Raw genomic sequence first — 113,992 nt, 5'->3', positions numbered from 1 at the left:
CTGTTCACCCGCCAGGACGAGATGCGCCAGGTGCGTGTCGACGCCCCGCAGGCGCCGGCCATGCCGACCCTGCCCGAGGTCAAGGTGGAGCAGGTGGCGGTACCTGAGCCACAGCCGCTGCCAGAGGAGCCCGAGCAGCCGCCGGTGGTGGTCAATGAGTCGACGGCGCCGGTAAGGACACCAAGCCAGCCGATCACGCCGTCGCCGCAGACTCAGCCCCAGGTACAAGCTCAGCCCAAGCCGCAGACCCCAGTGCCAACGCCGGCGCCCGCTGCCAAGCCGGCCGCCCCAGTGGCAACTGCGCCAGCGCCTGCGCCGTCGAAGATCGACGTCAATGGCCTGCCGGTGAGCTGGTCGATCCAGCTGGCGAGCCTGTCCAGCCGGGCCGGCGCCGAGAACTTGCAGAAGACCCTGCGCAGCCAGGGCTACAACGCCTACATTCGCTCGGCCGGTGGCATGAACCGGGTGTATGTCGGGCCGTTGATCGAGCGCGCCGAGGCTGACAAGCTGAAAGACGTGATCAACCGCCAGCAGAAGCTCAATGGCTTCGTGACCCGATTCCAGCCTGAAAAAGGCTGAATCAGGGTCAGTACTGTCCCGGTACGGGCGGCCTTTCGCGACATGAGGCCGCTCCTGCAGAAGGGCGACGCAGGCCTGAAAACCTGACTCAGGGATCCACCTGACATTCCGCTTACTCCCGGCCTTTCGCTCTGGTAAAATGCGCCGCCTCAAACGTCTGCAGGCAGCACCGTGGCCTTTACTCTGGTTGATTGGGCGATCATCGCGATCATCGCCGTCTCCGCACTGATCAGTCTCAAGCGCGGCTTCGTCAAGGAAGCCTTGTCCCTGCTCATCTGGATCGTTGCAGGGGCGGTCGCCTGGATGTTCGGTGGGTCGCTTTCGGTGTACCTTGAAAGCTATATCCAGACGCCGTCGATGCGCACCATCGCCGGATGCGCCATTCTTTTCGTCGCCACCCTGCTGGTGGGGGCCATGCTCAACTTCCTTATCGGCGAGCTGATCCGCGTGACCGGGCTGTCCGGCACCGATCGTTTCCTCGGCATGGCCTTCGGTGCCGCGCGCGGGGGGTTGCTGGTGGTGGTGGCCGTCGGCCTGCTCAGCCTGGGGCCGGTGCAGCAAGACACCTGGTGGCAGGAATCACGCCTGATACCACAGTTTCTATTGGTCGCTGACTGGTCGAAAAACCTGATCCTGGGTTTCACCGGTCAGTGGACTCCCAGTGGGCTGATCAGCGCTCCGGCTGATCTTCCATTCAAGGAGCAGTTGCTCGGGCCGGCAAAGCCCTGAGCACTGTTCGTTCAAGTTTCATCAAAGTAGGGGTTGCGTCGCATGTGTGGCATCGTCGGTATCGTCGGTAAGTCGAACGTCAATCAGGCGCTGTATGACGCGCTTACGGTCCTCCAGCACCGCGGCCAGGACGCTGCCGGTATCGTGACCAGCCACGACGGCCGGTTGTTCCTGCGCAAGGATAATGGCCTGGTGCGTGACGTTTTCCAGCAGCGCCACATGCAGCGCCTGGTCGGCAGCATTGGTATCGGCCACGTGCGCTACCCGACCGCGGGCAGCTCGACTTCGGCCGAAGCCCAGCCGTTCTACGTCAACTCGCCGTACGGCATCACCCTGGCGCACAACGGCAACCTGACCAACGTCGAGCAGTTGGCCAAGGAGATCTACGAGTCCGACCTGCGCCACGTCAACACCAATTCCGACTCGGAAGTGCTGCTGAACGTGTTCGCCCATGAACTGGCCGTGCGTGGCAAGCTGCAACCGACCGAAGAAGACGTGTTCGCAGCCGTTTCCCACGTGCATAGCCGTTGCGTCGGTGGCTACGCGGTGGTTGCGATGATCACCGGCTACGGTATCGTCGGCTTCCGTGACCCGAACGGCATCCGTCCGGTTGTATTCGGCCAGCGTCACACTGACGAAGGCGTGGAATACATGATCGCCTCGGAAAGCGTCGCCCTCGATGTGCTCGGCTTCACCCTGATCCGCGACCTGGCGCCGGGCGAAGCGGTGTACATCACCGAAGGAGGCCAGCTGTTCACCAAGCAGTGTGCCGATGCACCGAAGCTGCAGCCGTGCATCTTCGAGCACGTCTACCTGGCCCGCCCGGATTCGATCATCGACGGTATCTCGGTGTACAAGGCCCGTCTGCGCATGGGTGAAAAGCTTGCCGACAAGATCATGCGCGAGCGCCCCGAGCACGACATCGACGTGGTCATCCCGATCCCGGACACCAGCCGTACTGCCGCGCTGGAGCTGGCCAACCGTCTGGGCGTTAAGTTCCGCGAAGGCTTCGTCAAGAACCGCTACATCGGCCGTACCTTCATCATGCCTGGCCAGGCCGCACGCAAGAAGTCGGTGCGCCAGAAGCTCAACGCCATCGAGCTGGAATTCCGCGGCAAGAACGTGATGCTGGTGGACGACTCGATCGTGCGCGGTACCACCTGCAAGCAGATCATCCAGATGGCCCGCGAAGCTGGCGCCAAGAACGTCTACTTCTGCTCCGCAGCCCCTGCGGTGCGCTACCCCAACGTCTACGGCATCGACATGCCGAGTGTTCACGAACTGATCGCCCACAACCGTACCACCGAACAGGTGGCCGAGTTGATCGGCGCCGACTGGCTGGTCTACCAGGACCTGCCGGACCTGATCGACTCGGTCGGTGGCGGCAAGGTCAAGATCGAACACTTCGATTGCGCGGTGTTCAACGGTGAATACGTCACCGGTGACATCGACGAAGCCTACCTTGACCGTATCGAGCAGGCCCGTAACGATCTGGCCAAGGTCAAGAACCAGGCGGTCAGCGCAATCATCGACCTCTACAACAACTGATTTGGGAGCGACGGCATGACGGATCAATGGGATGCCGGACGACTGGACAGTGACCTCGAGGGTGTCGGTTTCGACACCCTGGCGGTGCGCGCCGGTCAAAACCGTACACCGGAGGCCGAGCACAGCGAAGCGCTGTTCCTGACCTCCAGCTATGTGTTCCGCACGGCGGCCGATGCCGCTGCGCGCTTTGCCGGCGAAACGCCGGGCAACGTTTACTCGCGCTACACCAACCCGTCCGTGCGTGCGTTCGAAGAGCGCCTGGCGGCCATGGAAGGCGCCGAGCAGGCCGTGGGCACCTCCACCGGCATGGCGGCGATCCTTGCCGTAGTCATGTCGCTGTGCAGTGCCGGCGACCACGTGCTGGTGTCGCAGAGCGTATTCGGCTCGACCATCAGCCTGTTCGAGAAGTACTTCAAGCGTTTCGGTGTGCAGGTGGACTACGTGCCACTGGTCAATCTTGCTGGCTGGGAAAAGGCCATCAAGGCCAACACCAAGCTGCTGATCGTCGAATCCCCGTCCAACCCGCTGGCCGAGTTGGTGGATATTCCTGCGCTGGCTGAAATTGCCCACGCCCGTGGTGCCATGCTGGTGGTGGACAACTGCTTCAGCACCCCGGCCTTGCAGCAGCCGCTCAAGCTGGGTGCCGACATCGTGTTCCACTCGGCCACCAAGTTCATCGACGGCCAGGGCCGTTGCATGGGGGGCGTGGTTGCCGGCCGTGCCGAGCAGATGAAAGAAGTGGTGGGCTTCCTGCGTACTGCCGGGCCGACCCTCAGCCCGTTCAACGCCTGGATCTTCACCAAAGGCCTGGAAACCCTCAAGCTGCGCATGCGTGCGCACTGCGAGAGTGCCCAGATCCTGGCTGAATGGCTGGAGCAGCAGGAGGGCGTGGAGAAGGTGCATTACGCCGGCCTGCCGAGCCACCCGCAGCACGAGCTGGCCAAGCGTCAGATGAGCGGCTTCGGTGCGGTGGTCAGCTTCGAGGTCAAAGGTGGCAAAGAGGGCGCCTGGCGCTTCATCGATGCGACCCGGGTGATTTCGATCACCACCAACCTCGGCGACAGCAAGACCACCATCGCCCACCCGGCCACCACCTCCCACGGCCGTCTGACGCCGCAGGAGCGTGAAGCTGCGGGCATCCGCGACAGCCTGATCCGGGTTGCCGTGGGCCTGGAAGACGTGGCCGACCTGCAGGCGGACCTCGCCCGTGGGCTGGCGGCGCTGTGATGGAAATCCGCGGCGGTGTACCCGGCCATAACGGTCGGGTTGCCCTGGTCACCGGTGCCGCCCGCGGCATCGGCCTGGGCATTGCCGCGTGGCTGATCTGCGAAGGTTGGCAAGTGGTGCTCAGCGACCTTGACCGCCAGCGCGGTGCCAAGGTGGCCAAGGCCCTGGGCGAAAACGCCTGGTTCATCACCATGGACGTGGCCGACGAGGCCCAGGTCAGTGCCGGGGTGTCCGAGGTGCTTGGTCAGTTCGGGCGGCTGGATGCGCTGGTATGCAACGCGGCGATCGCCAATCCACACAACCAGACTCTGGAAAGCCTGAGCCTGGCGCAGTGGAACCGGGTGCTGGCGGTCAACCTCAATGGCCCGATGTTGCTGGCCAAGCATTGTGCGCCGTACCTGCGTGCGCACAATGGGGCGATCGTCAACCTGACTTCGACCCGTGCCCGGCAGTCCGAACCAGACACCGAGGCCTACGCGGCGAGCAAGGGCGGCCTGGTAGCCTTGACCCATGCCCTGGCCATGAGCCTGGGCCCGGAGATCCGCGTCAATGCGGTGAGCCCTGGCTGGATCGATGCCCGTGACCCGTCCCAGCGCCGTGCCGAGCCCTTGACCGAGGCCGACCACTCCCAGCACCCGACGGGCAGGGTAGGGACGGTGGAGGATGTGGCGGCCATGGTCGCCTGGCTGCTGTCGCGCCAGGCCGGGTTCGTCACTGGCCAGGAGTTTGTTGTGGACGGCGGCATGACCCGCAAGATGATCTACACCTGAGCAGACTGCAGTAAGGGAAGGGGACCGAAAGGTCCCTTTTCCGTTTTTGCCTTTTTTGAAAAAAATTCAACGGGGCTATTGACTTAGCTTCGGCACCTGCGTAAATTTCGCGGCCTCAGCGAAGCAAACGCAACAAGCAACATCGCGAGGGTGATTAGCTCAGCCGGGAGAGCATCTGCCTTACAAGCAGAGGGTCGGCGGTTCGATCCCGTCATCACCCACCACTTCCTGAGGTTGTTTCTAGCGCTGGGCGCTTCTGATGAAGCCGAAAGCCGGAGAGAAACACACTGCGCAGCGGTAGTTCAGTCGGTTAGAATACCGGCCTGTCACGCCGGGGGTCGCGGGTTCGAGTCCCGTCCGCTGCGCCATTTTTCAGTAACAGATGGGTGCCTGGCACCGGTCTGAAGTCGAAGGCGAAATGCCTGAGGCTGATCCCAGTTTCAATCGGGCGCAAGCCTGAACGATACGCAGCGGTAGTTCAGTCGGTTAGAATACCGGCCTGTCACGCCGGGGGTCGCGGGTTCGAGTCCCGTCCGCTGCGCCATCTTCGTTTCGAGGTCCCTAGAACACCTTGAAGCAAACACAAATGAAGCGATCACACGTCGCTTTTTTTGTGCCTGCCCTGAGGCCATCGCGCCGGAAGGGTAGACCCAGTTTTCAATCGGGCGAAAGCCTGAATGATACGCAGCGGTAGTTCAGTCGGTTAGAATACCGGCCTGTCACGCCGGGGGTCGCGGGTTCGAGTCCCGTCCGCTGCGCCATCTTCGCCTCAAGGCCCCTTGAACGCCTTGAAGCAACGAGAAAGCGACCTTCGGGTCGCTTTTTTCGTTTCTGGGCCATGCCGGCGACCAGATTTACACGATCCTGACAGACTCTTCACCGATCAACGGTTTCAGTGCTTGCCTGCAGTGATGCACAATAGGCCTCTTTTGACTTACCCGGAATTCGCAATGACCAGATCATCCGTCTTTGGTGCGCTCGGGCTGGCCCTGGTGCTGGCGGGCGTGACCGGTTGCTCTTCGAAGAAAGCCGCCATCTACGAGCACGAGAACTTCGACGACTCGGGGACCTACTCGCGCAGCTTCCCGGTGACCGATGCCGGCTCCTGCGAAGCGGCTCGCCGTGCGTTGCTCAGCCAGGGCTACATCATCACCAGCAGTGGCGCCAACCAGGTGATGGGCAACAAGAGCTTCCAGCAGAACAGCGAAAACCACCTGCAGATCAGCTTCAACGTGACCTGTGCGCCAGATGTCAACGACGACAAGCGTTCGACCATGTTTGCCAACGCCCTGCAGGACCGTTACAGCCTGAAGAAGTCCAACAGCTCGGCCAGCCTGGGGGTCGGCGTGCTCGGCTCGGTATCCATGCCGATCGGCTCCAGCGACGACTCGATGGTCAAGGTCGCCAGCGAGACGGTGACGGCGGCGCAGTTCTACGATCGCTACTTCGCCCTGGTGGAAAGTTTCCTGCCCAAGCCGAAGAAGGTCGCCAAGGCCAAGGTTGAAGCACCTGTGGCCAAGCCGGAAAAGCCAGCGCCTGACCTGGGCTTGCCGGAGCAGGCCTCGGTAGCGCCGGCCGTCGTAGCGCCAGCGGCTGCGCCCTTGGTTGACGCCACACCCGCACCTGCGGCGGTTGCACCTGCCAGTGAAGCGGCGGCCAAGCCGGTAGTCGATGATAGCCAGAGTTCGCAACCGGTGGCGCCGCCAGTGGAAGCCGCACCGATTCAGGTGCAGCAGGATGCGCAGCCTGCTCCGTCGTCGCTTTAATTCGCTGTAACAGATGAGCGGCGATAACTTCCTGAACACTCCTTCACCCGGCCCGTTTAGGTTGAAGGCATGACCAAAGAAGACAGATGAGAAGGGGACGTAGGGCGATGGATGACTATCAGGAAGAACTGCTCGAATTTCAGGCCTACGAACTGGATCCGCCAGAACCGGCAGACGACGCTACAGAGCTTTAACCTGCCTGCCGCTGGCTGCGGCGAAACTCCCCCGGCGTAACGCCCGTCCAGCGCTTGAATGCGCGCTGGAAGGCCTCTGCCGATGCAAACCCCAACAGATAGGCGATCTCGCCAAAAGCCAGCTCCGTATCGCGGATATAGGCTTCGGCGAGGTCGCGTCGTGTGTCGTTGAGCAGGTCGCGAAAGCGCGTGCCTTCTTCAGCCAGTTTGCGCCGCAGTGTCCAGGTGGGCAATTGCAGGTGCAATGCCACTTCTTCCAGGTCAGGCTCGCGGCCGCCATTGAGCAGCGGGCCAAGCAGGTGGGTGATGCGCTCGCCCAGGCTGCGCACCCGGGTGCGTTGGAGCATTTGTGCTTCACACAACTGCAGAAGGTGGCTGAAGGTGCTCGGGCAGTGCTGTGGGTTGGTGTGCTCGAGCATACTGCGGCTCAGCCGCAAGCGGTTGGCGCTGGCGCCGAACTGCACCGGTGCGCTGCAAAGGGGCTGGTACGCACCGGCGTAGTCGGGTGCATCGAATTCGACTTCCAGGCGCTCGGCCTGTACAGGGGTGCCCCCCAGGGCGGCCAGTTGCGCCAGCCAACCGGCCAGCAGCGAATCGACCACAAAGCGGTTGTAGTCGTTGTAGGGGCTGATCGAGTAGAACGTCAGCCAAGCGCCCTGGGCGTCTTCGTGATAGCTGGAGTGGCCACGGTAGTTGGCGGCGTACAGTGGCTCGAAGCGCAGCAGGGTACGTGCCGCCTCGCCCAGGGTAGGGGCCTGGGCTGCCGTGACGCCGGCCAGCCCGGCCTGGGCCAGGCGACTGAGGCGCCCCATGCGCAGGCCCAGCGCTGGCTCGCCACACAGCGCGATGGCCGCATGCCCAAGGTGCATGTAGCGCGGGATCGACAGGCGCGCGCCAGCTTCGGCCAGGCGTGCGCTATCGAGCCCGTAGCGCTGAAGCAACGGCGCCGGATCATGACCTTGCTCGCGCAGGGCTTCGGCCAGGGGCTGGACGAAGCCCACCGAAAGGTCGCCCAGGCGCACGCGGGGGCGGCTCATGTGTCTACAGCCACAGGTTCAGCAGGCGTGCACCGTGGCTGGGAGGCCCCGCCAGCAACTCGCCTGCCTGATGGGCGAAGCCCTGGCCGTCGCTGCCCTGTTCCCAGAACTGCCCACGCATGAACACGCTCATGATGCTGACGCCATCACCTGCGGGCTCGGTCAGGCGTTGCCAGGCGGTCTGCTCGCTGACTTCGCCGCGTTGCAGGGGCAGCTCGGCAGCAGCGTCCTGATGGCGATTGCCGCGCCAGGGTTCATCCCAGCTGCCTTTGCCGCTGAGGAACACCGGGTTGGCGATCAACTGGACCTGCTGTTGCTGCAACTGCCGCTGGTTGTCGGGGTACCAGCTGTCGCTGCCGATGAGCACGCCGAGGCGCCCGGCGGGAGTCTGCAGCACCTGCAGCGGAAAGTGCCGGCCGTGGTGGATGTAGCGCCGTGTTTCGCTGTCGGGGTATTGCTGGTGTTGCGGCTGGCCCAGCGGCGAGCCATCGGCGGCGAATACCAGGCTGCTGTTGAACAGCGGCCCGTGGCCAATGTGCAGCACGCCTTGTTCTACGTACGGGGCGGGCAGCACGATCGAGCCCGCCACCAGGGTTACGCCGAATTCCTTGGCCAGGCCGCCGAACAGTTGCTGGTAATCGCTGGCCATCTGCTGGGCTTTCATGCGCAGGTGGGCATCGGCGCGCCGATCGTCGCCATTGGCGTTCAGCATCGCCAAGCCATAACGCAGCGGGTTGCTCAGCTCCAGCCATTGCTCGGCGTCACGGTTGCGGGTGACCTGGTACAGCTCGTTCTTCTCGCCTCGCGCCCACAGCCAGGTGCCGATGTGTTCCGGCAGCACCACGACCGTGCGCGGGCCAACCAGGCCCTGAGTGCGCGCCTGTTCCAGGTAGGCTGAAAGCTTGCGGTGCAGGCGTTGCAGGTTCTGGTAGTCGCTGGGGAACAGCAACGGCTCGATGCCGAGCAGGTTGCCATGCTCGCCGGGCACGCCATGGTTGAGCGCCAGGTCGACGCGCAGATCGGAGAGGTAGTGGCCTTCCGGGCGCTGTTGGGTCCAGAAAACGTAGCCGCACAGAGCGGTGATCATTACCAGCGCCAGGGCGCCTGCCAGGAGTTTTCGCATCAAGCGGTACAGCGCCTTGGGAATCGAGGGTTCCCTAGGGTAGTCCTGGTGCGCGGGAGGATCAATAAGTTGTCAGTTTCGATCATTGAGCGCGTTCAAACGGCTGTTTAATGTCGCAGGCAGATAAACGACGGGGCCCGCAGAGGTACCCGCACTCCGTGACCACGCCACCTGGGGAACCTACCATGGCTGCCGACCGCTACCCGCATTTGCTCGCCCCGCTCGATCTGGGCTTCACCACCTTGCGCAACCGCACCCTGATGGGCTCGATGCACACCGGCCTTGAGGAGCGCCCGGGCGGTTTTGAGCGCATGGCGGCGTATTTTGCCGAGCGCGCCCGTGGTGGCGTCGGCCTGATGGTCACAGGCGGCATCGCGCCGAACGATGAAGGCGGCGTGTATTCCGGCGCCGCCAAGCTCAGTACCGAGGAAGAGGCTGACAAGCACCGCATCGTTACCGAAGCCGTGCATGAAGCCGGGGGCAAGATCTGCCTGCAGATCCTGCATGCCGGGCGCTACGCCTATAGCCCGCGTCAGGTGGCACCCAGCGCGATCCAGGCGCCGATCAACCCGTTCAAGCCCAAGGAGCTGGATGAAGCAGGCATCGAGAAGCAGATTGCCGATTTCGTCAATTGCGCCGTGCTGGCCCAGCGTGCCGGCTACGATGGTGTCGAGATCATGGGTTCCGAAGGCTACTTCATCAACCAGTTCCTCGCCGCCCACACTAACCAGCGCACCGACCGCTGGGGTGGCAGCTACGAGAACCGCATGCGCCTGGCGGTGCAGATCGTCACCCGTGTGCGCGACGCGGTAGGGCCGAAATTCATCATAATCTTCCGCCTGTCGATGCTCGACCTGGTCGAGGGCGGCAGCACCTGGGACGAAATCGAGCTGCTGGCCAAGGCCATCGAGCGGGCCGGCGCGACGCTGATCAACACCGGTATCGGTTGGCACGAGGCGCGCATCCCGACCATCGCCACCAAGGTGCCGCGGGCAGCGTTCAGCAAGGTCACCGCCAAGCTGCGCGGCGCTGTGAGCATTCCGCTGATCACCACCAACCGCATCAACACCCCGGAAGTGGCCGAATTCGTGCTGGCCGAGGGCGATGCCGACATGGTTTCCATGGCCCGGCCGTTCCTCGCCGACGCCGACTTCGTCAACAAGGCGGCCGCAGGGCGCGCCGACGAGATCAACACCTGCATCGGCTGCAATCAGGCCTGCCTGGACCACACCTTCGGTGGCAAGCTGACCAGTTGCCTGGTCAACCCGCGCGCCTGCCACGAAACCGAGCTCAACTACTTGCCGGTGCGTGCCGTCAAGCGCATCGCCGTGGTCGGTGCCGGTCCTGCAGGCCTGGCAGCGGCCACCGTGGCGGCCGAGCGTGGCCATGAAGTGACGTTGTTCGATGCTGCCAGCGAGATTGGCGGGCAGTTCAACGTCGCCAAACGGGTGCCGGGCAAGGAAGAATTCCACGAGACCTTGCGCTACTTCCGCAACAAGGTGAAAAGCACCGGCGTCGATCTGCGCCTGAATACCCGGGTCGATGTGCAAGCGCTGGTAGGCGGTGGCTACGACGAAATCATCCTGGCCACCGGTATCGCGCCGCGTACCCCGGCCATCCCGGGTGTCGAGCATGCCAAGGTGCTCAGCTACCTGGACGTGCTGCTCGAGCGCAAGCCGGTGGGCAAGTCGGTTGCGGTGATTGGTGCGGGCGGCATCGGTTTCGATGTTTCCGAGTACCTGGTGCATCAGGGCGTAGCCAGCAGCCGGGATCGCGAGGCGTTCTGGAAAGAGTGGGGGATCGATACCCAGCTGGAGGCGCGCGGTGGCGTTGCCGGGATCACGGCCGAACCGCATGCGCCGGCGCGGCAGGTGTACCTGTTGCAGCGCAAGAAATCCAAGGTCGGCGACGGGCTGGGCAAGACCACCGGCTGGATTCACCGTACCGGCCTGAAGAACAAGCAGGTGCAGATGCTCAACAGCGTCGAGTACCTGCAGATCGACGACGCTGGCCTGCACATTCGCGTTGGTGAAGGCGAACCGCAGCTGCTGGCAGTGGACAACGTGGTGATCTGCGCCGGGCAGGAGCCACTGCGCGAGCTGCATGAAGGGCTGGTGGCGGCGGGGCAGTCGGTGCACCTGATCGGCGGTGCCGATGTGGCGGCCGAGCTGGATGCCAAGCGGGCGATCAACCAAGGGTCGCGCTTGGCCGCTGAACTCTGAGACCGCCGGGGCCGCTTTAGCGGCCCCAGGGATTTCACTGATAAACTCCGTTCCATGTATCTGAATTTACCTCAAGCTCCGCTACAGATCCTGGATCTGCCTTGGCTGGCGAATTCCAACGTCGAAGTGGCCATCCTGCGCCTGGACCTGATAGACCCACTGATCAGCGGCAACAAGTGGTTCAAGCTTCGCCACCACTTGCAGCATGCCCATGCCGCAGGCGCTTCAGGCCTGATCAGCCTGGGCGGCAACCATTCCAACCACCTCCACGCCCTGGCCGCCGCCGGCAAACGCTTCGGCTTCGCCACCGCCGGCCTGCTGCGCGGCCACCCGCAAGACACCCCCACAGTGCGCGACCTGCAAGCCTTGGGTATGCAATTGCACTGGCTGGGCTACGGTGGCTATCGGGCACGCCATGAGCCGGGCTTCTGGGAGCCTTGGCAGGCCCGTTATCGGGGCTGGCAGTGCATTCCCGAAGGCGGTGGCGGGGCGGCGGGTGCCGAAGGTTGTGCGCTGATCGTCGAGCAGGCCCGTTCGCAGCTGTCAGCGCTGGGATGGTCGGGCTACGACGCCTGGTGGCTGGCTGCGGGTACCGGTACGACATTGGCCGGTCTGGTTCGTGCCGAGGCAGGAGAACACCTCGTGCATGCTGCTCTGGCGGTGCCAATCGATCACGGCGTGCCGGAGACAGTCACCGAACTGGCGGGCATACAGGGCTACCAGTTGCACGACGCCTGCCGCGGCGGCTTCGGCAAATTCGATGATGAGTTGCTGGCGTTCATCGCCGAGAGCGAGCGGCACAGTGGCGTGCCGCTGGAAGCCCTGTACACCGGCAAGGCATTGCTGGCCCTGCGCGATCAGGTCGGGGCCGGGCTGTTCGCGCCCGGTACCCGCCTGATCTTCGTCCACACCGGCGGCCTGCAAGGCCGTCGTGGTTACTTGTAGGGCAGCATGCGCAGCAGCGTGTTGTCGCGCTGCACGTAGTGATGGTACAGCCCGGCCACGGCATGCAGGCCGATCAGCCAGTAACCCCAGGTCGCCACCCGCTCATGCCAGCCCTTGATGAACTTGGCCTGGTCCGGGTCGGGGCCGATCAGGTGCGGCAGCTCCAGGCCGAAGAACGGCACCGGCTTGTCGGCGGCGCTGAGGATCAGCCAGCCGGCCACGGGCAGGCCGATCATCAGCAGGTACAGCGCCAGGTGCATCAGGTGCGCAAGGCCGGTCTGCCAGGCCGGTGGCTTGGGCACGATCGGCGGGGTCGGGCGAACCAGGCGCACGGCCAAGCGCAGCCAGACCAGCACGAACACACTCAGGCCGAGCATGAAGTGCAGGTCTTTCATCAGGTTGCGTTCGGCGCTGTCCTTGGGGAACAGGCCGCGAAATTCGATACAGGCGTACACGGCGGCCAGCAACAACAGCATTAGCCAATGCAGGGCGATGGACAGGCGTGCGTAATGGGGCGCGGGAGTGGATGAAACCATGATCGGTCCTCGTCATCAGGTAGGAATGGCGCTCTTGCTGGCGCTCAAATAGCACTCTAATGGCTATTTGAAACAAATCTTTGAGCTGGATCTGTGAAAATTCTGTTGTCTGGCAAATGTGGCCAACTGTCCGCCACCAGAAACACGCGTTCGACTTCCTGCCAGGCACCTTCGTCATCCGGCTCCAGCCTGACCAGTAACTGCGCGGGGGCATGTTCGTCCAGCCGAACTAGCCAGGCCGCGAACTGCGGCACCGTCCAGCATTCGTCTGGTTCTGCCCGTGCTGGCGCCAGCCAGGCATGCCGTGGCAGCGGTTGCCAGCGTTCGTCTGCTGTCGCTGCCCAATTCCGCCGTCGTATCCAGCGGCCGCGCAAATGCCGAGGGTTGGCCCCCGTAGGCGGCTCGGCATGCCCCGGCCATGGATAGAACAGGTAACCGCCCAGCCACAGGTGTGCCTGCACCTGGTCGACACCTACCGCGATCAGCGCTTCGCGACTCTGCGCGTCTGCCGACATGGGCAATTGGTGCCCGGCCAGGTGTGCCAGTTTGCTGCCGAGCCGATCATGGCAGCCAGGCCCGAGCCAATGCGCCGGGTCGCGGCCGTCGTCCTCGGTCGGCCCCAGGTACAGCTTGATGGCCAGCTCCAGATGATGAGTGCCTTCGCCATCACGCAGCAGAATGTCCAGCTCGCCCAGAGTCCGCCCGCCTGCGCGAATCGCCAGGTTGGACGCCAGCAGCTCGACCCCGGGCGCGTGCGCCAGGGCGAACTGCCACAGACCTTCGTAGTACAGCCCCAGGCGCCGGCTGGTGATCCTTGCCAGCCAGTCGCGCAAGGGCAGGTCATCTGCATCCAGTGCGTGCAACCAGTCCTGCAGGCGTTGCGGATCGCCCGCCCAGGCGCTGCCCGCCAGCGGATGGCGCTGGGGGCAGGGCGGGGCGCTCAGCAGCGCGGGCGACAGCAGGGTCCAGGCCAGGTCGCGCACGGCAGGGCGGTGCAAGCGGCGGGGCAGCTCATGGAGCTCGGCAAATGGCATCATGCTGCGAGCATAGCCGGTTTGCCGCTGCCCAGTCGTTTCGCCCATAATCGCGACATCGTCACCCCGCCGCAGAGCCTCGCAGGAGCCCCATGGAGCAATTTCGCAATATCGGTATCATCGGCCGCCTTGGCAGCTCGCAGGTGCTCGACACCATTCGCCGACTGAAAAAATTCCTCCTCGAGCGCCACCTGCACGTGATCCTCGAGGACACCATCGCCGAAGTGCTGCCCGGCCACGGCCTGCAAACCTCGACGCGCAAGCTGCTCGGCGAGGTCTGCGACCTGGTCATCGTGGTCGGAGGCGACGGCAGCCTGCTCGGCGCCGCCCGCGCCCTGGCCCGGCACAATGTGCCGGTGCTGGGCATCAACCGCGGCAACCTGGGCTTCCTGACCGACATCCGCCCGGACGAGCTGGAGGAGAAAGTCGCCGAGGTGCTTGACGGCCACTACCTGGTGGAAAACCGTTTCCTGCTGCAGGCCGAGGTGCGCCGCCATCACGAAGCCATCGGTCAGGGCGATGCGCTCAACGACGTGGTCCTGCACCCGGGCAAGTCGACGCGGATGATTGAGTTCGAGATTTACATCGACGGCCAGTTCGTCTGCAGCCAGAAGGCCGACGGCCTGATCGTCGCCACCCCGACCGGTTCCACCGCCTACGCGCTGTCGGCCGGCGGTCCGATCATGCACCCCAAGCTCGACGCCATCGTCATCGTGCCGATGTACCCACATACCCTGTCGGGGCGGCCGATCGTGGTCGACGGCAACAGCGAGCTGAAGATCGTGGTGTCCAAGGACCTGCAGATCTACCCGCAAGTGTCCTGCGACGGCCAGAACCACTTCACCTGCGCCCCAGGCGACACCATCACGGTGAGCAAGAAGCCACAGAAGCTGCGCCTGATCCACCCGCTCGACCACAACTACTATGAGGTGTGTCGCACCAAACTCGGCTGGGGCAGCCGCCTGGGAGGCAGGGACGACTGATGCTCGATCCGGCGCGCAGTTTCGACATCATCGGCGACGTGCACGGCTGTGCACTGACCCTCGAACGCCTGCTCGACGCCCTCGGCTACAAACGTGTCGGCGGCGTCTGGCGTCACCCTTGGCGCCTGGCCCTGTTCCTTGGCGATATCGTCGACCGTGGCCCGCGCATCCGCGAGGCGCTGCACATCGTGCATGACATGGTCGAGGCCGGCCAGGCGTTCTGTATCATGGGCAACCACGAGTACAACGCCCTGGGCTGGGTCACCCCGGCACTGCCCGGTAGCGGCAAGGCGTTTGTGCGCGAACACACCCCGCGCCACGCCCGGCTGATCGACGAAACCCTGACCCAGTTCGCCCACCACCCCGGCGACTGGCACGACTTCGTGCAGTGGTTCTACGAGCTGCCACTGTTCATCGACGCCGGGCGCTTCCGCCTGGTGCATGCCTGCTGGGACCCACGGCTGATCGAACCGCTGCGCCAGCAGTACCCGGGCGGGCGTATCGACGAGCACTTCATCCAGGCGTCGGCGGTGTCCGGCAGCTTTGCCGCCTCCGTGTGCAACCGCCTGCTGCGCGGCACCGACATGCGCCTGCCGGACGGCCTGACCTTGACCGGCGGCGACGGCCTGACCCGCGCCTTCTTCCGCACCAAGTTCTGGGAAGAAGACCCGCAGACCTACGGCGACATCGTCTTCCAGCCTGATGCGCTGCCCGACGACGTTGCCCGCACGCCACTCAGCCACACCGAAAAGAATGCCCTGCTGCGCTACGCCGAGGACGAACCGTTGCTGTTCGTCGGCCACTACTGGCGCAGCGGCCGCCCGGCGCCGATCCGCGCCAACCTGGCCTGCCTGGACTACAGCGCGGTGCTGTACGGCAAGCTGGCGGCTTACCGGCTGGATGATGAAACCCGCATCGACCCGCACAAGTTCGTCTGGGTCGACGTCGAACGCCCTCAGGCCAATCAATGAAAATCATCGAAGTGATGCGCCTGCCGCTGTCGGTCGACCTCAGCGGCTTCGTCCACCTGCTGCAGCGCCTGCAGGTACCGCACCGGGTCAGCGAGGAGGGCGAGGAACAAGTGCTCTGGGCCCCCGACACTCTGGTTGCCGACGTGCGCGAACTGTACCAGCGCTTCCCCGACGGTAACGCCGATGTAGGAGCGGATTTATCCGCGATGGCTCCCACGCAGCCCTCTCTGGCAGACCAGGCCAAAGCCTGCAAGGTCACCGCCACCATCCTCGTCCTGTGCCTGGTCGTCGCCGGCCTCACCAGCCTGGGCGACAACCTCAACGCCATCAGCTGGTTCACTTTCCTCGACTTCCGCGTCCAGGGTGAATACTTGCATTTCACCCCGCTGGCCCAGGGCCTCGCCGAAGGCCAGTGGTGGCGCCTGGTCTCGCCCATGCTGCTGCACTTTGGCGTGCTGCACCTGGCGATGAACGGCCTGTGGTACTGGGAGCTGGGCAAGCGCATCGAACTGCGCCAGGGCCCCTGGCTGCTGCTGGGCCTGACCCTGCTGTTCAGTCTGGTGTCCAACCTGGCCCAGCACTACACCAGTGGCCCGAGCTTGTTCGGCGGCCTGTCTGGCGTGCTCTACGGTCTGCTCGGCCACGTCTGGCTGTACCAGTGGCTGGCGCCCAACCCTCACTTCAACCTGCCCAAGGGCGTGCTGGTGATGATGCTGATCTGGCTGGTGATCTGCCTGACCGGCGTGGTCGGCCAGCTTGGCTTCGGCCAGATCGCCAACGCCGCCCACGTCGGTGGCCTGCTCATCGGATGCCTGACCGGGCTCTTGGGTGGGGCGCTGGCCCGGCGTAAACTGTCGGCTTGAATCAGGAGACACTATGTCCACTTTCGCGCAAATGATCGAAAACATCACCCCGGAAATCTACCAGAGCCTGAAACTGGCCGTGGAAATCGGCAAATGGTCGGATGGGCGCAAGCTCACCGCCGAGCAGAAAGAACTTTCGCTGCAGGCGGTGATCGCCTGGGAGATGAAGAACCTGCCCGAAGAACAGCGCACCGGTTACATGGGCCCGCAGGAATGCGCGTCGAAGTCGGCACCTATCGCCAACATTCTGTTCAAGTCGGACTCGGTACATTGATCGAACTCGCTCGTGGCTCTTTGAGCAAGATGGCAGTCACCCTGCAGGCACCCGTGGTGCAATACAGCTTCCGCCTGGATGACACCCAGGTGGCGGTCAACCCGCTGATCGGCCAGCGCCTGCGCCTGGAATACCTCGGCGCCATTCACTGCAGCCATTGCGGCAAGCGCACCAAGACCAGCTTCAGCCAGGGTTATTGCTACCCGTGCATGACCAAGCTGGCCCAGTGCGACGTGTGCATCATGGCCCCGGAAAAATGCCACTACGACGCCGGCACCTGCCGTGAACCATCCTGGGGCGAACAGTTCTGCATGACCGACCACGTGGTGTACCTGGCCAACTCGTCGGGGATCAAGGTCGGCATCACCCGTGCCACCCAGCTGCCCACCCGCTGGCTCGACCAGGGTGCCAGCCAGGCGCTGCCGATCATGCGCGTGGCCACCCGCCAGCAATCGGGCCTGGTCGAAGACATCCTGCGCAGCCAGGTGCCGGACCGCACCAACTGGCGCACGCTGCTCAAGGGCGACGCCGAAGTGCTCGACCTGCCCGCCATCCGCGATCAGATTTTCGACGCCTGCGCCGACGGCCTGCGCGAGCTGCAGGGCCGCTTCGGCCTGCAGGCGATCCAGCCGCTGCCTGACGCCGAAGTGGTGGAAATGCGCTACCCGGTCGAGGCCTATCCGAAAAAGATCGTCAGCTTCAACCTCGACAAGGACCCGGTGGCCGAAGGCACGCTGCTGGGCATCAAGGGCCAGTACCTGCTCTTCGACACCGGCGTGATCAATATTCGCAAGTACACGGCCTACCAGTTGGCCGTGCTCCAGTAAAAAGGACCTGCACATGCGTACCGAACAACCGCAAGTGATCTATCTCAAGGATTACCAGGCGCCCGAGTACCTGATCGACGAGACGCACCTGACCTTCGAACTGTTCGAGGACCACACCCTGGTCCACGCGCAACTGGTCATGCGCCGCAACCCGGCACGCGGTGCCGGCCTGCCGCCACTGGAGCTGGACGGCCAGCAGCTGGAGCTGCTGCGCGCCTCGCTGGACGATGTCGAACTGCAAGCGAGCGACTACCAGCTCGAAGCCGACAGCCTGACGGTCCATCCCAAGGCCGAACGCTTCACCCTCGACACCAGCGTGAAGATCCACCCAGAGAGCAACACCGCGCTGGAAGGCCTGTACAAGTCTGGCAAGATGTTCTGCACCCAGTGCGAGGCCGAGGGCTTTCGCAAGATCACCTATTACCTCGACCGCCCGGACGTGATGAGTACTTTCACCACCACGGTGATCGCCGAACAGCATCGCTACCCGGTGCTGCTCAGCAACGGCAACCCGATCGGCAGCGGGCCGGCAGAAGATGGCCGCCACTGGGCGACCTGGGAAGACCCGTTCATGAAGCCGGCCTACCTGTTTGCGCTGGTGGCCGGTGACCTGTGGTGCGTCGAAGACAGTTTTACCCGCCAGTCCGGCCGCGACGTGACCCTGCGCATCTATGTCGAGCCCGAGAACATCGACAAGTGCGACCACGCCATGGTCAGCCTGAAGAAGTCCATGCGCTGGGATGAGGAAGTCTATGGTCGCGAGTACGACTTGGACATCTTCATGATCGTCGCGGTCAACGACTTCAACATGGGCGCCATGGAAAACAAGGGCCTGAACATCTTCAACTCGAGCTGCGTGCTGGCCCGCGCCGAAACCGCCACCGATGCCGCCCACCAGCGCGTCGAGGGTGTGGTTGCCCACGAGTATTTCCACAACTGGTCGGGCAACCGCGTGACCTGCCGCGACTGGTTCCAGCTGTCGCTCAAGGAAGGCTTCACGGTATTCCGCGATGCCGAGTTCAGCGCCGACATGAACTCGCGCACGGTCAAGCGCATCGAGGACGTCGCCTATCTGCGTACCCACCAGTTCGCCGAAGACGCCGGCCCGATGGCTCACCCGGTGCGCCCGGACAGCTTCATCGAAATCTCCAACTTCTATACCCTGACCGTGTACGAGAAGGGCGCCGAAGTGGTGCGCATGGTTCGCACCTTGCTGGGTGCAGACGGCTTCCGCAAAGGCAGCGACCTGTACTTCGAACGCCACGATGGCCAGGCCGTGACCACCGACGATTTCATCAAGGCCATGGAAGACGCCAACGGCGTCGACCTCGCCCAGTTCAAGCGCTGGTACAGCCAGGCCGGCACCCCGCGCCTGGAGGTCAGCGAAGCCTATGACGCGGCCGCGCAGACCTACAGCCTGACCTTCCGCCAGAGCTGCCCGCAGACCCCGGACAAGGCCGAGAAGCTGCCGTTCGTGATCCCGGTCGAACTGGGCCTGCTGGACGCCGAAGGCAACGATCTGCCGCTGCAACTGGCTGGCGAAGCTGCCGCAGCGGGTACCTCGCGTGTGCTGTCGGTGACCGAAGCCGAGCAGACCTTCACCTTCCAGGGCATCGCGGCCAAGCCGCTGCCGTCGCTGCTGCGCGGTTTCAGCGCCCCGGTCAAGCTGAGCTTCCCGTACGACCGTGACCAGCTGATGTTCCTCATGCAGCACGACAGCGACGGCTTCAACCGCTGGGAAGCGGGCCAGCAGCTGTCGGTACAGGTGCTGCAGGAGCTGATCGGCCAGCATCAGCGCGGCGAAACGCTGAAGCTCGACCAGCGTCTGATCACCGCGCTCGGCACCGTGCTGGGTAATGAGTCGCTCGACCCCGCCATGGTCGCCGAGATGCTCTCGCTGCCAGGTGAGGCCTACCTGACCGAAATCAGCCAGGTGGCCGACGTTGACGCCATCCACGCCGCCCGCGAGTTCGCCCGCCAGCAGATCGCCGAGCAGCTGTTCGACGCCCTGTGGGCGCGCTACCAGGCCAACCGCGAGGTGTCGCGCAAAACCGCTTACGTGGCCGCCGCCGAACACTTCGCCCGCCGCAGCCTGCAGAACATCGCCCTGTCGTATCTGATGCAGAGCGGCAAGGCGCAGGTGCTGGAGGCGACCCTGGAGCAGTTCGAGCACTGCGACAACATGACCGAGCGCCTGACCGCGCTGGCCGTGCTGGTCAACTCGCCGTTCCAGGCCGAGCGCGCCAAGGCGCTGGAGAGCTTTGCCGAGCACTTCAAGGACAACCCACTGGTCATGGACCAGTGGTTCAGCGTGCAGGCCGCCAGCACGCTGCCGGGTGGGCTGGCGCGGGTCAAGGCGCTGATGCAGCACCCGGCGTTCACCTTGAAGAACCCGAACAAGGTGCGGGCGCTGATCGGTGCCTTTGCCGGGCAGAATCTGGTCAACTTCCATGCCGCCGATGGTTCGGGCTATCGCTTCCTGGCAGATCTGGTGATCGAGCTGAATGCGCTGAACCCGCAGATCGCTTCACGCCAACTGGCACCGCTGACCCGCTGGCGCAAGTATGACGATGCGCGCCAGGTGCTGATGAAGGGCGAACTGGAGCGGATTCTCGCTTCTGGAGAGCTGTCCAGCGATGTGTATGAAGTCGTGAGCAAGAGCCTGGCGTAAGCCTGGTAGACCTGGGGCCGCAAAGCGGCCCCGGTTTTTTGGCGGTTAACAAAACATAACGTCCCGTTCGTTGTAATCGCGCAACCTTCCCCGATACGATCCCCCCAAGCCTCTAACACAGGCTTTTCACAGCACAGACCCACCAAGAAAAACACAACAGGGGATGGTCATGAAGCAGCGGGTGATGACGCAGGCCAGGCGTGGAGCCTGGCCTTTGGCGGCCGGCGCAATGCTGGCGCTGGCACTGGGGATGTGGGCCGACAGCGCGCAGGCCGCTGCCGCTGACGAATACTCGACCGAATCAGCCAAGGCCAGCCAGAGCCTGCTGATCGGCGCCGCCCATGCCGGCAAGCGCCTGGTGGTGGTGGGGGATCGCGGCCACATTCTGTTCTCCGACGACCAGGGCAGCACCTGGACCCAGGCCCGGGTGCCCACCCGGCAGTTGCTCACCGCCGTGTTCTTCCTCGACGACAAGCGTGGCTGGGCAGTGGGCCACGATGCGCAGATCCTCGCCAGCAGCGACGGGGGGGCCACCTGGAGCAAACAGTTCGAAGACCTTTCCCGTGAAGCGCCGCTGCTGGACGTCAGCTTCCTCGACGCCCAGCGCGGCTTTGCCGTGGGCGCCTACGGCGCGCTGCTGGAAACCCGCGACGGCGGCCAGCACTGGCAGGACATCGCCGAGCGCCTGGACAACCCCGAGCAACTCCACCTCAACGGCATCACTCGGGTGCGCGACGCTGGCCTGTTCATCGTCGGCGAGCAGGGCGGCATGTACCGCTCCAGCGACGACGGCCAGACTTGGGCCAAGGTCCAGGGCCCATACGAGGGCTCGCTGTTCGGCGTGATCGGTACCGCCAAGGCGAATACGCTGCTGGCCTACGGCCTGCGCGGCAACCTGTTCCGCTCCGCCGATTTTGGTGACAGCTGGCAGCCGATCGCACTCAAGGCCGCCCGCGGCGAACTCGAATTCGGCCTGGCAGGCGCTACGCTTGTCGAAGATGGCAGCCTGGTGCTGGTCGGCAATGGCGGCAGCGTGCTGCGCAGCACCGATGATGGCCAGACCTTCAGCGTCTACAACCGCAGCGACCGCATCGCCCTGGCCGGTGTCAGTGGCCTGGCCAATGGCGGGCTGCTGCTGGTAGGGCAGGGGGGCGTGCACCTGGCCAACGCCGAAGGTGCAGAGCCGGCGGCCAAGGAGGTGCGTCCATGACCAGCAGGGAGAGCATCACCATGCATCCGCACCATCAGGACAAGGCCACGCTGCTCGAACGCCTGATCTTCAACAACCGGCCGGTGGTCATCGCCCTGTGCCTGCTGGTCAGCATCTTCCTGTTCTGGCAGGCCACGCAGATCCGCCCCTCGACCAGCTTCGAGAAGATGATCCCGCTGCAGCACCCGTTCATCGAACAGATGATGGAGCACCGCAACGACCTGGCCAACCTCGGCAACACCGTGCGCATCTCGGTCGAGGCGGTCAATGGCGACATCTTCGACAAGGACTACATGGAAACGCTGCGGCAGATCCATGACGAGGTGTTCTACATCCCCGGTGTCGACCGCGCCGGCCTCAAGTCACTGTGGAGCCCCAGCGTGCGCTGGAGCGAGGTCACCGAGGAAGGCTTCTCCGGCGGCGAAGTCATCCCCAACACCTACAACGGCTCCCAGGACAGCCTCGATACCCTGCGCGACAACGTGCTCAAGTCCGGCCAGGTCGGGCGCCTGGTAGGCAACAACTTCAAGTCCAGCATCGTCGACGTGCCACTGCTGGAAAGCTTCCCTGATCCGCAGGACCCCGGCAAGCAGGTCAAGCTGGATTACCAACAGTTCTCGCACCAGCTCGAAGAAAAGATCCGTGACAAGTTCCAGGCGCAGAACCCCAACGTGAAGATCCACATCATCGGCTTTGCCAAGAAGGTCGGCGACCTGATCGACGGCCTGGTGATGGTGGCGATGTTCTTCGGCGTGGCCCTGGTGATCACCTGGGTCCTGCTGTACTGGTTCACCTGGTGTATCCGCAGCACCATCGCCGTGCTCATCACCACGCTGGTGGCGGTGATCTGGCAGCTGGGCCTGATGCACGCGGTGGGCTTCGGCCTGGACCCGTACTCGATGCTGGTACCGTTCCTGATCTTCGCCATCGGCATTTCCCACGGCGTGCAGAAGATCAACGGCATCGCCTTGCAGTCCAGTGACGCCGACAATGCCCTGACCGCAGCCCGGCGCACCTTCCGCCAGCTGTTCCTGCCGGGGATGATCGCCATTCTCGCCGACGCCGTGGGCTTCATCACCCTGTTGATCATCGACATTGGCGTGATCCGCGAGTTGGCCATCGGCGCGTCCATCGGCGTGGCGGTGATCGTGTTCACCAACCTGATCCTGCTACCGGTGGCGATCTCCTACGTCGGTATCAGCAAGAAGGCCATCGAACGCAGCAAGAAGGACGCGACCCGCGAGCACCCGTTCTGGCGCTTGCTGTCGAACTTCGCCAGTGCCAAGGTGGCCCCGGTGTCGATCACCCTGGCGCTCATCGCCTTCGCTGGCGGCCTGTGGTACAGCCAGAACCTGAAGATCGGCGACCTTGACCAGGGGGCGCCGGAGCTGCGCCCGGACTCGCGTTACAACCAGGACAACAACTTCATCATCAGCAACTACTCGACCAGTTCCGATGTGCTGGTGATCATGGTCAAGACGCCGCCGGAAAGCTGCTCGATCCACTCGACCATGGCGCCGATCGACGAGCTGATGTGGACCATGCAGAACACCCCAGGCGTGCAGTCGGCGATCTCCCTGGTGACGGTCTCCAAACAGGTGATCAAGGGCATGAACGAGGGCAGCCTGAAGTGGGAGACGCTGTCGCGCAACCCGGACATCCTCAACAACTCCATCGCCCGTGCCGATGGCCTGTACAACGCCGACTGCTCGCTGGCGCCGGTACTGGTGTTCCTCAACGACCACAAGGCCGAGACCCTGGAGCGTGTCACCGCAGTGGCCAAGGCATTCGCCGATAGCCATGACAAGGAGGGCCTGCAGTTCCTGCTGGCAGCGGGCAACGCCGGGATCGAGGCGGCCACCAACGAGGTAATCAAGTCGGCCGAGCTGACCATCCTGATCCTGGTCTACCTCTGCGTGGCAGTGATGTGCATGATCACCTTCCGCTCGTTTGCCGCGACCCTGTGCATCGTCCTGCCGCTGGTGCTGACCTCGGTGCTGGGCAACGCACTGATGGCGTTCATGGGCATCGGCGTCAAGGTCGCGACCTTGCCGGTAGTGGCCCTGGGCGTAGGTATCGGCGTGGACTACGGCATCTACATCTACAGCCGCCTGGAAAGCTTCCTGCGTGCCGGCCTGCCGTTGCAGGAGGCTTACTACCAGACCCTGCGCTCGACCGGTAAGGCGGTGCTGTTCACGGGCCTGTGCCTGGCGATCGGCGTGTGCACCTGGATCTTCTCGGCGATCAAGTTCCAGGCCGACATGGGATTGATGCTGACCTTCATGTTGCTGTGGAACATGTTTGGTGCGCTGTGGCTGCTGCCGGCGCTGGCGCGGTTTTTGATCAAGCCGGAGAAAATGGCGGGCAAGGAGGGTGGTTCGATTTTCGCCCATTGATATACCCCGAGGGCCGCAACGCGGCCCTCGGGGTATACTGCCGGCTCATTTTTGATCGGTATTCCCATGTCCCCTCTCGCCACCGCCCTCGCATCCTGCGACATGCTCCTGATCGACGGTTTGCACGCCTTCGATTTCACCTGCGACGAATCCGGCCTGACCATCAAGTGCATGGATGGTCGCCAGCACCGCCGCTGGTCGTTCACCCCCGAGCAGCTCGCTGCCGCCGTCGGTGCCGGTGATGAATGGCAACTCGCCGATGCCCAGGGCGAGCATCGTCTAGTCTGTATGAGTGCCTTTCGCGCCCCGGATGAAGACGATGATGAACCGGATCTGGACGAACCTGCTGACCGCTAGCCTGATGAGCCTGACAATCACCGCCCACGCCGCCACGTTGCTGGTGGGCAGCTACACCGATGGCCAGAGCCAGGGCATCTACCGCTACGCGTTCGACAGCAAGACCGGGCAGATCGACCCGACGCCGCAACAGGTGGTCGAGAGCGTCAGCCCGTCGTGGCTGGTGCTGTCAGCCGACCAGCGCCAGTTGTTCGCGGTCAATGAAACCCCGAACGGCCAAGTCAGCAGCTTCAGCGTCAGCACCAAGGGCGAGATCAAGCCGCTGAACCAGGTGGCCAGCCGTGGTGATGAACCGACCCACGCCAGCCTGAGCCGCGACCAGCGCTACCTGTTCGTCGCCAACTACGCCGTTGCCCCCGACCCGGGCGGCAGCCTGGTGGTGATCCCGGTGGCCAAGGATGGCAAGCTCAAGGATGTGGTGCAGCAGCTGCGGCACAAGCCCAGTGGCGTCAACCCCGAGCGCCAGGCCGGGGCCCACGTGCATTCGCTGGTGCTGTCACCGGATGGCTTGCATCTGTATGCCTGCGACCTGGGCGCCGACAAGGTCTTCATCTATGACTACGACGGCGCCAGCGCCGATCACCCGCTGAGCGCGGCGACCCCGGCGTCGGTGGACCTGCCTCCCGGCAGCGGGCCGCGTCATCTGCTGTTCGATGCCAAGGGCCGGCATGCCTACCTGACGCTGGAAATGAGCGGTGAAGTGGTGATGTTCGACGTCAAGGACGCTGCCTTGCTGGCGCGTCAGCGCCTGCCGCTGACCGAGCAGCAGGATGTCGCCGCCAAGGCCTCGGGTGGCCTGCATCTGTCGGCGGACGGGCGCTTCCTGTACGTCAGCAACCGCGGCACGGCGAACGAGATCGTGGTGTTCAGCGTGGGCAAGGACGATGGCCAGCTGACCTTCCTGCAGCGCCGCTCGGTAGAGGGCGACCACCCGCGGGAGTTCGCCCTGGACCCGAGCGACAATTTCCTGCTGGTGGCCAACCAGAAGAGCAACCAGATCGTGGTCATGCGCCGCGACCCGCGCAGCGGCAAGCTCGGCGAGACGGTGCAGAACTTCAAGCAGGATGCGCCTTCGGATCTCAAGTTCATCGATTGACTATCGATAGCGGTGATAACCCTTACCAGCGCAATGAATTTCTGCGGGCGACCTCAGCGGCGTAAGTTTGACCCAAGGCCCAAGCGGCTGAACGTCAAACCACACACGTCGAGGTCAGCCACCATGAACTTCAATCTCTTCCCCGTGATTGCCGCATCCGCCATCTCCGCCTCCGTCGTGCTGCCGGCCCATGCCCATGCCGACAGCAGCAAGGCCACGACCACCCACAGCTACACCGAGCAGTACCTGCGCCAGAGCGCCAACTTTCATGCGGCCTTGAGTGGCAAGCACAGCCACTGAACATTACTCGGTCCTTGTAGGAGCGGGCTTGCCCCGCGAACACCGGCGAAGCCGGTGCCAGCCATCGCGGCGCCTGTTTCGCGGGGCAAGCCCGCTCCTACAGGGATCCAGTCAAGGCTGAGAGTATTTCACCGAGCCATCACTGACTTGAACAGGTCCGAAGCCAACCACCCCTCCAGCCAGCTCCGCACCCGCGGATAAGCCGCCTCGGCGAACCACTGCGGTTCGACCCCGGCAAACTGGCGCATCAGGGGCAACAGCGCGGCATCGGCCAGGCTCGGGTGATCGGCCAGCAGGTATGGCCGGCCTTCGAGCAACTGTTCCAGCTCCGCCAGCCACGCTTCGGCCTGCTGGCGATAGTGCTCGCGTGAGTGCTCCGGGTAGCGCTCGGCGTACTTGTACAGGTTCACCTGCGCCTTGAATGTGCTGTCGTTGCGTGCTATCAGCGCCTCGGCGCGCTGTGCAGCGACCGGGTCGGCCTGCAGGCGCCAATTCTGTGGGTCGTGTTGTTCGAGCGCCCAACGCATGATGTCCAGGCTCTCTTCCAGTACCCCGTCACCGGTATCCAGCACCGGCACCGTGCCCTTGGGCGACAAGGCCAGCAGTGCTGCCGGCTTGTTCTTCATCGCCACCTCGACGATCTCCAGCGCGCAGCCAGCATAGCGCAGCGCCAGACGCGCACGCATGGCCCACGGGCAGCGACGGAACGAGTAGAGGATCACCCGCACACCTCCACGTCGCTCAGGCCATTGCCCTGGCGGCGCACCTGGATCTGCACCGGAATGCGCTCGTGCATCTCTTGCACGTGGGAGATCACCGCAACCTTGCGCCCCTGCGCCTGCAGACCGTCGAGGGCGTCCATTGCCAGTTGCAGCGATTCCGGGTCGAGGCTGCCGAACCCTTCGTCGATGAACAGCGACTCGATGCGCAGGGTGCTCGAGGCCATCGATGCCAGGCCCAGGGCCAGGGCCAGCGAGACCAGGAAGGTTTCACCGCCGGACAGCGAGTGCACCGAGCGCAGCTCGTCACCCATTTCGGTGTCCAGCACCAGCAGGCCCAGGGCGCTGCCACCGCGCTTGAGGCGATAACGGCGCGCCAGCTGGCGCAGCTGGGCGTTGGCGTGGTGCAGCAGCAGGTCGAGGTTGTAGCCTTGGGCGATCTTGCGGAACACATCGCCCGAGGCCGAGCCGATCAGGGCGTTCAGCCGCGCCCAGCGCTGCCATTGCTGGCGGGCCTGCTCGATTTCCCCGGCCAGGGCCTGGCTCGCCTGCTGGCGGCGCTGGTCGTCGGCCTGCTGAGCGCGCAGTTCGGCGCATTGTTGCTCATGGCTGGTCAGCCGCTCGCGCAGCTCGCCCAGCGCCTGCTCAAGGTCTTCGACCGAAGCATCGACGCTCATCTGCGCGGCGTGTTGCTGCAGGCGCTGTGCGCGTTCCTGAAGTAGCACGCGGCTCTGTTCGATGGCCTTCTCGGCGCCTTGCAGGCGCTGGCGCAGCTCACCCAATTGGGCGTCGTCGATGGCCAGCAGGCGATCCAGCCCGGCGTCGTCCAGCTCCGGATGCTCGGCGCGCCACTGGGCGATGTCGCCCTGCAGTTGCCGGCACTCGCTTTCCAGCGCCTGCTGCTGCTGGGTATTGGCCTTGAGTTCGCTGGCCAGTTGCACGCCCTGGGTGCGCAGGTCCTGAAGGCGCTGAGCGGTGTCTGCGTCGATGGCACGGGCCTGTTCCAGCTGGCTGTCCATGTGCTGTTGCCAGGCTTCGGCGCTGGTCTGCTCGCCGAGCAGCTCGGCCAGCGCGGTCTGAGCTTGCTGACGTTGGGTGTCGAGTGCGGCGAGCTGTTGCTCTACCTGCGCCAGCGCTTGCACGCGGGCTTGCTGCTGGTCGCGCAGCTTGTCCAGCTGCACTTGGCGTGCCTGCTGTTCTACCTGCTCATCCTTGCGCTGCTCCAGCAGTTGCAGGCGCTGGGCAATCTGTTGGTCGAGGGCCAGGAAGGCATTGGCCGGGTCATCGCTGAGGGCGTTGAATACATCGCCCGGGAGTACGTTGGCCAAGTCCTTGAGACCCTGCGCCAGCTGCTGCTCATCACTGGCCAGGGCCTGGTGCTGCTGGTCGAGATGGCGCTGGGCCAGTTGCTGGGCTTCCTGCGCTGCCTGCAGTTGCTGGTTGAGGCGGGCGGCATCCTTCTGCAAGGCGAGCAGGGCGCTCAGGCGCTTCTCGTCCTTGCCGATTTCTTCGTCCAGGCGTCGCAGCTGGCTGTCGAGCCAGGCACTGCGGGCCTTGTCGTCCTGCGGGGCGAGGGCGGGCCAGAGGCTGTGCGCCTGCACCTGCGCCACCAGCGGTTGCAGTTGTTCGCCAAGCTGCTGCTGTTGCTGCTGATAGTCCTTGAGCTGGGCGTTGACCACGCCGAGCTGGGTGCGCAGTTCGACCAGCTTGCCGTTGAGGGCTTCGACCTGTTTCTGTGCCGCATCCTCTTCGGCCTGGTCATGGCGGCCAAGGCTCTGCAACAGTGCCTCAGGTTGATGGAACGGGTGCTCGGCACTGCCACACACCGGGCAGGGCTCGCCATCGCGCAACTGGCCGCGCAGTTCCTCGACGCTGGTATTGCGCGCCAGGCGCTGGCGTTCCAGCAACTGGCGGGTGAGGTTGAGCGCCTGTTCGGCGGCTTCCAGTTCAGCCTTGGCCGCCGTGCCTTCGCCGATCAGTTGCTGGCGTTGCTGCATGGCCTGCTGCTGACGCTCACGCAGGGCATCGAGCTGTTGGCGCAGCTCCTGCTCACGGCCATGCAGGCGCGACAGCTCTTCGACGGCGCGTTGCTGCTTGCGGTTGTCCTGCAGCATGTTGCCGAGCAGGTCGATCTGTTCGGCCAGGGCCTGGGGTTCGGCCTTGGCTTCGCGGAACAGCAGCTCGAAGTGGTCGCGCTGGGTCTGCAGTTGGACATTGGCCTGGCTGGCCTGGGCCTGCAGGCCAGGCAGTTCCTCGCGGCCCTTGGCCAGGCGGCCACCGATCAGCATCACCTGCTTGAGTTGCGGCAGGTAGGCCTGCCAGGCATTGGCCAGGCCGGCCAGGTGCTGGCTGTCGGCCAGGGCGGTGTCGATCTGGGCCAGCTGCTGTTGACTACGCTGCTGGTTCTCTTGCGTTTGCTGCAGTTGCTGCTGGCCTTCTGCGACCTGCTGCGCGGCCTGATCGCAGGCGGTGCGTTGCCCCGCCAGTTCCTGGTCAAGACGCGCCAGGTTGTCCTGGCCGGCGAAGGCCTGGCGCAGGCGCGGGGCATTTTCGCTGTGCAGGGTCTGGCTCTGGGCCAGGGCCTCGTGAGACGCCAGCAATGCCTGTTCCAGCTCTGCGGTGCGCTTGTGCAATTCGCTTTGCTGGCGCTGTTGCTCGGCAATCTGCGCCGCGACCGGAGCCAGTTGCGCGCCGAGCATCTGCTGGCGGTGGAACTGGTGGCGCTGCGGCGCCAGGCGCTCCAGGCGTTGCAGGTCGAGGCGCTGCTCGGCCAGCTGCTGCCAGTCCTGTTCGGCGGCTTGCAGGGTGGCGCCGGCTTCGGCGTGCTGAGCCTGCAACTGGCGTTGTTCATTGAGCCAGTTGCGTTGCTGCTCAAGTTGGCGCTCGCCGGCCTGGTCGGCCTTGAACTGCTGCAACGCCTGCTCCAGGCGCTGGTCGAGTTCGGCGCGGGCTTCGGCGGCCATCGGCAGCAAGTGACTGGCGCGGTCATTGAGCGCTTTGTGTGCTTCGCCGGTTTCCCGCGCCTTGCTGAAGGCGCGCTGGCCGAGGCGGGTGTAGATGGCGGTGTTGGTGAGCTTTTCCAGCAGCTCGCTGCGCTCTTTGTCGTCAGCCTTGAGGAAGGCACCGAACTCGCTTTGCGCCAGCATCACCGCACGGGTGAACTGCTCGAAATTCAGGCCCAGGCGGGCTTCGATCAGTTGCTTGTATTCGCTCTTGCCGCTGCCCAGCACCTGTTCGCTGTCCAGGTCATACAGGCTCTGGCGGCTGAACTGCAGCTTGCCGTTGGCCTTGTCGCGGGCACGGTTGGCTTCCCAGCGGGCGCGGTAGCGGTGGCCGTCGATGCCGACGAAATCGACTTCGGCAAAGCCGCTGCCGGTGCCACGGCGCAGCAGGTTGCGCGGGTCCGACGTGGGGATTTCGCCGTCGGCATCCGGCACCTTGGCTTCGCGGCCGATGTCGTTCAGGCGCGGCACGGTGCCGAACAGGGCCAGGCACAGGGCATCGAGCAAGGTGCTCTTGCCGGCGCCGGTGGGCCCGGTGATGGCGAACAGGCCGGCGCTGGCCAGGGGCTCGGCGGTGAAGTCGATGTCTACCGGGCCGGCCAGGGATGCCAGGTTCTTCAGGCGGATGGCGAGAATCTTCATGGCTGTTCCTCTTCCAGCTGGACTTCCTGCAGCAGCAGGGCGAAATCGGCCAGGGCCTGCTCGTCGACGGGGTTGCCGTAGGCTTGCTCCCAGGCACGGCTGAACAGGTCCTGCGGGGTCATCTGCGCCAGTTCGACGAATGCCTGGTCGTCATCTTCGCTGTTGTTGCGGCCAGCATATTCAGCGCTGATGCGGATCAACCGCACGGCTTTGCCCTCAAGCGTGGTTTCGATCTGTTGGCGCAGATCGGGTTGCGGCTCGTCCAGAATCACTCGAACCTCCAGCCAGGGCTGGCGGTTGGGGTCTTCGAGCAGGTCGATCACCGGCAGCTCGGCCAGTTGTTCGAGCAGTTCGCCCAGCGGTGCCGGGCCGACCCGCTGCAGGGCCACCGCACGCGGTACCGGGCGCGGTTCGACGCTGATCAGCTCACTGCCCTCCAGTTCGACTTCCAGCACCTGGTGCGGGTAGTTGATTTCGGCGAACGACAGCGGGATCGGTGAGCCGCTGTAGCGGATGCGGCTTTCGCGGTTGACCTTCTGCGGCTTGTGCAGGTGGCCGAGCGCCACGTAGCTGATCGACTTGTCGAACAGCTTGGCCGGCAAGGCCTCGGCATTGCCGATGATCAGGCTGCGCTCGGAGTCTTCGGACACCGCGCCACCGGCCATGTGCGCATGGCTGATGGCAATCAGCGCCTGATCCTTCTTGCGCTTTTTCTGCGCCGCGCCAATCAGCTGCTGGTGCACCTGGGTGATGCCTTGCAGATAGTCGTCACCCAGCTGCGGGCCGGTCACTTCGGCCGGGCGCAGGAAGGGCAGGGCCAGGCACCAGGCAGCGACCTTGCCACGGCCGTTGGTCAGCGGGATCAGCAGGCGCTCGGCATCCAGCTGGCCTTCGTCGAGCCAGTGCACCCGGCCCAGCGCGTGGGTGCGCAGGCGGCGCATGAGTGCGGCGGGCAGCTCGATGCGCGAGCCGGAGTCGTGGTTGCCGGCGATCATCACGATGTCCAGCTTCGGCTGCTGCTCGTGGGCCTGGACGATGAAGTCGTAGAGCCGCTCCTGGGCTTTGACCGGCGGGTTGACGGTATCGAAGATGTCGCCGGCGATCAGCAGCGCGTCCGGCTGGCGCAGGCGCAGCTGGCCGAGCAGCCAGTCGAGGAAGCAGGCGTGTTCGAAGTCGCGTTCCTGGCCGTGCAGGCTTTGGCCCAGGTGCCAGTCGGAGGTGTGAAACAGACGCATGGATGACCTGTGGTGTCGAGTCAGCAAGCCGGGGCTTGGCTTGAATGATGGGCTTCGCGGAGCCGGGTATGGTAACCCAAGCCAGGGCGGTAGGGCAGGTAAGTGCATGTGCCGGCAATCGGCGTTGCCGGGCTTGAGCGGCCTTGAGCGCGATGTGGTTCACGTCCTACAAATGTGCCTTCGCATTGAACATTTGGTCTATTGACGGTCTATATCCGATGTCCTAGTTTCCAATGTCCGAACAAAATTGCTAATCCCATGGAAGGGCATATGGCACCAGGCACTGGCGCAGTGTTGAGCTGCCTTCGGGGTGTGCTGCCAGTAAACGGAGTTTTTTTCAATGGACCTGACCTTCGGCACCCCGCTTTCGCAAAGCGGCCGCCTGCTGCAACTGACCACCCCGTTGGGTGCCGACCAGCTGCAGGCCCTGCGCGCCCATGGCGTCGAACGCATCGGCCGCACCCCGCGCTACACCCTCGACGTGCTGGTGCAAGACACCGAGTACGACCCGGAAAAACTCATCGGCCAGCCCGTCAGCCTCGCCCTGCTCTGCGACGACGGCAGCCAGGCCCCGCGCCATGGCCTGGTCGAGAGCGTGCGTTACCTGGGCAGCGACGGCGGCCTGCACGACTGGCAGCTGGTGTTCGCGCCCTGGTTCAGCCTGCTCGAATACCGCAGCGACTGCCGCATCTGGCAGGACAAGGCCCTGCCCGCGATCCTCGAAGACGTGTTCGCCCAGTACGAACAGGCCAAGGGCAACTACCGCCTCGACCTGCGCCGCGAATACGCACCGCTGTCCTACGTCACCCAGTTCAACGAGACCGATGCCAACTTCGTCCAGCGCTGGTGCGAGCTCGAAGGCATTTTCTGGTACGTCGAGCACAAGGCCGACAGCCACTGCATCGTCTTCACCGACAGCGTCGACACCCTGCCCGCGCTCGCCCCGCAACAAGTGCCGTTCCACACCCAGAGCGTGACCCAGAAGCAGGACGGCATCACCCAGTGGAGCACCGGCTCGCAACTGCTCAGCGGCAAGCTCAACTGGCGCAGCGTCGATTACCTGGCTCACAGCCAGCCGCGTGAAAGCGTGATGCCGGCCTTGCAGGCCGCCTCCGCGCCTGCCGCCCTGGAGCGTTACGAATACCAGGGCCAGTACAACTGTCAGAAACAGGAGCGCGGCGACTGGCTCAGCCGCGTGCAGATCGAACAGCACGAATCCCAGGCCCGCCGCGTCCACGGTCAGGGTGGCGTGCGCCAATTGCAGGCCGGTCGCTGGTTCGAACTGACCCAGCACCCGCTGTACGAGCGCAAGGCCGCCGAGGCCCGGCAGTTCCTGCTGATCGAGGTGCAGTTCTTTGCCGAAAGCAACCTGCCCATGGCCCAGCAGCGCCGCGAAGCCCCTGGCAGCCTGGCACCACTGTTCAAGACCGTGCGCCCGGCACCCGACGATGGTCTGCTCGGCTCGGCTTTGAGCGAAGCGTCCTATGGCTTCTTCATCAGCCACTTCGAAGGCCAGCTGCACAGCGCGCCGTACCGCAGCCCGTTCGAACACACCAAGCCCACCTCGCCCGGCCCGCAGACTGCCGTGGTGGTCTCGCCCAACGGCCATGAACTGTTCACCGACAGCCTCAACCGCGTCTGCGTGCGTTTCCACTGGGACCGTCTCAGCCAAGACGGTGAACTGAGTTCCTGCTGGTTACGCATGCTGCTACCGAGCAGCGGCCCGGACTGGGGCAGCGTGCACGTGCCACGCGCCGGTGAAGAAGTGGTGGCCACCTTCCTCGACAATGACATCGACCGCCCGCTGATCATGGGCCAGGTGTACGGCGGCCACAAACCGGCCTGGCACTCCAGCGGCCTGATGAGCGGCTACAAGAGCAAGGAGATCGGCGGCGGCGGCTTCAACCAGTGGGTGATGGACGATTCCACCGGCCAGGTGCGCACCCAGCTGCACAGCAGCCATGGCCACACCCAGCTCAACCTCGGCTACCTGATCGACCAGCGCGGCAACAACCGCGGCGCCCTGCGCGGTACCGGCTTCGAGCTACGCACCGACGCCTACGGCGCCCTGCGCGCCCAGCGTTACCCACTCGATGGGTGGTCTCGTAGGGAGGCGCTGCGCACAAAAATATCCAGAAAATATACTGGGGGTTGTCCACGGCGTGCAGCCTGCGATCGGTGCCGGCACAGCATATCGGCGCGTGAGAGCCGGGTGGGAGGATTTCACAGGACGCTTAGCCATAGGAGCAAATGCCGACGAAGTCACCCCGGTCTTTGGCGCGCCAGGTCCTTTACAATTGCTCCCGAATCAGCTCTACGGCAACGGTTGGCTGAATGTCCGCTGGGAGAAAAAAGACGGCCCCATTCTGATGTCACTACCCCGGACGTCCAACCCTTACGACGAAATTTATTCGAAAACTACTGCATGGTGGCGTCTTTGCGATCCACGCTTGGTAGAGCCTCGCGCGCAAAATCGAGAAGAGCTTGAAAAGGGCTGGAATTTATATTTAAAGAACTTGAAAATGGCTCAAAATTTCCATGCCGAACTGGGAACTTATTACTTCCATCAAACCTATGCGCATTTTGGGTCTGACAGCAAGTTCCCCGCATGGAACAAGATTGACTGGGTGCTTAAAGCATTCAGAAATATGACGGGCCAATTCTCTCCTGCATCATCAAAAGAAGCGACGCCACACCTGAAGCTCAGTACAGATAATAGAATTAATTACCTAACACTAGCTAATGCGCAAACAGCCGGCAAGATTGCCTACCAACCGCTGCACGGTCCCGCAGTTATAGGGGCTGAATATAGCGGGGATGCCTATCATGCGGCGATGGCCTCACAGGATGATACGGGAGATGGCACAGTACCTTCGCACTCTGCTGCCGCTGTGACGGACCATATCAAATTTTCAGCACGTCTTTCTGGCTTTGAGCACAGCGCTTCTTACAATGATAAGTCGGCTCGTGCGATTACGCTCCACTCGATAATCAGCCTCGCCAAGGACGCTAAAAACTTATGCTAATGCCTCGTACCGCTTTAACGGGTGCAGTTGCACTTGTGATTGGCTGTGCTTTATTGATTGCCCCACTGACTATTCCTATTGCGAGAGGAGCACCAGCAGCGATGGACTCAACTAAAAGTCAAACAAAAATGGTCCGAGCAGGTCGGTTCAGTATTGTTTTGCCGAAAGACGCAGTCTTTGATGGCGCATTACTTGAGCTGAATGGCGTACCTGTAGCCATTACACCAGACTACATAAAGGCTCGTGTGGATCGAGAGGCACAAAAAAATGGCTTACCATAGAAGAACGAAATCTTAGTAATGCAGAACACAAGGCAACGAAGAAGTCGTTAGAGAATGGTGCTATAGTCTTCAAATACGACCACACTCGAATTACCGGCGAAGGACTCGATGGCGAGCCGATTAACAAAGTAGTGTATTCCACGCTGGCATACAAATGGTTCAACAACATGAAATTTGTACTCGGCAATGACAGCACACTCAATAGCGAAAAACAAATCAGTCTAATTCTTGATTCAATACCGCTCAGCGATATGGGCAATCAGCAAAGCCTTTGCTATGTAACTGGTTGCATCACTCACCAGACTGGCAACGAAGGTGTTTATGTGGACTTTAATTTCGCAGAACATCCAAATTTAAGGGCAAAGTTTACATCAAAACAATATGGCGGCACAGCTAATCAATATTTATCTCAAAGAAATAATAGCATCTTCAAACCGGCTGACGGGGCTGCTTGGATGATGAAATCTGATTTCCAACACCGCACCTATCGCAACACCAAGCGGACTATTAATAATCTTCTAGGCGAAGAGGTAATTGAGGCGAGCACAGAGAAATCCGGTGAGGGATATCTCACTGAAGTTAATGCTGTATGGTATTATCCCGGCGAACCAAATAGCGATGACAAACCTGAAGTTCGTTTCGATTTGGATTACAGCTACACCACCAAGCAGCCGCCGAAGAATGGCGCAGGATTTCCTGACCCAACGGAAACGGACTCCATAGACGAGGAACGTTTTATGAGGATATGGGATGAGGCTCTCAACTCACTCATCTCATACTAGTATCTGTGTGAAAATTCTTGAGACGAAGCTCTGTCAAAGCGAAAATAGCTAAGAAAGCGGAGTCTACGGGTTGTAAATTAGCCTTCCGAGGTTATTTCAAATGCAGCGTCACCGAGCAACAAGGTTTTTCACGCAGAGTGTAGCTTTCGTCAAAACCGTCGGTTCCCCAGTCCATGCTGGGGACATGGCATCGCTGCGACGTTTTTTGAAATATCGGAATGACAACTCATACTGCATTATGACAATCCCACAGTGAGAAAACTGCCCATGATTTCTATTTCCCCAAACCCTGTGCGCTTTTTAGGAGTCGCCAGTATTGGCCTTGCAATTGTTGGCTGCATCATCTCCCTATTTTTATTAATCGGGTCAGGATATCTCCAGTAAAGTCACAGGACCGATCCTTGAGCACCTCAATCACAACTTTTGTCAGGCGTGGAAGCGTGAAACCGGCGTTGATCTGCTGTCGAAACGAAAAAGTAGTGCAACGAATTTAAAAGTTCGACCCGATGCAGGCACGCCTGTCATGGCGCAACTGCTTCGTACACAGCAGCAGGAAGGTGTGCATGATATCAAGGCGCTTTATCTGAAAGCGACCAATAACGTCACAAATTATATATACATGGAGAATCAGTATTTCAGGTGGGAACCTGTTGCAACCGCAATAAAAAACGCCGCGCAAAAGCAGCTGGAATGGGGCAGGAACCATGCGAAACATGGGGCTATTCACCTGTTTGTCGTAACGAACTCAAGCGACGAAGGAATGGGTGACGGCTCAATGAACACTCACAGGATGTTGCGCAGCCTGGGGCGGGAAGATGTCATGCCTACCGTTTCGAAGCTTGAGCGAAATGAAAAGCTGGATGAACAACTCAGGCTGGCACGCTCAGAAACGATAAGCGCCAGGCAATCCTTGATGTCACTGAACTATGTTGCACAACCCCTGGTAGATTCCAGGCTCTTGCAAAAGATGAAAAATGAGCGTGAAGCCAAAGTCGCAGCGGCAGAAGCCAGGCAGAAGGAACTCGAGGCGTCGATTGCGATCAAGAAAGATGCAGCCATTGTTCCGGTAGAGATCCCGGGGCTCAAGGTGCACATCTGCACATTGGTCGCTCCTGATTCACCGCCAGATAACTGGATGCCTGTTTATATTCATAGCAAGCTAGCGATAATCGATGATGTATGCACGACGTTAGGCTCCGCCAATATAAACATACGCAGCATGGAGGTCGACAGCGAGCTCAATATATGCCATGAGAGTTCTGCGTTGTCAAAACCTCTTCGCAAACACCTTTGGGATATACATACGAAGGGGATGGGTGCGCAAGACGATGCAGCGGAAGCATTTCTCAGGTGGAATGATATCATTTTGGAAAATAATCAACGTCAAGAGCAAAATAAAATTTCATCATTGGATGAGAAAAAAGCTCCATATGCTTCGCTAATAGAATTCTTTCGCGACAGCCCCGCACGTAAAAACTTGGATTAAAATGTATAAGTATATATATATTGCGTGTGTTATTTTTATTGGCTTAATTATAGCATTCGAGGAGCGCCTGATGCCGATGCAGACTGAAACGTCCGATACGTCCGAAATGTATAAAGATCTCACATTTGAATGCCGTCGTGAGGCTGATGTGCTTCCGCCATTGGATCCAGGCGCAGATTCGCTTTATAAGTACGGGCTTTTTCTAGAGCAGCAGGAGGGGCCCAAGGATTTCAATGAAATTGCAAAATACTATCGTATTGCAGCATCTCATGGTCACTACAAGGCTTCTACCAATTTGCAGGCACTCATCTCTCAGGGACTGGCTAATTCTCCCGACCCACAAAAAGAAACAATTGAACTTGTTGAAAGCGCTATGGCTCAAGGCATACCTGGCGCCTATTATGATATGGCGCATTACCTTGAATTAGGTTTTGGCGTTGAGCAGGACCGCGATAAAGCAAACGCTTATTTCCGTAAGGCGGCAGACTTGGGAAGTCCTGATGCGCAGTTCTATGTTGCAAGTCTGTTGGGTCGTGTTATAGGAACGCATAGCGTAGTGACGGAGATGCGTCGTTGCGCGGCGTTCCAAGGGCACAGGCGAGCTGCGGAAAATTTGGCGGTTTCTCTGAGCGTGAGTGCCAATTACAACGAAGCGGTGCAGGTTTATCAGCAAGGCGTAAAATCGGGAGATGCTGCATCAGCCAGAAAACTTGGAGAAGCTTTTGATGCCCCCCCAGAAGACAGTCTTTATTATATTGCATTAGAGGCCGATAAGGAGCGCTCTGTAAGATACAAGAAAATAAGTGATTTCTTAGAGGAAAATGAGCAGCTTGGAGCAAAGCTGCCCGATATAGATGATATCGTACCTCTTCCGCCTGCCCAGCTCCCTAGTTGGGATGGTTCGTTTCAATGGCAGAAAGAGCGTGCGTCGAAAACAAATCCGGTGAAGCCTAGTCAGGACTTGGTTGAGCGTCTAAGTGCAGAGAAACATCTTGATCCTGTAACTGGTCTTCCGCGGAAAACCTGAGTAATGTAACTCGGGTCGACGGTATCAGCATGGATTAAAAAGGCGGACAGAAAATGCCGGGCATTCTATTCTATATATTGATGGCTGTAATTTTGGCGATCCCGCTTTCCGGGGCCTGTTACGCTCCTTTCAAAGCGATCGTATTCTTGTGCAGCGGGAAGCGACCTTTGGATTGTATTCCTAAGTATCAATTTCTTATTTCGTTTGTTCTGTCGCTTCCTGGGGCTTATTATTCTATGGTCTTCTTTGGTGTCAGTAAGGGTAAGTATGAATCCCTTTTCTATCTGTCTGTCTATTTGTTTGTGCAAGCCTGCCTCATGCTTGTATTCACATTTAAAGCAAAGGCGTCGGTCCCGCGATAATGCACCTTTTAGCACTCGAAATTGTGCTATGCGTCAGAGCGGTCGCGCGCAAATGTCGAAGGACGCATTGACCTAAATCATGATTGCGTCCGGGCTGTCAGGTTCCTGGCTGAAGATCCCAAACGTGTGCACCTCTCAGCCACACCCCTCACTTCGGATAAAGCGGCGGCAAACTCCCAATCTCCCCAGTCGGCAACAACACCTGTTCCGCCGGCGGAATCGTTCCGATCACCCGCCACAGGTCCTCACCCTGCCAATACTGCCCACTCTCGCTGTACAACGCCCCGTTCAACCCGTCCAGCGCATCCGACAGCGGCACGAACCGCGCCGCCATCTCGGCCAGGGTTTCCGGCTGCTGCCGTGCCCAGGCATCCAGCGCCTGGCGGGTGGCCTGGGGGTCGTTGGCCTGGCATGCGCGCTTGAGGTCATCCAGCAGAGTACGGGGGCTCGGGCCATTCTGCGCAGCGCGCAGCACCGCTGGTCGCGAGCGGGCGCGCCACCACAGGGCGAAGCCCAGCACCGTGGTCAGGGCGAACAACAGGGTGGCGAGCTGCCAAGGCCAGAGCAGGTGACTGGCACCACTGCTGTCGCCAACCGGAGTGTCGGCGCTCAGTGCCGGGTTGTCCTGCACGTCCAACATACGCGCCGGCAGGCTGCTGTGCTCCAAGTGGTCTTCGCGGGTGTTCCACCAGGTCACTTCCAATGCCGGCAAGGCCAGCTTGCCGCTGTGAGTCGGCACCAGGGCCTCGCGTTCCTCGCGGTTGGCAGTCATGCCGCGCTCGCTGATCTCGTTGCGCAGCACCGGCTGGTCCGGGTAACGGCGCAGGCCGACGATTTCGGTGGCAGGCAGCTGCGGCAGTTGGGTGCTGGACAGGCCTTCGGCGCGCAGGGTGATGCTGCGCGTCAGCGAGTCGCCGATCTGTGGCTGCTGGCTGGCCGGGTCGGGGTTCCAGTGTTCTTCCAGGGTCAGGCTGCGTGCCGGCAGCCAGGGCACGTTGGCGGGCCAGTCGGCGGGGATGGGGCGCACGGCCAGGCGCAGAGGCAACGAACTGACCTGCACCTGGCGGCCTGCCCGGGTGGTGCCGGCGGGTTGCTGGCCGTTGTCGGCGGCGGTGGCGGTGAAGGTCAACGGTGGGATGTCGAGATCGCCGCTCTGCTGCGGATACACCGCGTAGCGGGTTTCGATCACCCCATGGCGCACGCCGTTGATTTCTTTCTCGTAGGTGCGCGACTCACCCAGCGGCTCGACCTTGGCGTTTTCCAGCTGCAGCGGGCTCAGGCTGCTGTCGTCGTACAGCGACACCGAGTGGTAGATGCGCAGGGTCAGCACGGCCTGGGCCTGGACGTACACCGCGTTGCTGTCCAGGGTGGCCTCGACGAACACCTGCGAGGCGATTTCCGGGCGGCTGCTGTCGGCCTGCAGCACTTGCAGGTCGATGGCTTGGCTGTGCGACTGGCCCAGTTGTAGTTCGGGGATACGCAGGCTGCCGCTGCGCCGTGGCAGCAAGGTGATGATCCAGCGGGTGCTAGCGCGGGTTTCGCCGTCGAGGGTGTGCAGGCTGTTCAGCTGGCGCGTGCCGCGCACTTCGAAGTCGCTGTCCAGGGCGCGCAGGTCGGGCTTGCCGAACTCGGTCACGTCCTGGCTTTCGAGGGTCAGCTCAAGGGTTTCGCCGGCTTCCAGGCGCGTGCGATCGACGCTGGCCTGCAGCGTGGGTAGGGCCTGGGCCGTGACGGTCCACAACAGGCTGAGTAGAAAGACGCCGAAGCGACTCATCGTGTGTTTTCCTGATGCAATTGCTGTTCATACCAGAATTTGCGCCGCAACAGCTCCGCCGGGTTGTCGGGGATCTCGCGCAGCCATTGTTCCAGGGCCTGGCGCTGTTCGGCATCGAGGCTGGTCGATACCGGGCGCTGCGGCGGCTGGGTGATGCTGTCGTCATCGCCGCCCTGGTTGCCAGGCGCCGCCTGGCTGTTGTTGCTGCCTTCACCGGGCTCTTCGGCCTTGGCCTGTTCGTCACTGCCGGGGGGGGCTTGGGTGGGGCTGCTGGCCGAGCTGCTGTTGCCTTCGGTTTCGCTGCCGGGGGTGCCTTGGGCATCGCTGTTGGCCGGTTGTTCTTCGGCCTGGGCCTTGCGTTGCTGCAGTAGCTGCTGCACCAGCGCCTGGTTGGCCAGTGCCGGCTGCAGGTCGGGCTGGCGCTCCAGCGCCTGTTCGTAGGCATCCAGGGCGGCTTCCAGCTCGCCGCTGCGGGCCAGGGCATTGCCTCGATTGTAGTGGGCTGCGGCACTGTCGCCCTGGGCAAAGGCCTCGGCGGCACCGGCATAGTCGCCGGCCTGGTACAACGCCATGCCGCGCCATTGCGGGTCTTGGAAATGCCGGGCGGCGTCTGCCGGGCGTTGCTTGCGCAGCAGCATTTGGCCCTGTTGATCGGGGCGCAGCCACAGGTCGTTGAATTCGAAGGCCTGGCTCGGTTGCGGCAGGGCCAGCAGCAGCGGCAGGCAGAACAGCCAGCCGCGGCGCCCGGCACAGGCGGCCAGCAGCAACAATGGCAGCAACAGCCAGTAGCCCTGGTCAGCCCAGCTGTCCAGTTGCAGCGTCTGGCCGGCATCGTGCAGGTGGCGCGGGTTGTCGAACAGGCCAAGGCCGCGCAGGTCGAGGTCGTCGATGCGGGCATGGCGGTAGCGCCCACCAGTGCCACTGATGAAGGCCTTGAGGCTGGCGCTGTCGAGCCGCGGCAGGAGGATGCCACCCTGGTCATCCTTGAGATATTCGCCATTGGCCTGGCGCACGGGCGCGCCGTCGCCGGTGCCGATGCCGAGCATCAGCAGGCTCGGGCCCTGGCGGCCGAGGGCCTGGGTGATGCCTTGGCGCTCCGGCGCGCTCAGCGCCGAGCCCACCAGCAGCAGGCGACCCTGGCCGAGGCCGCTCTGGGCCAGCAGGGCCAGGCCTTTCTGCACGGCCAGGTCGGCGCGCTGGCCGGGTTTGGGCATGATCGACGGGTCGATGGCTTCCAGCAGGTTACGCGTGGTGCCAAGGTCATCCGACAGCGGCACCAGGGTGTGGGCACTGCCGGCATAGACGACCAGCGCGGTCTGGCTGTCATTGCGGTGTTCGAGCAGGTCGAGGATCTTGCGCCGGGCCTGTTCCAGGCGGTTGGGCGCAACGTCTTCGGCAAGCATCTGCGGGGTCAGTTCGAGCAGGATCACCAGCGGGTCGGCCGGGCGCTGGCGGGTTTCTTCCAGGCGCTGCCAGCTTGGCCCGAGCAGGGCCAGTACCACCAGCAGCCAGGCCAGGCCCAGGGCCACCCAAGGCAGCTTGCTGTTGCTGCCAGTGCCGCCGCCGAGCAGCACCGGGTGGAACGCTGGCGGCAGGATCATCTGCCAGCGCCCGGCGCGCTTGCGCCGGTGCCACAGCTTGAACAGCAGCCAGCCGAGCAGGGGCACGACCAGCAGCCAGACCGGGCGCAGCCATTGTGGCCAGAGATCGATCATCGGCGTTTCCTCAGGCGCAGGCGTTTCAGGCGCTGGCGCCATTCCGGATGGGGCTGCAGGAAACGCGGTTTGCGCAGCACCTTGTGCAGCAGGTTGTCGGGCCATTGCACCGCCACCACCAGCAACACGCTGAGCAGCAGGGCCAAGGCCAGCGGCCAGGCATACAGGGCTTTGGCCGTGCGCGCCTGGGTCGGTTGCTGGGCCACCGGCTCCAGCTGGTCGAGGGTGTCGCCGATGGCGTTCAGTTCGGCGCCGTCATGGGCGCGGAAGTAGGCGCCGTGGGTGATGTCGGCAATTTCCTTGAGCGACGCTTCGTCGAGGTCCAGGCTCGGGTTCAGGCCGAGCAGGCCGGGCGTGCCGCTGGCCTCAGGGTTGGCGCCGATGCCGATGGTGTAGATGCGCACGCCTTCCTGGGCGGCCAGGCGGGCGGCGGTCAGCGGGTGGATCTGCCCGCCGTTGTTGGCGCCATCGGTGACCAGCACCAATACCCGGCTTTGTGCCGGGCGCTGGCGCAGGCGCTTGACCGCCAGGCCGATGGCGTCACCGATGGCGGTGTTCTTGCCGGCGATGCCGATCTGCGCTTCGTCGAGGAAGGTCCGCACGGTGCGCCGGTCGAAGGTCAGCGGGGCTTGCAGGTAGGCCTGGCTGCCGAACAGGATCAGGCCGACACGGTCGCCTTCGCGGTCCTGCAGGAAGTCGCCGAGCAATGCCTTGACCAGGTCGAGGCGGCTGATGTCTTCGTCTTTCCACTGCATGTCGGGGAAGTCCATCGAGCCCGACACATCCACCGCCACCAGCAGGTCGCGGCCACTGGCGGCCACCGGCACCGGTTCACCGAGCCATTGCGGGCGCGCAGCGGCCAGCAGCAGCAACAGCCAGATCAGTACATATGGCGCCTGCTGGCGCAGGGTCGGCAGGTTCAGGCGTGCACGGCGCCCGGCCAGCCCTTCCAGCTCGTCGAGGAAGCCGACCTTGAGCACCGGCTCGCCACTGTCGGCGGCGGGCAGCAGCAGGCGCGCCAGCCACGGCAGCGGCAGCAGCACGAAGATCCACGGCCAGGCCAGTTCAAACATGTTTGCGAATCCAGGTTTCGACCGCCTGGCTGAGCCCGACGATGGCCTTGTCGTCGAGTTTGCACTCGGGCTTGTAGGCGCCTTCGACCAGCACCATCCAGCGGGTCAGGCCGGCGGCCGGGCAGCGGTTGTCGAGAAAGGCCAGCCACTGGCGGCCGTTCAAGGTATGGCTGTTGGCACCGGGGTAGTGGTTGCGGCACAGGCGCTTGAGCAGGGCGTTGATCTGCTGCAGCCAGGCGCCGGCCGGGGCGCCGTCATAGGGGCGCGGCAGGCGGGCGAGTTCGGCCAGGGCTTCCAGGCGCACCGGGTCGAGCGGCAGCTCGGCGCGCACCACCGGGCGCTTGCCCGGGCGCCAGCGGCGCAACCGCCACAGGCCCCAGACCAGCAGCGGCAGCAATGCGAGCAGCAGCCACCAGCCCGGTGCCGGCGGCCACATGCCGATTGCCGGCGGTGCAATCAGTGGTTGCAACTGGTCCAGCGGGTTCATTGGCCGCTCCCGGGGCGCTGGGCGTTCAGATACTCGCGCAGTTGCTCGATCATCTCGCTCTGGGTGCTGAGCGGCATCAACAGTACGCGCAGCTTCTGCGCCATCAGCTCCCAGCGCTCGATGCGCGCTTCGGCCTGTTGACGGTAGGCCTGGCGCAGGTTGGCGTCCAGGGTGTCGAGCTCCAGCTGCGAGCCGCGTTGGGCGAAGCGCAGCAGGCCGGCGGCGGGCAGGGCGTGGTCGAGCGGGTCGGACACCGGCATCAGCAACAGGTCGCAATGGCGCGAGAGCATGGCCAGGTGTTGCTCGGCCTGGGCGCTGAGCGAGCGTTCGTCGCAGATGATGATGGCCAGGCTGCCGGGGCGCAGCACTTCACGGGCGCGGCGCAGAGCCAGGCCGAGGCTGTCGGTCTGTGGCGCGGCTTCGGTGTGCAGGGCCTGGTTGACCTTGGCCAGGCGGTTGAGCAGCTGCAGCAGGCTCTGCTTGCTGCGCCGTGGCTTGATCTCGTGGTGCTCGTTGTCGCCGAACACCAGCCCGCCGATGCGGTCGTTGTGGCCCAGCGCGGCCCAGCCGAACAGCGCGGCGGCCTCGGCTGCGAGCACCGACTTGAACATCAGCCCCGAGCCGAAGAACAGGCGCTGGCTCTGTTCGACGAGGATGAAGATCGGCCGTTCGCGTTCCTCGTGGAACAGCTTGGTGTGTGGCTCCTGGGTGCGTGCGGTGACGCGCCAGTCGATGTTGCGCACATCGTCACCGGCCTGGTACACGCGCACCTGGTCGAAGTCCACGCCGCGCCCGCGCAGCTTGGAGTGGTGCAGGCCGACCAGCGGGCTGCGCTGGCCAGGACGTGAAAACAGCTGGATCTCGCGCACGCGGTGGCGCATGTCGATCAGTTCGGCGAGGCCAATGCGGATGCCGGGTTCGGCCTGCGGCGCGGTGGGCATGGGTCAGGCGACGGCCACGACGTCGAGGATGCGCTGGACCACGCGGTCCTGGTCGATCCCCGCCGCTTCGGCTTCGAACGACAGGATGATGCGGTGGCGCAGCACATCGAACAGCACCGCCTGGATGTCTTCGGGGCTGACGAAGTCGCGCCCGGCCAGCCAGGCATGAGCACGCGCGCAGCGGTCGAGGGCGATCGAACCACGCGGGCTGGCGCCGTAGGCGATCCAGTCGGCCAGCTCGGCGTCGAACTTGGCCGGAGTGCGGGTGGCCATGACCAGTTGCACCAGGTATTCCTCCACGGCGTCGGCCATGTACAGGCCGAGGATTTCCTTGCGCGCGGCAAAGATCGCCTGCTGGCTGACGCGGCGCTCAGGCTTCACCTCGCCGCCCAGCGCTTCGCCCCGAGCCTGGGCCAGGATGCGGCGCTCTACGGCGGCATCGGGGAAGCCGATTTTCACGTGCATCAGGAAACGGTCGAGCTGGGCTTCGGGCAGCGGGTAGGTGCCTTCCTGCTCGATCGGGTTCTGCGTGGCCATGACCAGGAACAGCGGCGACAGGTCGTAGGTGCTGCGGCCCACGCTGACCTGGCGCTCGGCCATGGCTTCGAGCAGCGCCGACTGCACCTTGGCCGGAGCGCGGTTGATTTCGTCGGCCAGCACCAGGTTATGGAAGATCGGCCCCTGCTGGAACACGAAGCTGCCGGTTTCCGGGCGATAGATCTCGGTGCCGGTGATGTCGGCCGGGAGCAGGTCGGGAGTGAACTGGATGCGATGGAACTGCGCCTCGATGCCTTCGGCCAGCTCTTTGATGGCCTTGGTCTTGGCCAGGCCCGGCGCACCCTCGACCAGCATGTGGCCGTCGGCCAGCAACACGATCAAAAGGCGCTCGACCAGTTTCTCCTGGCCTAGGATCTGGGAGGAAAGAAAGGTGCGTAGCGCGATCAGCGCTTCACGGTGTTCCATCGGCGACGGTTCCTGGGTTTGCGCCAGGGGGCGGGCAGCCTGGCAGGGGGGATACTTTAATCTATCCGCGGTGCCGCGTCGAAATCTGCACGCAGGCGTTGTGGGGTTCGCTGATGTTGCCCATGGACAGTTTGTCGCTTCCTGTTGCCTCCAAGCTGAACAGGAATACGACGATGGGCAAGCAATGCAGCTGTGTGCGAGTGGGTATCTTCTTTGACGGTACGGGCAACAACCAGGGCAATGTCTCCCAGCCTCTCAGCAACATCGCCCTGTTGCATGGGCTTTACCCGCAAGGGGAGGTGGGTGGCCAGGCATTCATCAAACTGTATGTGGAAGGGGTTGGTACGACCACGGGAGAGGCCGATTCGCTGTATGCGCAGGGAACTGGCAGGGGCGCAACCGGTGTGCAGGCGCGTGTGAACCAGGCTTTGGTCAGGGTTGGCGAGCAGTTGCGCCTGCTAGCAGTACCCGAGCGGGTCGAGTTCGACCTGTTCGGCTTTAGCCGCGGCGCGGCGACGGCCAGGCAGTTGGCCAACCAGCTTGGTAGCGATGAAGGGCTGCCGGCCGAACTGCAGCGTGCGCGGGTGATCAACTTCATTGGCCTGTTCGACACGGTCGCGGCCATCGTCGAGCCCCTGCGTGGTCAATTCGACCCCGCCGACGCGCGCCTGGGCGGCCTATGCCTTGGGTTGCCAGAGGGCATTGCCCGGCAGGTGGTGCAACTGGTGGCCAGGGATGAGCAACGGCACAACTTTGCCTTGGTGCTCAGTGGCAACGACATCATCGTGCCTGGCGTGCATTCCAACATCGGTGGCGGTTATGCGCAATCGATGCTCGAGCAGGTGTTGCTGAACAAGCCCTTTTCGAGCCGGGTGACGCAGGCAACGCAAGCCGAACGAACCAACGCCTATGCCCAGGCCCACGCCTTGCTCACCGAGCTTGGCGACCCCGTGGCGCGTGTGCTTACTTGGGAAGAGCCGGTGAGCGGAGCTCGGGCGCAGCGGGATGAGGCGCAGAAAGACGTTTATGCGGCGGTTTACCGGGAACGAGAAGTGTACGGCCACCTGTCGCGGGTTTACCTGAGCATCATGCGTGAACTGGGCCTGCGTCACGGCGTGCCTTTTTTGCCCTTGGGTGATGTCGAGGCTCACCGGGTGCCGGATGAGCTGCGGGGGATCAGTCGCTCGCTGCACGACTATGTGCTGAACGGCGGGGCAGGGCTGACTGCGGAGGAAGAGGCATTGTTGCAAAAGAGGTATGTACATGCCTCAGCGCACTGGAACGCGTTGAAGGGATTGCGTTGCAGCGGGCTGGATGTGCTGTTTGTCGACCGGCCGGCGCAGGGGGGCAGGGTGGTGCATGAGAATCCTGTTGGCTGAAGGGGCCTGCCTGACAGTACCTGCCTCATCGCCAGCGAGGTGATGAGGCAGTAACAGGCTTCAGTTCTTCGCGCTTGAGTGCTTGCGCCCCTGGTCGCACAGGGCGAACACCACCACCAGCACCCCGGCAATCGCCAGGATCAGCGCCACGCCATCGGTGGAATGGGTTGCCGATCCGGCCACCAGGGCCAGGCCGCCCAGCGGCGCCAGGCCGCCGGCTACCGCAGTGCCGATCTCACGGCCGGTGCCAAAGCCCGACGAGCGTGTCTGGGTCGGGAACTGGCGGCTGAGAAACGACCCCTGCGGGGCGAACATCATCGGCGCGAGGATGCCGGTGCCGATCGCGATGGCGATGTAGATCTGTGTGGGCTCACCGGTGCTCAACAGCTGCAGGAACGGGTAGGCGAACAGAGCCGACAGGACTCCGCCGAGCATCAGCACGGTCTTGCTGCTCCAGCGGTCGCACAGCCAGCCGAAGAACGGCACGGCAAAGATCGCCACCAGGCTGGCGATGGTCACCGACAGCGAGGTGACATGCGCTTCCACGCCTTTGAACTGGGTCAGGTAGGCTAGCGAGAAGGTCTTGAAGATGTAGCTCAGGGCGTTGTAGCCGATGGCCACGAAGAACACCACGGCCAGGCCCTTGAGGTCGTTCCTGAACAGCAGCTTCAGCGGCGACACCTGTGGCTTGCTGCTGTCGGCCTTGTCGAGTTCCTTGAAGTCCGGCGTCTCGGGGATGCTCTTGCGCACCCACAGGCCGACCGCCACCAGGGCGATGCTGGCAATGAACGGGATGCGCCAGCCGCCGGCCAGGAGGAATTCGTTGCCATTCATGGTCAGCAGGTACACGGTCAGCGACGACAGCAGCAGGCCCAGGTTCAGCCCCAGCGCCGGCCAGGCGCCCTGGCTGCCGCGCTTGCCTTCGCTGGCATGTTCGTAGGAGGTCACCGCCGCGCCGGACAGCTCGGCCCCCGCGCCCAGGCCCTGGATGATGCGGATCACCACCAGCAGGATCGGTGCCCAGATGCCGATGCTGGCATAGCTTGGAATCAGCCCGATCAGCGCCGTGCACACGCCCATCATGCAGAAGGTGATTACCAGTACGTGCTTGCGCCCGAAGCGGTCGCCCAGGTAACCGAACAGGACGCCGCCGAAGGGACGGGCGATGAAGCCGATGGCGAAGGTGGAGAAGGCCAGCAGCGAGGCTACTGCCGGGTTGCTGGCATCGAAGAAGATCTTCGAGAACACGATCGCTGCCATGGTCGCGTAGAGGTAGAAGTCGTACCACTCCAGCATCGAGCCGAAGATGGTCGCCGCCGCCACCTTGCGCAGGCGCTTGCGTTGCTGTTGCGGGGTCTCGTGCGCGGCCGGGGCCGCCTCATGTACCGACATGGGGGTTCCTTATTGTCTTTGTAGTTGTGGGTGACGCAGATTTCAGCGGGCCTTGAGGATCTTCTCGGCGATCATCTGGCCGATGGGGATGGCCGAGGTGGCAGCCGGCGAAGGGGCATTGCAGACATGCACCATGCGCGGGGTCTCGGCGAACAGGAAGTCATGCACCAGGGTGCCGTCGCGCATCACCGCCTGGGCGCGAATGCCCGCTTCGTAAGGCAGCAGGTCTGCGACCTCCAGCGATGGGCAGTACTTGCGGCACTGTTGCAGGTAACCGCGCTTGAACAGCGAGTTCTTCATCTCGGTGGTGCCGGAGCCGAGGTTGTTCCAAATGGTTTTCCAGAACCCCGCGAAGCGGGCGTACTCGGCCACGTCGCGCCAGTTGACCGAAAGCTTGCGATAGTTCTCGCGGCCGAAGCCGAGCACGGCATTCGGGCCGACGGTAACGCTGCCGTCGATCATGCGCGTAAGGTGCACGCCGAGAAATGGCAGCTCCGGGTCGGGTATCGGGTAGATCAGGTGGTTGACGATCTGGTTCTTGCTGGCCGGCAGGCGGTAGTACTCACCGCGGAAAGGGATGATCTGGTGGTCGATCTTCACCCCGGCCAGGCGCGCCAGGCGGTCGGACTGCAGGCCGGCGCAGGCCACCAGCTGGCGGGCGCGCCAGGTGTGGCTGTCGGTGTCGACGGCGACATGGTCGGCGTGCTCCTGGATGGCGCGCACGCGGGTGGACAGGTGCACCTCGCCGCCTGCCTGGCGGATCACTTTGGCCATGGCGTTGCATACCTGGGTGTAGTCGACGATACCGGTGGCATCGAGGAACAGCGCGCCCTTGCCGACGATGTTCGGTTCACGTTCAGCCAGCGCAGCGGCGTCCAGGCGCTCGACCTTCAGGCCGTTCTGCTGCGAGCGCTCGTACAGGGCCTGCATGCGTTGCACTTCCAGGTCGTTGGAGGCCACCAGCAGTTTGCCGCAGACCTCGAAGGCGATGCCGTGCTCGATGCAGAAGTCTTTGGTCGCCTGGGCGCCGCGCTTGCACAGGTCGGCCTTGAGGCTGCCCGGTGCGTAGTAGATGCCTGCATGGATCACGCCACTGTTGTGGCCGGTCTGGTGGCGGCCGAGGCTGGCTTCCTTCTCCAGGATCAGCAGAGATGCGCCCGGGCGCTGCTCGAGCAGGGCCATCGCAGTAGCGAGGCCGACGATGCCGCCGCCGATGATGCAGTAGTCGTAAGTCATGCAGGGGTACCTTGATGTTCTTGTCGGTGGATCTGCTTATCAGGTTGTCAGACTAAGTAGTGCGTAAAAAGGCCCGCGTCAGGCCGCGTCGGTTTCTCCAGGGTCAGTCGAGGGCGGGGAGGTCGATCTTCAGGCGCTTGGCCGAGGCGCGCAGGTGCGCTTCGGCGCAGGCCGCAGCCGCCTGGCGGTCGCCATCGGCGATGGCCTGGTAAAGCATCTGGTGTTCACGATTGGCATCGGCCGAACCACCCACCGAGTGGGCTGCGGAGTTTTCCCAGGCGGTGCGCCGGGCACTGGCCAGCTGGCCACCGAGGAAGTCGTGGAAGGCCACGAAGTAATCGTTCTTGCTGGCTTCGGCAATCGCCCGGTGGAAGGCCACGTCGGCGGCCGAGGCGGTGGCGAAGTCACTGCGCTTGTCGAGCATTTCCTGCAGGGCCTTGGCCATGTGGGCCAGGTCGTGCTCGTCGCGGCGGCGGGCGGCGATCGCGGCGGCCTGGGTTTCGATCCACAGGCGCATTTCGAACATCTGCACCAGGTCCGGCTTGCGGCCATTGCTGCCGGGGAAGCGGAACACGGTACCGGCAGGTGTTTGCGAGATGTAGGAACCGAGCCCGCGACGGGCGATCAGCACGCCGTCGGCCTTGAGCTGCGCCACGGCTTCACGCACCACCGAGCGGCTGACGTTCAGCTGTTCGGCCAGTTGCTGTTCGGTGGGCAGGCGCGATTCGGCGGCCAGACGGCCGGAGTCGATCTCGGCGCGAATGGCGCTGACGACACGGTCTACCAGGGTGTCGGGGCGCTGGAGCTCTAGCATGGAAACGGTTGCCTAGTTATCAGGTTGTCAGACAATGCCTGTCGTGGGGCGGCGCTGTCAATGTATTCATTGGGTTATGGGGTGAGGTCTGGCCCTTTCGCGGGACAAGCCCGCTCCTACAGGTGCAACACAGGTTTTGGATTGTGGGATACCTGTAGGAGCGGGCTTGCCCCGCGAAAGGGCCGGCACAGGAAAATCAGAGCTCGCTGACGAAGGTGCCAGTGCCGTCAAGGATATTACGTAAGGTCAGCGCCACTTCCTCAAGGTCGGACCCTGCCGAAGTCAGCACGATCTCCAGTGCCTCATCCCCTTTCAGCGCATCCCGATCCCCAGTCGCCACCTCGATCAGCAAACGCTGTGCACTCAAGGTCACCTTCAGCCCATCCAGGGTCGACGGCTCGTCATCCAGGGTCAGGTCGACGGTGTCTTCATCCGGATAACGGGTCAGCAGAAACATCTGCCCCTTGTCGCTGTGGCAGCACAAGGTCGCCATGTTGTCTTCCTCGTCATCGCAAGGGGTGGCGAACAGCAGGGCGGTCTTGATTTGCATGGCAACGGCTCGGGTTTCTGGAAATGAGAGGGAATTCTGACAGCCTTGCACACATCCATAAACGTAAAGTTGCCAGCCCTTGACCGAAATTGTCGCAGCCTCGCAAGCGGCAATGACCGCTCAGTCGTTAAGCTTCGGCGAGCCCTGAACGTGCCTGCCATGTTCAACGTCTGGTTTTACCGTCCGGCTTGCCATGGGTTGGCTATTGTTGATCCGTACATGGCGGACGTGCGCGACGCTTCAACTAATACAAAGCCCAAGCGGAGTACCATAGATGGCGTTCTTCACCGCAGCCAGCAAAGCCGACTTCCAGCATCAACTGCAAGCGGCCCTGGCGCAGCACATCAGCGAACAGTCCCTGCCACAAGTGGCGCTATTCGCCGAGCAGTTCTTCGGCATCATCTCTCTGGACGAACTCACCCAGCGCCGGCTTTCGGACCTGGCCGGCTGCACCCTGTCAGCGTGGCGCATCATCGAGCGCTTCGACCCCGAGTACCCGCAAGTGCGGGTGTACAACCCCGATTACGAACGCAATGGCTGGCAATCTACCCACACTGTGGTCGAAGTGCTGCACCACGACCTGCCGTTCCTGGTCGACTCGGTACGCACCGAGCTGAACCGCCGTGGCTACAGTATCCACACCCTGCAGACCACGGTGCTGAGCGTGCGCCGGGGCGTCAAGGGCGAACTGCTCGAGCTGCTGCCCAAGGGTACCCAGGGCGAGGGCGTGCGCCACGAGTCGCTGATGTACCTGGAGATCGACCGCTGCGCCAATGCCGCCGAGCTGACCGTGCTGGCCCGCGAGATCGAGCAGGTGCTGGCCGAAGTGCGCGTGGCGGTGGCTGATTTCGAGCCGATGAAAGCCAAGCTGCGCGAAGTCGTCGCTGAAGTGGAGAACACCGCCTACGGCCCGGCCCAGCATGAAAAGGGCGAGGTCAAGGCCTTCCTCGAATGGCTGCTGGACAACCACTTCACCTTCCTCGGCTATGAAGAATTCACCGTCCAGGCCGACAGCGACGGTGGCCAGATGGTCTACGACGAACAGTCGTTCCTTGGTCTGCCGCGCCGCCTGCGGGTGGGCCTGACGGCGGAAGAACTGCGCATCGAAGACTACGCCGTGGCCTACCTCAACGAGCCGCTGCTGCTGTCGTTCGCCAAGGCCGCACTGCCCAGCCGCGTGCATCGCCCGGCCTACCCGGACTATGTGTCGATCCGCCAGCTGGATGCCGATGGCAAGGTCATCAAGGAACACCGCTTCATGGGCCTGTACACCTCGTCGGTGTACGGCGAGAGCGTGCATGCCATCCCTTACATCCGCGTGAAGGTCGCCGAAGTCGAGCGCCGTTCCGGCTTCGATTCGAAAGCGCACCTGGGCAAGGAACTGGCCCAGGTGCTCGAAGTGCTGCCGCGCGATGACCTGTTCCAGACCCCGATCGACGAGCTGTTCAACACTGTGATGTCGATCGTGCAGATCCAGGAACGCAACAAGATTCGCGTGTTCCTGCGCAAGGACCCGTACGGGCGCTTCTGCTACGGCCTGGCCTACGTGCCGCGCGAGATCTACTCCACCGAAGTGCGGCAGAAGATCCAGCAGGTGCTGATGGAGCGTCTGAAGGCCAGCGACTGCGAATTCTGGACCTTCTTCTCCGAATCGGTGCTGGCACGTGTGCAACTGATCCTTCGGGTCGACCCGAAGAACCGCATCGACATCGACCCGCAGCAGCTGGAAAACGAAGTGATCCAGGCCTGCCGCTCGTGGCAAGACGACTACTCGGCGCTGGTCATCGAGAACTTCGGCGAAGCCCAGGGCACCAACATCCTCGGCGACTTCCCCAAGGGCTTCCCGGCGGGCTACCGCGAGCGCTTCCCGGCGCATTCGGCGGTGGTCGACCTGCAGCACGTGGTGGCGTTGTCCGAGAGCAAGCCGCTGGCGATGAGTTTCTACCAGCCCCTGACCCGCCTGGGCGAGCGCCTGCTGCACTGCAAGCTGTACCACGCCGACACCCCGCTGGCGCTGTCGGATGTGCTGCCGATCCTGGAAAACCTCGGCCTGCGCGTGCTCGGCGAGTTCCCTTACCGTCTGCGCCACGCCAGCGGGCGTGAGTTCTGGATCCACGACTTCGCCTTCACCTACAGCGAAGGCCTGGACCTGGACATCCAGCAGCTCAACGACACCCTGCAGGATGCCTTCATCCACATCGTCAAGGGCGACGCCGAGAACGATGCCTTCAACCGCCTGGTGCTCACTGCCGGCCTGCCATGGCGTGACGTGGCGCTGCTGCGTGCCTATGCCCGCTACCTGAAGCAGATCCGCCTGGGCTTCGACCTTGGCTACATCGCCAGCACCCTGAACAACCACACCGACATCGCCCGCGAGCTGACCCGGCTGTTCAAGACCCGCTTCTACCTGGCGCGCAAGCTCACCAATGAAGACCTGGATGACAAGCAGCAGCGCCTGGAGCAGGCGATCCTCACGGCCCTGGACGAGGTCCAGGTGCTTAACGAGGACCGCATCCTGCGGCGCTACCTGGACCTGATCAAGGCCACCCTGCGCACCAACTTCTACCAGCCGGATGCCAACGGTCAGAACAAGTCGTACTTCAGCTTCAAGTTCAACCCCAAGCTGATCCCCGAGCTGCCCAAGCCGGTGCCGAAGTTCGAGATCTTCGTCTATTCGCCTCGAGTCGAGGGCGTGCATCTGCGCTTCGGCAACGTCGCCCGCGGCGGCCTGCGCTGGTCGGACCGCGAGGAAGACTTCCGCACCGAGGTGCTGGGCCTGGTCAAAGCCCAACAGGTGAAGAACTCGGTCATCGTGCCTGTTGGCGCCAAGGGCGGCTTCCTGCCGCGTCGGCTGCCGTTGGGCGGCACCCGCGACGAGATCGCCGCCGAGGGTGTGGCTTGCTATCGCATCTTCATTTCCGGCCTGCTCGACATCACCGACAACCTCAAGGACGGTGGCGTGGTGCCGCCGGCCAACGTGGTCCGTCACGATGACGACGACCCGTACCTGGTGGTGGCGGCCGACAAGGGCACCGCGACCTTCTCCGACATCGCCAACGGCATTGCCATCGACTACGGCTTCTGGCTCGGCGATGCGTTCGCCTCGGGTGGCTCGGCCGGTTACGACCACAAGAAGATGGGCATCACCGCCCGTGGCGCCTGGGTTGGCGTGCAGCGCCACTTCCGCGAGCGCGGCATCAACGTGCAGCAGGACCCGATCACCGTGATCGGCGTCGGCGACATGGCCGGCGACGTGTTCGGCAACGGCCTGCTGATGTCCGACAAACTGCAACTGGTGGCGGCGTTCAACCACCTGCACATCTTCATCGACCCGAACCCCGACCCGGCCACCAGTTTCGTCGAGCGCCAGCGCCTGTTCGACCTGCCGCGGTCGGCCTGGAGCGACTACGACACCAGCATCATGTCCGAAGGCGGCGGGATCTTCCCGCGCAGTGCCAAGAGCATCGCCATCAGCCCGCAGATGAAAGAGCGCTTTGCCATCGAGGCCGATCGCCTGACCCCGACCGAGCTGCTGCACGCGCTGCTCAAGGCCCCGGTCGATCTGCTGTGGAACGGCGGTATCGGCACCTACGTCAAGGCCAGCAGCGAAAGCCACGCCGATGTCGGCGACAAGGCCAACGATGCGCTACGGGTCAACGGCAACGAGCTGCGCTGCAAGGTAGTGGGCGAGGGCGGCAACCTCGGCATGACCCAGCTCGGCCGTGTCGAGTTCGGCCTGCACGGCGGCGCCACCAACACCGACTTCATCGACAACGCCGGTGGCGTGGACTGCTCCGACCACGAGGTCAATATCAAGATCCTGCTCAACGAAGTGGTGCAGGGTGGCGACATGACCGAGAAGCAGCGCAACCAGCTGCTCGGCAGCATGACCGACGAAGTCGCCGGCCTGGTGCTGGGCAACAACTACAAGCAGACCCAGGCGCTGTCGCTGGCCGCCCGCCGCGCCCGCGAGCGGATCGCCGAGTACAAGCGCCTGATGGCCGACCTCGAAGGCCGTGGCAAGCTGGACCGGGCCATCGAGTTCCTGCCGTCCGAGGAACAGCTGGCCGAGCGCCTGGCCGCTGGCCAGGGCTTGACCCGTGCCGAGCTGTCGGTGTTGATCTCGTACAGCAAGATCGACCTCAAGGAGCAGCTGCTCAAGTCGCTGGTGCCAGACGACGACTACCTGACCCGCGACATGGAAACTGCCTTCCCGCCGTCGCTGGTCAGCAAGTTCGCCGATGCCATGCGCCGTCACCGCCTGAAGCGCGAGATCGTCAGCACCCAGATCGCCAACGACCTGGTCAACAATATGGGCATCACCTTCGTTCAGCGCCTGAAGGAGTCGACCGGCATGAGCCCGGCCAACGTGGCCGGCGCCTATGTGATCGTGCGCGACATCTTCCACCTGCCGCACTGGTTCCGCCAGATCGAGGCGCTGGACTATCAGGTGCCAGCGGAAATCCAGCTGACGCTGATGGACGAGCTGATGCGCCTGGGCCGCCGCGCCACGCGCTGGTTCCTGCGTAGCCGACGCAACGAGCAGGATGCCGGGCGTGACAGCGCGCACTTCGGGCCGAAGATCGCCCAGCTGGGGCTCAAGCTCGACGAGCTGCTGGAAGGCCCGACCCGCGAGCGCTGGATGGTGCGTTACCAGGGCTTCGTCGATGCCGGCGTACCAGAGTTACTGGCGCGCATGGTTGCCGGTACCACTCACCTGTACACCCTGTTGCCGATCATCGAGGCCTCGGACGTCACCGGCCATGACCCGGCGCAGGTGGCCAAGGCGTTCTTCGCCGTGGGCAGCGCGCTGGACCTGACCTGGTACCTGCAGGAAATCAGCAACCTGCCGGTGGAAAACAACTGGCAGGCCCTGGCCCGCGAGGCGTTCCGCGACGACATCGACCTGCAGCAGCGGGCAATCACCATCTCGGTGCTGCAGATGGTCGATGCTCCGGAAGACATGGACGCCCGTGTGGCGCTGTGGGCCGAGCAGCACCGGGTGATGGTCGAGCGCTGGCGCGCCATGCTCGACGACCTGCGCAATGCCACCGGTACCGACTATGCGATGTACGCGGTGGCCAACCGCGAGTTGGTTGATTTGGCGCTGAGTGGGCAGGCGGCGGTGGTGCCGTCCTGATCTGCGCGCTGAAATGAAAAAGCCCCGGCAGCGATGTCGGGGCTTTTTTTGTGCTCCTGTGCCGGCCCTTTCGCGGGCTTACTTGAACCTGCGCTCCACGCCTTTCTCCACCAGGATCTTCGCCGAAATCTCTTCCACCGAGAAATGCGTGGAGTTGATGTTTGGAATGTTCTCCCGGCGGAACAGGTTCTCCACCTCGCGCACCTCGAACTCGCACTGGGCAAAGCTCGAATAGCGGCTGTTGGGCTTGCGCTCATGGCGGATGGCGGTCAGACGGTCAGGGTCGATGGTCAGGCCGAACAGCTTGCTGTGGTGCTTTTTCAGCACCGCCGGCAACTGCAGGCGTTCCATGTCGTCCTCGGTCAGCGGGTAGTTGGCGGCGCGGATACCGAATTGCATGGCCATGTACAGGCAGGTCGGGGTCTTGCCGCAGCGCGACACGCCGACCAGGATCAGGTCGGCCTTGTCGTAGTAGTGGGTGCGCGCGCCGTCATCGTTGTCCAGGGCGAAGTTCACCGCCTCGATGCGTTCCATGTAGTTGGAGTTGCCGCCAATCGAGTGCGATTTGCCCACGGAATACGACGAATGGGCAGTCAGTTCCTGCTCAAGCGGGGATAAAAACGAAGAAAAGATGTCGATCATGAAGCCGTTCGACGTCGCCAGGATCTCACGGATATCCTGATTGACGATGGTGTCGAAGATGATCGGCCGCATGCCATCGCGCTCTGCGGCAGCGTTGATCTGTTGCACCATGGTCCGCGCTTTTTCCGGGCTGTCGATGTACGGACGGGTGAATTTACTGAACGGAATGCTTTCGAATTGAGCGAGCAGGCTCTGGCCCAGGGTTTCGGCGGTGATGCCGGTGCCATCGGAGATGAAGAACGCGGTTCGTTTCATTTGCGATCTGGGCCTTAAGCTGATGACGATTCTTGGATATGATAAGTTCGGTTTGCCGAACGTGGCTGTCAGCATTCTGCCATATTTTGCGAACCTATTTTCCAGGTACAGGCCACAAGTGTCCGGCCCAGTCAACGAAGGCAGGCGGGCGCCCTTGAGTTTTTCCAATACAGTTAGTGGAGAGATCACCTTGGTAGAGTACGTAGTTTCCCTCGATAAGCTCGGCGTCCACGATGTGGAGCATGTGGGGGGCAAGAACGCATCCCTGGGCGAGATGATCAGTAACCTCGCTGGTGCCGGTGTGTCGGTGCCGGGCGGCTTTGCCACTACGGCTCAGGCGTACCGTGACTTTCTCGAACAGAGTGGCCTGAACAACCAGATTCATGCGGCCCTCGACGCCCTCGACGTGGATGACGTCAACGCCCTGGCCAAGACCGGCGCACAGATCCGTCAGTGGGTAATGGAGGCCGAGTTCCCGGCCCGCCTGGATGCGGAAATCCGCACCGCCTTCGCCGAAATGTCCAAGGGCAACGACAACATGGCCGTGGCCGTGCGTTCCTCGGCCACTGCCGAAGACCTGCCGGATGCCTCGTTCGCCGGCCAGCAGGAAACCTTCCTCAACATCCGTGGCGTCGACAACGTGATCCGCGCGGCCAAGGAAGTGTTCGCCTCGCTGTTCAACGACCGCGCCATCGCCTACCGCGTGCACCAGGGCTTCGACCACAAGCTGGTGGCCCTGTCCGCTGGCGTGCAGCGCATGGTCCGCTCGGAAACCGGCACCGCTGGCGTGATGTTCACACTCGACACCGAGTCGGGCTTCCGTGACGTGGTGTTCATCACCGGCGCCTACGGCCTGGGTGAAACCGTGGTGCAGGGTGCGGTCAACCCTGACGAATTCTACGTGCACAAACAAACCCTGGAAGCTGGCCGCCCGGCTATCCTGCGCCGTAACCTGGGCAGCAAGGCGATCAAGATGGTCTATGGCGACGAAGCCAAGGCCGGCCGTTCGGTCAAGACCGTGGAGGTTGACCGTGCCGATCGCGCCCGCTTCTGCCTGAGCGACGACGAAGTCAACGAGCTGGCCAAGCAGGCGATGATCATCGAGCAGCACTACCAGCGCCCGATGGACATCGAATGGGCCAAGGACGGTGACGACGGCAAGCTGTACATCGTCCAGGCCCGCCCTGAGACCGTGAAGAGCCGCGCCAGCGCCAACGTCATGGAACGTTACCTGCTGAAAGAGAAGGGCACCGTGCTGGTCGAAGGCCGCGCCATTGGCCAGCGCATCGGCGCCGGCAAGGTCCGCGTGATCAATGACGTGTCCGAGATGGACAAGGTGCAGCCGGGCGACGTACTGGTCTCCGACATGACCGACCCGGACTGGGAACCGGTGATGAAGCGCGCCAGCGCCATCGTCACCAACCGTGGCGGGCGTACCTGCCACGCGGCGATCATCGCCCGTGAGCTGGGCATCCCGGCCGTGGTCGGCTGCGGCAACGCCACCCAGGTGCTGAAAGACGGCCAGGGCGTCACCGTATCCTGCGCCGAAGGCGATACCGGCTTCATCTTCGAAGGTGAGCTGGGCTTCGACGTCAAGCAGAACTCGGTGGACGCCATGCCGGAACTGCCGTTCAAGATCATGATGAACGTCGGCAACCCGGACCGCGCCTTCGACTTCGCCCAGCTGCCTAACGCAGGTGTGGGCCTGGCGCGTCTGGAATTCATCATCAACCGCATGATCGGCGTGCACCCCAAGGCGCTGCTGAACTACGCCGGCCTGCCAGCCGACCTGAAAGAAAGCGTCGACAAGCGTATCGCCGGCTACAACGACCCGGTCGGTTTCTATGTCGAGAAGCTGGTCGAGGGCATCAGCACCCTGGCGGCGGCCTTCTACCCGAAAAAGGTCATCGTGCGTCTGTCGGACTTCAAGTCCAACGAGTACGCCAACCTGATCGGCGGCAAACTGTACGAGCCGGAAGAAGAAAACCCGATGCTGGGCTTCCGCGGTGCCTCGCGCTACATCAGCGAGTCGTTCCGTGACTGCTTCGAGCTCGAGTGCCGTGCGCTGAAGCGCGTGCGCAACGAGATGGGCCTGACCAACGTCGAGATCATGGTGCCGTTCGTGCGCACCCTGGGCGAAGCCAGCCAGGTCGTCGACCTGCTCGCGGAAAACGGCCTGGCCCGCGGCGACAATGGCCTGCGCGTGATCATGATGTGCGAGCTGCCGTCCAACGCGATCCTCGCCGAAGAGTTCCTCGAGTACTTCGACGGCTTCTCGATCGGTTCCAACGACCTGACCCAGCTGACCCTGGGCCTGGACCGCGACTCGGGCATCATCGCCCACCTGTTCGACGAGCGTAACCCGGCCGTGAAGAAGCTGCTGGCCAACGCCATCCAGGCGTGCAACAAGGCCGGCAAGTACATCGGTATCTGCGGCCAAGGCCCATCGGACCACCCGGACCTGGCCAAGTGGCTGATGGAGCAGGGCATCGAAAGCGTGTCGCTGAACCCGGACTCGGTCCTGGAGACCTGGTTCTTCCTGGCCGAAGGGCAGGGCGCGGCCTGATGCGGTAAATTGCGGGGGCGCGTCTGGCGCGCCCCCGCCTGGTTTTTTCCAGGGCGAGTTCCAGTGATGGATCACGCCCTTTTTTGTGCACCAAGCAACCTTATGCAAAGCAGCAGCAACCTTTTTCCCGTGGCCTTGCTCAGTGCCGAGCGCCGCGGCGACCTCAGCGAAGACGTGTACCGGATCAAGGCCGGCAACGGCCCTGACCCTACCGTCGAGCTGGCCATTACCCGTCTGGGCCTGGCTGATCTTGGCCGGGCTCAGGGCGTGCCGGTGATTCTGCTGCATGGCAGTTTCTCCAACCGGCGCTTCTGGTATTCGCCCAAGGGCATCGGCCTGGGGGCCTATCTGGCGCGGGCCGGGTTCGATGTTTGGATCCCGGAGATGCGCGGCCACGGCCTGTCCCCGCGTAACCGCAACTGGACGCACAACAGCGTGGCCGACTACGCCCGCGACGACCTGCCGCTGATTGCTGCATTCGTCCATGAGCAGTCTGGCCAGGCGCCGCACTGGGTCGGCCACTCCCTGGGTGGAACCACCTTGGTGGCGGCCCTGGGTGGCGGTTTTCTCAAGGCCGGGCAGGTGGCCAGCGTGGCGCTTTTCGGTACTCAGATCAGCCGTGTCTACTGGCCGCTCAAAGTGCCGCCGCTGACTTGGGGGGCGAAAATGCTGCTCAAGCGTTGGGGGCAGATTTCCGGGGCGCGGTTCAAGCGTGGGCCGGAAGACGAGCCGATCGGCCTGGCCCTTGAGAGCATGCGCTGGCATGGCCTGTTCGGGCGCTTTGGCGACAAGCAGAACGACTGGTGGGCGGGGCTGGCCGACGTGGATGTGCCGTTGCTGGCGGTGGCCGGCGCGGGGGACTTCCAGGACCCGGTGTGGGCTTGCCGCAAGCTCTTCGATCAGTTGGGTGGCGAGCGCAAGCAGTTCCTGCGCCTGGGCCGTGAAGAGGGTTTCGAGGCCTTTGGGCATGTCGACATGCTGGTGAGCAAGGCGGCGCAGACGCAGGTCTGGCCGTTGGTGGAGCGCTGGTTGCGCGATCCGCTGTTGCCGGTGCATGAGTCGACGGTGGTGCGTGAGCCTGTGCCTGTCGGCTGAATCTGCTTCCCCTTTACCGGCCTCTTCGCGGGGCAAGCCCGCGCCTACAAGGCTGTGGTAATCCTGTAGGAGCGGGCTTGCCCCGCGATCAGGCCGGTACAGGCAAAACTTGACCGCTCAGTCCCGGATGACTGCGACAGCTGCTACGGTGTAGCCTTGGCCGATACCCGCTTTCGTTGTGACTGACAGGAGCTTCCCATGCAGCATTACGTAACGCCCGACCTGTGCGACGCCTACCCGGACCTGGTACAGGTGCTGGAACCGATGTTCAGCAACTTCGGTGGCCGCGATTCCTTCGGTGGCCAGATCGTCACCATCAAGTGCTTCGAAGATAACTCGCTGGTCAAGGATCAGGTCGAGCTCGATGGCAAGGGCAAGGTCCTGGTGGTCGACGGGGGCGGCTCGCTGCGCCGTGCCCTGCTCGGTGACATGCTCGCCGAAAAGGCCGCCAAGAACGGCTGGGAAGGTCTGGTGATCTACGGCTGCGTGCGAGACGTCGACGTACTGATTCAGACTCATGTCGGAGTGCAGGCGCTGGCCAGCCACCCAATGAAAACCGACAAGCGTGGTATCGGTGACCTCAACGTGGCTGTGACCTTTGCCGGCGTTACCTTCCGCCCAGGCGAGTACCTGTATGCCGACAACAACGGCGTGATCATCTCGCCAAGCCCGCTGAAAATGCCGGAGTGATGCGCCGTACGCGCTGATGGAGCTTTGATGTTCGAGGAAGACAACGCGCAGTGGGGGCTGGTGCATGCCCTGGTGCTCGATGGTAAAGGCGGCGCGCGTTCGATCGCCCGGACCGAGCTGGACGACCTGCAATTGCAGCCACACGAAAGCCTGTGGCTGCACTGGGATCGCAGTCATCCGCAAACCCGCACCTGGTTGCTGCAGGACAGTGGCCTGAGCGAGTTCGCCTGCGACCTGCTGCTGGAGGAGAATACCCGGCCACGGCTGTTGCCGCAGGCCGCAGAGCAGATGCTGCTGTTCCTGCGCGGGGTCAACCTCAACCCGGGCGCCGAGCCCGAGGACATGGTTTCGGTACGCATCCATGCCCAGGCGCAGCGGGTCATTTCGCTGCGTTTGCGGCCGTTGCGTGCCAGCGATGAGATCCTTCAGCAGCTTGAAGAGGGCCGGGGGCCGAAATCGGCGTCCGAACTGCTGCTGTTGATGGGCGAACTGCTGACCGAGAAGGTCCAGAGCCTGGTCAGCGACCTCTCGGAGCTGGTCGACGACGAAGAGGAAAAGGTCGAATCCGACGAACGGTATACGCCGGAGCATGGCAGCCTACAGCAGATTCGCCGCCGCGCCGCAGGGCTGCGCCGATTCCTGGCGCCACAGCGGGAGATCTATGCCCAGCTGTCGCGCAGCAAATGGAGCTGGTTCTGTGATGCCGACGCGGATTACTGGAATGAGCTGAACAACAGCCTGATCCGCTACCTCGAAGAGCTCGAACTGACCCGCGAGCGGGCAGCGCTGGTGCTGGAAAGCGAAGACCGTCGGCGCAGCGAGCGGATGAACCGGACCATGTACCGCTTCGGCATCATCACCTGCATCTTCCTGCCCATGAGCTTCATCACGGGGCTGCTCGGCATCAACGTTGGCGGCATTCCGGGGTCGAGCAACCCTTATGGCTTCCTGCTGGCCTGCATCGTCGTGCTTGGCCTGGCGGTGGGGCAGTGGTGGTTGTTCCGGCGGTTGCGCTGGGTCTGAAGATGCCGAGTGATCTTGAAACATTCGTTCCACTGCGATGTGTGACCCATCGCCCGGCCACCTCGTCTCTGAGTGACACTGCGCGAGGTGCCTATGCACGATCCGTTTGAAGAATCCCTGCGTGACCTGCTCAAGGCGTCGCCCTCCGGTGAGGAGCGAGACGATGCCGCGTGCCTGGGGCGCGTGCTGAAAACCGCCAACCGTCAGGTCGGCGCCGGTGATCTGTTCAGCCTGCTTGGCCGCTGGAGCCAGGCGCTGCTGATCGCCGTGAACAATGGCTCGGCGCACGTTGCGCCGGTGCGCCGACACTCTACCCGCAACGCTGCCAATGGCAGCAAAGCAGATAAGGCCGATTGAATATGGAACTCGATCTCTGGACCCAGAGCCTGGTCACTGCGATGACCGCCCTATGGACCAAGGTAGCGAACTTCATCCCCAACCTGTTCGGCGCGCTGGTCGTGGTGCTGCTCGGTTTCGTGGTGGCCAAGCTGCTCGACACACTGCTTTCCAAACTCCTGGCCAAGTTCGGCCTGGACCGCCTGATGGCCGGCACCGGGGCGACCAAGATGCTTGCCCGGGGTGGCATCCAGGTGCCTATCTCGACCTTGATTGGCAAGATCGTCTACTGGTTCGTATTGCTGATCTTCCTCGTCTCTGCCGCTGAATCGCTGGGCCTGGAGCGGGTTTCGGCCACCCTCGACATGCTCGCCCTGTACCTGCCCAAGGTGTTCGGCGCAGCCCTGGTACTGCTGGTCGGCGTACTGCTGGCGCAGGTGGCCAACGGCCTGGTGCGCGGCGCGGCGGAAGGGATTGGCCTGGAATACTCCGCAGGCCTGGGGCGCATCACCCAAGGCCTGGTGATCATCATCAGCATCTCGGTGGCCATCAGCCAGCTCGAGGTCAAAACCGACCTGCTCAACCATGTGATCGTCATTGGCCTGATAACCGTTGGTCTGGCCGTTGCGCTTGCCATGGGCCTTGGCAGCCGCGAAATCGCCGGGCAGATTCTGGCCGGCATCTATGTTCGCGAACTTTACCAGGTCGGCCAGCAGGTGCGGATTGGAGAGGTTGAAGGAATGATCGAAGAGATCGGCACGGTCAAGACGACGCTGTTGACCGATGATGGCGAACTGGTGTCGCTGTCCAATCGCGTGCTCCTGGAGCAGCGAGTCAATAGCCGCTAACCGCACAAAAGCTGTTAATGTATGCCGCCGCGAAATCAGCCCAACGGGGCTGAGCGGCGACATTGACCTGACTGTCGGCCAGATCCGTTTTGAATAAAGTTCATTCGCCGCCCATGCGTTACGACCCCCGCGAACTCACCGACGAGGAGTTGGTGGCGCGTTCGCATGAGGAGCTGTATCACGTAACCCGCGCCTATGAGGAACTCATGCGGCGCTACCAGCGGACCCTGTTCAACGTCTGTGCGCGTTACCTGGGGAACGACCGCGACGCTGACGATGTCTGTCAGGAAGTGATGCTGAAGGTGCTCTACGGTCTGAAGAACTTCGAGGGCAAGTCCAAGTTCAAGACCTGGCTCTACAGCATTACCTACAACGAATGCATTACCCAGTACCGCAAGGAGCGTCGTAAACGCCGGCTGATGGATGCCTTGAGTCTGGACCCTGTCGAAGAGGCGTCCGAAGACAAGGCTCCGAAACCGGAAGAAAAAGGCGGGCTGGACAAGTGGCTGGTGCATGTGAACCCGATCGATCGGGAAATTCTGGTGCTGCGTTTTGTCGCGGAACTGGAATTTCAGGAGATCGCCGATATCATGCACATGGGCTTGAGCGCAACGAAAATGCGCTACAAGCGCGCGCTAGACAAGCTTCGTGAGAAATTTGCAGGGCTGGATGAAACTTAGCCCCTTGTAAATATCTCTAACGGATCGGCGAGTTCTGCTAGACTTGCCGTCGAGTTGTCCCCCCGGATGTTGGTGGGACTGCTTAACTATCACCAGATGGGGATTTAACGGATGAAATTGAAAAACACCTTGGGCTTGGCCATTGGCTCGCTCGTCGCAGCTACTTCGTTCGGCGTTATGGCTCAAGGCCAGGGCGCAGTCGAAATCGAAGGTAACGTTACCAAGCAGTACTACGACAGCGAACGTAACTTCAAGAACGACGGCACCAATCCTGGCGTTCGTCTGGGCTACTTCCTGACTGACGACGTATCCCTGGACCTGGGCTACAACGAGACTCACAACGCTCGTGGCGAAGTCTTCAACAAAGACATCAAAGGTTCCAAGGCCAAGCTGGACGCTACCTACCACTTCGGTACCGTCGGCGACGCTCTGCGTCCGTACGTTTCCGCTGGTTTCGCTCACGAGAGCCTGGGCCAGGCCACTCGTAGCGGCCGCGACCACTCCACCTTCGCCAACGTTGGCGCTGGCGCCAAGTGGTACATCACCGACATGTTCTTCGCCCGTGCTGGCGTTGAAGCCATGTACAACATCGACGACGGCAACACCGAGTGGGGCCCAACCGTTGGTGTGGGTCTGAACTTCGGTGGTAGCGGTGGCAAGGTTGCTGCTGCTCCGGCTCCAGTTGCCGAAGTCTGCTCCGACTCCGACAACGACGGCGTTTGCGACAACGTCGACAAGTGCCCAGACACCCCAGCCAACGTTACCGTTGACGCTGATGGCTGCCCGGCTGTTGCCGAAGTCGTTCGTGTTGAGCTGGACGTCAAGTTCGACTTCGACAAGTCGGTCGTCAAGCCAAACAGCTACGGCGACATCAAGAACCTGGCTGACTTCATGAAGCAGTACCCACAGACCACCACCGTGGTTGAAGGTCACACTGACTCCGTCGGTCCAGACGCTTACAACCAGAAGCTGTCCGAGCGTCGTGCCAATGCTGTGAAGCAGGTTCTGACCCAGCAGTACGGTGTTGAGTCCAGCCGCGTTCAGTCGGTTGGCTACGGCGAAACCCGTCCGGTTGCCGATAACGCCACCGAAGAAGGCCGCGCTATCAACCGTCGCGTTGAAGCTCAGGTAGAAGCCCAGGCCAAGTAATTGGTTTGAAGCTTCAATGAAAAACCCGGCCTAGGCCGGGTTTTTCTTTGCCTGCAGTTTGTGGTTCAAGGGTGCGTTCAGCCCTTGAGCAGGGCGAACAACAGTATCAGGTTGAGCAGCAGGGCCAGCAGGGCCAGGCTGCGCCAGACTTTCAACGGCTCACGCTCCAGCAGTGGGCGGGGGCGGCTGGGCAGATCCTGGCGGTCACCGCGTTCGAGCAACAGCAACCATTGCTCGGCGGTTTCGAAACGTTGCGCCGGTTCCACGGCAACAGCTTGCAGCACGTTGTGCTGGAGCCATTCGGGCAGGTCGGGGCGATAACGGGAGGGGTTTACGGCCTGACCAAAGCGCGGGCGCTGGAAGGCCTCGATTTCTCCGTATGGATAATGCCCGGTCAACAACCGATAGAGCGTGACCCCGGCGGCATACAAGTCCTGACGCGGGCACGGTGGCTGGCCCTCGAAGGCTTCCGGTGCGAGGTACGAGGGCGTGCCGGGCAATTCGTGCGTCGGCTCCTGCGAGAGGCCTGGGCAGTAGGCCAGGCCAAAGTCCAGCAGGCGCACCTGGCCATCAAACCCCAGGTGCAGGTTTTCCGGTTTGATGTCGCGGTGCAGCAGGTTGCGCCGGTGAAGCACACCAACGGCCTGCAGCAGCTGGCGGGCGATCTCCAGCCACTGTGCCAGTGCCAGTGGGCCGTGTTCGTCGAGGTGGGTGGCGAGGGTCTTGCCGCTGTGTTCGCGCATCACGTAGTACAGGTACTGGCGCTGGCTCGCAGCATGCAGCTCGGGGAAGTGACGGCCAGCGACCCGCCGCAGGAACCATTCTTCCAGCAGCAGACCCTGGGCGGCGCCGGGTTCCTGTTCGCGCTCGCCGGGCAGGGTTTTCAGCAGCCAGGGTTGGCCCTGGGTATCGCGTACTCGGTAGAGCAGCGACTGGCGACTGTGTGTCAGGCGCGTCTCGACCTGCCAGCCATCGAGCGCCTGGCCCTCACGCAGGGGGCCAGGCAATGGCCATTGCTGCAGTTGCACCAGGGTGTCGCCGAGGTTGGCCGCGCCCAGCTGCTCGACCCGCACCAGCAAGGCGCTGGCGTTGTCCTGGCTGCCATTGTGATGGGCGCTGGCAACCAGGGTGTCAGCGGCCGACTGCAGGTCGGGCTGCTCGCGCAGCACGGCCTGGATGTGCTGGTCGCCGAGGCTGGCCCAGACGCCGTCGCTGAGCAGCAGGTAGCACTCGCCAGCCTGCAGCTCGCCGTCCAGGTAGTCGACCAGCAGGTGCTGGTCCAGGCCCAGTGCACGCTTGAGCACGTGCTGCATGCCGGGCTGGTCCCAGACATGGTCTTCGCTCAGGCACTGCAGGCGACCGGCGTGCCAGCGATAGGCACGGCAATCGCCCACGTGTGCCAGGGTGAAGCGGCGCCCGCGTAGCACCAATGCGCTCAGTGTGGTCAGCAGCGGCTGGCTGCCCTGGGCGCGCAACCAGCGGTTCTGTGCCAGCAGCAGGCGGTCCAGGGCCTGGGCCACGCCCCAGGTGGCGGGCGTGGCGTAATAGTCCATGGCCAGCGCCTGCAGGCTGGCGCGGGCTGCCAGGCCACCGTCGGCGCACTGGCTGACACCGTCGGCGAGGGCGAACAGGTAGCCTTTGCTGGCGGCCAGCTCCGGTGCTGGCGTGACCAGGCGCAGGGCGTCCTGGTTCTCCGTGCGTGGCCCAGTGGCGCTGGCCTGGGCGAAGCTGAGCTGCAGGCTCATCTTCGTGCCTCAGACCCGCGCAGCGGTAACCGCAGCCGAGCCCCAGGTGGTGCGCCAGCGTTGCTTGACCCCGTGCAGGCCGAACCAGGCGAACAGGCCGAGGCTGGCGAACAGCCACAGGCCCAGTTGATAGTCGCCGGTGTGCTGCTTGATGGCGCCGAGCCCTGCCGCCAGCAGGAAACCACCGATGCCACCGGCCATGCCGATCAGCCCGGTCATTACGCCGATCTCCTGGCGGAAGCGTTGTGGTACCAGCTGGAACACCGCGCCATTACCGGCGCCGAGGCCGAGCATGGCACTGACGAACAGCGCCAAGGCAGCTGCGGCGCTTGGCAGGTTGAAGCCGACGGCCGCGATGCAGATCGCGGCCACGCTGTACATGCCGAGCAGCGTGCGGATGCCACCGAAGCGGTCGGCCAGGGCGCCACCCAGCGGGCGCATCAGGCTGCCGGCGAACACGCAGGCGGCGGTGTAGTAGCCAGCGGTGACCGGGCTCAGGGCGTACTGGTCGCTGAAGTAGCCGGGCAAGGCGCTGGCCAGGCCGATGAAGCCACCGAAGGTGACGCTGTAGAAGAACATGAACCACCAGCTGTCACGGTCACCCAAGGCTTTGAGGTAGTCGGCTGCCGCCTTGGGCTTGGGTCTTTGCGGGGCATTGCGGGCAAGCAGGGCGAACAGCGCCAGGGTCAGCAGCAGCGGGAGCACGGCAAAGCCGAATACATTGTTCCAGCCAAACCCGGCGGCCAGCACCGGGGCCAGCAGGGCGGCAAACACGGTTCCCGAGTTGCCCGCACCCGCGATGCCCATGGCCTTGCCCTGATGCTGCGGCGGATACCACTGCGAGGCGAGCGGCAACGACACGGCGAACGAAGCACCGGCAACACCGAGGAATACACCCAGCAGCAGGGCTTGCTCATAGCTTTGCACGCCCAGATACCAGGCGCCGGCCAGGGCGATGATGACGATCACCTGGCCGATCAGGCCAGCGGTCTTCGGCGACAGGCGATCGACCATCACACCCATGACGAAGCGCAGTACTGCGCCGGCAAGGATCGGCGTAGCCACCATCAGGCCGCGCTGCTGGGCGCTCAGTTGCAGGTCAGTGGAGATCTGCACCGCCAGCGGGCCAAGCAGGTACCAGACCATGAAGCTCAGGTCGAAATACAGGAACGCGGCGAACAGCGTGGGCACATGCCCGGATTTCCAGAAGCTGGTACTCATCGAACACCTCACTCGGCAATGCAACGGAAACGAAAAAGACGCCGCTACCCGGTCCACTGGCGTGGAGGGGCGAGCGACGTCTTTGTCGGGAGTTTTATGAGGCAACCGCCGTTGGCTACCGGTGAAATATCTTCAGCAAGAGCTGGGCCAACTCGGGTCTGGCGAGGTGGCCTCAGCCCAGCATTTCGTGCATGGCGATGATCTGCTCGGCCACCTGGATCAGCTTCTGCTGCCGGCTCATGGCCTGTCGACGCATCAGGGTGTAGGCCTGTTCCTCGTTGCAGTCTTTCATTTTCATCAGCAACCCTTTGGCCTGCTCGATGCGCTTGCGCTCGGCCAGCTGCTGGTCGCGGGCCAACAGCTGGGCCTTGAGCGCCTGGTCGCTCTCGAAGCGCGCCATGGCGACATCGAGAATGGGCTGCAACCGCGCCGCATGGATGCCTTCGACGATGTAGGCGCTGACCCCGGCCTGGATCGCCTGGCGCATCACCGCAGGGTCATGCTCGTCGGTGAACAGCACGATGGGCCGTGGCTGGTCGCGACTGACCAGCACCACCTGCTCCATGACGTCACGGTCGGGTGAGTCGGTATCGATCAGCACCACGTCCGGGCGCACCGTTTCGACGCAGGCCGGCAGGTCAATGGTCAGGTCTGGCGCCTCGATCACTTCGAATCCGGCATCGCGCAGTGCGGCCTTGAGGCGGCCAACCTTCTTCTGGGTATCGTCGATCAGCAGGATGCGCAGCATGGTGATGGCCCTCACAGACCGACTCGGGCATCGGGCGCATGGCCCAGGGCGTGCAGGCGGAAGCTGCGTGCATAGGCATACGGATCCGTGCCGTCCCAGCGCGTACCGTCGATCAGCAGGCTGCTGCGCATGGCTGACTCGGGGCAGGGCACGCCGAGTGCTTCGGCGGCCTCGCGGTACAGTGCAAGTTGCTGCACCTGGCGAGCAACACCGAGGTAGTCGGGGTCGTCACGCAGCAGGCCCCAGCGGCGGAACTGGGTCATGAACCACATGCCGTCCGACAGGTAAGGCAGGTTGGCGCGGCCCTGGTCGTGCAGGCGCAGGGCGTGCCGGTCGTGCCAGGCGTTGCCCAGGCCGTCCTGATAGTCACCCAGCAGGCGCGGCTCGACGTTTTCGACCGGTGTGTCGAGGTAGGCGCTACCACTGAGCAGTTGCGCGGTGCTGCGCAGGTTCTCCGGGCTCTGTTCGATGAACCGGCTGGCAGCAAGCACCGCCTTGACCAGTGCACGTGCGCTATTGGGGTTGTGCTCGACGAAGGTGCGGGTGCAGGCCAGTACCTTCTCCGGGTGGTCGGGCCAGATCGACTGGCTGGTGGCCAGGGTGAAGCCTTGGCCCTGGCTGACGGCAGCAGCGGCCCAGGGCTCACCGACGCAGAAACCGTCGATGCGCCCGGCCTGGATATGCGCCGCCATCTGTGCCGGTGGCACCACCACGCTGCTGACGTCGTGCAACGGGTGGATGCCCTGGCTGGCCAGCCAGTAATACAGCCACATGGCATGGGTGCCGGTGGGGAAGGTCTGGGCGAAGGTCAGCCGTGCGCCGTGCTGGTGCACCTGTTGCGCCAGTGCCTCAGGGCTGGTCACGCCCCTGCGTTGCAGGGCCGGCGACAGGTTGATGGCCTGGGCATTCTGGTTCAGCCCCATGAGCACCGCCAGGTCGCTGGCCGGTACACCACCGATGCCAAGGTGCACGGCGTAGACCAGGCCGTAGAGGCAATGGGCAGCGTCCAGCTCGCCGCTGGCCAGCTTGTCGCGCAGGCCGGCCCAGGAGCCCTGGCGCTTGAGGTTGAGGGTCAGGCCGTGTTGCTGGGCGAAGCCCTGGGTGGCGGCGACCACCACCGAGGCGCAATCGGTCAGGGCCATGTAGCCGATGTTGAGGCTGGGTTTTTCCGGTGCGTCGCTGCCGTTTACCCAGGCTAGAGGTGCTGTATTCACGAAGGTCCTCGGCCAAACTGAACAGGCTGTAGGCAAGGGAAGTAGCAACCCATGTGCCAAGCCCCTGTCATGCCGGGCGCGCGCTGGCTATAATCGCTGCCTCACTCACCCCGAGCCTTGCCCGCCCATGTATACCCTGGCCCGCCAGCTGCTGTTCAAGCTTTCCCCGGAAACCTCCCATGACCTGTCCCTGGACCTGATCGGCGCTGGTGGCCGGCTTGGGCTCAACGGCGTGCTGTGCAAGCAGCCGGCCGCGTTGCCGGTGACCGTGATGGGCTTGAACTTCGCCAACCCGGTGGGGCTGGCGGCGGGCCTGGACAAGAACGGTGCGGCCATCGACGGCTTTGCTCAGCTGGGCTTCGGCTTTGTCGAGATCGGCACCGTGACCCCGCGTCCACAGCCGGGCAACCCCAAGCCACGCTTGTTCCGCCTGCCGCAGGCAACGGCGATCATCAACCGCATGGGCTTCAACAACCTGGGTGTCGATCACCTGCTCGAGCGCGTGCGTGCTTCGCGCTACGACGGCGTGTTGGGCATCAACATCGGCAAGAACTTCGATACCCCGGTCGAGCGTGCGGTCGACGATTACCTGATCTGCCTGAACAAGGTCTATCGCGAAGCCAGCTATATCACCGTCAACGTCAGCTCGCCGAACACCCCGGGCCTGCGCAGCCTACAGTTCGGCGACTCGCTCAAGCAGCTGCTCGATGCCCTGGCCGAACGCCGTGAGCAACTGGCCGCCGAGCAGGGCAAGCGCGTGCCGCTGGCGATCAAGATCGCACCGGACATGAGCGACGAAGAAACCGCACTGGTGGCTTCGGCGCTGATGGAGTCGGGAATGGATGCAGTGATTGCCACCAACACCACCCTGGGTCGCGAAGGTGTCGAAGGGCTGGAGCATGGTGGCGAGGCCGGCGGCCTGTCGGGTGCGCCAGTACTGCAGAAGAGCACCCACATCGTCAAGGTGCTGGCGGGCGAGCTGGGTGGCAAGCTGCCGATCATCGCCGCCGGTGGCATTACCGAAGGCCGTCATGCGGCAGAGAAGATCGCCGCTGGGGCGAGCCTGGTGCAGATCTACTCGGGCTTCATCTACAAGGGGCCGGCACTGATTCGCGAAGCGGTGGATGCGATCGCGGCAATGCCCAAGGGCTGAGGGCGGGCATAAAAAAGGGCCCCGTCAAGGGGCCCCTGGGCCGAAGCCCGCCGCCCGGATAGGGCGCGCATGGTGACTCGAATTCAGTGTCCTCGTTCAGCCAACGGCGTGATTTTCGTTGAGTCTATGGATGCCAGCGGTGCCAGTCATTCCGTCCCAGTTATCGCCGCGACCTTCGCGCCAGCCGTTGATCCAGGCTTGGCGAACTGAAGGAAGAGTAAAGGGGCAAAGTTCGCGGGATTTGCCGGTGACCCCATATTGGTAGCCACGTGAATATGCTCTTTCCAACGGATCACGCTTAAGTCTTCTCATAGGGTGTTGCCCTCACTTGTTGACTGTAATGTCCCGTCGGCCTCTCCGAGGCCGGGCAGAGTCTTTCTGCCGGTTTTGCGCTCGCTGCCGGCGTGGCGAGCTGAAAGTGCCACCTCGTTGCGAAGCGGCCTGAGACCAGTTCTATCGAATGCAGGTCACCGTGTGAATGATCGATTTGTCATAAGCACGTAACCTTTCCAAGGGTGAGGGGATAAGTAAATAAATGCGACTCAACCTTGTTTGACGTTGAGCCCGCTGTGATCAGGGTTTGCCCAACCTTGACGTCATTTCGCCAGCGTTGCTGCGGGATGACAGAAATATTTGGTAATGCGACGAAGGGTCACACCGGCCCCGAAGTCGACGGAAATTATTGGTACTGCCTGATGATCTAAGCTGTTTTTGCCACCTGGCGAGCAGCGGATCGATCAGGCGGCCCGGCCCCTCGGCTGCGCTGATGCAGCGGGGAAGGCCACTCGGACGCTTGCTGGAAGGGCGTTCGGGCAAACATCGGCAAGGCGATGCGTCGCCTCGTCACTTATATAGCCCAAGGCGCTGGAATACTCATGTCGGACCGTTTCGAACTCTATCTTACCTGCCCCAAAGGCCTGGAAGGCCTGCTTGCCGAAGAGGCCCGAGGCCTCGGCCTCGATGATGTGCGTGAGCACACTTCGGCCATTCGCGGCGCCGCCGACATGGAAACCGCCTACCGCCTGTGCCTCTGGTCGCGCCTGGCCAACCGCGTGTTGTTGGTGCTCAAGCGCTTCTCGATGAAGAACGCCGACGACCTCTACGATGGCGTGCATGCTGTCGACTGGGCCGACCACCTGGCTGCCGACGGTACCCTGGCGGTGGAATTCAGTGGCCATGGCTCGGGCATCGACAACACCCATTTCGGTGCGCTCAAGGTCAAGGACGCGATCGTCGACAAGCTGCGCAACCGTGAGGGCCTGCGCCCGTCGGTGGAAAAGGTCGACCCGGATGTGCGCGTGCACCTGCGCCTGGACCGTGGCGAGGCGATCCTCTCGCTCGACCTGTCCGGCCACAGCCTGCACCAGCGCGGTTACCGCCTGCAGCAAGGTGCCGCGCCGCTGAAGGAAAACCTCGCGGCTGCGGTGCTGATCCGCGCTGGCTGGCCGCGCATTGCCGCCGAAGGCGGCGCCCTGGCGGACCCGATGTGCGGTGTTGGTACCTTCCTGGTGGAGGCGGCGATGATCGCTGCCGATATCGCGCCCAACCTCAAGCGTGAACGCTGGGGCTTCAGTGCCTGGCTCGGCCATGTGCCGGCCACTTGGCGCAAGGTCCATGAAGAGGGCCTGGCCCGCGCACAAGCCGGCCTGGCCAAGCCGCCACTGTGGATTCGCGGTTATGAAGCCGACCCGCGGCTGATCCAGCCGGGGCGCAACAACGTAGAGCGTGCAGGCCTGGGCGACTGGGTGAAGATCTACCAGGGCGAAGTCAGCACCTTCGAGCCACGCCCGGACCAGAACCAGAAAGGCCTGGTCATCAGCAACCCGCCGTACGGTGAGCGCCTGGGTGACGAGGCCAGCCTGTTGTACCTCTATCAGAACTTTGGCGAGCGCCTGCGCCAGGCCTGCATGGGCTGGGAAGCGGCGGTGTTCACCGGCGCACCGGAGCTGGGCAAGCGCATGGGCATCCGCAGCCACAAGCAATATGCCTTCTGGAACGGCGCATTGCCGTGCAAGCTGCTGCTGTTCAAGGTCCAGCCTGACCAGTTCGTCACCGGCGAGCGCCGCGAGGCCCAGGCCGACAATGGCCAGGTCCGCCGCCCAGTGGCGGTTGCCAGCGAGCCGGCACGCCTGTCGGAAGGCGCACAGATGTTTGCCAACCGCCTGCAGAAGAACCTCAAGCAGCTCGGCAAGTGGGCCCGTCGTGAGCAGATCGACTGCTACCGCCTGTACGATGCCGACATGCCTGAGTATGCCCTGGCAGTCGACCTCTACCAGGACTGGGTGCACGTGCAGGAATACGCAGCCCCCCGTTCGATCGACCCGGACAAGGCCCAGGCACGTCTGCTCGATGCCTTGGCGGCGATCCCACAGGCACTGAACATCGACCCACAGCGTGTGGTGCTCAAGCGTCGCGAGCGCCAGAGCGGCACTCGTCAGTACGAGCGCCAGGCTACCGAAGGTCGCTTCCAGGAAGTGAACGAGGGTGGCGTCAAGCTGCTGGTCAACCTGACCGACTACCTCGACACCGGTTTGTTTCTCGACCACCGCCCGATGCGCATGCGCATCCAGCGCGAGGCCAGCGGCAAGCGCTTCCTCAACCTGTTCTGCTACACCGCCACGGCCACCGTGCATGCGGCCAAGGGCGGTGCACGCAGCACCACCAGCGTCGACCTGTCGAAAACCTACCTGGACTGGGCGCGGCGCAACCTGTCGCTGAACGGTTTCTCCGAGCGTAACCGCCTGGAGCAGAGTGATGTGATGGCCTGGCTGGAAGCCAACCGCGACAGCTACGACCTGATCTTCATCGACCCGCCGACCTTCTCCAACTCCAAACGCATGGAAGGGGTGTTCGACGTCCAGCGCGACCATGTGCAACTGCTCGACCTGGCCATGGCTCGCCTGGCACCGGGTGGCGTGCTGTATTTCTCCAACAACTTCCGCAAGTTCCAGCTCGACGAGCATGTGAGCACGCGCTATGCGGTGGAGGAAATCAGCGCCCAGACCCTGGACCCGGACTTCGCCCGCAACAACCGCATTCACCGCGCCTGGCGCCTGCAACTGCGTTAATTCGACGAGGCGCATTGCGTGCCTAATGGCCAATAGCTATAACTCAGCACAGGGCCAGAGAATTCGCAGGACGCTGACGTGATGAGATCGATCTATGTCGAAGTGGGGCGTGCGTGCGAAGGTGCTGGGCCTGTGCAGCGAGGCGATGGCAGCCTGGGCGGTGGCGCTGGTGGCGTTGGTCGCCGGCGTCCTGCTGTCGGTTGGCCTGGCGCTGGCCGCCCAGGCATTCTACAAACAGCAGTTGCGCCAGCGCTTCGAGCTGCTGGCCAGCGAGCGCCATAGCCGCATTGCCGAGCGTTTCGCTGACCAGGAACAACGCCTGGATGGCTTGCGGCGATTCTTCACCTACTCCAATGAAATCACCCCGAACGAGTTCGATGGCTACGCCCGGCCTCTGCTGCAGCGGACCCAGGCTTATTCCTGGGCACCACGGGTCGAGGCCGGACAACGGCGCGAGTTCGAGCGTCAGGCGAGCATCTGGTTGGGGCAAAATTACCTGATCCGCGAGGTTGATGGCGCAGGTAATTGGCGCCCATCGCCACGGCGCGACCATTACTACCCGGTGCTCTACACCCAGGCCGACCATCTGCAGGGGCAACCCTACGGCCTCGACCTGCGCAGCCAGCCGGCCCGCGAGCAGACCTTGGCGCGGGCACTGCAGCCCGGCAGCATGGCGGTTTCCGAACCGCTGGACATGCTCAGCGTCGCCCCCGACTTTACTCGTGGGCTACTGATGGTAGCTCCGGTGTTCTCCGATGCACGGCCTGATGACCCGCCGGCGGGTTATGTCATGGCCTTGCTGAACATGCGCCAGTTGGTCACCGAAGGCCTGCCGGTCGCTGCGAATGACAACCTGGTGGTCCGTATCATCGACCCTAGCGGGCGAGATGGCCATGAAGTGCTGTTCGATTCGCAGAACCCGGTGGCGGCACTGGCCTTGGTCAGCACGCAGTTGCTGCACCTGGCCGACCACCATTTCCAGCTCGACATTCGCCCGAGCCAGGCATTCATGCAGGCCAACCAGTCTGCCGCCGTCCTGTCCGTGGCGCTGCTCGGCGGTTTGCTGAGCCTGTTGCTGAGCGCGTTGCTCTACAGCCTGTTCAGCCAGCGCCAGCGGGCCTTGACCCTGGTCGAGCAGCGCACGGCGGAGCTGCGGGTCAGCGAACAATCGTTACGCGATACCCACAACCAGTTGCGCAGCGTACTGGATGCCGCAACCCAGGTGGCCATCATCGCGACCAGTCTCAAGGGCGAGGTCAGCACCTTTAACGCCGGTGCTGAACGCATGCTGGGCTATTCGGCCAGTGAAGCCGTCGGGCACCTGCAGCTGGAAGACCTGGTGATGCCTGAAGAGCTCAGCCATCGCGCCCATGCCTTGAGCCTGCGTTATGGGCGGCATATCGCCGGTGGCCAGGCGATGTTCGCCGAAACCATCCAGGACAGTGGTGGCGAACCGGGCGAGTGGACCTTGGTGCGCAAGGATGGTAGCCATTTGCTGGCCAACATGCTGGTCACCGCCGTGCTCGACGAGCAGGGGTTGTGGGTCGGCTACCTGGCGATCTGCATCGATGTCACCGAGCGGCGCAGGGTACACGAGGCGTTGGCCCTGCGTGATCGCTTGCTGGAGAAGCTCAGCGCGGAAGTGCCTGGCGGGATTTACCAGTACCAGCTGGATGCCGATGGTCACTCGTGCTTCCCCTATGCCAGCCAGGGGCTGTTCGACATCTACGAGGTCGACCTGCAGTTGCTGCGCGAGGATGCCACGGCGGTATTCGAACGCATTCACCCCGATGACCTGGAGCGCGTGCGCCGTTCGGTGCGTTACTCCGCAGAACACCTTTCACCGTGGCGCGAAGAGTACCGGGTATGCCTGCCGCGTGCCGGCTTGCGTTGGGTGCGCGGCGAAGCGACGCCGGAGCCTGGCGAGGACGGTTGCACACTGTGGCATGGCTACCTCACCGACATCTCCGACCTCAAGGGGGTCGAGGAGGAGTTGCGGACACTGTCGGTGACCGACGCGCTGACCGGCATTCACAACCGCCGCTATTTCCAGGAGCGGCTCAAGGTCGAACTGGACCGCGCCCAGCGTGATGAGCTGGACCTGGCCGTGATCATGCTCGACATCGATCATTTCAAACGGATCAACGATCAGTACGGCCATGCCGTGGGTGACCATGTGCTGCGCAGTCTGTGCCAACGGATCGGCCAGCGCTTGCGTCGCACCGATGTGTTCTGCCGGTTGGGTGGGGAGGAGTTCATGGTGCTGTGCCCGGGCAGCAATGCCGAGCAGGCGCGGATGCTGGCGACGGAGCTGTGGCACGGCGTGCGCAGTGTGCCGGTCGAAGGGGTGGGCAAGGTGACGGCGAGCTTTGGCGTGGCCGGATGGCGGCAGGGGGAGGGGGCCGATGCTTTGTTGTTGCGGGCGGATGCCGGGGTGTATGCGGCCAAGCAGGCAGGCCGGGACCGGGTAGAGTCAGAACTGGCCTGATGGCTGCCCCGGCCTCTTCGCGGGACAATCCCGCTCCTACAGGATTTGCGCCATTTTTTAAGATTTGGGCAGTATCTGTAGGAGCGGGCTTGCCCCGCGAAGAGGCCGGAACAGGTTATCGAAGCATCATTGCGCGGCTGCCGTCGCGCTGTTGTTCAGCTTCGGCTGGCGATACAGGTCCAGCAGCACCTGATCGAGCACCTGCGAGGCGCCCCATGGCTTCGGATCGTTGAGGATCGCCGCCACTGCCCAGGTGTTGCCGTTGCTGTCGCGGCTGAAGCCGGCAATCGCCCGCACGGTGTTCAAGGTACCGGTCTTGATGTGCCCTTCACCGGTCATGGCGGTGCGCTTGAGGCGTTTGCGCATGGTGCCGTCCATGCCCACCAGCGGCATCGAGCTGATGAACTCGGCCGAGTAAGGGCTGTTCCACGCCGCCTGCAGCAGCGCCGCCATCTCGCGGGTGCTGACCCGCTCGGCACGTGACAGCCCGGAGCCGTTCTCCATCACCAGGTGCGGCGCGGTGATGCCCTTCTTCGCCAGCCACTGGCGCACCACGCGCTGTGCGGCACGGGCGTCGTCGCCATCGGCGTCGGTGCGGAACTGCGCACCCAGGCTCAGGAACAGCTGCTGGGCCATGGTGTTGTTGCTGTACTTGTTAATGTCGCGGATCACTTCCACCAGATCGGGCGAGAAAGCTCGGGCCAGCAGGCGTGCGCTCTTCGGCACGTTCTCGATGCGGTCTCGGCCCTGGATGCTGCCGCCCAGTTCGTTCCAGATGGCCCTCACCGCGCCGGCAGCGTAGGTCGGGTGGTCAAGCAGCGACAGGTAGGTCTGCGAGTTGCAGCCATCGCCCAACTGGCCGGTGACGGTCACGCTGATGCCATCGGCCTGGGGCACCGGGTTGTAGCGCACGTCGCCGCTGCACTGCTTGGAAGCTACGGCCTTGACCTGGTTGTCGATGCGGATGCTGGCGATCGGTGGCTCGACCGCGACGGTGACCTTGCCGCCGTCGTTGCGGGTTACGAAGCGCAGGGCCTTGAGGTTGATCATCAGCGAGTCGGGCTTGACCAGGAACGGCTTGTTGACGTCGCCACCGTCATCGTCGAACTGCGGCAGGTTGGGTTGCACGAAGTGGCTGCGGTCCAGCACCAGGTCACCGGTAACGGTGCGTACGCCATTGGCGCGCAGGTCGCGCATCAATAGCCAGAGCTTTTCCATGTTCAGCTTGGGGTCGCCACCGCCCTTGAGGTACAGGTTGCCATTGAGCACACCGTTGCTCAGGGTGCCATCGGTGTAGAACTCGGTTTTCCACTGGAAGGTCGGGCCGAGCAGTTCAAGGGCCGCGTAGGTGGTCACCAGCTTCATGGTCGATGCCGGGTTGACCGATACGTCGGCGTTGAACACGGTGGCCGAGCCTGGGCCGTTCAGCGGCAGCATGACCAGCGACAGTGCACTGTCCTGCAGTTTGTTGGCCTTGAGCGCCTGCTGGACTTTCGGCGGCAGGGAGGTGTTGACGGCAGCGGCCTGGCTGGGCAATGCAAGCGGCAGCAGCAGGCCGGCGAGAACGAGGGGGCGGAGCTTTTTGATCATATGGATTAAATACCCTGCGGACGAGGGAAAAAGACAATGGGGCTGTAAGAGATGGTCACCCCAGGATGAAATATAGAGCGCATTATGCCCCAAGCGCAGCGTTCATGCGCCACGTTCGACGGAAAAGCGCCTTTGTAGCGTGGAAACTGGTAAAGTGCCGCGCGTAATTACTCAAGAGGATTGTTTCATGGCTACCAACCGTTCCCGTCGTCTGCGCAAGAAGCTGTGCGTTGATGAATTCCAGGAGCTGGGTTTCGAACTGAACCTGGGTTTCAAGGAAGACCTGTCTGACGAAGCCATTGATGCCTTCCTCGACGCTTTCCTGGCAGAAGCCATGGATGCCAACGGCCTGGACTACGTCGGCGGCGATGACTTCGGTCTGGTTTGCCTGGCCAACCGTGGTTCGGTCAGCGAAGAGCAGCGCGCCACTGTCGAAGCCTGGCTCAAAGGCCGCAGCGAACTGACCAACATCGAAGTCAGCCCACTGCTGGACGCCTGGTATCCGGAAAAGCCGATCAACCCGGCTTCCTGATCTGTGCTTGAGCGGCGCCCCGCGCGGGCGTCGCTCAGTCAAGCGCTGGTCAGTTCCCTGGCCAGCGCTTTCTCCACTCGGCGCATATGCCGAGCCAGTACCTGGCGCTGCAGTTTGATGCAGGCTGCAGACGAACGTTCTTCCTCCAGGGCCTTGCAGGCCTTCATCATGCCCTTGGCTTCCAGCAGCCGTGCCGCGCTGAGGATCTTGTGCGCCTGCTCGCGAATCTCGGCGGCCTGATGGTGCGGATCAAGGTCCATGAGCATTGCCAGATCTTCCTGCAGGCTTGTGTGCACGGCGGTGAGAAAACGAGCACGACTGCTGGCGTTGTTGCCGACGATGCCAGCCAGGCCTGCCAGGTTGAACAGTGGCGCAATGGCTTGCCGTCGATGGGGCGCAATCTTGGCCAGGCGTTGGCTGAGGGTACGCAAGCTGATGGGCTTGAGCAGGCAATCGTCCATGCCGGCGCTGAGGCACTTTTGCCTGACTTCGGGTTGCGCGTTCGCCGTGTAGCCGAGGATGACGCAACGCGGGCGCCCGCTCTGGCGTTCCTCGCTGCGCACGGTGGTGGCTAGCTGGTAACCGTTCATGTGTGGCATGTTGCAATCGAGTACCAGTACGTCGAATGGTACGTTCCGCCATTTGTCCAGGCCTTCGCGGCCATTGCTGGCGCTGGCATGGCTGAGCCCCAGATAGCTCAGTTGCTGCGCCATCAATAGCAGGTTGGCAGGGTGATCATCGATGACCAGCACTTTAAGGCCGGGGGCGGGAGCTTCGACCTCTTCGACTTCAAAAGCGGGGCACGCCGGGGCGTCGACGCGCTCCAGCGGCATCAGCAGGCGAACCTGTGTGCCCAACCCCGGAAGGCTCTTGATGCTCAGGTTGCCACCCATCATCTCGCACAGGCTGCGGCATATAGCCAGGCCCAGCCCAGTGCCTGCACGCGCACCCGGGCTGTGCGGGTTGGCCTGGACGAACGGGTTGAACAGCCGCTGCAGGTCATCGTCATGAATGCCGATGCCGCTGTCACGTACTTCGAGCTCCAGGGTTGGGGGGGAGCCAGGGCCTTCTTCGCGCAAGTGGAGCGTGACGTGTACTTGCCCTTGCTCGGTGAACTTGATGGCATTGCTGACAAGGTTGGACAACACCTGCTTGAAGCGCAGTGGGTCGAGCAACCCATGGCAGCGAGCGCTGGGGCTGATACTGATGTCAAGGGCCAGGCCTTTCTGCCGGGCCTGACCATCGAATACGCGGCCAACCGACTCGACCAATACCGCGGGATCGACTGCTTCCGGGCTGAGGGACAGGTGGCCTGACTCGATACGCACGATATCCAGGATATCGCCGATCAGGCCCAGCAGGTCCCTGGCCGAGTGATGGGCGACTTCCAGCGAGGCGGGATCCGCCTGCCCCTGCAGGGCGCGCCTCAATGCCAGTTCGAGCATGCCGATGACCGCGTTCATCGGTGTGCGGATTTCGTGGCTGATGGTGGCAAGGAAGGTGCTCTTGGCGCGATTGGCGTCGTCGGCCAGGCGTTTGGCTTCGCGCAGCTCCTGCACCAGCTTGCGGCGCTCGCTGATGTCGATCCAGCCGCCGATGATCCCTTGCACTTCACCCAGCGAATCACGATAGGGCAGGATCCAGTGATAGATGGTAATTTCACGATCCCGCAAGCGCAGAGGGCGGTCGATGATCAGCGGCACGCCGGCAGCCATCACCTGTTGATAGTCTGCCTGGATCTGGCGGATGTTCTCGGCGCCCGCGAACAGGCTCTCATCCAGACGCCTGCCAATCACCTCTTCAAGGCCGGACTGGACGGCTTCGAGGTAGCTGGCGTTGCAGCTTTGCAGGCGGCCTTCCCGGTCGCGGACGTACATGGGGTGTGGCGTACCGTTGAGCAGCGCCCCCATGAACTCCAGCTGATCGTTCAATGCACGTTCGGCGCGCTGGCGCTGTTTGATCTGCCCCCGCAGGCGGGCGTTCCAGATCAATGCCAGCAGCAGTAACACGCCAGTGCCCAGAAGCACTTTCAGGATCAGGCGTCGCAAGGTTGACCAGCTGGCGTCTTCATGCAGGTCGTAGCCACGCCAACGGTTGTTTATGACCCCAAGCTCTTCCGGTGAAATACTCAGCAGGGCCTTGTCGAGGATCGAGGCCAGTGGCATGTCCTGATCGCGGGTGGCCATGGAAAAGATGGCCGGCTCGCTGCCCACCGTGCTGCGAATGATCAGGTTGGTATTGCTGGCCAAGGCGTGGTTGGCATCGATCAATGGGGTGATCACGGCGTCGACAGCGCCACTGTTGAGCAGTGCCACGGAATAAAAGGGGCTCTCGGTATCGATCCAGCCAATCTGTGGGAAACGGGTTGTCAGCAAGTCGTCCAGGTTGCTGTAACGGGAAATGGCAACCCGGCGCCCGTTCAGTTTCTCCAGTGAACCGTACTGCTCATCCTGGGCGCGGGTGACCAGTACATGTGGGCTTTCGAGGTATGGCCGGCTCAGGTGCAGGCGCTTGTCGGTGGAGCCGTCGCTGGCAAGGGCGGCGATCATGCTCACACGCCCGCTCTCCAGCCGGGCGAGCATATCGGCGATGCCATTGGCCCGCTGTACCTCAAAGCGCAGGCCGGTACGCAGGCGTATCAGGTCAAGCAGGTCGGCCGTTATCCCGCGAAAATGGCCATTGCCATCGAAATAGGACAGCGGTGACGCCGTTTCATCGATGGCGACCTGCATGACCGGATGGCTGAGCAGCCAATGCTCTTCCTCGGGGGTCAACTGAAGCTGGCGATCACTTAGCAGCAGCTCACTGCCAGCACTCCAGCGCTTGAGAATACTGGTGCGCACGGCGCCGGACTGGCGGTCGAGGGTTGCATTGACCAATTCCTTGAGCTGCTCATCCTCGGCGCGCATGGCAAAACTGAAACCGAAGTTCTCGTGTTGACCGAAGCTGGCGATGCGCAGGCGTGGCAGGTGGCCACGATTGAGCTGATAGTGCGTCGAAATGGTATCGCCGAAGAACACGTCGGCCTGGCCAAAAGCCACGGCATTGAGGGCCTGGGTGGAGGAGCCGAAAACCAGGACTTCGGCCTTGGGGTAGGCGGCATGAACTACCTCCTGGGGCAAGTAGTGGTAGAGCATGCCCAGGCGCATGCCATTCAGGCCGCCACTAAGGGCACGCGGTTCATCTTCCCGGGTGACCAGCACGGGTTGGTCAACCGCATAAGGGTGTGAAAGTGTCAGTCCTTCGGTTGCCGCTTCATAACCATTGGCGCTGCCGAGCAGGTCGATCTCTCCACGTTTGAGCGCCTGTAGCGCCGCCTGCCTGTGGGGATAGCGCATGACCTGGATCGGCAGGTTCAGTGCTTTGCTGATCAGGCTGGCATATTCGGCGGTGAGACCTTGGTAGATCTGCCCGCCACTGGTGATGTCAAAGGGTGGATAGTCGGGCGCCGAGGTGCCCAGGATCAGGGCTTGCCGGCCCTGCAGCCAATGCTGTTGTTGCTCCGTCAGTTGCGGGCTCAGTGGCATGGTTGAAGAGCGGGCGAGCAGCGTAAAGGGCACGACTTCATGTGATGAGGCCTGTACCAGATTGCAGGCCAGCGTCAGGACAAGCCCGAGGCAGGCGATCAATTGCACCATTGACGACCTCAGACCAGCGCGTTGCGTTTGGCCATTTCGATCAGGTCGACCAACGAGTCGACCTGCAACTTCTGCATGAGTCGCTTCTTGTAGGTGCTGACGGTCTTGTTGCTGAGGAACATCCCTTTGGCGATCTCCTGGTTGCTGCGGCCTTGGGCGAAAAGTTGCAAGACCATAAGCTCTCGGTCGTTAACGAGTCGGAAAAGTCGCAAATCAGAGTCTGCTGTTTCGTGATTGCTGTGAATGGCCTGGCTGGGGAAATAGTTGTATCCGGCGAGTACGGCCTTGATAGCACTGAGCAGTTCGCTCAAGTCTTCCTGCTTGCATACATAACCCGCCGCGCCCGAGTGCATGCAGCGCACGGCGAACAGCGCCGGAGACTGTGCAGTGAGGATCAGGACTTTGAGCGGCAGGGCCATGGCCTGGAAGCGCGAAAGGACCTCTAGGCCGTCGAGCTTGGGGATGCTGATGTCCAGAATGACCAGCTCAGGTTGAGATTCACGAATCATCTGCATGGCTTCCACACCGTTGTCCGATTCGCCCACTACCTTGTAGTTCTGATTCTCGAGCAACATGCGGACAGCAAGGCGGATGACAGGATGGTCATCGACAATAAATACAGTATTCATGTACAGGTTTCCTGCGGCGGATGACGGAGGCAGGAGGCACCTTACCCCAGTTGCAAGTCGGCAGGGGGACGCAGTCGGAAGATTGGCTATATATGGGAAACGGCTTACAGCTAAGATCAATTTCGGCTACGAAGTGTAAGGATATGCTTCGCTGTTGAAGGTGTTTTGCTAACTTTTCATTGGCCTGTGTAGTTGATGTTTAATGAACTGGGGTTGTTTGTAGGAAGTTTCTTAACGTCAAAGGCGTCGCTCGGTACTGCTACCGGGCGACGCTGACGTGACTTCAGGTCGGGCTCGAGCGCCCGGTCATTTCCCGGGCCATCTCGCTGGCATAGCTGTCGGTCATGCCGGCGATGAAATCGATCATGCGCAGGAACGCCTTGTGCAGCGAGTCTTGCGGGGTGGGTGCGTTGTTACCGATCAGATCGAGCACGCGGCGGCTCTTGAACGAAGGGGTGCGTCCGCCGTGCTGTTCCAGAGCGGCACCGCAGAACGTGTTGAGGAGGATTTCCAGCGTGGTATAGGCGCCAATCTCATGCAGCGTCTTGCGCTTGTCCTGGAAAATCTTGTTGCGTGCCATGTCCTTGGCCTGCAGTACGCAGCGCTTGGCCGGGCCGTGCATGTGCTCGACCAGGTCACCACTCAGGCGCCCGCCCAGCAGTGCCTGCTGCTGCTCGACGAAGGCGCGCGCAGCAGCGTTGGTCAGATGCTCGATCGCTTTGCCACGCAGTATGGCCAGTTTGCGTCGCCGGGAGTCGGCAGGGCCAAGCTGGCGATAGGTTTCCGGCAAATCGTCACCGACCAGGTCGAGCAACAACGCCTCGACTTCGGCGTAGTCCAGCAACTCCATCTCTACGCCGTCTTCCAGGTCGATCAGGGCGTAGCAGATGTCATCTGCCGCTTCCATCAGGTAAACCAGCGGATGGCGTGCCCAGCGCTGTTCTTCGAGCAGCGGCAGGCCGAGCTTGCGGGCGATCTGTTCGAGCAGTGGCAGCTCGCTCTGGTAACAGCCGAACTTGTGCTTCTTGTACCCGAGGGCATCGGCATGCCGGGCGGTCCAGGGGTATTTGAGGTAGGTGCCAAGGGTCGCGTAGGTCAGCCGGGTGCCACCATCGAACTGGTGGTACTCGAGCTGGGTGAGTACGCGAAAGCCTTGGGCGTTGCCTTCGAAGTTGAGGAAGTCGGCGCGCTCGTCGTCGCTCATGTCGTCCAGCCAGCCACGCCCGGCGGCCTGCTGGAACCAGTGGCGAATGGCGTCTTCGCCGGAGTGGCCGAATGGTGGGTTGCCAATGTCGTGAGCCAGGCAGGCCGACTGCACGATCATGCCCAGGTCGCTGGGCTCACACCACTCAGGCAGGCTGTCGCGCAGCGTTTCGCCGACGCGCATGCCCAGCGAGCGGCCCACGCAGCTGACCTCCAGGGAATGGGTCAGGCGCGTATGGATATGGTCGTTGCTGGAAACGGGGTGGACCTGGGTCTTGCGCCCGAGGCGGCGAAACGCCCCTGAGAAGATGATCCGGTCATGGTCTTTGTGAAAGGGGCTGCGGCCGAGTTCTTCGGCGCTGTAGAGGGCTTTGCCGAGGCGTTCGCGGGTGAGCAGGGTGTGCCAGTCCAAGGCGCGGTCTCCTGTCGATCGAGGGGTATAGCTTCCGGTGTCGTGAGCAGGCGTGCAAGGGGCAGATAGGGACCGGCCCTGTGGGATCAGGGCCGGTAGGCGATCAAGGGCGACGGTTGCTCTGCAGGTAGAGGCGCACCAGTGGCAGCAGGCTGGTTCCCAGGCGGACCAGGCGGCTCAGGTTACCGCTGCGTACCCCTTTGCCGGTGAGAAAACCCAGCGCCACGACGGCACCGATGCCCCACAAGGGGGCATGCTTGATACCCAACCCGTCATGAAGCGAGCTGCCCATGCCTCGCAGGCGCTGCAAGGGTTGCAGCAGCTGCCCGGACTCATGGCGAATTTCCTGACGGTGCATTTCCATGCGCAGGCGCAGCAGCGCCTTGCGCAGTTCCCGTGGGTTACGGGTATTCGGTAGTTCCGGCAGGCTCATGGCAACAGGCGCTCCCGATCCTTGGCCAGTTCGTCGAGAGTCGCGCCAAAGGGGGACGACTCATCGAATACGGCAGCTTTCAGGCGCAGGCCGCAATACAGCGCCGCCACGCCATAGAAGACGCACAGGCCAATGATGCCAGCCAGGCGATAGCTGTCCCACAGCAGCACCAGCAGCAAGCCGGACAAGGCCGTCAGCAGCAGCAGCGCGAACACCAGTGCCAGGCCGGCAAAAAGCAGCAGGCTCAGGGTGCGTGCTTTCTGTTCCTGCAGCTCGATGCCGAACAGTTCGATGTGGCTGTGCAGCAGCCCCAGCAGCGCCGCGCCCAGGCGTTTGCCCGAGGCGCTGGTGCCAATGCTGTCATTCTCCATGGGGACTCCTCAGCGCCGATTGGCCAGCAGGCCGATCAACAGGCCGACCCCTGCGGCAATCCCGATGGCCTGCCAGGGGTTTTCCTGGACGTACTGTTCGGCGCTGCCGAGCGCTGCCTGGCCGCGTTCACGCACAGAGTCTTGGGTCAGTTGCAACGTTTCGCGGGCCTGGGTCAGGCGCTCGTGGATCTGCTCGCGCAGCTCGTCGGCCTGGTCGCCCGCCAGGTTGGCGGTATCGGCCAGCAGTTTCTCGGTATCGCGGACCAAGGCCTGGAAGTCAGCCATCAATATCTCTTGTGCAGTCTTTGCCGATTTGCTGGCCATTGGGCTCTCCCTATGCAGGTGTGCAGGTATGTAGGTCATTCGAGTGACTGGGTGTGTGGAAGGTTCACTAGAGGGCTGGTATGGGCCTTGCTAATGAGATCTGCCACAACGCGGGGCGTAGCCCGGGGCGGTGCGCCGAACCAGGGCGTCGCCCCTGATGGATACCGATAAACCTTAACCCAATCCACGACAAACCCAAGAAAAAACCACGCAGGCTGCGCCCGGTTCGGCAAATCAGGGCAAAAGCTGGCACCGATTCGGTGCAGGGATGCAGATTCTTGAACTGTCCTGGTGCCTTTTTAGCAGGTCTGCCACTTTCATGGAAAACATGCACAGCGCCATGGACTCCCTCGTCCACGGCTCCAATACCCTGTTCATCCTCATGGGCGCCATTCTGGTGCTCGCCATGCACGCCGGCTTCGCGTTCCTCGAAGTGGGCACCGTGCGCCACAAGAACCAGGTCAACGCGCTGTCAAAGATCCTCAGTGATTTCGCGATCTCCGCGCTGGTGTATTTCTTCATCGGCTACTGGATCGCCTATGGCGTGAATTTCCTCCAGCCAGCGTCGCAACTGGCAGCTGACCACGGTTATGCGCTGGTCAAATGCTTTTTCCTGCTGACCTTCGCCGCCGCGATTCCCGCGATCATCTCGGGGGGGATCGCCGAACGTGCGCGGTTCGCGCCGCAGCTATGTGCCACGGCGTTGATCGTGGCGTTCATCTACCCCTTCTTCGAGGGGGTGGTATGGAATGGCAATCTGGGTGTGCAGGCCTGGCTGCAGGCCCGTTTCGGTGCGCCGTTCCATGACTTTGCCGGCTCGGTGGTGGTGCATGCCATGGGCGGCTGGCTGGCGCTGGCGGCGGTGCTGTTGCTGGGTGCGCGGCGCGGGCGCTATCGGGACGGTCGGCTGGTGGCCTTCGCACCGTCGAGCATTCCGTTCCTGGCGCTGGGCTCGTGGATCCTGATCATCGGCTGGTTCGGCTTCAACGTGATGAGTGCCCAGACCTTGCAGGGCGTCAGCGGCCTGGTGGCGATCAACTCGCTGATGGCCATGGTCGGCGGCACCCTGGCGGCCTTGCTGGCCGGGCGCAACGACCCGGGCTTCCTGCACAATGGCCCGCTGGCGGGTCTGGTGGCGATCTGTGCCGGCTCTGATCTCATGCACCCCATCGGTGCGCTGGCCACCGGCCTGGTGGCAGGGGTGCTGTTCGTCTGGAGTTTCACGGCTGCGCAGAATCGCTGGAAGATCGACGATGTGCTCGGTGTCTGGCCGCTGCACGGCTTGTGCGGCCTGTGGGGAGGGATCGCCTGTGGTGTGTTTGGCCAGGCGGCACTGGGGGGGATGGGCGGGGTCAGCCTGATCAGTCAGCTATTGGGCAGCCTGGCGGGCGTCCTGGTCGCACTGATCGGTGGTTTTGCCGTGTATGGCCTGATTCGCCAACTGCATGGCCTGCGTTTGAGCCATGAGCAGGAGTTCCAGGGCGCAGACCTGTCGCTGCACCGGATCGGTGCCACCAGCCAGGATTGAGCAGGGTCAGGTGCAGAGTGGGCAGGACAGACTTAGAATAAGTCTCTTCCTACAGCCAAATCGGGTCTTGCCCTCCATGCTGCCTGAATGCCAACTCTTCGGTACCGTCGGGTGCCACTTGTGCGAAGTGGCCGAAGCCGTGCTGATGCCCTTTGTTGAACACGGCTTGCTGATCGAGTTGGTCGATATCGCCGATGACCAGGCGTTGTTCGAGCGGTACGGATTGATCATTCCGGTGTTGCGGCGCTGCGATAATTCGGCAGAGCTGCACTGGCCATTCGATGCCGAACAGGTAGTGGCCTTCCTCGCCCAGTGACGGGCAGCGGGAATGCTTGCCCTCGTGCATGGCCTGCAGGCCAGGAATGAAGATGACGAACCGTTGAATGGTCATCGGTCCATTTTGCATCTTCATCGAGAGCCCCGCCATGCTGATCACGCCACATTTCGCCCTGGAAGAGCTGATTACTTCGCAAGTTGCCGCGAGAGAAGGGTTGGACAACACCCCTACGCCTGAAGTCTTGAGTAATCTGCGGCTGCTTTGCCAAGCGCTCGAGCAGGTCCGAGGGTTGTTCGGTTGCCCTATCATTGTCAGCAGCGGATACCGCAGTGCGGCGGTCAATGCGCGCGTCGGCGGGGCGCGAGGCAGCCAACACGTGCAAGGCCTGGCTGCGGATTTCACGGTGATCGGCGTCGATAACCGGGAAGTGGTCAGGCAGATAAGCAAGAGTGATGTGGCGTTCGACCAGTTGATCCTGGAATTCGACCGCTGGGTTCATCTGTCGGTATCAACGGCCGCACCGCGCGGCGAGGTGCTGACCATTCGCAAGGGTACGGGCTACCTGCCAGGCTTGCAGTAGCGTTCGAGCCGATTGACGGCGCGGTGTCGCTCTTCGTATGCTGTATATAAATACAGTATCGAGGTGAACTCATGCTCAACGTCGAGCAACTCAAGTACAGCGTCAACCGTATGCCGGTGGAGCGGGTGTGCGACGCCGTGCTGGAATTGCGCCTCGAAGGCCTGGTCACCGACGACCGTACGCCGTTCGGCAAGGTGCATTTCAACACGTGTTTTGCCGAGATCGAGGCCTTGTTCCAGCGTGCCGGTTACCACCGTGGGCTGGATGTCGTGGGTTACCAGGGCCTGGTCTATGCGCTATATGACCCTGGGCGCTGGGAACCCGTGCAGGTACTGCGTTGGTTGAAGACGCATAGCGAGGGGGTGATCGAGGCTGGTTGAGGCGCCGGGCTTGGGGGATAATGCCCGGCTTTGATTGCTCGAGCCCTGCCATGACCACGTCTTTCGACCCCGCCCACCAGCAAGCCAGCACGGTCTGCCTGCCGCCCGGCAACTGGGAGACGGTACTCGATTGCTTGTGCGACCATTTCAAGGCCATTGAGCGCGCGCAGTGGCTTGACCGCTTCGCGCGCGGCCGGGTGCTCGATGCCGAGGGCAGGGCGATTGCTGCCGACTTGCCCTACCGGCGCGGTATGCGTCTTCACTATTTTCGCGAGGTGCCCAACGAGCGGCCGATTCCGGTGCAGGAAACCATCCTGCATGTGGATGAGCACCTGGTGGTGGCCGACAAGCCGCATTTCCTGCCGGTGACGCCAACCGGTGAATACGTCGAGCACACCCTGTTGCGCCGCCTGATCCGACGCCTGGGCAACCCGCACCTGGTGCCGTTGCATCGCATCGACCGGCACACCGCCGGGCTGGTGCTGTTCTCCGCCAATCCGCAGACGCGCAGCGTGTATCAACGGTTGTTCCCTGAGCGGCGGATCGACAAGCGCTATCAAGCCATCGCTGCCGCTTTGCCGCAGCATGCATTCCCCTTGGTGCATAAGAGTCGCCTGGTGCATGGCGAGCCGTTCTTCCGCATGCACGAAGTGGCAGGGGAGGCCAACAGCGAGACCTTTGCCGAAGTGCTCGAGAGGCATGGTGAGATGTGGCGCTACGGGCTGTCGCCAGTAACGGGCAAGACGCATCAGTTGCGAGTGCACATGGCGGCGTTGGGGGCGGGGATCTGCAATGACCCGTTCTATCCCGAGTTGCTCAAGGAACAAGACGACTATCAGCGGCCGTTGAAGCTGCTGGCGCAGAGCTTGCGATTTGCCGACCCGTTGACCGGCGAGGAGCGCTACTTCGAGAGCAGGCTGACACTGGACTGGTGAGTGTTGCGGCCTGTACCGGGCTCTTCGCCAGCAAAGCGGGGATGAGCCCGGTACAGGTCGGCAACCGACCTAGCGGTTGAATCGCTCCACCAGCGAATACTGGCCGCCGGCAGTGCTGGTCAGCTCTTCGCTGAGAAGCGCCGAATGCTGCGCCTGCTCGGCTGTCTGGTCGGCCAGTTGGGCGATGGTGCTGATGTTGCGGCTGATCTCGTCGGCCACTGCAGTCTGCTCTTCGGTGGCGGCGGCGATCTGGGTCGCCATGTCTGTGATATTGGCCACTGCTTCGCTGATGCCGACCAGTGCCTGGTCGGCCTGCATGACGCGCTCGACGCCTTCCTGGGCCTGGCGGTGGCCGGTTTCCATGGTCAGCACGGCGTTGTTTGCCGTCTGTTGCAGTTTGGCGATCAGGCCGTGGATTTGCCCGGTCGATTCGGCAGTGCGTTGGGCCAGCTGGCGTACTTCGTCGGCGACTACGGCGAAACCACGGCCCATCTCGCCGGCACGGGCCGCTTCGATGGCGGCGTTGAGCGCCAGCAGGTTGGTCTGGTCGGCGATACCCTTGATCACATCGACCACACCACCGATCTCGTCACTGTCCTTGGCCAGTTGGGTCACGGTCTGCCCGGTCTCGCCCACGGCGCTGGACAAGCGCTCGATGGCATCCCGGGTTTCCCCGGCGATCTGACGGCCCTGGCTGGTCAGGCGGTTGGCTTCCTGGGTGGCGTCAGCGGTGCGTTGCACGTGGTTGGCCACTTCCTGGGTGGTAGCGGCCATCTGGTTGACGGCGGCGGCGACCTGTTCGGTCTCCACGCGCTGGCGCTCCAGGCCCGAGGAGCTCTTGTGCGCCAAGGCATCGGACTGGCGGGCCTGGTCGCTGAGGTGCTCGGCGCTGTCCTGCAGGCGGGTCAGGCAGGTCTTCATGCGCGCGTCTTGGCTGAGCATGGCCATCTCCAGACGTGCCTGCACGCCACGGCTGTCGGTGTACATCTGCGCGATCAGCGGGTCGGAGGTGGTCTGCTCGGCCAGGCGCAGCAGGCGTTTGAGGCCGCGCTGCTGCCAGCTCAGGCCGAACAGGCCGAGCGGTACCGACAGGCCGGCGGCCAGCGCGAAGCCCCAGGAGTGGCCGAGCCAGTTGCCAATCAGGAAACCGACCTGGCTGACCAGGATGAACGGCAGCCAGTCCTGGAGTACCGGCAGCCAGCGATCACGGCGCGGGATGGCAGTCTTGCCGTCGTTGATGCGCTGGTACAAGGCCTCGGCACGGCGGATTTGCTCGGCGGTCGGTTTGACGCGCACCGACTCGAAACCGACGACCTGGTTGTTCTCGAAAATCGGTGTGACGTAGGCGTTGACCCAGTAGTGGTCGCCGGATTTGCAACGGTTCTTGACGATGCCCATCCACGGCAAGCCTTGCTTGAGGGTTTGCCACATGTGGGCAAACACCGCAGTCGGCACATCGGGGTGGCGCACCAGGTTGTGGGGGGCGCCAATCAGCTCTTCACGGGTGAAACCGCTGATCTCGACGAACGCATCGTTGCAGTAGGTGATCACACCCTTGGCATTGGTGGTGGAGATCAACCGTTGTTGGGCAGGGAAAGTCCGTTCCCTTTGGGTAATCGGCTGGTTGTTGCGCATGAGCTGAATAGTCCGTAAGGCTTTCGACAGATATCGGCAAGCCACTGGTTTTATTGAATGGATATTTAAATTACTTGATCTGGGGCAATTGGCCATCAGCGCGATTGCAGTATGGGCGACCGCCGTCCAGTGCTGGGAAGGGGCAGTTTGCTTGCGTTCATGACCGTTAGATGACAGTTAGAGCCAATGATGACCGACCGGCCATCAAAGTGCTACTGGCAATGGCAGACTTTTCTTGTGGGCATGCGCCTCCAGCGCCGCAGGCGCGGCGCTAAAGGCAACAGGGCAGTGGATGGGGTCAGCAGGTCACTTGCGAATCATCTGCCGCAGCACATAATGCAGAATCCCCCCTGACTTGAAGTACTCCACTTCGTTGAGGGTATCGATCCGGCAGAGCACTTCGATCTGCTGCTGTTGCCCATCCTCGCGGGTGATCCGCAGCGGCAGGCTCATGCCGGGTTTGATCTGCGCGCCACTGAGGCCCAGCAGGTCGATCTGCTCCTTGCCGGTCAGCCCAAGTTGCTTGCGGTCCTGCCCTGCCTTGAACTGCAGTGGCAGCACGCCCATGCCCACCAGGTTGGAGCGGTGAATGCGTTCGAAACTCTCCGCCAGCACGGCCTTGACCCCCAGCAGGTTGGTGCCCTTGGCCGCCCAGTCGCGGCTGGAGCCGGTGCCGTATTCCTTGCCGGCGATCACCACCAGCGGTGTGCCCTCGGCCTGGTAGCGCATGGCGGCGTCATAGATCGACAGCTTTTCTCCGCTGGGCACATGCACCGTATTGCCACCTTCTTCGCCCGCCAGCATCTCGTTGCGAATGCGGATATTGGCGAAGGTGCCACGCATCATCACCTCGTGGTTACCGCGCCGTGAGCCGTAGGAGTTGAAGTCTCGCGGCTCCACGCCCTTGCTGCGCAAGTAGCGCCCGGCCGGGCTGTCGGCCTTGATGTTGCCGGCCGGGGAGATGTGGTCGGTGGTGACCGAGTCACCGAGCAGGGCGAGGATACGCGCACCCTGGATGTCCTTGATTTCGGGCAGCGGCCCGCCGATATCATCGAAGAACGGTGGGTGCTGGATGTAGGTGGAGTTGTCCTGCCAGACATAAGTCGCCGCCTGGGGCACCTCGATGGCCTGCCATTGCGCATCGCCGGAGAACACTTCGGCGTATTCCTTGTGGAACATCCTGGTATCGACCTTGGCCACGGCGTCGGCGATTTCCTGCTGGCTTGGCCAGATGTCGCGCAGGTAGACGGGCTTGCCGTCCTTGCCCGTCCCCAGTGCATCCTTGGTCAGGTCCATGCGCACGCTGCCGGCCAGCGCGTAGGCCACCACCAGCGGTGGTGAGGCCAGCCAGTTGGTCTTGACCAGCGGGTGTACGCGGCCTTCGAAATTGCGGTTGCCAGAGAGGACCGAGGCGACCGTGAGGTCGGCACTGCCGATGGCTTTTTCGATGGCATCGTCCAGTGGCCCGGAGTTGCCGATGCAGGTGGTGCAGCCATAGCCGACCAGGTTGAAGCCAAGCTGGTCGAGGTAAGGTGTCAGTCCTGCAGCCTCGTAATAATCGGTCACCACCTTCGAGCCGGGGGCCAGCGAACTCTTGACCCAGGGCTTGCGCTGCAGGCCTTTTTCCAGGGCCTTCTTCGCGACCAGGCCGGCCGCCATCATCACGCTGGGGTTGGAGGTGTTGGTGCACGAGGTAATTGCGGCGATCACCACGGCGCCGTCGCGCAGGGTGTAGGTCTGCCCTTCATGGTTGTAGTCGATTTCGCCGGCCTGATCGGCGTTGCCGACCGCCACGCCGCCACCGCCTTCACTCTCCAGGCGGCCGACCTCCTTGGCCAGCGGCTTGGGCTGCAGTTCGATGAAGTGGTCGAAGGCCTGGCGGACCAGGCCCAGGGCGACCCGGTCCTGTGGCCGCTTGGGCCCGGCCAGGCTGGCCTCGACGTCTTGCATGTCCAGGGCCAGCGTATCGCTGAAGATCGGCTCCTGACCAGGCAGGCGCCACAAGCCCTGGGCCTTGCAATACTGTTCGACCAGTTGCACCGTTTCGCTGGGGCGACCGGACAGGCGCAGGTAGTCGAGGGTGACCTCGTCAACCGGGAAGAACCCGCAGGTGGCGCCGTACTCGGGTGCCATGTTGGCGATGGTCGCGCGGTCGGCCAACGGCAGGTCGGCCAGGCCGTCGCCGTAGAATTCGACGAACTTGCCGACGACCCCTTTCTTGCGCAGCATTTGCGTCACGGTCAGCACCAGGTCGGTGGCCGTGATGCCTTCGCGCAGCTTGCCGGTGAGCTTGAAGCCAATCACTTCGGGGATCAGCATCGACACCGGCTGGCCGAGCATGGCCGCCTCCGCCTCGATGCCGCCCACGCCCCAGCCGAGCACGCCGAGGCCGTTGATCATGGTGGTGTGCGAGTCGGTGCCGACCAGGGTGTCGGGGAAGGCATAGGTGCGGTCACCGGCGTCGCGGGTCCATACCGTGCGCCCGAGGTATTCCAGGTTGACCTGGTGGCAGATGCCGGTGCCCGGCGGTACCACGCGGAAGTTGTCAAACGCGCTCTGGCCCCAGCGCAGGAAGGCATAGCGCTCGCCATTGCGCTGCATTTCGATGTCGACGTTCTGGGAGAAGGCCTGCGGCTTGGCGTAGTGGTCGACCATCACCGAGTGGTCGATCACCAGGTCCACCGGCGACAGCGGGTTGATTCGCTGCGGGTCGCCGCCGGCCTTGGCCATGGCGGCGCGCATGGCGGCCAGGTCGACCACTGCCGGCACGCCGGTGAAGTCCTGCATCAGCACTCGCGCCGGGCGGTACTGGATTTCGCGGTCGGAGCGGCGCTTATGCAGCCAGTCGGCGAGGGCGCGCAGGTCATCGGTGCCGACGGTCTTGCCGTCTTCCCAGCGCAGCAGGTTTTCCAGCAGTACCTTGAGCGACATGGGCAGGTGCTGCAGATCGCCTAGCTTGCGGCCGGCTTCAACGAGGCTGTAATAGTGATAGGTGCGGTCAGCCACCTGGAGGGTCTTGAGGGTGTTCAGGCTATCGAGCGAGGGCATTGCCAACTCCTTGTGCGGCGGGGCCCGGCACGGCTGCTTGTGGCCGGTGCCACCGCGCTGTTTCGGCCCGTACGGCACGGACCTGGCTGAATGGTCAGGTTAGCTCCGTTTGGTGCCCCTGACTCTTTTCTGGACCGGCGGGGCATGTCGCAGGTTCCGATCTTCCTTTATCATCGCCGCCCTGCCGGCGCCCGTGGTGCGCCAGCCGTAGTGGAGTGAGAGATGAATACCCTGTTCATGCATTGCCGGCCCGGTTTCGAGGGTGAGGTCTGCGCCGAGATCAGCGAACATGCCGCCCAGTTGGGTGTGGCCGGTTATGCCAAGGGCAAGCCGCAGAGTGCTTGTGCCGAGTTCGTCTGTGCCGAGGCCGAAGGTGCCGAGCGCCTGATGGCCCAGCTGCGCTTCGCGCAACTGATCTTCCCTCGCCAGTGGGCGCGGGGCACGTACATCGAGCTGCCGGAAACCGACCGCATCAGCGTGCTGCTGGCGCATCTGGCCGAGCACCCGGTGTTCGGCAGCCTGTGGCTGGAGGTACTGGACAGCAACGAGGGTAAGGAGCTGTCGACTTTCTGCCGCAAGTTCGAAGTGCCGCTGCGCAAGGCCCTGGAAAAGGCCGGCCGCCTGGTCGACAACGCCAGCCTGCCGCGCCTGCTGCTGACTTTCATCAGCGGCCGTCGGGTATTCGTTGGCGTGGCCGAGGCGAACAACAGCGCGCTTTGGCCGATGGGTATCCCGCGCCTGAAGTTCCCGCGTGAGGCGCCCAGCCGTTCGACGCTCAAGCTGGAAGAGGCCTGGCACCAGTTCATCCCGCGTGAGCAGTGGGAGCAGCGCCTTGGCGACGACATGAAGGGTGTCGACCTGGGCGCTTCGCCAGGCGGCTGGACTTACCAGCTGGTGCGCCGTGGCATGCTGGTCACTGCCATCGACAATGGGCCGATGGCCGAAAGCCTGATGGAGACTGGGCTGGTAGAGCACCTGATGGCGGACGGTTTCACCTGGCAGCCGAAGCAGCCGGTGGACTGGATGGTCTGCGATATCGTCGAGAAGCCGGCGCGGACCACCTCGCTGATCGAGACGTGGCTGGGGGAGGGGCTGTGCCGTGAGGCAGTGGTCAACCTGAAGTTGCCGATGAAGCAGCGTTATGCCGAGGTGCGCCGGTTGCTGGACCGTATGGAGGCGACTTTCAAGGCGCGTAAGGTCAAGGTGTCGATTGCCTGCAAGCAGCTGTATCACGACCGTGAGGAAGTGACTTGCCATTTGCGTCGGCTCGATTTGAAACCGCGTTGAGGTTGCCAGGCGCAAGTCTTGAGTGCTGCGTGGGCCACACGCACCACTCAAGGCATGCACCAGCGCCCTACCTCTTGGTCGACACGACCGGATGCGCCACAATAGGCGATCATTTGCGGAGCCCCCCATGACTGATTTCACCCCCGATGCCATCCTCGACGCCACCGGCCTCAACTGCCCGGAACCGGTGATGATGCTGCACCAGCACGTGCGCAACCTGGCTGCTGGCGGCCTGCTCAAGGTCATCGCCACCGACCCGTCGACCCGCCGTGACATCCCCAAGTTCTGCAACTTCCTCGGCCACGAATTGCTGCAGCAGCAGGAAGAAGCCGGTACCTACCTGTACTGGATCCGCAAGAAAACCGACTGAACCGCGCTGGAACACACCTCGCGTAGCGCCTACACTGCGCTCCCCAGACAGGAGAGCGCCATGCTGATAGTTGCCGACGAGAATATCCCGCTGCTCGATGCCTTCTTTGAAAGCTTCGGCGAGATCCGCCGTTATCCCGGCCGCAGCCTCGACGCCGCCAGCGTCAAGGACGCCGATGTGCTGCTGGTGCGCTCGGTGACCAAGGTCGACCGGCAACTGCTCGAAGGCAGCAAGGTGCGCTTCGTCGGCACCTGCACCATCGGCACCGACCACCTGGACCTGGACTACTTCGCCGAAGCCCGCATCCACTGGAGCAGCGCACCGGGCTGCAATGCCCGTGGCGTGGTCGATTACGTGCTGGGCAGCCTGCTGACCCTGGCCGACCTGGACGGCGTGGCACTGCCACAACGCACCTATGGTGTGGTGGGCGCTGGCGAAGTCGGTGGCCGTCTGGTGCGTGTGCTGCACGGCCTGGGCTGGAAGGTGCTGGTCTGCGACCCGCTGCGCCAAGCCGCCGAGGGCGGCGACTTCGTCAGCCTGGCGACGATCCTTGAACAATGCGACGTGATCAGCCTGCACACCCCGCTGCAGCGTGGCGGTGAGCATCCGACCTGGCACCTGCTCGGTGAAGCGCAGCTGGCGCAACTGCGCCCCGGTGCCTGGCTGATCAACGCCAGCCGCGGGCCAGTGGTGGACAACGCAGCGCTACGTGAGCTGCTGCTGGATCGTGAAGATGTGCACGCGGTGCTCGATGTCTGGGAAGGCGAGCCGCAGGTCGACCTGCAGTTGGCAGACCTGTGCACCCTGGCCACGCCGCACATTGCCGGCTACAGCCTGGATGGCCGCCAGCGTGGCACGGCGCAGATCTATCAGGCCTTGTGCCGCTACCTGGGCGAAGCCGAAAGCGTGCGGCTGGCCGATCTGCTGCCGCCGCCGCCGTTGGCGCAAATCGAGCTGGACGGCACGGCGGAGCCTGCCTGGGCTCTGGCGGCTCTGTGCCGGGCAGTGTATGACCCACGGCGGGATGATGCCGATTTCCGTCGCAGCCTGAGTGACGATGTGGCTGAGCAGCGGGCGGCGTTCGACCAGTTGCGCAAGCAGTATCCGCCACGGCGGGAGATCGAAGGGTTGGCGGTGCGCGTGAGGGGCGAGGCGCCGCAGTTGGCGCAGATGGTCAATGCCCTGGGCGGCGTGTTGGCCTGATTGCCCGATAAGCCAGTACGGGTAAAAACAAAAAACCCGGCATATAGCCGGGTTTCAAAGCATTCTTGCTTCAGCCGTGGCGTACTTTCTTCACGCGGCTGTCTTCCAGGTCCTTGCAGGCCTGCTGGATCATCTGCTCGGTGATCTCGATCTCGCGGCCCTGGGCGTCGATGATCGAACCACAGGCCTTGGGTTGTGGTTTGTTCTGCGGCTTCACAGTGTCGCTGCCATGTTGCAAGCTCATAGAATATCTCCTCATCAGGATCAGGTTCAGGTTAAACCTGCGCCGTGACTGGCCTGTTACAAAAGTTATCGTGTGCACCAAGGCCTGCACAGTCCAGCAGAAAGCGCGGCAAAGCTCCAGAGGCCTGTTAGATCGATGGGTTATAGGTACGCGCAACGTGGATGAATGGTAGTCTTCATTCTTCCTGCTTTCCCCGGTTCACCTCATGCTCGATTCGGCTTCTTCTCGCCAACGCCGTGCCCTGCGCCTGGCCTGGCAGTTCATGCGTCCGTACCGTCGCCAGGCCTTGCTGGCCTTGCTGGCGCTGGTCGTCACCGCCGGCATCACCCTGTCCATGGGCCAGGGTATCCGCCTGCTGGTCGATCAGGGTTTCATGACCCGCTCAGCGCACCAGTTGAACCAGACCATCGGTCTGTTCCTGGTGTTGGTGCTGGCTCTGGCGGCAGGTACGTTCAGCCGCTTCTACCTGGTGTCGTGGATCGGCGAGCGCTGCGTTGCCGACATCCGCCGCGCGGTCTTCGATCACCTGGTGGGCTTGCATCCAGGCTTTTTCGAGGATAACCGCAGTTCCGAGATCCAGTCGCGGCTGACCGCCGATACGACCTTGCTGCAATCGGTGATCGGCTCGTCGCTGTCGATGTTCCTGCGCAATGCATTGATGGTGATCGGTGGCGTGGTGCTGCTGTTCATCACCAACCCCAAGCTCACCAGCATCGTGGTGGTGGCATTGCCGCTGGTGTTGGCGCCGATCCTGCTGTTTGGCCGGCGGGTGCGCAGCCTGTCGCGGCAGAGCCAGGATCGGGTGGCCGATGTCGGCAGCTATGTGGCCGAGACCCTTGGGCAGATCAAGACCGTGCAGGCCTACAACCACCAGGCACGTGACCGCGAGCTGTTCGCCGGTACGGTGGAGGCTGCGTTTACCGTGGCCCGGCAACGTATCGCCCAGCGTGCCTGGCTGATCACCCTGGTGATCGTGCTGGTGCTGGGCGCGGTTGGCGTCATGCTGTGGGTGGGGGGCATGGATGTGATTGCCGGGCGCATTTCCGCAGGGGAGCTGGCAGCATTCGTGTTCTACAGCCTGATCGTCGGCAGTGCCTTCGGCACCCTGAGTGAAGTGATCGGCGAGTTGCAGCGCGCCGCCGGGGCCGCCGAGCGCATCGCCGAGCTGCTGGCCGCGCGCAGCATGATCCTGGCGCCAGCGGCCCCCGTGACGCTAGCGCAGCAGCGTGCCAGTGGGCGCATCGAACTGCAGCAGCTGACTTTCGCCTATCCCTCGCGGCCATCGGTGGCGGCCATCGACCACCTCAGCCTGACCATCGAACCAGGCCAGACCGTGGCCTTGGTGGGGCCGTCGGGGGCGGGCAAGTCGACCTTGTTCGACTTGCTCCTGCGCTTCTACGATCCGCAGCAGGGGCGCATCCTGCTCGACGGCCAGCCGATCACGGCGCTGGCTCCGGACGACTTGCGCCGCCAGTTCGCCCTGGTGGCGCAGAACCCGTCACTGTTCCGCGGCACGGTCGAGGCCAACATCCGCTACGGTCGGCCCGAGGCGACCCTGGCCGACGTCGAGGCGGCAGCGCAGGGCGCCCATGCCGACGAATTCATCCGGCAACTGCCACAGGGTTACCAGACGCCACTGGGCGAGGGCGGCGTTGGCCTTTCCGGTGGCCAGAAGCAGCGCCTGGCAATCGCCCGGGCGCTGCTGGTGGATGCGCCGATCCTGCTGCTCGACGAAGCTACCAGCGCCCTCGATGCGCAGAGCGAGCACCTGATCCAGCAGGCCCTGCCGAGCCTGATGGCCGGGCGTACCACGCTGGTCATCGCGCACCGCCTGGCCACGGTGCAGCACGCCGACCGCATCGCGGTGATCGACAAGGGGCGAGTGGTCGCGGTCGGCACGCACCGGCAGCTGATCGAAGAAAGCCCGTTGTACGCTCGCCTGGCCGAGCTTCAGTTCACCACGGGCTAGCTTCGTGCACTTGTAACATTTCTGTAGCAATTGCCTGAGAGTATGAATTCAACTGTTGCGTAAGTGCTCGACCTGGCTGCTATCGATCGATGGCAGCTTTTTTTTGGCCTGCGAACGAGGACAAGGATGTCTGTCGCGGCGCTGCTACGGCGCGCCGTTTCCTTATTCCTTGTTCCCGAGATCCGCGATGTTGCGTAAATCACTCCGAGTGCAAATTCTCACCCTGCTGGGCGGCAGCCTGGCGGCGATGCTGCTGATCGCCCTGGTGTGTTTCCAGTTCCTGTCATCCAGCGTGCGAGGCTATGGCGAACTGGTGGACGGGCCGCTGCGGGCGTCGCAATTGATCGATGAAGCCAACCTGCAGTTCAAGATCCAGGTGCAGGAATGGAAGAATGTGCTGCTGCGTGGCCGCCAGCCGGCCGAGCTGGACAAGTACTGGCAGCAGTTCCAGGCCCGCGAGCAGCAGGTTCAACAACTGCTTGGGGAATTGATCGACAGCAGCGATGCCAAGCTCAAGGCACCGCTGCAGCAACTGCGTGACAGCCATCGTCAGCTCGGCCAGGCATACGCACAAGGGCGTCAGGCATTTCTGGGGGCTGGTGGCGACCCGGTAGCCGGTGACCAGGCGGTGAAGGGCGTGGACCGGGCGGCCAGCGAGCAGATGAGCGCGCTGGTCGAGCAGCTGCGCGCCGAAGCCCGGGGCCGTGCCGCCGAGATCAATGCCGGTGCCGAACGCACCGTGTGGCTGGGCGTGCTGGTGATGCTGGGGTCGGCATTGCTGGTCGGCCTGCTCAGCCTGTGGCTGCTCAACCGCAGCCTGATCGAGCCGATCCGCCAACTGATCGAATACGTGGCGCAACTCAGCCAGGGCCACTTTGCCGCCCGCGTCGACAGCCGTCGCGAGGACGAACTGGGCCGTCTGGCGCGTGCTGCCAATACCCTGCGCGACTTCCTCGCCGAGACCGTTGGCCGCCTCAAGGACAACGCCCAGGAGCTGGAAGGCGCCAGCGGCCAGCTGCGCAATATCGCCGGTGACATGGCCCGTGGTACTCACGACCAGTTCCAGCGCACCGACCAGGTGGCCACGGCCATGCACGAGATGTCTGCCACCGCCCAGGAAGTGGCCCGCCACGCCGCCGAGGCTGCACGTGCCGCCGATGATGCCGACCACAGCGCCCAGGCGGGTGAACAGGTGATGCAGCAGACCATTGACATCATTGGCGTGGTCAACCGCGAGATCGCCGGCACTGCTGCGGTGATCCGCGACCTGGAAAATGACAGCTCCCGCATCGGCAAGGTGCTGGAAGTGATCCGTGGCATTGCCGAGCAGACCAATCTGCTGGCGCTCAATGCCGCCATCGAAGCGGCCCGTGCGGGTGAGGCCGGGCGTGGCTTTGCCGTGGTCGCCGATGAGGTGCGCAGCCTGGCCCAACGCACGGCGGCATCGATTGCCGAGATTCACCAGATCATCGAAGCCGTGCAGTCGGGCGCAGTGGAGGCGGTCAAGGCCATCGAGAGCGGCCAGCAGCGCAGCGAGGAGGGCGCCGAGCAGGTGCAACAAGCCGGGCAGATGCTGCAGCGCATCACCTTGGCGGTGGAGGCGATCCGCGATATGAACCGGCAGATCGCCACGGCGGCCGAAGAGCAGACCAGCGTGGCCGAAGACATTTCGCGCAACCTGATCGAAATCACCCGGATTGCCACCGCCAACCAGGAGGCGGTGCAGCATACCGAGCAAGCGGGGCAGCGCCTGCATGGGTTGTCGGGGCAGTTGGGTGAGGTCACCTCGCGGCTGACCGCCTGATCAATGGCCGGGGCCGCGCAGCGGCCCCCTTTGGGGGAAACCCGCCATTGAGCAGGAAAAACTGTTCTCGCTGTGGCGGAATGTCGCCATGCGACCCGCTGTCACACCCGTATTCATTGGTCCAAACCCAGTTGGCACGCTCCCTGCTCTATGCGCCGCGCGTGTACACAACAACTGGACAACATCAATGAAGAAATTCCTGCTGACGTTCCTCTGCCTGGGCGTCATCGGCTGCTCCAAACCCGAAGAGCCTGCGAAGACCGTCGATGTGCTGCTGATTGGCGGCGGCATCATGAGTGCAAGCCTGGGCACCTACCTCACCGAGCTGGAACCGAACTGGAAAGTCGGCGTCTACGAGCGCATGGACCAGGTCGCCGAAGAGAGTTCTAACGCCTGGAACAACGCCGGCACTGGCCATTCCGCGTTCTGCGAGCTGAACTACACCAGCGAAGGCAAGGACGGCAGCATCGACATCAGCAAGGCTGTCGGGGTCAACGAGCAGTTCGAGATCTCCAAGCAGTTCTGGGCCTACCAGGTCGAGCAGGGTGTGCTCAGCAACCCGAAGTCGTTCATCAACAATGTGCCGCACATGAGCTTCGTCTGGGGTGACGAGAACATCGCCTTCCTGCACAAGCGCGTTGCCGCCTTGCAGCACAGCTCGCTGTTCCGGGGCATGGAGATCAGCGAAGACCACGAGCAGATCCGCAAGTGGGTGCCGCTGGTGATGGAGGGGCGTGACCCGCAACAGCGAGTGGCCGCCACGCGCATGGCCATCGGTACCGACGTGAACTTCGGCGAGATCACCCGCCAGCTGTTTGCCTCGATGACCCGCAACCCCAACGTCAAGCTGCACCTGAGCCACGAAGTGCGCGATATCGTGCGCAATGCCGATGGCACCTGGAAAGTGGTGGTGGCTGACCTGGCCCAAGGCGGCAAGGAGGCCAGCGTCAATGCCCGCTTCGTGTTCATCGGGGCCGGTGGCGGCGCGCTGAAGCTACTGCAGAAGTCGGGCATCCCGGAGGCGGACGGTTATGCCGGTTTCCCGGTTGGTGGCCAATTCCTGATGACCGACAACCCGGACATCGTCGCTCGGCACAAGGCCAAGCTGTATGGCAAGGCTTCGGTCGGGGCGCCACCGATGTCGGTACCCCACCTGGACACGCGGGTGATCGATGGCCAGGAAGTGTTGCTGTTCGGCCCGTTCGCGACCTTCTCCACCAAGTACCTCAAGCACGGATCGTTGCTGGACATGTTCGCCTCGCTGACCAGCCACAATATCCTGCCGATGGTGAACGCTGGGATCGACAACTTCGACCTCAGCACCTACCTGATGGGCCAGTTGATGCTCAGCTTCGACGACCGCATGCAGGCCCTGCGCGAGTACTTCCCCAATGCCAGGAACGAGGACTGGAAGCTGCTGCAGGCTGGCCAGCGCGTGCAGGTGATCAAGAAGGACCCGGTACTCGGTGGCATCCTGCAGTTCGGTACCGAAGTGGTGGCCGCGCAGGATGGCAGCATCGCCGCGCTGCTGGGGGCTTCGCCGGGCGCCTCGACGGCCGCGCCGATCATGCTGACGGTGCTGGAGAAAACCTTCAAGGACCGCATCAAGACGCCGGAATGGCAGGCGCGCCTGAAGGATATCGTGCCGAGCTATGGGCAGAAGCTGAATAACGACATCGAGCTGACCAACCGCACCCGTGAGTGGAGCAGCTCGCGTCTGCAGTTGCTGTATGTGCCGGTGCAGGCGGAGCAGGTGACAGCGGTCAACTAATTTCCGAGGCACAACAAAAAGCCCGCGCAAGGCGGGCTTTTTGCTGAAGGTTTTGGTCGGAGAGACAGGATTCGAACCTGCGGCCTTCTCGTCCCGAACGAGACGCGCTACCTGGCTGCGCTACACTCCGATAAGCAAAATCCTACTGCATGGAATTTTCTGGCACAAGCCCTTGTAGTTAAAAGGGCTTATGCCAAAAACAGCACGCGGATCACAGCTCCTTGACGGTGCGGATCTGGTCCTTGTTCAGGCGCGTGCGTTTGCCGTCGAGCTGCTCGAATTCGTAGAAACCGGAGTCCTCGTCAAAGGATGGTGTATCCACTGCCTGGATTTCGCGGCCGTCATTGAGGGTGATCACGGTCGGCGATGCGCAGCCAGCGAGGGCGCCAAGGCCCAGGGCGAGCAGAAAGGCGGGAAGGGTCCGTTGAATCATCGTGTTTCTCCAGTGCGATGGTGCAAGATGACTTTATGACGCAGGGCGTCCACGCAAGTTCCTTTTACATTCCAGCATAGCGGCAAGTCTGGGTTATTGACCTGTGCCTGCCTGCACGGCCGCCTGTGATATAACTGCGCCCATCCCCTTTTCCTGCGACGGACACCCATGAAAGCCAAGGCAGATACCCCCTTCGTGGCGCTGAACATTGCCGTGCTCACGGTCAGCGACACCCGCACGTTTGAAACCGATACTTCCGGGCAAACCTTTGTCGACCGCCTCACCGCCGCTGGCCACACACTGGCCGCCCGCGTGCTGCTCAAGGACGACCTGTACAAGATCCGTGCCCAGGTCGCCACATGGATTGCCGACGACAGCGTGCAGGTGGTGCTGATCACCGGTGGTACCGGCTTTACCGGCCGTGACAGCACGCCAGAAGCCGTAGCGTGCCTGCTGGACAAGCAGGTTGAAGGCTTCGGCGAACTGTTCCGGCAGATTTCCGTGGCCGATATCGGCACCTCCACCGTGCAATCGCGCGCCCTTGCCGGCTTGGCCAACGGCACCCTGGTGTGCTGCCTGCCGGGCTCGACCAATGCCGTGCGCACCGGTTGGGACGGCATCCTCGCCGAGCAGCTGGATGCCCGCCATCGGCCGTGCAATTTCGTCGCCCACCTGAAACAGGCAGCGGCCTGTGACAGCCGTGGCTGAGGCACCCGCTACCCGGCCACTGATGCCGGTGGAAGAAGCCCTGGAGCGCCTGCTGGCGCTGGCCGAGGCCGCGCCAATCCGGGAAACCGAAAACGTCTCGCTGGCCGAGGCCGAAGGCCGCGTGCTGGCCACCGAACTGGTGGCCACGCTCGATCTGCCGCCGTGGCCCAACAGTGCCATGGACGGTTATGCCTTGCGCCTGGCCGACCTGCAGGGCGAGCCTTTGCCGGTCAGCCAGCGGATCTTCGCCGGCCACGCCCCCGAACCTCTGCAGCCCGGCACTTGCGCCCGGATTTTCACCGGCGCGCCGATGCCGGCAGGTGCCGACTGTGTCGAAATGCAGGAAAACACCGAGGTGCTGGAAGGTGGCCGGGTGCGCTTCCTCGAAGCACTGACGCTTGATCAGAACGTTCGCCCGCAGGGCCAGGAAACTCGCAAAGGCGAGCAGGTGATGGTCGCTGGCACGCGGCTCGGGCCTATCGAACTGGGCCTGGCGGCAACCCTTGGCCACGCGCAGTTGCAGGTGGTGCGGCGGGTAAGGGTGGCGGTGCTGTCCACTGGCGATGAGCTGGTTGAGCCTGGCCTGCCATTGGGCCCGGGGCAGATCTACAACAGCAACCGACGCTTGCTGGTCAGCTGGCTGCAACGGCTGGGCTGCGAAGTGCGCGACATGGGCATTCTTCCCGATGACCTGGAACGTACCCGCGAATGCCTGGGGGGGCTGGGTGATGTCGACCTGATCCTCTCCACTGGCGGCGTTTCCGTGGGCGAGGCCGACTACCTCGGCGCCGCACTGCGCGAAGCTGGCGAACTGGCCTTATGGAAGCTGGCGATCAAGCCTGGCAAGCCGCTGACCTTCGGGCATTACCGCGGTGTGCCGGTGATCGGCCTGCCCGGCAACCCGGCGTCGACCCTGGTGACGTTCGGCCTGTTGACGAGGCCCTACCTGTTGCGCCGCCAGGGCGTAGCCGATGTCACACCGCTGCGTTTCGATGTTCCGGCCGGCTTCGAATGGACCAAGGCTGGCACCCGTCGCGAGTACCTGCGTGCGCGCATCGACAATGGCCAGGTGCGCATCTACAAGAACCAGAGCTCCGGTGTGCTGCGCAGCGCGGCCTGGGCCGAGGGGCTGGTGGAGGTGCGCGAGGGCAGCACGCCGAAGCCGGGCGACAGCGTGCCGTTCATACCGCTGAGCGAACTACTCGGCTGAGCGACCGAGCCAGGCGCCACCGCCTTGGGTGGCGTCGGCCGGTGCCGACTGGGTGAGGCGCATGTGCACCATTTCCAGTTGCTGGGCGGCCACGCTCCAGTCGTGGCGATTACGGGCAAACTGGCGGCCGGCCTCGCTCAATTGGCACATGCGCCACGGCTGGTTGAGCAGTTGCGTGACCATTAGCGCCAACTGGTCACCGTCGTCACTGCCCAGGTAGTGCTCGCCGTTGTTGGCGGCCAGGCCTGATACGCCTTTGCCGGTACTGATCACCGGTAGCCCGGCTGCCATGGCTTCGAGGATCTTCACCTTGGAGCCACCGGCATAGCGCAAGGGTGCAAAGAACAGCGCGGAACGGCTTTGTAGCTCGCGCAGGTCAGGGCGATAGCCGACCCACTCGATGCGTGGATCGTTCCAGCGCAGTTTCCAGCTGATCGGCAGGGCATGCCCGGCGATGGCCAGGCGTACCGCCGGGTTACTCATCCACACCTGGGGCAGGATTTCTTCCAGGGCCCATTCAATGGCCTCGACATTGGCGGCGTACTCGAAGTTGCCCACGAACAGCAGGCGCTGGCTGTGCAGGGCCGGGAGGACGTTCTGGTAGTAATCGCAATCGACGCCATTGACCACCACATTGACCGGGCGACCGCTGACCTGGCTGATCAGTTCGGCATCATGCGGGCTAACCGCCACCACTTCGGTGGGCTGGCGCAGCACGCGTTGCTCCCAGCGCCGATAGCGCCAACGGTCGAAGGCATTGAGCGGGCGCAGCCACAGCGGCAAGCGGTCATGGCAGGCGGCGCCGCTCACTGACTCAAGGTTGTGTTCGCTGAGCAGGTAGGGCAGTTCGCGTGCCTGCAGTGCTTTTTCGAACGGCTGGAAGCTGTAGCTGTGTTCGATCTGGATGACGTCCCAGGGCTCGTCCAACAGTTGCTCGAACTGGTGCCGCAAGCCAGGGGCCAGGCCGTTGATGATGGCCCGCATCGGGTAATCGATGATGGGCGAGGCGAGCAGGTTGAGCGGGCTGTGCAGTGGGCGTCGGGGCAGCACGATCAAGCGATCGAGCAAGGGTTCGAGGGCTTCGCGGGCGGCATCGCACAAGGGGATTTTCGACTGGACCAGCAAGGTGATCCGGTGGCCCTGCTGCGCGAGGGCGCGCAGCAGGTGGTATTGCCGGGTCTTGCTGCCACTGGTGGTGGGCCAGGGCAGGTAAGGCAGAGTCCAGAGAATGCGCATGAACCGGAAACCTCGCTGAAGGCTGCGGACAAAAAACGCGTCCGCCAGCCTTCAGCCGATGGCTGCCGCCGGGACGCGTCCGTAAATATCAGTAAAGCGCACGATGTCATCTTCGCCCAGGTACTCGCCGCTCTGGACTTCGATCATCACCAGGTCGATCACGCCGGGGTTGGTCAGGCGGTGAGTGCGGCCGGGTTTGATGAAGGTCGACTCGTTGGTGTCGAGTAGAAACTCTTCTTCGCCGTTGGTCACGCAGGCCATGCCGCTGACGATGATCCAGTGCTCGCTGCGGTGATGGTGCATCTGCAGTGACAGCGATTCGCCAGGGCGCACCATGATCCGCTTGATCTTGAAGCGCGGGCCTTCCTCAAGCACGGTGTACGTGCCCCAGGGGCGGGTGACGGTGCGGTGCAGGCGGTAGGCTTCATGGCCCTGATGCTTGAGCTGCTGGGCAATCACCTTGACCTCCTGGCTGCGCGCGGCGTCGGCGATCAGCAATGCATCAGGGGTGTCGATGACGATCAGGTTGTCCAGGCCGACGGCGCCGACCAGGCGCTTTGGTGAGTCGATGTAGCAGTTGGTCACGTCGTGCAGCACCGCTTCACCGTTGCAGTGGTTGCCGTCGTCGTCGGTGTGGCGCAGTTCGCGCACCGCCTCCCAGCTGCCGATATCGCTCCAGCCCAGTTCGCAAGGCACCACGGCAACCTTGTCGGACCGCTCCATCAAGGCGTAGTCGATGGAGATGTCCTCGGCCAGGGCGAAGCTGTCTGGGTCCAGTTCTACCTGCCGTGCCTTGTCGCCCTGCTTGGTCGCGCTCTGCTCCAGGCAGCAGGTCACGCAGGCTAGCAGTTCAGGGGCATGCGCCTGCAGTTCGGCGAGTACGGTGCCTGCACGCAAGCAGAACATGCCGGCATTCCACAGGTGGCGGCCGCCTTCGAGGTAGCGGCGGGCGGTGAGGGCATCGGGCTTCTCGACGAAGCAGGCGACCTTATGCGCATGCTTGCCGATTGCCTCGCCTTGCTCGATGTAACCGAAGCCGGTTTCGGCGCGGCTGGGCAGCAGGCCGAAGGTGGCCAGCCAGCCATCGTTGGCCAGTTGCCGGGCGTGCTCGACGGCGGTGGCGAAGGCCTCGGCGTCCTGGATCAGGTGGTCGGCCGGCAACACCAGCAGCACGCTGTCGGGGCCATAATGCCTGGCGCAGTGCAGCGCGGCTGCAGCGATCGCGGGTGCGGTGTTGCGGCCGTTGGTTTCCAGCAGGTAGTCGAGGGCAAGGTTGTCGGGGTTTACCTGGCGGTATTCGTCCTGGGTACGGAAGAACACTTCGCGGTTGGTCACCGTCAGGATCCGCTCGACGCCCGGTAGCGCCGCAGCGCGGATGAAGGTTGTCTGCAGCAGGCTCTGGCCATCGGGCAAGCGCATGAAGGGTTTGGGCATGGCTTCGCGAGAAACCGGCCACAGGCGGGTGCCGGCACCGCCGGCGATGATGCAGGGGATCAGAACGCTCATTTCACAGCCTCGACTCATGGCGCTGGTTACAGCGCAGTGAAGGGGAACTTCGCGACCTGTCACGGTTTTGGCGGAAAAGTCAAAAAACCGACTTTTCACTAAAGCTTCTTCCATGAAGGCCAAATTTTTGTCGATCATGCGCCCGATCAGAAATGCTTTCAATGATATTTAGGTGAATCTGACAGTTTTTTTGCTCGACTCCGCACTCAGTCAATGCGCGACCTAGAGCAGATTTTCCTGCGCCGTGCAGCATTTCGGCCCTGTTTGTGGTCGAGATCTGGACCGAACGATCGCCACGGAGACACGCGATGCCACAGCGCAAGGCAATCTTGATCCTGCATGGCAAGCAGGCCATGAACGAAGCGGTACGCCAGGCAGTTTCAGCCATGCGCGAGCGTGGCTGGACGCTGGATGTACGGGTGACCTGGGAAGGCGGCGATGCCCGGCGGCTGGTGGGCGAAGCACTGGCGGCCGGGTACAGCCAGGTGATCGCTGGCGGCGGTGACGGCACCTTGCGCGATGTCGCCGAGGCCATGGGCCAGGCACGTTGCGAAGCCAGCCTGGCGCTGCTGCCGCTGGGAACAGCCAATGACTTCGCCAGGGCCGCCGGTATTTCACTGGAACCTGCAGAGGCCCTGGCATTGCTGGAGCTACCGCCACGACCGATCGACCTGGGCCAGGTGGGCGACCAATTGTTTCTGAACATGGCCACGGGCGGTTTCGGTAGCCAGGTTACCGCCAGCACCTCTGAAGACCTGAAGAAAATGCTCGGCGCCGCGGCCTACCTGTTCACCGGGCTGTCGCGCTTCAGCGAGTTGCAGGCCGCCTCGGTCCAGCTGTCGGGGCCGGGGTTCGACTGGCAGGGCGACCTGCTGGCGCTGGGGATTGGCAATGGTCGCCAGGCCGGCGGCGGGCAAGTGTTGTGCCCGGAGGCGCAAGTCGATGATGGCCAGCTCGACATCGCCATCTTGCCGGCACCCCAGGAAATGGTCGGCGCACTGCGTGACTTGCTGGCGGGTGAGGGGTTGTTCGTGCGGGCGCGTTTGCCGTGGGTCGAAATAACCTGTTCGCAGGGGCTGGACATCAACCTCGACGGCGAACCCCTGCAGGCCGACAGCCTGCGCTTTGCGGCGGTGCCGGGTGCGCTGCGCCTGCACTTGCCGCTGAACTCACCGCTGGTCAGTCATCCAGGCTGATGATTTTCTCGCGCACCGCGAACAGCACCAGGCCGGCCACGTCGTAGATCTGCAAGCGCTTCATGATCTGCGAGCGGTGGGTTTCCACGGTCTTGATCGACAGGCCCAGGCCGGCGGCGATTTCGCGGGTGGACTTGCCGCGCACGATCAGGCGCAGGATCTCCAGTTGCCGCGCGGTGAGGTTGTGGCGGTCGACGCCAGACGGCTTGCCGTGCTGCGCACGCATCAGTGCCTGGTTGATCACCGTATGGGCAATGGCCGGGCTGAGGTAGCGTTCGCCATTGCGCAAGGCGACCAGGGCCTGCTCCAGTTCGGTCGCCGTGGCATCCTTGAGCAGGTAACCGTGGGCGCCACTTTCCAGTGCCCGCATGATCAGGTCCGGGTCGGTATGCATGGACAGGATCAGCACCTTGCAGGTGTTGCCAGTGGCGCGCAGCTGGGTGAGGGCATCGAGGCCGCTGGTCGAGCGCATGGAAATGTCCAGCAGGACGATGTCGGGTGCCAGTTGCTGAACGTGCTCGAGCAGCTGATCGCCGTCATCGGCTTCGCCGACCACGGTGTAGCCAGGGATGTCGGAGACCAGGGCACGGACCCCGGCACGGATCAGCGAGTGGTCATCCACCAGCAGCAATCTACAGGTCATGATGAAGCGGTAGTCCTGGCGCGTTCATGGGTACGGGGTGGCCACGGGAACAGCACGTCAATCGTCGTGCCCAGGCCCAGCTGACTGGTGATCACCAGGCTGCCGTTGAGGGCGGTGGCGCGCTCCTGCATGCCGGCCATGCCGCGCTGGCCGGCCTCGGCTGGATTGGCGGCAGGGAGAAAGCCCTGGCCGTCGTCCTGGATCGACAGGGCAAGCCCTGCTGCGCTGCGTTGCAGGCGGATGGTCAGGTTGCGAGCCCGGGCATGGCGCAGCATGTTGGTCACCGCCTCCTGGGTGATGCGAAACGCCGCCATGGCGACCTCTTCGGAGATTCCGCCCAGGCGCTGATGGCATTCCAGGCTCCAGTGCACGTCGGTGCTTTCCAGAGTGCGTACCAGGTGCGCCCGCAGGCTGGCTTCGAGGCCAAGGCTGGCCAGTTGTCGCGGGTTGAGGATGGCAGATACGTCGCGCACCTTGCTCAGCGTGTCTTCGAGGGTGCTGCGCAAGCTGCCACAGTGCACTTGCAAGTCGTTCGGTACGCGGCGTTGCAACCATTCCAACTGCATCTTGGCGGCGGTGAGCAGCTGGCCGATGTCGTCATGCAGTTCGCGGCTCAGGTGCTGGCGCTCGCTTTCTTGGACCTTGAGCATGCGCCCGGCCAACTCGGCCGGGCGCAGGCTGATCGACTTGGCACCGTGGCTCAGGTGCCAGCAGACGCCAAGCGTGGCCACCAGTTGCAGGAGCAACAGACTGGCAGGCATGCCGTTCCCGCCGCCAAACAGGGCCAGGTTGGCCAGCAGGGACACCACGCACAGCAATGCTGTCGCCCAACGCAGCAATGTGGCGCGTGAACGGCAGCGCAGAGATATCTTCAAGCGTGGGAACATAAAATTGACAAGCCACTGAAGTCTTGCTGATGGGGGCCGTGCATAGCTCATGGCAGAGGCTTTGGCGTTATGCTTGCAACAAATGGCGCGCGGCCGGCATTTGTTTGCGCGCATCTTAACACTTCGGTTCAATTTGGTCGCGGCTGGTAATGCTTTGAAACTCAGCATTTCCGGGCCCGGGAGAGGGGGCTCGCCAGGGTTGCAAGGCATCAAAGTGCCATTGCTTAACCGGGTGATTAGCGCTGCAAGTTCAACTTGCAAAAGGCCATTCAAGTGAAAGGGGGCTGAACTAGTGAAGAGCATCACAAGTTGAACCTTTTCGCGTTTTCAAACCTGTGCTTAGTTACGTTTGCCAAGCCGTCTAGTGGCGCAGCGTCGACCCGCTGGCTGGTGATCTGGCAGGCACCGTTGAATACGGATGCACGCAGTCGTTGCCGTTATCGTTGCAAGACGCACACGTTTGCGGCAATGGCTGATTCAGGGCGGCTGCCAGTTCGCTCAATAGCGTCACCTGCTCGCAGGTATCGAGGGCGAGCCGGCCGGTGTGCAGGTCGACCAGTTCCAGTTGCCAGGCCAGCAAGGTCAGGCAGGCATTCAGCGAGGGCAGGGCTGCATTGTCCAGGCACTGCTGGTGGCAGGCTGGGGCAAGCAGCTGGTGCAAGACGCTTGCATAGTGGGCGACTTCGAGCAGGCCCAGGTTGCCGGCGCGTCGGGCCAGGGTCTGGAGGGCGTTGTTGAGGCATTGGCAGGCGTCCGGATCATTGCGGATCAGTTCCAGGTGCTGCAGGCATTCCTGGGACTGGGTCAACAAGACCTGGGCATCCAGCAGGAAGTCCTGCAGGGTGTCGATGTTAGAGACGCTGCTGTCCATCAAGACACTCCGGCGCGTTGGGCTGGAGCAGGGGATGGCCACGCCATGTCGATCGCTAGCAAAAGCCTGACTCCATTCATGCAGTGAGAATGGCGTCACATTAATGGCTAAAGGATATCGCGAACATCAGGTTGCACCTGATTGCTCCTAGGGGTTTCCCTGATGGTGCCTAGGGGGCGACAAGTTGACCTGGAATGGATCCAAGCGGGTCGTGTCGCAGTAAAGCATGATGCTAATGTGATATCAATTGCCCTGCGGAGCATTTTTTCGCAAGGATCAAGATGCGCAGGGAAGCGCCGATATAGAACGGATCATTTCATTTTTTCGACACAACCCTGGGGGTTTTCCAATGGCTGGCATTCTCGACACGGTAGACCAACGCACGCAGCTGGTGGGTGAGAACCGTCTGGAAATCCTGATGTTCCGCCTGGCCGGTCGCCAGTTGTTCGCGATCAACGTCTTCAAGGTACAGGAAGTGCTGCAACTGCCCAAACTGACCCTGATGCCGCAGCGCCACGCGTTCGTCTGTGGTGTGGTCAACCTGCGTGGGCAGACCTTGCCGGTGATCGACCTGTCCCAGGCGATCGGCATGCGTCCCCTGCAGCCAGGGCCGGACAGCACCATCATCGTCACCGAGTACAACCGCTCGGTGCAGGCGTTCCTGGTGGGGGGCGTCGATCGCATCGTCAACATGAACTGGGAAGCCATCATGCCGCCGCCTTCCAGTGCCGGGCGCCAGCATTACCTGACCGCTATCACCAAGGTGGACGACAAGCTGGTCGAAGTGATCGATGTCGAGAAGGTGCTGGCCGAGATCGTGCCCTACAACGCCCGGGTTTCCGGCGACAAGCTGGCCGATCCGGTACTGGCGCGCGCGCGTGGCCGCGAAGTGCTGCTGGTGGATGACTCCAGCGTGGCGCTGGCGCAGCTGCGCGATACCCTGTCGCAACTCGGGGTCAAGCTTCATGTGGCCAGTGATGGCCTGAAGGCCCTGCGCCTGCTCAAGGGCTGGGCTGATGCCGGGGAAGATGTCTGCGAGAAACTGTTGATGGTCTTCACCGATGCGGAAATGCCAGAGATGGACGGTTATCGGCTGACCACCGAGATTCGCAGCGATGCGCGCCTGCGCAAGCTATACGTGGTGCTGCACACCTCCTTGTCGGGCAGCTTCAACGAATCGATGGTGAAGAAGGTCGGTTGCGACAATTTCCTCTCCAAGTTCCAGCCTGATCGCCTGGTCGATGTGGTCAAGCAGCGCCTGCTGCTGGATACCAGCAACGCGTGATCCTGCTGCTGGCCAGGTATAAGCTTGGCTTTTGACAAGGTATGAGGCGGCAGGGATGTTTCTCAGTAAATTGTATCGATACCCGGTGAAGTCGGGGCAGGCGCAATGCCTGCAGGGTTCGCCGGTGGGCCTTCTGGGGTTGCAGGGCGATCGACGCTGGATGGTGGTAGAGGAAGAGAATGGACGCTTCCTCACCCAGCGCGCCTGGCCACAACTGGGCCAGTTGAAGGCCCGCGCGGGCGAGGATGGCGAGTTGCTACTGGAGTTGCCTGGGCAATCGCCAATGCGCGTTGCGGTGCCTGCTGCTGACGATGCGCTGCGCGGTGTGACCATCTGGCGCGATACCTTGCGCGTGCCCGACGCGGGCGACGAGGTGGCTGCCTGGCTGTCGCAGTGGCTCGGCAAGGCGGTACGCCTGGTGCATTGCCCGGAGCAGCGGGCGCGCTACCTGCCCAACGGTTATGGCCTGAACAGCGACCGTGCGGCGTTCCCTGATGGCTTTCCGTTATTGCTGATCGGCCAGGGCTCGCTGGATGATCTGAGCCACAGGATCGGCCGCCCCATGGAAATGCTGCGCTTTCGGCCGAACCTGGTGGTGCAGGGTGCTGAGCCGTTTGCCGAGGATGGCTGGAAGCGGATTCGCATTGGTGCGCTGGAGTTTCGAGTGCTCAAGCCAAGCGTGAGATGCATTTTCACCACGCTCGATCCAGCGACCGGGGAGCGTAGTGTCGATCGCGAGCCGTTGACGACCCTGAAGACTTTCCGCGAGAGGGAAGGGGATATCCTGTTCGGGCAGAATCTGGCCGTGGATGGCAGTGGCTGGCTTGAGGTGGGGATGGAAGTCGAAGTGCTCGAATAACCCGTGCCGGCCTCTTCGCGCCGAACCGCCGCGAAGAGGCCAGTACCGGCTCAGTCCTGATCACATGTCATCGAAATACCGCTCATGCCAGTCCACCAGCGGTTGCGGCACATTGAGCTTCTGCCCGTAGATCACCGAATACGACAGCACGTTCTGCACATACTGGCGCGTTTCGTCGAACGGGATCGATTCCACCCACACGTCGAAGCTCAGGTGCTTGGCGCCCTTGAGCCACTGCCGCACGCGCCCGGGGCCTGCGTTGTAGGCTGCGGACGCCAATACCCGGTTGCCGTTGAACTGGCCGTGCACCTGGCTCAGGTAGGCCGCGCCGACCTGAATGTTCTTCTCCGGGTTGAACATCTGCTGCGGCGAAGCCAGCGGGATGCTGAA

General features: G+C 63.1%; 94 protein-coding genes, 5 tRNA genes and 2 pseudogenes (2 of these 101 cut by a window edge). 60 read left to right on the top strand and 41 right to left on the bottom strand.

Going from position 1 to position 113,992, the window contains the following annotated elements; translation table 11 throughout:
- From ACOKS3_RS20490 to ACOKS3_RS20445, 10 genes are all read left to right on the top strand, one after another.
- A protein-coding gene (locus ACOKS3_RS20490; protein WP_103449738.1) for an SPOR domain-containing protein crosses the window boundary here: on the top strand, positions 1-579 show its 3' portion. It extends 84 nt beyond the left edge of the window; the window shows 579 of its 663 coding nt (coding positions 85-663); its start codon lies beyond the left edge, outside the window; it ends in the stop codon at positions 577-579.
- Positions 580-750: 171 nt separating this feature from the next.
- Positions 751-1,308 carry a CvpA family protein gene (locus ACOKS3_RS20485; protein WP_103449739.1) on the top strand — a complete coding sequence of 186 codons (558 nt, stop codon included), beginning with the start codon at positions 751-753 and terminating at the stop codon, positions 1,306-1,308.
- 42 nt (positions 1,309-1,350) lie between these two features.
- The gene (gene purF / locus ACOKS3_RS20480) at positions 1,351-2,856 is read left to right on the top strand and encodes an amidophosphoribosyltransferase (RefSeq protein WP_103449740.1); all 1,506 of its coding nucleotides are present in this window, start codon (positions 1,351-1,353) and stop codon (positions 2,854-2,856) included.
- A gap of 15 nt (positions 2,857-2,871) precedes the next feature.
- Complete coding sequence (locus ACOKS3_RS20475) at positions 2,872-4,083, top strand: O-succinylhomoserine sulfhydrylase (protein ID WP_103449741.1); 1,212 nt, start codon at positions 2,872-2,874, stop codon at positions 4,081-4,083.
- Positions 4,083-4,853, top strand: a complete 771-nt coding sequence (locus tag ACOKS3_RS20470; protein ID WP_181004548.1) for an SDR family oxidoreductase — start codon at positions 4,083-4,085, stop codon at positions 4,851-4,853. The genes ACOKS3_RS20475 and ACOKS3_RS20470 overlap by 1 nt, the downstream gene beginning before the upstream one ends.
- Positions 4,854-5,001: 148 nt before the next feature.
- Positions 5,002-5,077 (top strand) — tRNA-Val (locus tag ACOKS3_RS20465).
- 67 nt (positions 5,078-5,144) lie between these two features.
- Positions 5,145-5,221, top strand: a tRNA-Asp gene (locus ACOKS3_RS20460).
- 99 nt (positions 5,222-5,320) lie between these two features.
- A tRNA-Asp gene (locus ACOKS3_RS20455) sits at positions 5,321-5,397 on the top strand.
- Between the two features lie 140 nt (positions 5,398-5,537).
- A tRNA-Asp gene (locus ACOKS3_RS20450) sits at positions 5,538-5,614 on the top strand.
- 189 nt (positions 5,615-5,803) lie between these two features.
- Complete coding sequence (locus ACOKS3_RS20445) at positions 5,804-6,619, top strand: DUF2242 domain-containing protein (RefSeq protein WP_103449743.1); 816 nt, start codon at positions 5,804-5,806, stop codon at positions 6,617-6,619.
- A gap of 190 nt (positions 6,620-6,809) precedes the next feature.
- Here ACOKS3_RS20445 and ACOKS3_RS20440 read toward each other — a convergent pair whose 3' ends face one another.
- Both ACOKS3_RS20440 and ACOKS3_RS20435 read right to left on the bottom strand, forming a co-directional pair.
- Positions 6,810-7,850, bottom strand: coding sequence for an AraC family transcriptional regulator (locus ACOKS3_RS20440; protein WP_422763040.1), 1,041 nt, complete (start codon positions 7,848-7,850; stop codon positions 6,810-6,812).
- Between the two features lie 4 nt (positions 7,851-7,854).
- Positions 7,855-8,973, bottom strand: a complete 1,119-nt coding sequence (locus tag ACOKS3_RS20435; protein WP_422763041.1) for a nitrilase-related carbon-nitrogen hydrolase — start codon at positions 8,971-8,973, stop codon at positions 7,855-7,857.
- A gap of 185 nt (positions 8,974-9,158) precedes the next feature.
- Between ACOKS3_RS20435 and ACOKS3_RS20430 the strand changes: the two genes are divergently transcribed.
- Positions 9,159-11,195, top strand: coding sequence for an oxidoreductase (locus tag ACOKS3_RS20430; protein ID WP_422763042.1), 2,037 nt, complete (start codon positions 9,159-9,161; stop codon positions 11,193-11,195).
- 54 nt (positions 11,196-11,249) lie between these two features.
- Complete coding sequence (locus ACOKS3_RS20425) at positions 11,250-12,140, top strand: 1-aminocyclopropane-1-carboxylate deaminase/D-cysteine desulfhydrase (protein ID WP_422763043.1); 891 nt, start codon at positions 11,250-11,252, stop codon at positions 12,138-12,140.
- On the opposite strand, the gene cybB is transcribed toward ACOKS3_RS20425, so the two are convergent.
- Together cybB and ACOKS3_RS20415 are read right to left on the bottom strand one after the other, a co-directional pair.
- Positions 12,131-12,676 (bottom strand): cytochrome b561, encoded by a 546-nt coding sequence (gene cybB, locus ACOKS3_RS20420; RefSeq protein ID WP_103449748.1) that lies wholly within the window; start codon positions 12,674-12,676, stop codon positions 12,131-12,133. The genes ACOKS3_RS20425 and cybB overlap by 10 nt on opposite strands.
- Before the next feature lie 56 nt (positions 12,677-12,732).
- Positions 12,733-13,758, bottom strand: coding sequence for a DUF1853 family protein (locus tag ACOKS3_RS20415; protein WP_422763044.1), 1,026 nt, complete (start codon positions 13,756-13,758; stop codon positions 12,733-12,735).
- Between the two features lie 44 nt (positions 13,759-13,802).
- On the opposite strand from ACOKS3_RS20415, the gene ACOKS3_RS20410 reads away from it, so the two are divergent.
- The 11 genes from ACOKS3_RS20410 to ACOKS3_RS20360 all read left to right on the top strand — a co-directional run bounded on the left by ACOKS3_RS20410 (position 13,803) and on the right by ACOKS3_RS20360 (position 25,658).
- Positions 13,803-14,693: an NAD(+) kinase gene (locus ACOKS3_RS20410; RefSeq protein ID WP_103449750.1), complete on the top strand. Its 891-nt coding sequence runs from the start codon at positions 13,803-13,805 to the stop codon at positions 14,691-14,693.
- Positions 14,693-15,664: a metallophosphoesterase gene (locus ACOKS3_RS20405; protein ID WP_103449751.1), complete on the top strand. Its 972-nt coding sequence runs from the start codon at positions 14,693-14,695 to the stop codon at positions 15,662-15,664. Before ACOKS3_RS20410 ends, ACOKS3_RS20405 begins: the two co-directional genes overlap by 1 nt.
- Positions 15,661-16,527, top strand: coding sequence for a rhomboid family intramembrane serine protease (locus ACOKS3_RS20400; protein WP_103449752.1), 867 nt, complete (start codon positions 15,661-15,663; stop codon positions 16,525-16,527). The genes ACOKS3_RS20405 and ACOKS3_RS20400 overlap by 4 nt, the downstream gene beginning before the upstream one ends.
- 13 nt (positions 16,528-16,540) lie before the next feature.
- Complete coding sequence (locus tag ACOKS3_RS20395) at positions 16,541-16,801, top strand: YeaC family protein (RefSeq protein ID WP_054885767.1); 261 nt, start codon at positions 16,541-16,543, stop codon at positions 16,799-16,801.
- A complete protein-coding gene (locus ACOKS3_RS20390; RefSeq protein ID WP_422763045.1) occupies positions 16,798-17,628 on the top strand; it encodes a DUF2797 domain-containing protein in 831 nt (276 codons plus the stop codon). The genes ACOKS3_RS20395 and ACOKS3_RS20390 overlap by 4 nt, the downstream gene beginning before the upstream one ends.
- A gap of 13 nt (positions 17,629-17,641) precedes the next feature.
- Positions 17,642-20,299 (top strand): aminopeptidase N, encoded by a 2,658-nt coding sequence (pepN, locus tag ACOKS3_RS20385; protein WP_422763046.1) that lies wholly within the window; start codon positions 17,642-17,644, stop codon positions 20,297-20,299.
- A gap of 184 nt (positions 20,300-20,483) precedes the next feature.
- On the top strand, positions 20,484-21,509 hold the full coding sequence (locus ACOKS3_RS20380; RefSeq protein ID WP_422763056.1) for a WD40/YVTN/BNR-like repeat-containing protein: 1,026 nt from the start codon (positions 20,484-20,486) through the stop codon (positions 21,507-21,509).
- Between the two features lie 20 nt (positions 21,510-21,529).
- Positions 21,530-23,905, top strand: a complete 2,376-nt coding sequence (locus tag ACOKS3_RS20375) for an efflux RND transporter permease subunit (protein WP_103449904.1) — start codon at positions 21,530-21,532, stop codon at positions 23,903-23,905.
- Between the two features lie 66 nt (positions 23,906-23,971).
- Positions 23,972-24,262, top strand: a complete 291-nt coding sequence (locus ACOKS3_RS20370) for a DUF5629 family protein (protein ID WP_103449755.1) — start codon at positions 23,972-23,974, stop codon at positions 24,260-24,262.
- Positions 24,228-25,358 carry a lactonase family protein gene (locus tag ACOKS3_RS20365; RefSeq protein WP_181004569.1) on the top strand — a complete coding sequence of 377 codons (1,131 nt, stop codon included), beginning with the start codon at positions 24,228-24,230 and terminating at the stop codon, positions 25,356-25,358. Before ACOKS3_RS20370 ends, ACOKS3_RS20365 begins: the two co-directional genes overlap by 35 nt.
- Before the next feature lie 123 nt (positions 25,359-25,481).
- On the top strand, positions 25,482-25,658 hold the full coding sequence (locus tag ACOKS3_RS20360) for a hypothetical protein (RefSeq protein WP_177334226.1): 177 nt from the start codon (positions 25,482-25,484) through the stop codon (positions 25,656-25,658).
- A gap of 128 nt (positions 25,659-25,786) precedes the next feature.
- Here ACOKS3_RS20360 and ACOKS3_RS20355 read toward each other — a convergent pair whose 3' ends face one another.
- The 3 genes from ACOKS3_RS20355 to ACOKS3_RS20345 are packed head-to-tail and all read right to left on the bottom strand — an operon-like array spanning position 25,787 to position 31,256.
- Entirely contained in the window at positions 25,787-26,380 is a 594-nt protein-coding gene (locus ACOKS3_RS20355) for a glutathione S-transferase (protein WP_422763047.1), read from the bottom strand.
- Positions 26,377-30,021 (bottom strand): AAA family ATPase, encoded by a 3,645-nt coding sequence (locus ACOKS3_RS20350; protein WP_422763048.1) that lies wholly within the window; start codon positions 30,019-30,021, stop codon positions 26,377-26,379. The genes ACOKS3_RS20355 and ACOKS3_RS20350 overlap by 4 nt, the downstream gene beginning before the upstream one ends.
- Positions 30,018-31,256, bottom strand: coding sequence for an exonuclease SbcCD subunit D C-terminal domain-containing protein (locus ACOKS3_RS20345; protein ID WP_103449759.1), 1,239 nt, complete (start codon positions 31,254-31,256; stop codon positions 30,018-30,020). The genes ACOKS3_RS20350 and ACOKS3_RS20345 overlap by 4 nt, the downstream gene beginning before the upstream one ends.
- A gap of 340 nt (positions 31,257-31,596) precedes the next feature.
- Here ACOKS3_RS20345 and ACOKS3_RS20340 point away from each other — a divergent pair.
- From ACOKS3_RS20340 to ACOKS3_RS20315, 6 genes and pseudogenes are all read left to right on the top strand, one after another.
- Positions 31,597-33,387, top strand: a pseudogene (locus ACOKS3_RS20340) (type VI secretion system Vgr family protein); the annotation flags it as partial.
- A 391-nt stretch (positions 33,388-33,778) separates the two neighbouring features.
- Positions 33,779-34,282: a hypothetical protein gene (locus ACOKS3_RS20335; protein WP_103466519.1), complete on the top strand. Its 504-nt coding sequence runs from the start codon at positions 33,779-33,781 to the stop codon at positions 34,280-34,282.
- Complete coding sequence (locus ACOKS3_RS20330) at positions 34,276-34,563, top strand: hypothetical protein (RefSeq protein WP_422764119.1); 288 nt, start codon at positions 34,276-34,278, stop codon at positions 34,561-34,563. The genes ACOKS3_RS20335 and ACOKS3_RS20330 overlap by 7 nt, the downstream gene beginning before the upstream one ends.
- A gap of 167 nt (positions 34,564-34,730) precedes the next feature.
- On the top strand, positions 34,731-35,345 hold the full coding sequence (locus ACOKS3_RS20325; RefSeq protein WP_422764120.1) for a T6SS immunity protein Tli4 family protein: 615 nt from the start codon (positions 34,731-34,733) through the stop codon (positions 35,343-35,345).
- A 523-nt stretch (positions 35,346-35,868) separates the two neighbouring features.
- Positions 35,869-36,831 carry a phospholipase D-like domain-containing protein gene (locus ACOKS3_RS20320; protein WP_146048991.1) on the top strand — a complete coding sequence of 321 codons (963 nt, stop codon included), beginning with the start codon at positions 35,869-35,871 and terminating at the stop codon, positions 36,829-36,831.
- 1 nt (position 36,832) lies between these two features.
- The gene (locus ACOKS3_RS20315) at positions 36,833-37,858 is read left to right on the top strand and encodes an SEL1-like repeat protein (RefSeq protein ID WP_422764121.1); all 1,026 of its coding nucleotides are present in this window, start codon (positions 36,833-36,835) and stop codon (positions 37,856-37,858) included.
- A 510-nt stretch (positions 37,859-38,368) separates the two neighbouring features.
- On the opposite strand, the gene ACOKS3_RS20310 is transcribed toward ACOKS3_RS20315, so the two are convergent.
- The 6 genes from ACOKS3_RS20310 to ACOKS3_RS20285 are packed head-to-tail and all read right to left on the bottom strand — an operon-like array spanning position 38,369 to position 45,173.
- Positions 38,369-39,994 (bottom strand): BatD family protein, encoded by a 1,626-nt coding sequence (locus ACOKS3_RS20310; protein ID WP_103449762.1) that lies wholly within the window; start codon positions 39,992-39,994, stop codon positions 38,369-38,371.
- Positions 39,991-41,709, bottom strand: a complete 1,719-nt coding sequence (locus ACOKS3_RS20305; RefSeq protein ID WP_422764122.1) for a tetratricopeptide repeat protein — start codon at positions 41,707-41,709, stop codon at positions 39,991-39,993. Before ACOKS3_RS20305 ends, ACOKS3_RS20310 begins: the two co-directional genes overlap by 4 nt.
- Positions 41,706-42,782 carry a vWA domain-containing protein gene (locus ACOKS3_RS20300; RefSeq protein WP_079227103.1) on the bottom strand — a complete coding sequence of 359 codons (1,077 nt, stop codon included), beginning with the start codon at positions 42,780-42,782 and terminating at the stop codon, positions 41,706-41,708. The genes ACOKS3_RS20305 and ACOKS3_RS20300 overlap by 4 nt, the downstream gene beginning before the upstream one ends.
- Entirely contained in the window at positions 42,775-43,269 is a 495-nt protein-coding gene (locus ACOKS3_RS20295) for a DUF4381 domain-containing protein (protein WP_103449764.1), read from the bottom strand. Before ACOKS3_RS20295 ends, ACOKS3_RS20300 begins: the two co-directional genes overlap by 8 nt.
- Entirely contained in the window at positions 43,266-44,210 is a 945-nt protein-coding gene (locus ACOKS3_RS20290) for a DUF58 domain-containing protein (protein ID WP_103449765.1), read from the bottom strand. Before ACOKS3_RS20290 ends, ACOKS3_RS20295 begins: the two co-directional genes overlap by 4 nt.
- A gap of 3 nt (positions 44,211-44,213) precedes the next feature.
- Positions 44,214-45,173 carry an AAA family ATPase gene (locus ACOKS3_RS20285; protein WP_027919334.1) on the bottom strand — a complete coding sequence of 320 codons (960 nt, stop codon included), beginning with the start codon at positions 45,171-45,173 and terminating at the stop codon, positions 44,214-44,216.
- 173 nt (positions 45,174-45,346) lie between these two features.
- On the opposite strand from ACOKS3_RS20285, the gene ACOKS3_RS20280 reads away from it, so the two are divergent.
- Complete coding sequence (locus ACOKS3_RS20280; protein WP_422764123.1) at positions 45,347-46,552, top strand: phospholipase effector Tle1 domain-containing protein; 1,206 nt, start codon at positions 45,347-45,349, stop codon at positions 46,550-46,552.
- 60 nt (positions 46,553-46,612) lie between these two features.
- Here ACOKS3_RS20280 and ACOKS3_RS20275 read toward each other — a convergent pair whose 3' ends face one another.
- The 4 genes from ACOKS3_RS20275 to ACOKS3_RS20260 all read right to left on the bottom strand — a co-directional run bounded on the left by ACOKS3_RS20275 (position 46,613) and on the right by ACOKS3_RS20260 (position 50,544).
- Positions 46,613-47,944, bottom strand: coding sequence for an MFS transporter (locus tag ACOKS3_RS20275; protein WP_422764124.1), 1,332 nt, complete (start codon positions 47,942-47,944; stop codon positions 46,613-46,615).
- A 42-nt stretch (positions 47,945-47,986) separates the two neighbouring features.
- Positions 47,987-49,180: an L-2-hydroxyglutarate oxidase gene (gene lhgO, locus ACOKS3_RS20270; protein WP_103449768.1), complete on the bottom strand. Its 1,194-nt coding sequence runs from the start codon at positions 49,178-49,180 to the stop codon at positions 47,987-47,989.
- Positions 49,181-49,283: 103 nt separating this feature from the next.
- Positions 49,284-49,994 (bottom strand): FadR/GntR family transcriptional regulator, encoded by a 711-nt coding sequence (locus ACOKS3_RS20265; RefSeq protein ID WP_103449769.1) that lies wholly within the window; start codon positions 49,992-49,994, stop codon positions 49,284-49,286.
- 196 nt (positions 49,995-50,190) lie between these two features.
- Entirely contained in the window at positions 50,191-50,544 is a 354-nt protein-coding gene (locus ACOKS3_RS20260; RefSeq protein WP_103449770.1) for a hypothetical protein, read from the bottom strand.
- Between the two features lie 274 nt (positions 50,545-50,818).
- Between ACOKS3_RS20260 and ACOKS3_RS20255 the strand changes: the two genes are divergently transcribed.
- Positions 50,819-55,684, top strand: coding sequence for an NAD-glutamate dehydrogenase (locus tag ACOKS3_RS20255; protein WP_103449771.1), 4,866 nt, complete (start codon positions 50,819-50,821; stop codon positions 55,682-55,684).
- Positions 55,685-55,762: 78 nt separating this feature from the next.
- Here ACOKS3_RS20255 and ppsR read toward each other — a convergent pair whose 3' ends face one another.
- Positions 55,763-56,581, bottom strand: coding sequence for a posphoenolpyruvate synthetase regulatory kinase/phosphorylase PpsR (gene ppsR, locus ACOKS3_RS20250; protein ID WP_103449905.1), 819 nt, complete (start codon positions 56,579-56,581; stop codon positions 55,763-55,765).
- Between the two features lie 190 nt (positions 56,582-56,771).
- Here ppsR and ppsA point away from each other — a divergent pair, with 190 nt between their 5' ends.
- The 8 genes from ppsA (at position 56,772) to ACOKS3_RS20210 (ending at position 64,968) form a co-directional block, all read left to right on the top strand.
- On the top strand, positions 56,772-59,147 hold the full coding sequence (gene ppsA, locus ACOKS3_RS20245; RefSeq protein WP_103449772.1) for a phosphoenolpyruvate synthase: 2,376 nt from the start codon (positions 56,772-56,774) through the stop codon (positions 59,145-59,147).
- 102 nt (positions 59,148-59,249) lie between these two features.
- Positions 59,250-60,242: an alpha/beta fold hydrolase gene (locus ACOKS3_RS20240; protein WP_258035905.1), complete on the top strand. Its 993-nt coding sequence runs from the start codon at positions 59,250-59,252 to the stop codon at positions 60,240-60,242.
- 198 nt (positions 60,243-60,440) lie between these two features.
- The gene (gene rraA / locus ACOKS3_RS20235) at positions 60,441-60,932 is read left to right on the top strand and encodes a ribonuclease E activity regulator RraA (protein WP_422764125.1); all 492 of its coding nucleotides are present in this window, start codon (positions 60,441-60,443) and stop codon (positions 60,930-60,932) included.
- 27 nt (positions 60,933-60,959) lie between these two features.
- Positions 60,960-61,955, top strand: coding sequence for a zinc transporter ZntB (locus ACOKS3_RS20230; RefSeq protein ID WP_103449774.1), 996 nt, complete (start codon positions 60,960-60,962; stop codon positions 61,953-61,955).
- 93 nt (positions 61,956-62,048) lie between these two features.
- The gene (locus tag ACOKS3_RS20225) at positions 62,049-62,312 is read left to right on the top strand and encodes a CrfX protein (RefSeq protein ID WP_103449775.1); all 264 of its coding nucleotides are present in this window, start codon (positions 62,049-62,051) and stop codon (positions 62,310-62,312) included.
- 2 nt (positions 62,313-62,314) lie between these two features.
- Positions 62,315-63,139, top strand: a complete 825-nt coding sequence (locus ACOKS3_RS20220) for a mechanosensitive ion channel family protein (protein WP_103449776.1) — start codon at positions 62,315-62,317, stop codon at positions 63,137-63,139.
- Positions 63,140-63,252: 113 nt separating this feature from the next.
- Positions 63,253-63,819 (top strand): RNA polymerase sigma factor SigX, encoded by a 567-nt coding sequence (gene sigX / locus ACOKS3_RS20215; protein WP_003248665.1) that lies wholly within the window; start codon positions 63,253-63,255, stop codon positions 63,817-63,819.
- 111 nt (positions 63,820-63,930) lie between these two features.
- Positions 63,931-64,968: an OmpA family protein gene (locus ACOKS3_RS20210; protein WP_103449777.1), complete on the top strand. Its 1,038-nt coding sequence runs from the start codon at positions 63,931-63,933 to the stop codon at positions 64,966-64,968.
- 77 nt (positions 64,969-65,045) lie between these two features.
- Here the strand turns inward: ACOKS3_RS20210 and ACOKS3_RS20205 are convergent, their stop codons facing one another.
- The 4 genes from ACOKS3_RS20205 to ACOKS3_RS20190 all read right to left on the bottom strand — a co-directional run bounded on the left by ACOKS3_RS20205 (position 65,046) and on the right by ACOKS3_RS20190 (position 69,896).
- A complete protein-coding gene (locus tag ACOKS3_RS20205) occupies positions 65,046-66,713 on the bottom strand; it encodes a protein kinase domain-containing protein (protein ID WP_422764126.1) in 1,668 nt (555 codons plus the stop codon).
- A gap of 9 nt (positions 66,714-66,722) precedes the next feature.
- Positions 66,723-67,934 (bottom strand): nitrate/nitrite transporter, encoded by a 1,212-nt coding sequence (locus ACOKS3_RS20200; protein ID WP_103449779.1) that lies wholly within the window; start codon positions 67,932-67,934, stop codon positions 66,723-66,725.
- 172 nt (positions 67,935-68,106) lie between these two features.
- Positions 68,107-68,682 carry an ANTAR domain-containing response regulator gene (locus ACOKS3_RS20195; protein ID WP_103449906.1) on the bottom strand — a complete coding sequence of 192 codons (576 nt, stop codon included), beginning with the start codon at positions 68,680-68,682 and terminating at the stop codon, positions 68,107-68,109.
- An 11-nt stretch (positions 68,683-68,693) separates the two neighbouring features.
- On the bottom strand, positions 68,694-69,896 hold the full coding sequence (locus ACOKS3_RS20190) for a CmpA/NrtA family ABC transporter substrate-binding protein (RefSeq protein ID WP_422764127.1): 1,203 nt from the start codon (positions 69,894-69,896) through the stop codon (positions 68,694-68,696).
- 127 nt (positions 69,897-70,023) lie between these two features.
- Here ACOKS3_RS20190 and ACOKS3_RS20185 point away from each other — a divergent pair, with 127 nt between their 5' ends.
- Complete coding sequence (locus tag ACOKS3_RS20185) at positions 70,024-71,049, top strand: quinone-dependent dihydroorotate dehydrogenase (RefSeq protein ID WP_422764128.1); 1,026 nt, start codon at positions 70,024-70,026, stop codon at positions 71,047-71,049.
- Between the two features lie 96 nt (positions 71,050-71,145).
- Here the strand turns inward: ACOKS3_RS20185 and rmf are convergent, their stop codons facing one another.
- Positions 71,146-71,361 (bottom strand): ribosome modulation factor, encoded by a 216-nt coding sequence (rmf, locus tag ACOKS3_RS20180; RefSeq protein ID WP_079227119.1) that lies wholly within the window; start codon positions 71,359-71,361, stop codon positions 71,146-71,148.
- 563 nt (positions 71,362-71,924) lie between these two features.
- Here rmf and rlmKL point away from each other — a divergent pair.
- Both rlmKL and ACOKS3_RS20170 read left to right on the top strand, forming a co-directional pair.
- Positions 71,925-74,117, top strand: a complete 2,193-nt coding sequence (gene rlmKL, locus ACOKS3_RS20175; RefSeq protein WP_422764129.1) for a bifunctional 23S rRNA (guanine(2069)-N(7))-methyltransferase RlmK/23S rRNA (guanine(2445)-N(2))-methyltransferase RlmL — start codon at positions 71,925-71,927, stop codon at positions 74,115-74,117.
- 94 nt (positions 74,118-74,211) lie between these two features.
- Complete coding sequence (locus tag ACOKS3_RS20170; RefSeq protein WP_422764130.1) at positions 74,212-76,605, top strand: sensor domain-containing diguanylate cyclase; 2,394 nt, start codon at positions 74,212-74,214, stop codon at positions 76,603-76,605.
- Positions 76,606-76,731: 126 nt separating this feature from the next.
- Here ACOKS3_RS20170 and dacB read toward each other — a convergent pair whose 3' ends face one another.
- Positions 76,732-78,195 carry a D-alanyl-D-alanine carboxypeptidase/D-alanyl-D-alanine endopeptidase gene (dacB, locus tag ACOKS3_RS20165; RefSeq protein WP_103449784.1) on the bottom strand — a complete coding sequence of 488 codons (1,464 nt, stop codon included), beginning with the start codon at positions 78,193-78,195 and terminating at the stop codon, positions 76,732-76,734.
- 187 nt (positions 78,196-78,382) lie between these two features.
- Here dacB and ACOKS3_RS20160 point away from each other — a divergent pair, with 187 nt between their 5' ends.
- Positions 78,383-78,727 carry a YggL family protein gene (locus ACOKS3_RS20160; protein ID WP_085674884.1) on the top strand — a complete coding sequence of 115 codons (345 nt, stop codon included), beginning with the start codon at positions 78,383-78,385 and terminating at the stop codon, positions 78,725-78,727.
- A gap of 38 nt (positions 78,728-78,765) precedes the next feature.
- Here ACOKS3_RS20160 and ACOKS3_RS20155 read toward each other — a convergent pair whose 3' ends face one another.
- The 6 genes from ACOKS3_RS20155 to ACOKS3_RS20130 form a co-directional block, all read right to left on the bottom strand.
- Positions 78,766-82,365 (bottom strand): ATP-binding protein, encoded by a 3,600-nt coding sequence (locus ACOKS3_RS20155; protein ID WP_103449785.1) that lies wholly within the window; start codon positions 82,363-82,365, stop codon positions 78,766-78,768.
- An 8-nt stretch (positions 82,366-82,373) separates the two neighbouring features.
- Entirely contained in the window at positions 82,374-82,994 is a 621-nt protein-coding gene (locus ACOKS3_RS20150; protein WP_103449786.1) for a response regulator transcription factor, read from the bottom strand.
- A 283-nt stretch (positions 82,995-83,277) separates the two neighbouring features.
- Positions 83,278-84,609, bottom strand: a complete 1,332-nt coding sequence (locus tag ACOKS3_RS20145) for a deoxyguanosinetriphosphate triphosphohydrolase (RefSeq protein ID WP_103449787.1) — start codon at positions 84,607-84,609, stop codon at positions 83,278-83,280.
- A gap of 103 nt (positions 84,610-84,712) precedes the next feature.
- Positions 84,713-85,042, bottom strand: a complete 330-nt coding sequence (locus ACOKS3_RS20140) for a hypothetical protein (protein ID WP_422764131.1) — start codon at positions 85,040-85,042, stop codon at positions 84,713-84,715.
- A complete protein-coding gene (locus ACOKS3_RS20135) occupies positions 85,039-85,413 on the bottom strand; it encodes a phage holin family protein (RefSeq protein ID WP_103449789.1) in 375 nt (124 codons plus the stop codon). Before ACOKS3_RS20135 ends, ACOKS3_RS20140 begins: the two co-directional genes overlap by 4 nt.
- Positions 85,414-85,422: 9 nt before the next feature.
- A complete protein-coding gene (locus tag ACOKS3_RS20130; RefSeq protein ID WP_103449790.1) occupies positions 85,423-85,737 on the bottom strand; it encodes an ElaB/YgaM/YqjD family protein in 315 nt (104 codons plus the stop codon).
- Positions 85,738-86,056: 319 nt separating this feature from the next.
- Here ACOKS3_RS20130 and ACOKS3_RS20125 point away from each other — a divergent pair, with 319 nt between their 5' ends.
- The 5 genes from ACOKS3_RS20125 (at position 86,057) to ACOKS3_RS20105 (ending at position 89,437) form a co-directional block, all read left to right on the top strand.
- Complete coding sequence (locus tag ACOKS3_RS20125; protein ID WP_159409486.1) at positions 86,057-87,265, top strand: ammonium transporter; 1,209 nt, start codon at positions 86,057-86,059, stop codon at positions 87,263-87,265.
- Between the two features lie 76 nt (positions 87,266-87,341).
- Complete coding sequence (locus tag ACOKS3_RS20120) at positions 87,342-87,581, top strand: glutaredoxin family protein (protein WP_103449792.1); 240 nt, start codon at positions 87,342-87,344, stop codon at positions 87,579-87,581.
- Positions 87,582-87,690: 109 nt separating this feature from the next.
- Positions 87,691-88,122 carry a D-Ala-D-Ala carboxypeptidase family metallohydrolase gene (locus ACOKS3_RS20115; RefSeq protein ID WP_103449907.1) on the top strand — a complete coding sequence of 144 codons (432 nt, stop codon included), beginning with the start codon at positions 87,691-87,693 and terminating at the stop codon, positions 88,120-88,122.
- 71 nt (positions 88,123-88,193) lie between these two features.
- Positions 88,194-88,502 (top strand): transcriptional regulator, encoded by a 309-nt coding sequence (locus tag ACOKS3_RS20110; RefSeq protein WP_422764132.1) that lies wholly within the window; start codon positions 88,194-88,196, stop codon positions 88,500-88,502.
- A gap of 50 nt (positions 88,503-88,552) precedes the next feature.
- Positions 88,553-89,437: a pseudouridine synthase gene (locus tag ACOKS3_RS20105; protein WP_103449794.1), complete on the top strand. Its 885-nt coding sequence runs from the start codon at positions 88,553-88,555 to the stop codon at positions 89,435-89,437.
- 69 nt (positions 89,438-89,506) lie between these two features.
- Here ACOKS3_RS20105 and ACOKS3_RS20100 read toward each other — a convergent pair whose 3' ends face one another.
- Positions 89,507-91,072 carry a methyl-accepting chemotaxis protein gene (locus tag ACOKS3_RS20100; protein WP_422764133.1) on the bottom strand — a complete coding sequence of 522 codons (1,566 nt, stop codon included), beginning with the start codon at positions 91,070-91,072 and terminating at the stop codon, positions 89,507-89,509.
- A gap of 306 nt (positions 91,073-91,378) precedes the next feature.
- On the bottom strand, positions 91,379-94,120 hold the full coding sequence (gene acnA, locus ACOKS3_RS20095) for an aconitate hydratase AcnA (RefSeq protein WP_422764134.1): 2,742 nt from the start codon (positions 94,118-94,120) through the stop codon (positions 91,379-91,381).
- 222 nt (positions 94,121-94,342) lie between these two features.
- On the opposite strand from acnA, the gene rlmM reads away from it, so the two are divergent.
- From rlmM to pdxB, 3 genes are all read left to right on the top strand, one after another.
- Positions 94,343-95,407 carry a 23S rRNA (cytidine(2498)-2'-O)-methyltransferase RlmM gene (rlmM, locus tag ACOKS3_RS20090; protein WP_422764135.1) on the top strand — a complete coding sequence of 355 codons (1,065 nt, stop codon included), beginning with the start codon at positions 94,343-94,345 and terminating at the stop codon, positions 95,405-95,407.
- A 127-nt stretch (positions 95,408-95,534) separates the two neighbouring features.
- Entirely contained in the window at positions 95,535-95,777 is a 243-nt protein-coding gene (gene tusA / locus ACOKS3_RS20085) for a sulfurtransferase TusA (RefSeq protein WP_103449798.1), read from the top strand.
- A gap of 60 nt (positions 95,778-95,837) precedes the next feature.
- Positions 95,838-96,980 carry a 4-phosphoerythronate dehydrogenase PdxB gene (pdxB, locus tag ACOKS3_RS20080; protein WP_422764136.1) on the top strand — a complete coding sequence of 381 codons (1,143 nt, stop codon included), beginning with the start codon at positions 95,838-95,840 and terminating at the stop codon, positions 96,978-96,980.
- 70 nt (positions 96,981-97,050) lie between these two features.
- Here the strand turns inward: pdxB and ACOKS3_RS20075 are convergent, their stop codons facing one another.
- Entirely contained in the window at positions 97,051-97,224 is a 174-nt protein-coding gene (locus ACOKS3_RS20075; protein ID WP_422764137.1) for a PA1571 family protein, read from the bottom strand.
- A gap of 205 nt (positions 97,225-97,429) precedes the next feature.
- On the opposite strand from ACOKS3_RS20075, the gene ACOKS3_RS20070 reads away from it, so the two are divergent.
- The 4 genes and pseudogenes from ACOKS3_RS20070 (at position 97,430) to mqo (ending at position 102,768) form a co-directional block, all read left to right on the top strand.
- Entirely contained in the window at positions 97,430-99,193 is a 1,764-nt protein-coding gene (locus ACOKS3_RS20070; protein ID WP_422764138.1) for an ABC transporter transmembrane domain-containing protein, read from the top strand.
- A 187-nt stretch (positions 99,194-99,380) separates the two neighbouring features.
- Positions 99,381-100,064: pseudogene (locus ACOKS3_RS20065) on the top strand (methyl-accepting chemotaxis protein); the annotation flags it as partial.
- Between the two features lie 165 nt (positions 100,065-100,229).
- Positions 100,230-100,997, top strand: a complete 768-nt coding sequence (locus ACOKS3_RS20060) for a methyl-accepting chemotaxis protein (RefSeq protein WP_371922753.1) — start codon at positions 100,230-100,232, stop codon at positions 100,995-100,997.
- A 187-nt stretch (positions 100,998-101,184) separates the two neighbouring features.
- Positions 101,185-102,768, top strand: coding sequence for a malate dehydrogenase (quinone) (mqo, locus tag ACOKS3_RS20055; protein WP_422764139.1), 1,584 nt, complete (start codon positions 101,185-101,187; stop codon positions 102,766-102,768).
- Between the two features lie 53 nt (positions 102,769-102,821).
- Here mqo and ACOKS3_RS20050 read toward each other — a convergent pair.
- Positions 102,822-102,898 (bottom strand) — tRNA-Pro (locus tag ACOKS3_RS20050).
- Between the two features lie 81 nt (positions 102,899-102,979).
- Positions 102,980-103,201: a YgdI/YgdR family lipoprotein gene (locus tag ACOKS3_RS20045; protein WP_027596642.1), complete on the bottom strand. Its 222-nt coding sequence runs from the start codon at positions 103,199-103,201 to the stop codon at positions 102,980-102,982.
- 168 nt (positions 103,202-103,369) lie between these two features.
- Here ACOKS3_RS20045 and moaB point away from each other — a divergent pair, with 168 nt between their 5' ends.
- Together moaB and ACOKS3_RS20035 are read left to right on the top strand one after the other, a co-directional pair.
- Positions 103,370-103,909 (top strand): molybdenum cofactor biosynthesis protein B, encoded by a 540-nt coding sequence (gene moaB / locus ACOKS3_RS20040; protein WP_085674853.1) that lies wholly within the window; start codon positions 103,370-103,372, stop codon positions 103,907-103,909.
- The gene (locus ACOKS3_RS20035; RefSeq protein WP_103449803.1) at positions 103,893-105,119 is read left to right on the top strand and encodes a molybdopterin molybdotransferase MoeA; all 1,227 of its coding nucleotides are present in this window, start codon (positions 103,893-103,895) and stop codon (positions 105,117-105,119) included. Before moaB ends, ACOKS3_RS20035 begins: the two co-directional genes overlap by 17 nt.
- Here ACOKS3_RS20035 and ACOKS3_RS20030 read toward each other — a convergent pair.
- Positions 105,108-106,355, bottom strand: coding sequence for a glycosyltransferase family 4 protein (locus ACOKS3_RS20030; protein WP_422764140.1), 1,248 nt, complete (start codon positions 106,353-106,355; stop codon positions 105,108-105,110). The two genes, ACOKS3_RS20035 and ACOKS3_RS20030, sit on opposite strands and share 12 nt — an antisense overlap.
- Positions 106,356-106,406: 51 nt before the next feature.
- Positions 106,407-107,861 (bottom strand): mannose-1-phosphate guanylyltransferase/mannose-6-phosphate isomerase, encoded by a 1,455-nt coding sequence (locus ACOKS3_RS20025; RefSeq protein WP_422764141.1) that lies wholly within the window; start codon positions 107,859-107,861, stop codon positions 106,407-106,409.
- Positions 107,862-108,169: 308 nt separating this feature from the next.
- Here ACOKS3_RS20025 and yegS point away from each other — a divergent pair, with 308 nt between their 5' ends.
- Positions 108,170-109,057, top strand: a complete 888-nt coding sequence (yegS, locus tag ACOKS3_RS20020; RefSeq protein WP_103449806.1) for a lipid kinase YegS — start codon at positions 108,170-108,172, stop codon at positions 109,055-109,057.
- Here the strand turns inward: yegS and ACOKS3_RS20015 are convergent.
- The 3 genes from ACOKS3_RS20015 to ACOKS3_RS20005 form a co-directional block, all read right to left on the bottom strand.
- Entirely contained in the window at positions 109,041-109,700 is a 660-nt protein-coding gene (locus ACOKS3_RS20015) for a response regulator (RefSeq protein WP_103449807.1), read from the bottom strand. The genes yegS and ACOKS3_RS20015 overlap by 17 nt on opposite strands.
- Positions 109,697-110,587: a sensor histidine kinase gene (locus ACOKS3_RS20010; protein WP_103466523.1), complete on the bottom strand. Its 891-nt coding sequence runs from the start codon at positions 110,585-110,587 to the stop codon at positions 109,697-109,699. Before ACOKS3_RS20010 ends, ACOKS3_RS20015 begins: the two co-directional genes overlap by 4 nt.
- Before the next feature lie 361 nt (positions 110,588-110,948).
- Positions 110,949-111,458, bottom strand: coding sequence for a histidine kinase (locus tag ACOKS3_RS20005; RefSeq protein WP_103449809.1), 510 nt, complete (start codon positions 111,456-111,458; stop codon positions 110,949-110,951).
- 349 nt (positions 111,459-111,807) lie between these two features.
- Between ACOKS3_RS20005 and ACOKS3_RS20000 the strand changes: the two genes are divergently transcribed.
- Positions 111,808-112,743: a chemotaxis protein CheV gene (locus ACOKS3_RS20000; RefSeq protein WP_027919546.1), complete on the top strand. Its 936-nt coding sequence runs from the start codon at positions 111,808-111,810 to the stop codon at positions 112,741-112,743.
- A gap of 55 nt (positions 112,744-112,798) precedes the next feature.
- Positions 112,799-113,602 (top strand): MOSC domain-containing protein, encoded by an 804-nt coding sequence (locus ACOKS3_RS19995; RefSeq protein ID WP_103449810.1) that lies wholly within the window; start codon positions 112,799-112,801, stop codon positions 113,600-113,602.
- A 60-nt stretch (positions 113,603-113,662) separates the two neighbouring features.
- Here ACOKS3_RS19995 and ACOKS3_RS19990 read toward each other — a convergent pair whose 3' ends face one another.
- Positions 113,663-113,992, bottom strand: the final stretch of a protein-coding gene (locus ACOKS3_RS19990) for a transglycosylase SLT domain-containing protein (protein ID WP_103449811.1). It continues 1,599 nt past the right edge of the window; the window shows 330 of its 1,929 coding nt (coding positions 1,600-1,929); the start codon falls outside the window, past its right edge; the stop codon is at positions 113,663-113,665.

The organism is Pseudomonas sp. HS6-2 (genome assembly GCF_049325675.2).
Taxonomy (GTDB): domain Bacteria; phylum Pseudomonadota; class Gammaproteobacteria; order Pseudomonadales; family Pseudomonadaceae; genus Aquipseudomonas; species Aquipseudomonas putida_N.
This window is presented reverse-complemented; position numbering and strand designations above follow the sequence as displayed.

What these genes read in the sequence shown, in the direction of transcription:
- ACOKS3_RS20045 (WP_027596642.1), bottom strand. Translation starts at nt 103,201, where the DNA reads ATGATTCAACGGACCCTTCCCGCCTTTCTGCTCGCCCTGGGCCTTGGC.
- yegS (WP_103449806.1), top strand. Translation starts at nt 108,170, where the DNA reads ATGCCACAGCGCAAGGCAATCTTGATCCTGCATGGCAAGCAGGCCATG.
- ACOKS3_RS20360 (WP_177334226.1), top strand. Translation starts at nt 25,482, where the DNA reads ATGAACTTCAATCTCTTCCCCGTGATTGCCGCATCCGCCATCTCCGCC.
- ACOKS3_RS20400 (WP_103449752.1), top strand. Translation starts at nt 15,661, where the DNA reads ATGAAAATCATCGAAGTGATGCGCCTGCCGCTGTCGGTCGACCTCAGC.
- ACOKS3_RS20425 (WP_422763043.1), top strand. Translation starts at nt 11,250, where the DNA reads ATGTATCTGAATTTACCTCAAGCTCCGCTACAGATCCTGGATCTGCCT.
- ACOKS3_RS20060 (WP_371922753.1), top strand. Translation starts at nt 100,230, where the DNA reads ATGGCCCGTGGTACTCACGACCAGTTCCAGCGCACCGACCAGGTGGCC.
- ACOKS3_RS20135 (WP_103449789.1), bottom strand. Translation starts at nt 85,413, where the DNA reads ATGGAGAATGACAGCATTGGCACCAGCGCCTCGGGCAAACGCCTGGGC.
- cybB (WP_103449748.1), bottom strand. Translation starts at nt 12,676, where the DNA reads ATGGTTTCATCCACTCCCGCGCCCCATTACGCACGCCTGTCCATCGCC.
- ACOKS3_RS20255 (WP_103449771.1), top strand. Translation starts at nt 50,819, where the DNA reads ATGGCGTTCTTCACCGCAGCCAGCAAAGCCGACTTCCAGCATCAACTG.
- lhgO (WP_103449768.1), bottom strand. Translation starts at nt 49,180, where the DNA reads ATGACTTACGACTACTGCATCATCGGCGGCGGCATCGTCGGCCTCGCT.
- tusA (WP_103449798.1), top strand. Translation starts at nt 95,535, where the DNA reads ATGACTGATTTCACCCCCGATGCCATCCTCGACGCCACCGGCCTCAAC.
- ACOKS3_RS20015 (WP_103449807.1), bottom strand. Translation starts at nt 109,700, where the DNA reads ATGACCTGTAGATTGCTGCTGGTGGATGACCACTCGCTGATCCGTGCC.
- mqo (WP_422764139.1), top strand. Translation starts at nt 101,185, where the DNA reads ATGAAGAAATTCCTGCTGACGTTCCTCTGCCTGGGCGTCATCGGCTGC.
- ACOKS3_RS20195 (WP_103449906.1), bottom strand. Translation starts at nt 68,682, where the DNA reads ATGCTGCGCATCCTGCTGATCGACGATACCCAGAAGAAGGTTGGCCGC.
- ACOKS3_RS20285 (WP_027919334.1), bottom strand. Translation starts at nt 45,173, where the DNA reads ATGGAACACCGTGAAGCGCTGATCGCGCTACGCACCTTTCTTTCCTCC.
- ACOKS3_RS20070 (WP_422764138.1), top strand. Translation starts at nt 97,430, where the DNA reads ATGCTCGATTCGGCTTCTTCTCGCCAACGCCGTGCCCTGCGCCTGGCC.
- ACOKS3_RS20440 (WP_422763040.1), bottom strand. Translation starts at nt 7,850, where the DNA reads ATGAGCCGCCCCCGCGTGCGCCTGGGCGACCTTTCGGTGGGCTTCGTC.
- ppsR (WP_103449905.1), bottom strand. Translation starts at nt 56,581, where the DNA reads ATGAAACGAACCGCGTTCTTCATCTCCGATGGCACCGGCATCACCGCC.
- ACOKS3_RS20375 (WP_103449904.1), top strand. Translation starts at nt 21,530, where the DNA reads ATGCATCCGCACCATCAGGACAAGGCCACGCTGCTCGAACGCCTGATC.
- ACOKS3_RS20130 (WP_103449790.1), bottom strand. Translation starts at nt 85,737, where the DNA reads ATGGCCAGCAAATCGGCAAAGACTGCACAAGAGATATTGATGGCTGAC.
- ACOKS3_RS20125 (WP_159409486.1), top strand. Translation starts at nt 86,057, where the DNA reads ATGGAAAACATGCACAGCGCCATGGACTCCCTCGTCCACGGCTCCAAT.
- ACOKS3_RS20380 (WP_422763056.1), top strand. Translation starts at nt 20,484, where the DNA reads ATGACGCAGGCCAGGCGTGGAGCCTGGCCTTTGGCGGCCGGCGCAATG.
- ACOKS3_RS20300 (WP_079227103.1), bottom strand. Translation starts at nt 42,782, where the DNA reads ATGTTTGAACTGGCCTGGCCGTGGATCTTCGTGCTGCTGCCGCTGCCG.
- rlmKL (WP_422764129.1), top strand. Translation starts at nt 71,925, where the DNA reads ATGTCGGACCGTTTCGAACTCTATCTTACCTGCCCCAAAGGCCTGGAA.
- ACOKS3_RS20410 (WP_103449750.1), top strand. Translation starts at nt 13,803, where the DNA reads ATGGAGCAATTTCGCAATATCGGTATCATCGGCCGCCTTGGCAGCTCG.
- purF (WP_103449740.1), top strand. Translation starts at nt 1,351, where the DNA reads ATGTGTGGCATCGTCGGTATCGTCGGTAAGTCGAACGTCAATCAGGCG.
- ACOKS3_RS20185 (WP_422764128.1), top strand. Translation starts at nt 70,024, where the DNA reads ATGTATACCCTGGCCCGCCAGCTGCTGTTCAAGCTTTCCCCGGAAACC.
- ACOKS3_RS20225 (WP_103449775.1), top strand. Translation starts at nt 62,049, where the DNA reads ATGCACGATCCGTTTGAAGAATCCCTGCGTGACCTGCTCAAGGCGTCG.
- ACOKS3_RS20120 (WP_103449792.1), top strand. Translation starts at nt 87,342, where the DNA reads ATGCTGCCTGAATGCCAACTCTTCGGTACCGTCGGGTGCCACTTGTGC.
- rlmM (WP_422764135.1), top strand. Translation starts at nt 94,343, where the DNA reads ATGAATACCCTGTTCATGCATTGCCGGCCCGGTTTCGAGGGTGAGGTC.
- ACOKS3_RS20150 (WP_103449786.1), bottom strand. Translation starts at nt 82,994, where the DNA reads ATGAATACTGTATTTATTGTCGATGACCATCCTGTCATCCGCCTTGCT.
- ACOKS3_RS20325 (WP_422764120.1), top strand. Translation starts at nt 34,731, where the DNA reads ATGAAATTTGTACTCGGCAATGACAGCACACTCAATAGCGAAAAACAA.
- pepN (WP_422763046.1), top strand. Translation starts at nt 17,642, where the DNA reads ATGCGTACCGAACAACCGCAAGTGATCTATCTCAAGGATTACCAGGCG.
- ACOKS3_RS20105 (WP_103449794.1), top strand. Translation starts at nt 88,553, where the DNA reads ATGACCACGTCTTTCGACCCCGCCCACCAGCAAGCCAGCACGGTCTGC.
- dacB (WP_103449784.1), bottom strand. Translation starts at nt 78,195, where the DNA reads ATGATCAAAAAGCTCCGCCCCCTCGTTCTCGCCGGCCTGCTGCTGCCG.
- ACOKS3_RS20005 (WP_103449809.1), bottom strand. Translation starts at nt 111,458, where the DNA reads ATGGACAGCAGCGTCTCTAACATCGACACCCTGCAGGACTTCCTGCTG.
- ACOKS3_RS20275 (WP_422764124.1), bottom strand. Translation starts at nt 47,944, where the DNA reads ATGTCGGTACATGAGGCGGCCCCGGCCGCGCACGAGACCCCGCAACAG.
- moaB (WP_085674853.1), top strand. Translation starts at nt 103,370, where the DNA reads ATGAAAGCCAAGGCAGATACCCCCTTCGTGGCGCTGAACATTGCCGTG.
- ACOKS3_RS20110 (WP_422764132.1), top strand. Translation starts at nt 88,194, where the DNA reads ATGCTCAACGTCGAGCAACTCAAGTACAGCGTCAACCGTATGCCGGTG.
- ACOKS3_RS20405 (WP_103449751.1), top strand. Translation starts at nt 14,693, where the DNA reads ATGCTCGATCCGGCGCGCAGTTTCGACATCATCGGCGACGTGCACGGC.
- ACOKS3_RS20170 (WP_422764130.1), top strand. Translation starts at nt 74,212, where the DNA reads ATGTCGAAGTGGGGCGTGCGTGCGAAGGTGCTGGGCCTGTGCAGCGAG.
- ACOKS3_RS20000 (WP_027919546.1), top strand. Translation starts at nt 111,808, where the DNA reads ATGGCTGGCATTCTCGACACGGTAGACCAACGCACGCAGCTGGTGGGT.
- ACOKS3_RS20315 (WP_422764121.1), top strand. Translation starts at nt 36,833, where the DNA reads ATGTATAAGTATATATATATTGCGTGTGTTATTTTTATTGGCTTAATT.
- ACOKS3_RS20290 (WP_103449765.1), bottom strand. Translation starts at nt 44,210, where the DNA reads ATGCCCACCGCGCCGCAGGCCGAACCCGGCATCCGCATTGGCCTCGCC.
- rmf (WP_079227119.1), bottom strand. Translation starts at nt 71,361, where the DNA reads ATGAGAAGACTTAAGCGTGATCCGTTGGAAAGAGCATATTCACGTGGC.
- ACOKS3_RS20260 (WP_103449770.1), bottom strand. Translation starts at nt 50,544, where the DNA reads ATGCAAATCAAGACCGCCCTGCTGTTCGCCACCCCTTGCGATGACGAG.
- rraA (WP_422764125.1), top strand. Translation starts at nt 60,441, where the DNA reads ATGCAGCATTACGTAACGCCCGACCTGTGCGACGCCTACCCGGACCTG.
- ACOKS3_RS20010 (WP_103466523.1), bottom strand. Translation starts at nt 110,587, where the DNA reads ATGTTCCCACGCTTGAAGATATCTCTGCGCTGCCGTTCACGCGCCACA.
- ACOKS3_RS20140 (WP_422764131.1), bottom strand. Translation starts at nt 85,042, where the DNA reads ATGAGCCTGCCGGAACTACCGAATACCCGTAACCCACGGGAACTGCGC.
- ACOKS3_RS20435 (WP_422763041.1), bottom strand. Translation starts at nt 8,973, where the DNA reads ATGCGAAAACTCCTGGCAGGCGCCCTGGCGCTGGTAATGATCACCGCT.
- ACOKS3_RS20265 (WP_103449769.1), bottom strand. Translation starts at nt 49,994, where the DNA reads ATGCTAGAGCTCCAGCGCCCCGACACCCTGGTAGACCGTGTCGTCAGC.
- sigX (WP_003248665.1), top strand. Translation starts at nt 63,253, where the DNA reads ATGCGTTACGACCCCCGCGAACTCACCGACGAGGAGTTGGTGGCGCGT.
- acnA (WP_422764134.1), bottom strand. Translation starts at nt 94,120, where the DNA reads ATGCCCTCGCTCGATAGCCTGAACACCCTCAAGACCCTCCAGGTGGCT.
- ACOKS3_RS20345 (WP_103449759.1), bottom strand. Translation starts at nt 31,256, where the DNA reads ATGCGTCTGTTTCACACCTCCGACTGGCACCTGGGCCAAAGCCTGCAC.
- ACOKS3_RS20100 (WP_422764133.1), bottom strand. Translation starts at nt 91,072, where the DNA reads ATGCGCAACAACCAGCCGATTACCCAAAGGGAACGGACTTTCCCTGCC.
- ACOKS3_RS19995 (WP_103449810.1), top strand. Translation starts at nt 112,799, where the DNA reads ATGTTTCTCAGTAAATTGTATCGATACCCGGTGAAGTCGGGGCAGGCG.
- ACOKS3_RS20295 (WP_103449764.1), bottom strand. Translation starts at nt 43,269, where the DNA reads ATGAACCCGCTGGACCAGTTGCAACCACTGATTGCACCGCCGGCAATC.
- ACOKS3_RS20025 (WP_422764141.1), bottom strand. Translation starts at nt 107,861, where the DNA reads ATGAGCGTTCTGATCCCCTGCATCATCGCCGGCGGTGCCGGCACCCGC.
- ACOKS3_RS20395 (WP_054885767.1), top strand. Translation starts at nt 16,541, where the DNA reads ATGTCCACTTTCGCGCAAATGATCGAAAACATCACCCCGGAAATCTAC.
- ACOKS3_RS20115 (WP_103449907.1), top strand. Translation starts at nt 87,691, where the DNA reads ATGCTGATCACGCCACATTTCGCCCTGGAAGAGCTGATTACTTCGCAA.
- ACOKS3_RS20075 (WP_422764137.1), bottom strand. Translation starts at nt 97,224, where the DNA reads ATGAGCTTGCAACATGGCAGCGACACTGTGAAGCCGCAGAACAAACCA.
- ACOKS3_RS20310 (WP_103449762.1), bottom strand. Translation starts at nt 39,994, where the DNA reads ATGAGTCGCTTCGGCGTCTTTCTACTCAGCCTGTTGTGGACCGTCACG.
- ACOKS3_RS20370 (WP_103449755.1), top strand. Translation starts at nt 23,972, where the DNA reads ATGTCCCCTCTCGCCACCGCCCTCGCATCCTGCGACATGCTCCTGATC.
- ACOKS3_RS20210 (WP_103449777.1), top strand. Translation starts at nt 63,931, where the DNA reads ATGAAATTGAAAAACACCTTGGGCTTGGCCATTGGCTCGCTCGTCGCA.
- ACOKS3_RS20445 (WP_103449743.1), top strand. Translation starts at nt 5,804, where the DNA reads ATGACCAGATCATCCGTCTTTGGTGCGCTCGGGCTGGCCCTGGTGCTG.
- ACOKS3_RS20230 (WP_103449774.1), top strand. Translation starts at nt 60,960, where the DNA reads ATGTTCGAGGAAGACAACGCGCAGTGGGGGCTGGTGCATGCCCTGGTG.
- ACOKS3_RS20200 (WP_103449779.1), bottom strand. Translation starts at nt 67,934, where the DNA reads ATGAGTACCAGCTTCTGGAAATCCGGGCATGTGCCCACGCTGTTCGCC.
- ACOKS3_RS20240 (WP_258035905.1), top strand. Translation starts at nt 59,250, where the DNA reads ATGCAAAGCAGCAGCAACCTTTTTCCCGTGGCCTTGCTCAGTGCCGAG.
- ACOKS3_RS20155 (WP_103449785.1), bottom strand. Translation starts at nt 82,365, where the DNA reads ATGGTGCAATTGATCGCCTGCCTCGGGCTTGTCCTGACGCTGGCCTGC.
- ACOKS3_RS20280 (WP_422764123.1), top strand. Translation starts at nt 45,347, where the DNA reads ATGGGCAAGCAATGCAGCTGTGTGCGAGTGGGTATCTTCTTTGACGGT.
- ACOKS3_RS20430 (WP_422763042.1), top strand. Translation starts at nt 9,159, where the DNA reads ATGGCTGCCGACCGCTACCCGCATTTGCTCGCCCCGCTCGATCTGGGC.
- ACOKS3_RS20475 (WP_103449741.1), top strand. Translation starts at nt 2,872, where the DNA reads ATGACGGATCAATGGGATGCCGGACGACTGGACAGTGACCTCGAGGGT.
- ACOKS3_RS20350 (WP_422763048.1), bottom strand. Translation starts at nt 30,021, where the DNA reads ATGAAGATTCTCGCCATCCGCCTGAAGAACCTGGCATCCCTGGCCGGC.
- ACOKS3_RS20365 (WP_181004569.1), top strand. Translation starts at nt 24,228, where the DNA reads ATGAACCGGATCTGGACGAACCTGCTGACCGCTAGCCTGATGAGCCTG.
- ACOKS3_RS20320 (WP_146048991.1), top strand. Translation starts at nt 35,869, where the DNA reads ATGGCGCAACTGCTTCGTACACAGCAGCAGGAAGGTGTGCATGATATC.
- ACOKS3_RS20415 (WP_422763044.1), bottom strand. Translation starts at nt 13,758, where the DNA reads ATGGGCGAAACGACTGGGCAGCGGCAAACCGGCTATGCTCGCAGCATG.
- ACOKS3_RS20330 (WP_422764119.1), top strand. Translation starts at nt 34,276, where the DNA reads ATGCTAATGCCTCGTACCGCTTTAACGGGTGCAGTTGCACTTGTGATT.
- pdxB (WP_422764136.1), top strand. Translation starts at nt 95,838, where the DNA reads ATGCTGATAGTTGCCGACGAGAATATCCCGCTGCTCGATGCCTTCTTT.
- ACOKS3_RS20030 (WP_422764140.1), bottom strand. Translation starts at nt 106,355, where the DNA reads ATGCGCATTCTCTGGACTCTGCCTTACCTGCCCTGGCCCACCACCAGT.
- ACOKS3_RS20470 (WP_181004548.1), top strand. Translation starts at nt 4,083, where the DNA reads ATGGAAATCCGCGGCGGTGTACCCGGCCATAACGGTCGGGTTGCCCTG.
- ACOKS3_RS20305 (WP_422764122.1), bottom strand. Translation starts at nt 41,709, where the DNA reads ATGATCGATCTCTGGCCACAATGGCTGCGCCCGGTCTGGCTGCTGGTC.
- ACOKS3_RS20220 (WP_103449776.1), top strand. Translation starts at nt 62,315, where the DNA reads ATGGAACTCGATCTCTGGACCCAGAGCCTGGTCACTGCGATGACCGCC.
- ACOKS3_RS20335 (WP_103466519.1), top strand. Translation starts at nt 33,779, where the DNA reads ATGGCTCAAAATTTCCATGCCGAACTGGGAACTTATTACTTCCATCAA.
- ACOKS3_RS20160 (WP_085674884.1), top strand. Translation starts at nt 78,383, where the DNA reads ATGGCTACCAACCGTTCCCGTCGTCTGCGCAAGAAGCTGTGCGTTGAT.
- ACOKS3_RS20205 (WP_422764126.1), bottom strand. Translation starts at nt 66,713, where the DNA reads ATGAGCCTGCAGCTCAGCTTCGCCCAGGCCAGCGCCACTGGGCCACGC.